General features: G+C 62.5%; 106 protein-coding genes and 2 tRNA genes (2 of these 108 cut by a window edge). 58 read left to right on the top strand and 50 right to left on the bottom strand.

Features of this window, described 5'->3' with window-relative positions; translation table 11 throughout:
• Both GC162_17770 and GC162_17765 read left to right on the top strand, forming a co-directional pair.
• Positions 1 to 839: the 3' portion of an FAD-dependent oxidoreductase gene (locus GC162_17770; GenBank protein MBI1370487.1), read on the top strand. 508 nt of this gene lie to the left of the window's left edge; only the last 839 of its 1,347 coding nucleotides appear in the window; its start codon lies beyond the left edge, outside the window; it ends in the stop codon at positions 837 to 839.
• Positions 836 to 2,431, top strand: coding sequence for a hypothetical protein (locus tag GC162_17765; GenBank protein ID MBI1370486.1), 1,596 nt, complete (start codon positions 836 to 838; stop codon positions 2,429 to 2,431). The genes GC162_17770 and GC162_17765 overlap by 4 nt, the downstream gene beginning before the upstream one ends.
• Before the next feature lie 35 nt (positions 2,432 to 2,466).
• Here GC162_17765 and GC162_17760 read toward each other — a convergent pair whose 3' ends face one another.
• Together GC162_17760 and GC162_17755 are read right to left on the bottom strand one after the other, a co-directional pair.
• Positions 2,467 to 3,921, bottom strand: a complete 1,455-nt coding sequence (locus tag GC162_17760; protein ID MBI1370485.1) for a sulfatase-like hydrolase/transferase — start codon at positions 3,919 to 3,921, stop codon at positions 2,467 to 2,469.
• A gap of 23 nt (positions 3,922 to 3,944) precedes the next feature.
• Entirely contained in the window at positions 3,945 to 5,357 is a 1,413-nt protein-coding gene (locus GC162_17755; protein MBI1370484.1) for a sulfatase-like hydrolase/transferase, read from the bottom strand.
• Between the two features lie 527 nt (positions 5,358 to 5,884).
• On the opposite strand from GC162_17755, the gene GC162_17750 reads away from it, so the two are divergent.
• Positions 5,885 to 10,822, top strand: coding sequence for a DUF4011 domain-containing protein (locus tag GC162_17750; GenBank protein ID MBI1370483.1), 4,938 nt, complete (start codon positions 5,885 to 5,887; stop codon positions 10,820 to 10,822).
• A 151-nt stretch (positions 10,823 to 10,973) separates the two neighbouring features.
• On the opposite strand, the gene GC162_17745 is transcribed toward GC162_17750, so the two are convergent.
• Both GC162_17745 and GC162_17740 read right to left on the bottom strand, forming a co-directional pair.
• A tRNA-Val gene (locus tag GC162_17745) sits at positions 10,974 to 11,047 on the bottom strand.
• Positions 11,048 to 11,085: 38 nt separating this feature from the next.
• The gene (locus tag GC162_17740) at positions 11,086 to 12,087 is read right to left on the bottom strand and encodes an ATP-binding cassette domain-containing protein (protein MBI1370482.1); all 1,002 of its coding nucleotides are present in this window, start codon (positions 12,085 to 12,087) and stop codon (positions 11,086 to 11,088) included.
• On the opposite strand from GC162_17740, the gene GC162_17735 reads away from it, so the two are divergent.
• Positions 11,969 to 12,520: a YqgE/AlgH family protein gene (locus GC162_17735; GenBank protein MBI1370481.1), complete on the top strand. Its 552-nt coding sequence runs from the start codon at positions 11,969 to 11,971 to the stop codon at positions 12,518 to 12,520. The two genes, GC162_17740 and GC162_17735, sit on opposite strands and share 119 nt — an antisense overlap.
• Positions 12,521 to 12,730: 210 nt before the next feature.
• On the opposite strand, the gene GC162_17730 is transcribed toward GC162_17735, so the two are convergent.
• The 8 genes from GC162_17730 to lysA form a co-directional block, all read right to left on the bottom strand.
• Positions 12,731 to 13,084, bottom strand: a complete 354-nt coding sequence (locus GC162_17730) for a hypothetical protein (protein MBI1370480.1) — start codon at positions 13,082 to 13,084, stop codon at positions 12,731 to 12,733.
• 67 nt (positions 13,085 to 13,151) lie between these two features.
• A complete protein-coding gene (locus GC162_17725; protein MBI1370479.1) occupies positions 13,152 to 14,006 on the bottom strand; it encodes a hypothetical protein in 855 nt (284 codons plus the stop codon).
• A 17-nt stretch (positions 14,007 to 14,023) separates the two neighbouring features.
• Positions 14,024 to 14,653, bottom strand: coding sequence for a hypothetical protein (locus tag GC162_17720; protein ID MBI1370478.1), 630 nt, complete (start codon positions 14,651 to 14,653; stop codon positions 14,024 to 14,026).
• Positions 14,650 to 15,687: a Holliday junction branch migration DNA helicase RuvB gene (gene ruvB, locus GC162_17715; GenBank protein MBI1370477.1), complete on the bottom strand. Its 1,038-nt coding sequence runs from the start codon at positions 15,685 to 15,687 to the stop codon at positions 14,650 to 14,652. The genes GC162_17720 and ruvB overlap by 4 nt, the downstream gene beginning before the upstream one ends.
• Positions 15,688 to 15,716: 29 nt before the next feature.
• Positions 15,717 to 17,033, bottom strand: coding sequence for an MFS transporter (locus GC162_17710; protein MBI1370476.1), 1,317 nt, complete (start codon positions 17,031 to 17,033; stop codon positions 15,717 to 15,719).
• Entirely contained in the window at positions 17,033 to 17,302 is a 270-nt protein-coding gene (locus GC162_17705) for a hypothetical protein (protein MBI1370475.1), read from the bottom strand. The genes GC162_17710 and GC162_17705 overlap by 1 nt, the downstream gene beginning before the upstream one ends.
• Positions 17,299 to 17,499: a hypothetical protein gene (locus tag GC162_17700; GenBank protein MBI1370474.1), complete on the bottom strand. Its 201-nt coding sequence runs from the start codon at positions 17,497 to 17,499 to the stop codon at positions 17,299 to 17,301. The genes GC162_17705 and GC162_17700 overlap by 4 nt, the downstream gene beginning before the upstream one ends.
• Positions 17,500 to 17,537: 38 nt before the next feature.
• Positions 17,538 to 18,833, bottom strand: coding sequence for a diaminopimelate decarboxylase (gene lysA, locus GC162_17695; GenBank protein ID MBI1370473.1), 1,296 nt, complete (start codon positions 18,831 to 18,833; stop codon positions 17,538 to 17,540).
• Here lysA and GC162_17690 point away from each other — a divergent pair.
• The 3 genes from GC162_17690 to GC162_17680 are packed head-to-tail and all read left to right on the top strand — an operon-like array spanning position 18,717 to position 21,821.
• A complete protein-coding gene (locus GC162_17690; GenBank protein MBI1370472.1) occupies positions 18,717 to 20,369 on the top strand; it encodes a radical SAM protein in 1,653 nt (550 codons plus the stop codon). The genes lysA and GC162_17690 overlap by 117 nt on opposite strands.
• Before the next feature lie 15 nt (positions 20,370 to 20,384).
• The gene (locus GC162_17685) at positions 20,385 to 20,744 is read left to right on the top strand and encodes a hypothetical protein (protein ID MBI1370471.1); all 360 of its coding nucleotides are present in this window, start codon (positions 20,385 to 20,387) and stop codon (positions 20,742 to 20,744) included.
• 24 nt (positions 20,745 to 20,768) lie between these two features.
• The gene (locus GC162_17680; GenBank protein MBI1370470.1) at positions 20,769 to 21,821 is read left to right on the top strand and encodes an acid phosphatase; all 1,053 of its coding nucleotides are present in this window, start codon (positions 20,769 to 20,771) and stop codon (positions 21,819 to 21,821) included.
• Between the two features lie 83 nt (positions 21,822 to 21,904).
• Here the strand turns inward: GC162_17680 and GC162_17675 are convergent, their stop codons facing one another.
• From GC162_17675 to crcB, 4 genes are all read right to left on the bottom strand, one after another.
• Positions 21,905 to 22,393, bottom strand: a complete 489-nt coding sequence (locus GC162_17675) for a helix-turn-helix domain-containing protein (GenBank protein MBI1370469.1) — start codon at positions 22,391 to 22,393, stop codon at positions 21,905 to 21,907.
• A 736-nt stretch (positions 22,394 to 23,129) separates the two neighbouring features.
• Positions 23,130 to 24,911, bottom strand: coding sequence for a DNA repair protein RecN (recN, locus tag GC162_17670; protein ID MBI1370468.1), 1,782 nt, complete (start codon positions 24,909 to 24,911; stop codon positions 23,130 to 23,132).
• A 208-nt stretch (positions 24,912 to 25,119) separates the two neighbouring features.
• On the bottom strand, positions 25,120 to 25,449 hold the full coding sequence (locus GC162_17665; protein ID MBI1370467.1) for a DUF190 domain-containing protein: 330 nt from the start codon (positions 25,447 to 25,449) through the stop codon (positions 25,120 to 25,122).
• An 18-nt stretch (positions 25,450 to 25,467) separates the two neighbouring features.
• Positions 25,468 to 25,863, bottom strand: coding sequence for a fluoride efflux transporter CrcB (gene crcB / locus GC162_17660; GenBank protein MBI1370466.1), 396 nt, complete (start codon positions 25,861 to 25,863; stop codon positions 25,468 to 25,470).
• Positions 25,864 to 25,982: 119 nt separating this feature from the next.
• Between crcB and GC162_17655 the strand changes: the two genes are divergently transcribed.
• From GC162_17655 to GC162_17625, 7 genes are all read left to right on the top strand, one after another.
• Entirely contained in the window at positions 25,983 to 27,584 is a 1,602-nt protein-coding gene (locus GC162_17655) for a hypothetical protein (GenBank protein MBI1370465.1), read from the top strand.
• On the top strand, positions 27,512 to 28,075 hold the full coding sequence (locus GC162_17650) for a hypothetical protein (protein ID MBI1370464.1): 564 nt from the start codon (positions 27,512 to 27,514) through the stop codon (positions 28,073 to 28,075). The genes GC162_17655 and GC162_17650 overlap by 73 nt, the downstream gene beginning before the upstream one ends.
• A gap of 54 nt (positions 28,076 to 28,129) precedes the next feature.
• Positions 28,130 to 28,540, top strand: a complete 411-nt coding sequence (locus GC162_17645) for a hypothetical protein (GenBank protein MBI1370463.1) — start codon at positions 28,130 to 28,132, stop codon at positions 28,538 to 28,540.
• Positions 28,541 to 28,632: 92 nt separating this feature from the next.
• On the top strand, positions 28,633 to 29,739 hold the full coding sequence (gene gmd, locus GC162_17640) for a GDP-mannose 4,6-dehydratase (protein ID MBI1370462.1): 1,107 nt from the start codon (positions 28,633 to 28,635) through the stop codon (positions 29,737 to 29,739).
• Positions 29,736 to 30,695 carry an NAD-dependent epimerase/dehydratase family protein gene (locus tag GC162_17635; protein MBI1370461.1) on the top strand — a complete coding sequence of 320 codons (960 nt, stop codon included), beginning with the start codon at positions 29,736 to 29,738 and terminating at the stop codon, positions 30,693 to 30,695. The genes gmd and GC162_17635 overlap by 4 nt, the downstream gene beginning before the upstream one ends.
• A gap of 79 nt (positions 30,696 to 30,774) precedes the next feature.
• Positions 30,775 to 31,956: a glycosyltransferase gene (locus tag GC162_17630; protein MBI1370460.1), complete on the top strand. Its 1,182-nt coding sequence runs from the start codon at positions 30,775 to 30,777 to the stop codon at positions 31,954 to 31,956.
• Between the two features lie 15 nt (positions 31,957 to 31,971).
• Positions 31,972 to 32,499, top strand: a complete 528-nt coding sequence (locus GC162_17625) for an HIT domain-containing protein (GenBank protein ID MBI1370459.1) — start codon at positions 31,972 to 31,974, stop codon at positions 32,497 to 32,499.
• A gap of 189 nt (positions 32,500 to 32,688) precedes the next feature.
• Here GC162_17625 and GC162_17620 read toward each other — a convergent pair whose 3' ends face one another.
• The gene (locus tag GC162_17620) at positions 32,689 to 33,093 is read right to left on the bottom strand and encodes a hypothetical protein (protein ID MBI1370458.1); all 405 of its coding nucleotides are present in this window, start codon (positions 33,091 to 33,093) and stop codon (positions 32,689 to 32,691) included.
• Positions 33,094 to 33,195: 102 nt separating this feature from the next.
• On the opposite strand from GC162_17620, the gene cobA reads away from it, so the two are divergent.
• Both cobA and GC162_17610 read left to right on the top strand, forming a co-directional pair.
• Positions 33,196 to 34,761, top strand: coding sequence for a uroporphyrinogen-III C-methyltransferase (gene cobA / locus GC162_17615; GenBank protein MBI1370457.1), 1,566 nt, complete (start codon positions 33,196 to 33,198; stop codon positions 34,759 to 34,761).
• A 59-nt stretch (positions 34,762 to 34,820) separates the two neighbouring features.
• Complete coding sequence (locus tag GC162_17610; protein ID MBI1370456.1) at positions 34,821 to 35,447, top strand: superoxide dismutase [Mn]; 627 nt, start codon at positions 34,821 to 34,823, stop codon at positions 35,445 to 35,447.
• A gap of 251 nt (positions 35,448 to 35,698) precedes the next feature.
• On the opposite strand, the gene GC162_17605 is transcribed toward GC162_17610, so the two are convergent.
• Together GC162_17605 and GC162_17600 are read right to left on the bottom strand one after the other, a co-directional pair.
• Entirely contained in the window at positions 35,699 to 36,025 is a 327-nt protein-coding gene (locus tag GC162_17605; protein ID MBI1370455.1) for a tyrosine-type recombinase/integrase, read from the bottom strand.
• 30 nt (positions 36,026 to 36,055) lie between these two features.
• Positions 36,056 to 36,328 (bottom strand): hypothetical protein, encoded by a 273-nt coding sequence (locus tag GC162_17600; GenBank protein MBI1370454.1) that lies wholly within the window; start codon positions 36,326 to 36,328, stop codon positions 36,056 to 36,058.
• Positions 36,329 to 36,647: 319 nt separating this feature from the next.
• Between GC162_17600 and GC162_17595 the strand changes: the two genes are divergently transcribed.
• Positions 36,648 to 39,866 (top strand): tetratricopeptide repeat protein, encoded by a 3,219-nt coding sequence (locus tag GC162_17595; protein ID MBI1370453.1) that lies wholly within the window; start codon positions 36,648 to 36,650, stop codon positions 39,864 to 39,866.
• On the opposite strand, the gene GC162_17590 is transcribed toward GC162_17595, so the two are convergent.
• Together GC162_17590 and GC162_17585 are read right to left on the bottom strand one after the other, a co-directional pair.
• Positions 39,863 to 41,116, bottom strand: coding sequence for a PEP-CTERM sorting domain-containing protein (locus GC162_17590; GenBank protein MBI1370452.1), 1,254 nt, complete (start codon positions 41,114 to 41,116; stop codon positions 39,863 to 39,865). The two genes, GC162_17595 and GC162_17590, sit on opposite strands and share 4 nt — an antisense overlap.
• Before the next feature lie 777 nt (positions 41,117 to 41,893).
• Positions 41,894 to 43,519, bottom strand: a complete 1,626-nt coding sequence (locus GC162_17585) for a methyltransferase domain-containing protein (GenBank protein MBI1370451.1) — start codon at positions 43,517 to 43,519, stop codon at positions 41,894 to 41,896.
• A 400-nt stretch (positions 43,520 to 43,919) separates the two neighbouring features.
• Here GC162_17585 and GC162_17580 point away from each other — a divergent pair, with 400 nt between their 5' ends.
• A complete protein-coding gene (locus tag GC162_17580; protein MBI1370450.1) occupies positions 43,920 to 46,049 on the top strand; it encodes a hypothetical protein in 2,130 nt (709 codons plus the stop codon).
• A 118-nt stretch (positions 46,050 to 46,167) separates the two neighbouring features.
• Here the strand turns inward: GC162_17580 and GC162_17575 are convergent, their stop codons facing one another.
• From GC162_17575 to GC162_17565, 3 genes are all read right to left on the bottom strand, one after another.
• Positions 46,168 to 46,473: a hypothetical protein gene (locus GC162_17575; protein MBI1370449.1), complete on the bottom strand. Its 306-nt coding sequence runs from the start codon at positions 46,471 to 46,473 to the stop codon at positions 46,168 to 46,170.
• A gap of 260 nt (positions 46,474 to 46,733) precedes the next feature.
• Complete coding sequence (locus GC162_17570; GenBank protein ID MBI1370448.1) at positions 46,734 to 48,071, bottom strand: tyrosine-type recombinase/integrase; 1,338 nt, start codon at positions 48,069 to 48,071, stop codon at positions 46,734 to 46,736.
• Between the two features lie 51 nt (positions 48,072 to 48,122).
• A complete protein-coding gene (locus GC162_17565) occupies positions 48,123 to 48,353 on the bottom strand; it encodes a hypothetical protein (GenBank protein MBI1370447.1) in 231 nt (76 codons plus the stop codon).
• Positions 48,354 to 48,590: 237 nt separating this feature from the next.
• On the opposite strand from GC162_17565, the gene GC162_17560 reads away from it, so the two are divergent.
• The 3 genes from GC162_17560 (at position 48,591) to GC162_17550 (ending at position 51,526) form a co-directional block, all read left to right on the top strand.
• Positions 48,591 to 49,169: a hypothetical protein gene (locus GC162_17560; GenBank protein MBI1370446.1), complete on the top strand. Its 579-nt coding sequence runs from the start codon at positions 48,591 to 48,593 to the stop codon at positions 49,167 to 49,169.
• Between the two features lie 241 nt (positions 49,170 to 49,410).
• Positions 49,411 to 50,460, top strand: coding sequence for a hypothetical protein (locus GC162_17555; protein MBI1370445.1), 1,050 nt, complete (start codon positions 49,411 to 49,413; stop codon positions 50,458 to 50,460).
• Between the two features lie 832 nt (positions 50,461 to 51,292).
• Positions 51,293 to 51,526 (top strand): N-6 DNA methylase, encoded by a 234-nt coding sequence (locus GC162_17550; protein ID MBI1370444.1) that lies wholly within the window; start codon positions 51,293 to 51,295, stop codon positions 51,524 to 51,526.
• 174 nt (positions 51,527 to 51,700) lie between these two features.
• Here GC162_17550 and GC162_17545 read toward each other — a convergent pair whose 3' ends face one another.
• The gene (locus tag GC162_17545) at positions 51,701 to 51,862 is read right to left on the bottom strand and encodes a transposase (protein MBI1370443.1); all 162 of its coding nucleotides are present in this window, start codon (positions 51,860 to 51,862) and stop codon (positions 51,701 to 51,703) included.
• Between GC162_17545 and GC162_17540 the strand changes: the two genes are divergently transcribed.
• The 3 genes from GC162_17540 to GC162_17530 all read left to right on the top strand — a co-directional run bounded on the left by GC162_17540 (position 51,848) and on the right by GC162_17530 (position 57,015).
• Positions 51,848 to 53,149, top strand: a complete 1,302-nt coding sequence (locus GC162_17540; GenBank protein ID MBI1370442.1) for a hypothetical protein — start codon at positions 51,848 to 51,850, stop codon at positions 53,147 to 53,149. The genes GC162_17545 and GC162_17540 overlap by 15 nt on opposite strands.
• A gap of 19 nt (positions 53,150 to 53,168) precedes the next feature.
• Positions 53,169 to 54,932 (top strand): hypothetical protein, encoded by a 1,764-nt coding sequence (locus tag GC162_17535; GenBank protein MBI1370441.1) that lies wholly within the window; start codon positions 53,169 to 53,171, stop codon positions 54,930 to 54,932.
• Positions 54,933 to 55,371: 439 nt separating this feature from the next.
• The gene (locus GC162_17530; GenBank protein MBI1370440.1) at positions 55,372 to 57,015 is read left to right on the top strand and encodes a hypothetical protein; all 1,644 of its coding nucleotides are present in this window, start codon (positions 55,372 to 55,374) and stop codon (positions 57,013 to 57,015) included.
• An 825-nt stretch (positions 57,016 to 57,840) separates the two neighbouring features.
• Here the strand turns inward: GC162_17530 and GC162_17525 are convergent.
• The 4 genes from GC162_17525 to GC162_17510 all read right to left on the bottom strand — a co-directional run bounded on the left by GC162_17525 (position 57,841) and on the right by GC162_17510 (position 62,597).
• Positions 57,841 to 58,143: a transposase gene (locus GC162_17525; GenBank protein MBI1370439.1), complete on the bottom strand. Its 303-nt coding sequence runs from the start codon at positions 58,141 to 58,143 to the stop codon at positions 57,841 to 57,843.
• Positions 58,140 to 60,257 (bottom strand): hypothetical protein, encoded by a 2,118-nt coding sequence (locus GC162_17520; protein ID MBI1370438.1) that lies wholly within the window; start codon positions 60,255 to 60,257, stop codon positions 58,140 to 58,142. Before GC162_17520 ends, GC162_17525 begins: the two co-directional genes overlap by 4 nt.
• Positions 60,258 to 60,263: 6 nt before the next feature.
• Complete coding sequence (locus tag GC162_17515) at positions 60,264 to 60,584, bottom strand: hypothetical protein (protein MBI1370437.1); 321 nt, start codon at positions 60,582 to 60,584, stop codon at positions 60,264 to 60,266.
• 606 nt (positions 60,585 to 61,190) lie between these two features.
• Complete coding sequence (locus GC162_17510) at positions 61,191 to 62,597, bottom strand: glycerate kinase (GenBank protein MBI1370436.1); 1,407 nt, start codon at positions 62,595 to 62,597, stop codon at positions 61,191 to 61,193.
• On the opposite strand from GC162_17510, the gene GC162_17505 reads away from it, so the two are divergent.
• The 7 genes from GC162_17505 to GC162_17475 all read left to right on the top strand — a co-directional run bounded on the left by GC162_17505 (position 62,575) and on the right by GC162_17475 (position 69,692).
• A complete protein-coding gene (locus GC162_17505; GenBank protein MBI1370435.1) occupies positions 62,575 to 63,660 on the top strand; it encodes a hypothetical protein in 1,086 nt (361 codons plus the stop codon). The genes GC162_17510 and GC162_17505 overlap by 23 nt on opposite strands.
• A 55-nt stretch (positions 63,661 to 63,715) precedes the next feature.
• The gene (locus tag GC162_17500; protein ID MBI1370434.1) at positions 63,716 to 65,128 is read left to right on the top strand and encodes a hypothetical protein; all 1,413 of its coding nucleotides are present in this window, start codon (positions 63,716 to 63,718) and stop codon (positions 65,126 to 65,128) included.
• A 94-nt stretch (positions 65,129 to 65,222) separates the two neighbouring features.
• Positions 65,223 to 65,930, top strand: coding sequence for a 7-cyano-7-deazaguanine synthase QueC (gene queC / locus GC162_17495; GenBank protein MBI1370433.1), 708 nt, complete (start codon positions 65,223 to 65,225; stop codon positions 65,928 to 65,930).
• Complete coding sequence (locus tag GC162_17490; GenBank protein MBI1370432.1) at positions 65,927 to 66,613, top strand: radical SAM protein; 687 nt, start codon at positions 65,927 to 65,929, stop codon at positions 66,611 to 66,613. Before queC ends, GC162_17490 begins: the two co-directional genes overlap by 4 nt.
• Before the next feature lie 36 nt (positions 66,614 to 66,649).
• On the top strand, positions 66,650 to 67,012 hold the full coding sequence (gene queD / locus GC162_17485; GenBank protein ID MBI1370431.1) for a 6-carboxytetrahydropterin synthase QueD: 363 nt from the start codon (positions 66,650 to 66,652) through the stop codon (positions 67,010 to 67,012).
• Positions 67,009 to 68,052, top strand: coding sequence for a tRNA epoxyqueuosine(34) reductase QueG (gene queG / locus GC162_17480; GenBank protein MBI1370430.1), 1,044 nt, complete (start codon positions 67,009 to 67,011; stop codon positions 68,050 to 68,052). The genes queD and queG overlap by 4 nt, the downstream gene beginning before the upstream one ends.
• Before the next feature lie 1,046 nt (positions 68,053 to 69,098).
• The gene (locus GC162_17475) at positions 69,099 to 69,692 is read left to right on the top strand and encodes a hypothetical protein (GenBank protein MBI1370429.1); all 594 of its coding nucleotides are present in this window, start codon (positions 69,099 to 69,101) and stop codon (positions 69,690 to 69,692) included.
• Positions 69,693 to 69,756: 64 nt separating this feature from the next.
• Here the strand turns inward: GC162_17475 and GC162_17470 are convergent, their stop codons facing one another.
• Positions 69,757 to 70,053 carry a type II toxin-antitoxin system RelE/ParE family toxin gene (locus GC162_17470; protein ID MBI1370428.1) on the bottom strand — a complete coding sequence of 99 codons (297 nt, stop codon included), beginning with the start codon at positions 70,051 to 70,053 and terminating at the stop codon, positions 69,757 to 69,759.
• A 3-nt stretch (positions 70,054 to 70,056) separates the two neighbouring features.
• Positions 70,057 to 70,299: a type II toxin-antitoxin system ParD family antitoxin gene (locus GC162_17465; GenBank protein ID MBI1370427.1), complete on the bottom strand. Its 243-nt coding sequence runs from the start codon at positions 70,297 to 70,299 to the stop codon at positions 70,057 to 70,059.
• 108 nt (positions 70,300 to 70,407) lie between these two features.
• Here GC162_17465 and GC162_17460 point away from each other — a divergent pair, with 108 nt between their 5' ends.
• From GC162_17460 to GC162_17450, 3 genes are all read left to right on the top strand, one after another.
• On the top strand, positions 70,408 to 71,019 hold the full coding sequence (locus tag GC162_17460) for a UbiX family flavin prenyltransferase (protein ID MBI1370426.1): 612 nt from the start codon (positions 70,408 to 70,410) through the stop codon (positions 71,017 to 71,019).
• A 28-nt stretch (positions 71,020 to 71,047) separates the two neighbouring features.
• A complete protein-coding gene (locus GC162_17455; protein ID MBI1370425.1) occupies positions 71,048 to 73,006 on the top strand; it encodes a sulfatase-like hydrolase/transferase in 1,959 nt (652 codons plus the stop codon).
• A gap of 61 nt (positions 73,007 to 73,067) precedes the next feature.
• Positions 73,068 to 73,580 carry a hypothetical protein gene (locus GC162_17450; protein ID MBI1370424.1) on the top strand — a complete coding sequence of 171 codons (513 nt, stop codon included), beginning with the start codon at positions 73,068 to 73,070 and terminating at the stop codon, positions 73,578 to 73,580.
• 23 nt (positions 73,581 to 73,603) lie between these two features.
• Here the strand turns inward: GC162_17450 and GC162_17445 are convergent, their stop codons facing one another.
• Complete coding sequence (locus tag GC162_17445) at positions 73,604 to 75,223, bottom strand: GAF domain-containing protein (GenBank protein MBI1370423.1); 1,620 nt, start codon at positions 75,221 to 75,223, stop codon at positions 73,604 to 73,606.
• 265 nt (positions 75,224 to 75,488) lie between these two features.
• Between GC162_17445 and GC162_17440 the strand changes: the two genes are divergently transcribed.
• Together GC162_17440 and GC162_17435 are read left to right on the top strand one after the other, a co-directional pair.
• On the top strand, positions 75,489 to 75,719 hold the full coding sequence (locus GC162_17440; GenBank protein ID MBI1370422.1) for a DNA-directed RNA polymerase subunit omega: 231 nt from the start codon (positions 75,489 to 75,491) through the stop codon (positions 75,717 to 75,719).
• A 24-nt stretch (positions 75,720 to 75,743) separates the two neighbouring features.
• Positions 75,744 to 76,343: a hypothetical protein gene (locus tag GC162_17435; protein ID MBI1370421.1), complete on the top strand. Its 600-nt coding sequence runs from the start codon at positions 75,744 to 75,746 to the stop codon at positions 76,341 to 76,343.
• Positions 76,344 to 76,470: 127 nt separating this feature from the next.
• Here GC162_17435 and GC162_17430 read toward each other — a convergent pair whose 3' ends face one another.
• Genes GC162_17430 through GC162_17415 form a run of 4 tightly spaced genes read right to left on the bottom strand, consistent with a single transcriptional unit; the run spans position 76,471 to position 80,921 of the window.
• Entirely contained in the window at positions 76,471 to 77,478 is a 1,008-nt protein-coding gene (locus tag GC162_17430) for a thiazole biosynthesis adenylyltransferase ThiF (protein MBI1370420.1), read from the bottom strand.
• A gap of 26 nt (positions 77,479 to 77,504) precedes the next feature.
• Complete coding sequence (locus GC162_17425) at positions 77,505 to 78,425, bottom strand: hypothetical protein (GenBank protein ID MBI1370419.1); 921 nt, start codon at positions 78,423 to 78,425, stop codon at positions 77,505 to 77,507.
• Between the two features lie 13 nt (positions 78,426 to 78,438).
• The gene (locus GC162_17420; GenBank protein MBI1370418.1) at positions 78,439 to 79,482 is read right to left on the bottom strand and encodes a hypothetical protein; all 1,044 of its coding nucleotides are present in this window, start codon (positions 79,480 to 79,482) and stop codon (positions 78,439 to 78,441) included.
• 47 nt (positions 79,483 to 79,529) lie between these two features.
• Entirely contained in the window at positions 79,530 to 80,921 is a 1,392-nt protein-coding gene (locus tag GC162_17415) for an amidohydrolase family protein (protein ID MBI1370417.1), read from the bottom strand.
• Between GC162_17415 and GC162_17410 the strand changes: the two genes are divergently transcribed.
• The 5 genes from GC162_17410 (at position 80,785) to GC162_17390 (ending at position 89,383) form a co-directional block, all read left to right on the top strand.
• Positions 80,785 to 81,741 (top strand): hypothetical protein, encoded by a 957-nt coding sequence (locus GC162_17410; GenBank protein MBI1370416.1) that lies wholly within the window; start codon positions 80,785 to 80,787, stop codon positions 81,739 to 81,741. The genes GC162_17415 and GC162_17410 overlap by 137 nt on opposite strands.
• The gene (locus GC162_17405; protein MBI1370415.1) at positions 81,660 to 83,540 is read left to right on the top strand and encodes a hypothetical protein; all 1,881 of its coding nucleotides are present in this window, start codon (positions 81,660 to 81,662) and stop codon (positions 83,538 to 83,540) included. The genes GC162_17410 and GC162_17405 overlap by 82 nt, the downstream gene beginning before the upstream one ends.
• Before the next feature lie 101 nt (positions 83,541 to 83,641).
• Positions 83,642 to 87,445 (top strand): chromosome segregation protein SMC, encoded by a 3,804-nt coding sequence (smc, locus tag GC162_17400; GenBank protein ID MBI1370414.1) that lies wholly within the window; start codon positions 83,642 to 83,644, stop codon positions 87,443 to 87,445.
• A 31-nt stretch (positions 87,446 to 87,476) separates the two neighbouring features.
• Positions 87,477 to 88,427: a protein kinase gene (locus GC162_17395; GenBank protein ID MBI1370413.1), complete on the top strand. Its 951-nt coding sequence runs from the start codon at positions 87,477 to 87,479 to the stop codon at positions 88,425 to 88,427.
• Between the two features lie 47 nt (positions 88,428 to 88,474).
• A complete protein-coding gene (locus tag GC162_17390; protein ID MBI1370412.1) occupies positions 88,475 to 89,383 on the top strand; it encodes a hypothetical protein in 909 nt (302 codons plus the stop codon).
• 137 nt (positions 89,384 to 89,520) lie between these two features.
• On the opposite strand, the gene GC162_17385 is transcribed toward GC162_17390, so the two are convergent.
• Both GC162_17385 and GC162_17380 read right to left on the bottom strand, forming a co-directional pair.
• On the bottom strand, positions 89,521 to 90,204 hold the full coding sequence (locus GC162_17385) for a metal-dependent transcriptional regulator (GenBank protein ID MBI1370411.1): 684 nt from the start codon (positions 90,202 to 90,204) through the stop codon (positions 89,521 to 89,523).
• Positions 90,205 to 90,234: 30 nt separating this feature from the next.
• Positions 90,235 to 90,843 (bottom strand): hypothetical protein, encoded by a 609-nt coding sequence (locus GC162_17380; protein MBI1370410.1) that lies wholly within the window; start codon positions 90,841 to 90,843, stop codon positions 90,235 to 90,237.
• Between the two features lie 185 nt (positions 90,844 to 91,028).
• Here GC162_17380 and GC162_17375 point away from each other — a divergent pair, with 185 nt between their 5' ends.
• From GC162_17375 to GC162_17325, 11 genes are all read left to right on the top strand, one after another.
• The gene (locus tag GC162_17375) at positions 91,029 to 91,307 is read left to right on the top strand and encodes a 30S ribosomal protein S20 (protein ID MBI1370409.1); all 279 of its coding nucleotides are present in this window, start codon (positions 91,029 to 91,031) and stop codon (positions 91,305 to 91,307) included.
• Positions 91,308 to 91,356: 49 nt separating this feature from the next.
• A tRNA-Gln gene (locus tag GC162_17370) sits at positions 91,357 to 91,427 on the top strand.
• A gap of 634 nt (positions 91,428 to 92,061) precedes the next feature.
• Positions 92,062 to 92,466 (top strand): DUF2200 family protein, encoded by a 405-nt coding sequence (locus tag GC162_17365; GenBank protein MBI1370408.1) that lies wholly within the window; start codon positions 92,062 to 92,064, stop codon positions 92,464 to 92,466.
• An 81-nt stretch (positions 92,467 to 92,547) separates the two neighbouring features.
• Complete coding sequence (locus tag GC162_17360; GenBank protein MBI1370407.1) at positions 92,548 to 93,279, top strand: methyltransferase domain-containing protein; 732 nt, start codon at positions 92,548 to 92,550, stop codon at positions 93,277 to 93,279.
• A 183-nt stretch (positions 93,280 to 93,462) separates the two neighbouring features.
• Positions 93,463 to 93,822, top strand: a complete 360-nt coding sequence (locus GC162_17355) for a nuclear transport factor 2 family protein (GenBank protein MBI1370406.1) — start codon at positions 93,463 to 93,465, stop codon at positions 93,820 to 93,822.
• Between the two features lie 75 nt (positions 93,823 to 93,897).
• Positions 93,898 to 94,251, top strand: coding sequence for a glyoxalase (locus GC162_17350; GenBank protein ID MBI1370405.1), 354 nt, complete (start codon positions 93,898 to 93,900; stop codon positions 94,249 to 94,251).
• A gap of 202 nt (positions 94,252 to 94,453) precedes the next feature.
• Entirely contained in the window at positions 94,454 to 94,864 is a 411-nt protein-coding gene (locus GC162_17345; GenBank protein ID MBI1370404.1) for a VOC family protein, read from the top strand.
• Between the two features lie 351 nt (positions 94,865 to 95,215).
• The gene (locus GC162_17340) at positions 95,216 to 95,713 is read left to right on the top strand and encodes a hypothetical protein (protein MBI1370403.1); all 498 of its coding nucleotides are present in this window, start codon (positions 95,216 to 95,218) and stop codon (positions 95,711 to 95,713) included.
• Entirely contained in the window at positions 95,710 to 96,762 is a 1,053-nt protein-coding gene (locus tag GC162_17335; GenBank protein MBI1370402.1) for a protein arginine kinase, read from the top strand. Before GC162_17340 ends, GC162_17335 begins: the two co-directional genes overlap by 4 nt.
• A 101-nt stretch (positions 96,763 to 96,863) precedes the next feature.
• Entirely contained in the window at positions 96,864 to 97,697 is an 834-nt protein-coding gene (locus tag GC162_17330) for a TIM barrel protein (protein ID MBI1370401.1), read from the top strand.
• A gap of 28 nt (positions 97,698 to 97,725) precedes the next feature.
• Positions 97,726 to 98,199 carry a hypothetical protein gene (locus GC162_17325; GenBank protein MBI1370400.1) on the top strand — a complete coding sequence of 158 codons (474 nt, stop codon included), beginning with the start codon at positions 97,726 to 97,728 and terminating at the stop codon, positions 98,197 to 98,199.
• Positions 98,200 to 98,332: 133 nt separating this feature from the next.
• Here GC162_17325 and GC162_17320 read toward each other — a convergent pair whose 3' ends face one another.
• The 6 genes from GC162_17320 to GC162_17295 form a co-directional block, all read right to left on the bottom strand.
• A complete protein-coding gene (locus GC162_17320; GenBank protein MBI1370399.1) occupies positions 98,333 to 99,532 on the bottom strand; it encodes a hypothetical protein in 1,200 nt (399 codons plus the stop codon).
• The gene (locus GC162_17315) at positions 99,529 to 100,815 is read right to left on the bottom strand and encodes a 4Fe-4S dicluster domain-containing protein (GenBank protein MBI1370398.1); all 1,287 of its coding nucleotides are present in this window, start codon (positions 100,813 to 100,815) and stop codon (positions 99,529 to 99,531) included. The genes GC162_17320 and GC162_17315 overlap by 4 nt, the downstream gene beginning before the upstream one ends.
• A 252-nt stretch (positions 100,816 to 101,067) precedes the next feature.
• Positions 101,068 to 101,976: an alpha/beta fold hydrolase gene (locus tag GC162_17310; protein MBI1370397.1), complete on the bottom strand. Its 909-nt coding sequence runs from the start codon at positions 101,974 to 101,976 to the stop codon at positions 101,068 to 101,070.
• A 51-nt stretch (positions 101,977 to 102,027) separates the two neighbouring features.
• Positions 102,028 to 102,474 carry an Hsp20 family protein gene (locus GC162_17305; protein ID MBI1370396.1) on the bottom strand — a complete coding sequence of 149 codons (447 nt, stop codon included), beginning with the start codon at positions 102,472 to 102,474 and terminating at the stop codon, positions 102,028 to 102,030.
• Positions 102,475 to 102,729: 255 nt separating this feature from the next.
• Positions 102,730 to 104,097, bottom strand: coding sequence for an NADP-specific glutamate dehydrogenase (locus tag GC162_17300; protein MBI1370395.1), 1,368 nt, complete (start codon positions 104,095 to 104,097; stop codon positions 102,730 to 102,732).
• Between the two features lie 59 nt (positions 104,098 to 104,156).
• The gene (locus GC162_17295; GenBank protein MBI1370394.1) at positions 104,157 to 104,417 is read right to left on the bottom strand and encodes a BolA/IbaG family iron-sulfur metabolism protein; all 261 of its coding nucleotides are present in this window, start codon (positions 104,415 to 104,417) and stop codon (positions 104,157 to 104,159) included.
• A gap of 35 nt (positions 104,418 to 104,452) precedes the next feature.
• On the opposite strand from GC162_17295, the gene GC162_17290 reads away from it, so the two are divergent.
• A complete protein-coding gene (locus GC162_17290; GenBank protein ID MBI1370393.1) occupies positions 104,453 to 105,151 on the top strand; it encodes an HAD hydrolase-like protein in 699 nt (232 codons plus the stop codon).
• Positions 105,152 to 105,274: 123 nt separating this feature from the next.
• Here the strand turns inward: GC162_17290 and GC162_17285 are convergent, their stop codons facing one another.
• Positions 105,275 to 106,009, bottom strand: coding sequence for a trehalose utilization protein ThuA (locus tag GC162_17285; protein MBI1370392.1), 735 nt, complete (start codon positions 106,007 to 106,009; stop codon positions 105,275 to 105,277).
• Between the two features lie 15 nt (positions 106,010 to 106,024).
• Positions 106,025 to 107,506, bottom strand: a complete 1,482-nt coding sequence (locus GC162_17280) for an AMP-binding protein (protein MBI1370391.1) — start codon at positions 107,504 to 107,506, stop codon at positions 106,025 to 106,027.
• Between GC162_17280 and GC162_17275 the strand changes: the two genes are divergently transcribed.
• The 4 genes from GC162_17275 to msrB all read left to right on the top strand — a co-directional run bounded on the left by GC162_17275 (position 107,444) and on the right by msrB (position 111,019).
• Positions 107,444 to 108,313: a hypothetical protein gene (locus GC162_17275; GenBank protein MBI1370390.1), complete on the top strand. Its 870-nt coding sequence runs from the start codon at positions 107,444 to 107,446 to the stop codon at positions 108,311 to 108,313. The two genes, GC162_17280 and GC162_17275, sit on opposite strands and share 63 nt — an antisense overlap.
• A 151-nt stretch (positions 108,314 to 108,464) precedes the next feature.
• Positions 108,465 to 109,898: an aspartate ammonia-lyase gene (locus GC162_17270; protein ID MBI1370389.1), complete on the top strand. Its 1,434-nt coding sequence runs from the start codon at positions 108,465 to 108,467 to the stop codon at positions 109,896 to 109,898.
• 65 nt (positions 109,899 to 109,963) lie between these two features.
• The gene (locus tag GC162_17265; GenBank protein ID MBI1370388.1) at positions 109,964 to 110,278 is read left to right on the top strand and encodes a 4Fe-4S dicluster domain-containing protein; all 315 of its coding nucleotides are present in this window, start codon (positions 109,964 to 109,966) and stop codon (positions 110,276 to 110,278) included.
• A 276-nt stretch (positions 110,279 to 110,554) separates the two neighbouring features.
• On the top strand, positions 110,555 to 111,019 hold the full coding sequence (gene msrB / locus GC162_17260) for a peptide-methionine (R)-S-oxide reductase MsrB (protein MBI1370387.1): 465 nt from the start codon (positions 110,555 to 110,557) through the stop codon (positions 111,017 to 111,019).
• Positions 111,020 to 111,094: 75 nt separating this feature from the next.
• On the opposite strand, the gene GC162_17255 is transcribed toward msrB, so the two are convergent.
• Positions 111,095 to 111,388 carry a metalloregulator ArsR/SmtB family transcription factor gene (locus GC162_17255; protein ID MBI1370386.1) on the bottom strand — a complete coding sequence of 98 codons (294 nt, stop codon included), beginning with the start codon at positions 111,386 to 111,388 and terminating at the stop codon, positions 111,095 to 111,097.
• 140 nt (positions 111,389 to 111,528) lie between these two features.
• Positions 111,529 to 113,250, bottom strand: coding sequence for a PEP-CTERM sorting domain-containing protein (locus GC162_17250; GenBank protein ID MBI1370385.1), 1,722 nt, complete (start codon positions 113,248 to 113,250; stop codon positions 111,529 to 111,531).
• On the opposite strand from GC162_17250, the gene GC162_17245 reads away from it, so the two are divergent.
• The gene (locus GC162_17245; protein ID MBI1370384.1) at positions 113,249 to 114,013 is read left to right on the top strand and encodes a hypothetical protein; all 765 of its coding nucleotides are present in this window, start codon (positions 113,249 to 113,251) and stop codon (positions 114,011 to 114,013) included. The genes GC162_17250 and GC162_17245 overlap by 2 nt on opposite strands.
• 113 nt (positions 114,014 to 114,126) lie before the next feature.
• On the opposite strand, the gene GC162_17240 is transcribed toward GC162_17245, so the two are convergent.
• Together GC162_17240 and GC162_17235 are read right to left on the bottom strand one after the other, a co-directional pair.
• Positions 114,127 to 114,516, bottom strand: coding sequence for a hypothetical protein (locus GC162_17240; GenBank protein ID MBI1370383.1), 390 nt, complete (start codon positions 114,514 to 114,516; stop codon positions 114,127 to 114,129).
• A gap of 260 nt (positions 114,517 to 114,776) precedes the next feature.
• Positions 114,777 to 115,343, bottom strand: the end of a protein-coding gene (locus GC162_17235) for a gfo/Idh/MocA family oxidoreductase (protein ID MBI1370382.1). 987 nt of this gene lie beyond the right edge of the window; the window shows 567 of its 1,554 coding nt (coding positions 988-1,554); its start codon lies beyond the right edge, outside the window — the gene reads right to left on this strand; it ends in the stop codon at positions 114,777 to 114,779.

The following is a 115,343-nucleotide window of genomic DNA, read 5'->3' as shown; positions in this document are numbered from 1 at the left end:
GGCCCTACGCCGAAGAAATCTCAGCCGTTTGGATGTGGAACAAGCTCAAGCTGCGCGGCGGGAGCCGGGGCAAGGGCGGCGCCGAAATGCTCGCCTATTACCGCGGCGGATTCGCCGCGCTCGCACAGGCCATCGCCGACGACGTCCGATCGCACGGCGGGAAAATCCGCACACGCTGCGGCGTCGAATCCATCGTCGTGCGCGATGGGAAGGCGACGGGCGTTCGCGCCGGCGGTGTCGAATACCCGGCCGAAGTCGTGCTCATGACCCCCGCCCTTCCGATCGTCGCTGATCTGCTCGAGAATCATGTCGACGCCGACTACGCGGCGTTCCTGAGGCGCATTGAATACCTGGCGAACGTCTGCCTCGTCCTCGAACTGGACCGCTCGCTCTCCGACACGTATTGGCTCAACGTCAACGATCCCGGATTCCCCTACGTCGGCGTCATCGAGCACACGAACTTTGAGCCGCCCGAAACCTATCATGGTCGGCACATTGTCTATCTGTCCAAATACCTGCCCGCCGACGCCGAGTTGTATCACATGACGGATCGACAGGTGTACGAATTCTCCGTGCCGCACATTCAGCGGATGTTCCCGGCTTTCGACAGAAGTTGGGTGCTCCGGCATCATGTATGGCGTGCCCGCTACTCTCAGCCGATCGTCAGTAAGCGGTACAGCGAACTGATTCCACCCACGAAGACGCCGATCGAAGGCGTACTTCTGTGCACGATGGCGCAGATTTACCCCGAAGATCGCGGGACGAATTACGCCATCCGCGAGGGCCGCAAGATCGGGCGTGAACTGGTCGATTCACTCGAAAGTGCGAGGTCGTCATGACAACGCTTCGGGCCGACACGCCATCCCATTCGAAGGCGAATCATCTGCTTGCGCGATTCGAGCTTGTCTGGACACTGGGACTTGTCGCCTGCGCGATGGCCCTGCGCCTTGTGCCGTTTGTATATTTCGGATTGAGCCGACCGATCACGCTCGGCGGTCTCTATGTCCACTTCGGCAAGGAGATCGGTAAGCACCATTTTTTGCTGCCCAAGACGATTCCGTTCTACACCGACGGCGGCATCCCCTTCGCCTATCCCCCGCTGCCGTTCTATTTCTTCGCACTTTTTCGTGAGCTTGTTCATTATAATGATTTCGTTCTGATGAACATTCAGGCGGGAATGCAGGCGGCGCTGACAGTCGCGGTGTTCTACTGGATGGTGCGGTCGCTATTACGTGCGCCATTGGAACGATTCTGCGCCCTGCTCGCGTTCACATTCCTCGACGCGTCGTATTACGACTTTCTGAGCGGGGCCGGCATCGCCGAGAGCGCCGGAGCGATGGCCGTTATGCTGCTGGTCATCACGGCGATGTGGTGCCGCACCGGGGGGTTCACACGCTACATCTTGCTCGGCGTCGTCTGGGCCTTCTCGGCGTTCGCCTCGCCCGGCAGTCTTTGGATGTCCGGTCCCCTCGTGCTGGCGATGTCGGTGTCGCACTGGGCCACCGATCCATTCGCCTTCTGGCGACTTGTGCGCTCCTACGGCAGCGCGTGCATCATCGCCATCGCGGTGTCGTCGATCTGGTGGGGCACGGTCATTCACTACCACGGCACGAGCGTCTACACGCGCGTCGCCTCGGGTGAGTCGCACGACCTGTTTCATCATCAGCTCGATCGCCTCCTGCAACTTGAAATCCAGATGCCCTTCACGTATCACCGCTACGGCGTGCTGTGGGGTGTGATGGCCGTCGCGGGCGTGATCATCTGTCTGCACCGGCGGCGGTTGGACCTGCCTGGTCTGCTCATTGCGGCCGCGCTGACGCCGCGCGAATATTCGTGGCTCGTCGGCCAGTTCGCTCCGCTGCTTATTGGCGTCGGTGCAGCGACTATTGTGCCCTGGGCCATCTCCGGCATCTGGACTGCCTGGTCGCCGCGCTGGCTCGCCGGGCTGATTGCGGCGGGCATCGGCTGGGTAATCGTGCTGAATCTTGCCTACGACTCGCTCCGCGGTGTCCGCGATCTTCTGCGAACGCCCGAGCAGCACGTTCTCAGCGCCGCTTCCATCGACGCCGCCGCCTGGCTGCATGATCATGTCGGCGCATCGACCAAACTGGTCGTGCTCGTCAACGGCGATGAGGACCAGACTATCGAATGGATGCCCACACTCGCTGAACGCGAGGTGCTCAATGTGCGATATGGCGCGGAGTGGGAGCCGAGCGAACTGGCGGTGATCCTCGACTTCAACAAGGAAGCGCAAACCATCAACGACCTGTCCGCACTGGACGCTGCGGTCCACAGGCACTTCAACGTCGATCAATACATGATCGTGACCAACAACGCCCATTTCGCCCACAGCGCCGCGGTGCAGGACGGCTCATGGACCACGCCATGGTCCCACGACGACCTGACGATCTACGCCAAGACCACGCACTGATTTGTCGCAAATCTTAACGGGCTGGAATCAGCGTTTCATTCCTCATTTGTCGATGCGTTGCTTGACTTCCAAAGATCGATCCGCTGAATGTCATTCTTGGCCGCGGGTCCGTTCGTGCTTCTGCCACGCTTGATATCGGATTCAAGCTGCTTGAGGAGTCGGGTGACGATCTCGGGCATGTCGTTATATAAATTGTGCTGCTCGCCGAGATCGTCCTTCATGTTGTAAAGCTGCGCTTTGGGGGCGTCTTTGGGGACTTGCTTTTCCGTGGGTTTGGACCATCCGCCCGAACCGCGGGCGAGTTCCAGTTTCCAGTCGCCGAGGCGGTAGGCGAAGTGTCCGCTGATGGAATGATGAATGATGCCGGCCCGCGTGGAGACGATCGGCTGAGCGGACAAGGCGGGCAGAAAGCTGACGCTGTCCTCGGCGCCGTTCGCCGGCAGGGGCTGACCGATGATCTGCGCGACGGTGGCGAAGATGTCGGTGAGACAGACGGTCTGATCACTGGTCGAGCCGGGCGCGATGTGACCGGGCCAGCGGATGAGGAACGGCACGCGATGTCCGCCGTCCCAGATGTCCGCCTTCGTGCCGCGCAGGTCGCCGTTGGGGTAGTGGCCCTGTTTCTCGAGTTGCGGGATTCCCGCTGCGGGCGAGCAGCCGTTGTCGGATGTAAAGACGACGAGCGTGTTGTCAGCGATGCCGGCGCGCCCGATGGCGTCGAGCACCTGCCCGACCACATCATCCGTCTGCATCACGTAATCGCCGTACGCCCCGAGCCCGCTGCGGCCCTGCCATTCCTTGGACGGCACGATCGGCGTGTGCGGCGAATTAAGCGGCAAATACAGGAAAAACGGCTCCTTCTCCTTCGCCCGCGCTTCAACATACGACACTGCCGCCTTCGCGAGTCGGGGCAGCATGTTGATCGCGTCGTCATGCTCGATGACCCGATCATTCTCGATCACCGCCTTGATGTCACGCGCGTGATGAAAGCCCAGGTAATACTCGAACCCGTGCGTGATCGGCCCGTCGGGAATCGTCGCGCCGATCGGCGGCTCCTTGTAATCCCCGGCCTTGAGCGGCTTGCCGGTCTTGGCATCGAGATACTCGAAGTTGAGGTGCCACTTGCCGATGATCGCCGTGTGATAGCCCTGCGACTTGAGGAAGCTCGCGATCGTCGGGCGATCCTTGTCGATGAGACACGGGGCGTAGCCGGTGACGACGCCGCTCTGGAGCGACGAGCGCCAACTGTATCGGCCGGTGAGCAGCCCGTAACGCGTCGGCGTGCACACGGACGAACCGGAATGCGCATCGGTGAAGATCATCCCCTCGCTCGCGAGCTTGTCCGCCCGTGGCGTAGCGATCTTGCCATGCTCGAGGTTCATGCAATGCAGATCGCCGTAGCCCAGATCGTCCGCGAGGATCACCACGATGTTCGGCCAATCCGCCGCATCAAGCCGCGCAATCGGCAGCGCGAACAATAGCAGCGTCATCGTCCATGAAACGTGTTTCATGTTCAGTCGCCTTTCGCCTGCCCGCCGTGCAAATCCCATTTCTGCGGCGGATTCGGATCATATTGCGGGGCGGCATCCTGTTTGGGCATCTTCGCCAGCGCCGCCTTGAACTTCGCCAGCGACGCGAGCATCGCCGGGTCGCTCGATTTGAGCACATTCGTCGTCTCCCATGGATCGCTCTTCATGTCGTACATCGCCTCCGGCTCGCCCTGCTTGTTGACCCAGAGCTTGAAGCGCTGATCGCGCATGACTCGATCGTCGTACGCCTGAGCCGGGACGACGCGGCCGTCGCGCACGCGCGCCGCGCCGCCGCCCATGGCGAGAATCCAATCGCGGTCCGTGTCGCTGGCTTTTCCGAGAATCAGCGGGGCGAACGAGTGCCCGTCGAGCACGCGGTCCGCCGGGATGTGCCCGCCGCCCAGTTCGCTGAACGTGGGCAGTAGGTCTGTGAAATCGACGAGCGCCTCGGTGACGACGCCGCTCGGCACGGTGCCGGGGCAATTCACGATGAACGGCATGGCCACGCCCGCTTCGTTCATCTTCGCCTTCGCCCCCGGGACACGATGACCATTCAACATGCCGGTCACGCCGCCGGTACCGTTGTCGGTGGTGAACACGATGATCGTCTTCTCGCGCAACTTCAGTTCATCGAGCGTCGCCACCACCCGGCCCACCAATTTGTCCGTATACCGCACCATCGCCTTGTGCTGATCCAGTTTGCTCTTGGCGTTCAGGTCGTCGGGCGTCGTCGTCGTGGGCATGTGCACGAGGATCATCGGGTAGTACAAAAACATCGGCTCGTCGCGATGCTTCTTCATGAATTCGATCAGATGATCGCACACCACATCCGGCCCGAACTTGCCTTCGTACGTCTTGCTCCCCTCCCCCGGCGTGTTGAGATACGGGTCCCAATACCGCTTGTCACTCGGCGGATTGTTCGTCTCGAACCCGGTCCACATGCACCAGTCATCGAACCCCGCCGCGTCCATCGCCTTGGGCTCGACGCGAAAGTCATCGATCTGCCATTTGCCCACGGCGCACGTCGCATAGCCCGCCTGACGCATCACGAGGCCGAACGAGTTGTTGTGATTCGGATCGAACGACGCGCCGCATCCCCACCGCGGGACGTCCCAGTGATTCGTCCAGCCGTGATGAAACGGATACTGCCCCGTCAAAAGCGTCATGCGCGTCGGTGTACACTGCGGCATCCCGTACGCATTGACAAAGCGCATCCCCCCCGCCGCCAACCCGTCGATATTCGGCGTCTCAATCCCCTCCGCCCCGTAACAATGAATCCATTCCTTCCCCAGATCGTCCACCAGAATGAACAAAACATTCGGCTTCTCCGCCGCCCGCGCCCCCGTCACCATCGCCAGCAGCACCGTACACACCATCATCCATTGTTGTTTTGCCATGCCAATCCAACGCCCGCACGCCGATTCTTATGCCCTCACCCCGGAACCCCCTGCCTGCCGCGATGGCGCTGACGCAACTTCATCATGAACCCCGCCCCCCGCCGCTGGCCCCATCCCGCCTCGCCGCCCGCCCGCACACGGAAGGCAACGCCCCGCCGTTCGCCCCTCGCTTTGCGATCCCGTGTCTCTTTCTCCAATCGCGCCTTTTCGCCATCCCCCGCGCGCACGGGCGCGCCCGTGCGCACCGCCGCGCAATCCGCGTTAACCAAGTGCGACGCATTCACCGGACTTACATCCCCGCCTGCCCCGCCCGTGCGCGCTTTTGCCCGCCCCATGCGCCAAAAGCGCACTCACCGTGCGCCCCTCGACGCATCCGCATACCCGCCCCCGATTTTCCCGCACCCCCCGCCCCCGCATTCCGCCCGACGCATTTTCTCATGACAAAGCTCAACAGTTCGTCTAGAAGATCAATCGCAAATTTGCCGGGAAGAATCGACACGGAGCGGTTAATCTACTAAATTGGCTTCATGGAGACCGGGCCCAAAGAGATCAATATCGCAGAAGCGCTGGAAAGTTGCCGCCGACCACTTCTGGACACCGGAGGGCGCAGCCGGCTAATTAATTTTCCAATCAATGGTCGCAAAACGAAACGCTGGCTTCGTATCATTGGCGAAAACCCGAATCAAGTATTCGATCGGCTGGTGATACGCAATCAGTCATTTTCTTTCGAGGCCCTGCCGAAACAGACTCTACATGACAACGAGGAGAGTCCTTTGATTCGGCCCGATGGAGAGCCCACATTTGCCGTTGATCAGACGGACGGCGCGCTTCAGGTGGACCGTGACGAAGCCGTTCTGGATGGATGCCTTGAGACAATCGCCCGTGAGGCTCGGTCCTGCATCGATGAAACGGGCGTCAACATGCTCTATTTGTCCATAGGAATGCTTGAATGGTTTCAAGCAAGTAGCGCACAAGAGCCGACTTATGCCCCTTTGATTCTAATCCCCGTCGAACTAAAAAAGGAGTTTTCAGAGAGGCGAGGGCGGTATATCTATCCCGTTCGACACAATGGGCAGGAACTTCTATCGAACCTTTCGTTGGCGAAGCGTCTGGAGGATGATTTTGGCTTAAAAATGCCGCTGTTAGAAGGCGGGCAATCGCCCTCCGAGTATTTTTCTGCAATCCAACGGGATGTGCTGGCCCATCAAACGCGTTGGAGAACTTTGGACCACATCGTGCTCGCATTCTTTCGTTTCCAGAAGCAGCTGCTCTATCTCGATCTAGACCCAAGAAATTGGTCAAACTCGGATGGCAAAGTTGATAATGCTCAGATTCGGAAGGTATTCGAGGGTGTAGATCGTGGCGGCGACGATGTGACGCGACGCGAGGACGAAAAGATCGACAGTCATCGCACCGCTCAAGACATGCTAATAGTCATGGACGCGGACAGTTCACAACACTCTGCATTGTGCGATATCGCCGAGGGACATGATTTGGTAATCGAAGGTCCTCCCGGAACCGGGAAGAGTCAAACGATTATCAACGCAATCGCGTCATCAATCGCATCGGGAAAAACAGTACTCTTTGTCGCAGAAAAGCTCGCGGCACTCAAGGTTGTGTACGATCGCATGAAGGACCACGGGTTAGAAGATCTTTGCCTGAACCTGCACAGCGATCAGGCGACACCGAAGCTAGTCTTTGACGATTTAGGTCGGCGCCTCGACGCGAGATTTAGAAGTCCACACCAGTTAGATGCCGTCCGGCGCGACCTGATGAGAAAGCGCCAATCGCTCGATGCTTATCTCAAGGCCACAGCAAAACCAGCCGGACCGCTTAAGTTGCCGCTGCATGATGTGTTCTGGCGCGCAGCAAAGTTGGCCGGCCGAGGAGCGCCTTTGCTGCGAGACGAATGCAATTCGGCAATCTCGCGCGACATATTCAACGATTCGATAACTGTTCTCACCGCGTTAGCGCGTCATATTGACGAACTGGGACCGCTGCGGGACTGTCCGTGGTGGGGATTTGAATGCCGGCGTTTGCCTCAAGCAGACATACCGCTCCTAGCCAGTCATTTGCAAAGGATGTTAAACTCGGCGACCGCGCTATCTCAGCAATCTGAAGTGCTGGATGATCTCGTCGGTTCGCGTGTCGAGTGGTACTCCTCATTGCACAAGGTGGGCGTGGCACAGTTGAAGGTACTCGACGAAGTGACGGCTGAGGTCGATGCTCGGCTATGTCGGCATATCGCCGATCCGTCGCGCGCTCAGGCGGCAAGGGATTTGAAGAGAGAACTCGAAGATTTTTTAGCGATGGATGCGAAAGCAACGGCAGCTTCAACAACCGACTGGCCGAAGTGTGAATCGCACGCCGATCAGTTCGTGACCCTATTTCGCGATCGATTTAAGAAGCCGATCGGGACAGACGCCACATTGGAGAACCTTACGGGTTGGCGGAGTCGACTGAGTCAATCTCTTGAACTGCTAGATCGACTCGCGTCACTGATGGATCAATTGCACTCGTTGGGATTTCGCCGAGCGACAAGCCTTTCACAAACACGCCTAGTTGTCGATCTTTACCGGCTCATTACCGACGACCGGGTACTCAATAGTCACGGCGTATGTGAGAATCTGTTGCTGGCTTCGACAGAGCACGATTTTGTCCGAGCACGGGAACAGCAGCGACATCTCCAAACTCGGCACGACAAGATTAGCGAGGTCTTCGTCGTATCGGATGTGCCAGATCGAGAAGCTCTTGGCGCTCTGCGTCGCACGATGCGGCCATATGTCAAGCGTTGGCATCGATGGCTTTGGGGTGAGTATCGAAGAGCACGTGCTGAACTGATGCGGTTTCTTGTACCTGACGCGAAACGTGAGGTGGCATTGTGGGTATCGACCCTCGATGAATTGGACAAGTGGCAAACCGATACGGATAATTTCGCCGCCGATCCGCATCTCGTCAATGGGCTTGGTCCTGCATTCAAGGGATGGGACACACGCTGGGATGACTTGGAGCACTTGGTACGGTGGGGAAAGACCTTGGCCTCGCGAGGAATCGAAGGCACACACGCAATATCGTTGGTTAAGCGCTGCAATCAAGCAGAGTCGCGACCGCATTTGACGGTGCTACAAGCGCTAGTGCGCCAACTAGATCACGAACTTGCGGAATTGCCTCCGACGATTTTCGGCGTAAGCAATACTACTGAACTATGTCAGCTTCAATTTGAGACGCTTCGCTCGCTACTGTCGCATTGGCGTGTGGAAATTGAGTCACTACTTGAAGCTACGACCGGGCTTCGGCAAGAGCAAACAAGTACATTGGGACAACTCGACTTAGCGGCAAAGTGCGTCGTCCGCGCTGCGGAATTGAAACGAGCAATCGACGAATCCAGCCGGTTCCGTCATGCGCTGCCCGAATTCTTCGTCGGAACGCAGACACCGGTTGCTGTGTTGGATGCGGCGCTGAACATGATTGATCGCCTGTCGCCTTTGCATATGTCTGTTGTCGTATTGCAATGGCTCTTCGACGCTGATCCGACACAGCACGCAGCAGCGCTACATGCTGGCCTGGATGAGTGGATGAACCGTCGTGATAAATGGTCAAAACGAGTAGACGAGAGCGCAGCGTTCGGAGAATGTGACCCTGAATGGTTCGGAGTTTGGGGTAGTTCTCAAGAAAGCGAGCCGCCGGCCCTTATTCGACGCCTATTGGGAAATTTGGATATTTTGCCGACATGGATCGAGTTTTGCCGCTCGCGTGACCGGTGCGGTGAGATCGGCCTTTCTCCATATATTCAAGCGGTCGCCGACAATCAGCTTAAACCAAACCAGCTTGTGGCATCCTTTGATCGAACCGTGCATGACCTTGTTGCGCGGCAGGAAACTGAACGCGACGAGTGTTTGCGAAACTTTTCTCGCTTGGAACATGAACAGGCGCGCGCCGACTTCGCCAAGTTGGATCGCGAGTTGATACGGCTGCAGTGCGAGCAAGTGCGATGGATGGCTGGTAATCGACGGCCGCCGGATGGCGTGAGCACCGGTCACGTGGGGAATTACACGCAAATGGGATTGATTCGGCACGAGGTCTCAAAACAGAGACGGCATTGCTCATTGCGCGATTTGGTGCGTCGGGCTGGTGAGGCTTTGGCAGCGATCAAGCCTTGCTGGATGATGAGTCCGCTTTCGGTCGCGCAGTTCATCGAGCCCGGCGCTCTCGTCTTTCATGTGCTAATTATGGACGAGGCATCGCAAATCAAACCAGAGGATGCGTTGGGCTCTGTCGCTCGGGCAGAACAAGTGGTGGTCGTCGGCGATCCGAAACAGATGCCACCGTCCAGTTGGATGGAACGGTCCAGCGGCAACGGTGCGGACGATGATGATGAGGCGGACGAAAAGACACTAGCTGATGACAATGAATCAATCCTCGAGTGGGGGATGAGCGCATACCGTAGAGTGCGGCGGTTGAAGTGGCATTACCGATCACAGCATGAGAGCTTGATCGCGTTCTCCAATGACAGGTTTTACGATCGCGAACTGGTGATCTTCCCGGCTCCAGGTACTCGCAAAGACGCGTTGGGATTGAGGTTCCACCATGTTCCGGAGGGAAGATGGGAAAAGCGTAGCAATATTATTGAGGCGCAGCACATTGCTCGGGCTGTAATCAATCACGCTCACAAAGATCCGAAGGCCAGCCTAGGTATTGCAACGTTCAATGCACCGCAAATGGAGATGATTCAGGAAGAACTCGACAGGCTGCTTCGTAACAATAGCGATGCCCGCCATATGGTTGAACATCTGATGTCCCACCATGAGCCACTGTTTATCAAAAATGTCGAAAATCTACAAGGCGATGAGCGTGATGTAATATTCATTTCTTATACCTATGGGCCGGACGCAGGAGGCATCTTCGCCCAACGTTTCTATCCGATAAACACAGATAAAGGGTGGCGGCGGTTTAATGTTCTGATCACTCGTGCGCGGCAGCGGATTGAAGTCTTTACTTCAATGCTTCCGGAAAACATTACTGGCGGACAACAACGTCCGTTTGGCGTCCAATGTATGCGAGATTACTTGACATATGTACAGAGCGGGAAGCTCGTGGACGCAGGCACGCCAACGGGGCGCCCTCCTGATTCGGACTTCGAGGTTGCAGTCGCACATGCGGTGCAGCGGATGGGATTTGGTGTCCACGCACAAGTTGGCGTCGCGGGCTATTTCGTCGATCTCGGAGTGCTCGTACCCAGCGGCGAAGGGGATTATTTGTTGGGCATCGAATGTGACGGCGCGACCTACCATTCAGCGAAATCCGCGCGCGACAGAGACCGACTTCGCCAAGAGGTAATTGAGAAACGCGACTGGTCTCTCCATCGCATCTGGTCAACAGATTGGTTCCGAAACCAAGCTAGCGAGGAAGCACGATTGCAAAAAGCGTTGGACCGACTGATGGCAGTCCGGCGTGCAAACATTTGACTTACCTAGCGAAACCCGAGATACAAAGTGTCGGCGCTAACGTACCCTTCACTCGGCGCCGGCCAGTCACTTTATGCGGGGTCGTGGGGTTGCCGGGGTGAACCGGATGACTCGCGGGAACAGCGGAGCGACGGGGGAAAGGCAAAAAAAATGGGCGATACTGGGCTCGAACCAGTGACCTCCTGCTTGTCGAGCAGGCGCTCTAGCCAACTGAGCTAATCGCCCGGGTCAGGCATGAAGAATAGATCGGTCGAATCGCCGGGTCAAGTTGGTTGATCAGCGGCGAAATCGAGCCACGCTTCGGGGAGGACTTCGAGCCACCATCGGCCGGAGCGGCGCTGGACGAAGACGCGGCAGCCGAAGACGGAGGTCAGCCGCTCGGGCGTGATGGTGTGCTCGGGGCGGCCGACAGCGGCGATGCGGCCGGCGCTGAGGAGCAGGACCTGATCGGTGCGGGGGCTCAGTTCTTCGACGTGATGCGTGACCATGATGACGGTCAGGTCGGGGTGGAGTTTGCGGAGGGTTTCGACGGTGGCGAGGACGCGCTCGCGGCCGGCGACGTCGAGGCCGGCGGTGGGCTCGTCGAGGATGAGCATGCGCGGCAGGTGAATGAGGGCACGGGCGAGAAGGGCGCGGCGTTTTTCGCCGGTGCTCATGACGCCGAGGCGCTGATCGCGGCGGTGCGCGAGGCCGACGGTTATGAGCAGATGGTCGGCGTGCTCGATCTGGTCGGGCGTGGGCGTGTCGTAGAGGCCGAGCGTGCCGAAGCAGCCGGTGAGGACGGCGTCGCGAGCGGACAGTTCCTCATCGACGCCGAACATCGCGGCGGGATCGACGACGGAGACTTCGCGGCGAAGCTGACGCACATCGGTCTGGCCGAGGCGATTGCCGAGGATGTCGACGGAGCCGGTCGTGGCCCACATGAACCCGGTGACGACGCGCATGAGCGTGGTCTTGCCGGACCCGTTTGGCCCGAGGATCGCGCACGATGCGCCGATGGGCAGCGTCCAGTCGACGTTGTCGAGAATCGTGATCTCGCCGCGGCGCACGCTGACGTTTCGCATCACGATAGCATGCCTGTTCGCATCACTCATCGGCCTCACGATATCAGATTTCCCGGCATGATCGAGGCGCGTATGATGAGTCATGCCGAGCTTGAAGGGACAGCTTCTGATTGCCGCGCCGGGATTGGTGGATCCGAATTTCGCGCAGGCGGTGGTGTTCATGGTGCAGCACAATCGCGAGGGGGCGATGGGGCTGATCATCAATCGGGCCACGGAGACGCCGCTTGCGGAAGTGTGGGAGCAGTTCAGCGAGGAGCCGACGAAGCTGGAGTTGCTGTTGCATTCGGGGGGTCCGTGCGAGGGGCCGCTGATGGTGCTGCATACGCACCGGCCGTTGGCGGATTTGCATGTGACGGGGCCGCTGCATTTTTCGAGTTCGGAGGATCATGTTCGGTCGCTGGTGTCGGAGGGGGTGACGCCGGCGAAGTACATTGTGGGTTATGCGGGATGGGGTCCGGGGCAGTTGGAATACGAGATGAAGGAGAATGCATGGCTCGTCGCGCCGGCGACGGTGGAGTTGGTGCTGCAATCGACGGAGGGGTTGTGGCAGACGCTATTGGAGAATTTCGCGTTGCCGCTGCGGCCGGCGGGGTTGGATGCGGCGATCGTGCCGGAGGATCCGAGCGTCAATTGAATGGGCGTTGCGGGGGCGGGGTGATGCGATTATTCATGAGCGAAGCGCGGGGCGATGCCCCGCCGCTAAACGGGGCGCATGTCGGCGCGGTTGGTGTCGCGCGGTGCGTTGACGGGCGATTTGCAGGAGTCGCTGGTTCAGTTCGCGCACCTTGTCGAGCCGGAGATACGGGAGTGAGGTCGAGGGGGCGACGCGAATGGCGATGGGGTTTCATGGCCCGCGCCAGAAGAGGAGCGCATCGCGGCGGATGGCTTCAATCAAGGCGGCGCTCAACAAAACGCCGACAATGATCCAAGCGGCTCGCTCGCTGACGAGGCGATTGGCGAGTAATAACAGGACCACCAGCGCCAGCAGGAATACTGCCGTGAATATCCATTCAACCGTTTTCGGATGGCGCGGCACGGGTGAGTCCATCCAGCGCACCATCAACGCAAGTCCGTAGAGCGGGTAGGCCACGAACCGTGCCTCATAGTATGACGACGCCATCGCCGCAATGGCCAGAAGCCAGCACAGCGCCAGACGGAAGCGTACGCTGCGCGACCAAAGGTGATGACGGTTTCGCATGAACGAACGCCTCGGAAGATCGGCGCAGTATAACCGGCGGCGGTGCGACACGTCGGATTCGTGCGGATCATTTTGCGAGGAGCGGAACGCGCCAGAGGGGTGTTGGGCGTTTTTCGCCGCTGAGATAGATGGTTTTGCCGTCGGTGCTGTAGCAGATGGCTTCGCCCTGTGCGAGGCGGGGCATGGGGAGTTGGCGGCCGGCGCGTTTGAGGGCGTCGGGCCAGGATTCGTTGTCGCGGCGGGTGAATTCGTAGGCGGGGCCGTAGGTGCCGATGAGCAGGCGGCGGCCGTCGGGGGAGAGGTCCATGCCGGTGGCCATGTTGATCCAGAGGGAGGCGATGCGGTGCGCGGTCTGGACGTCGGGGACCTTGTCCAAGTCGGGGAGCGGGAGCGTGAAGACGCCGCCGGCGCCGAGGATGACCTTGGTCATGAGCAGAATCTCATGCGTCGTCGGATCGACGGCGGCGCCTTCGACGTTGTGCGGCTTGTCCTCGTAACGGAAGGTCAGCACGGCGTCGGCGCGCAGCGTTTCGCGGCGGGCATGATCGGTCAGTTTCACGGCGGGCTCGCGCACGAAGATGAGGCGGCTGGCGGCATGACGCTCGTTGTTGTCGCCGGTGTCGGCGATCATGAGCCAGGATGTTTCGCCGAGTTTGAAGGAGGCGATGTCCTCCCAGTCGATGGCGCGGACGCCGAGGAGCGTGAACGCGGCGAGGTCTTCGCCGGCGGGGCCGACGGCGTAGATCGTCGCGGTGTCGCCGGAGTCGTTGTGGGTCCAGAGGATTTTTTCACCGAGGCGGCTGATCGCCAGACCGCTCACTTCGGTCAGATGCTCGTTGGCCAGATCGGCGACATGCTCGGGCGGACCGTATTCGATGTGCGGCTGCTCGTCGGCACAGGCGGGCGCGGTCAGCAGCAGCATGATTAGGATCGCGCGATTCACTTGGTCAGGGACTCCTGATCGACGGCGAACACGAGGAGGTAGCCCTGCTCGTTCGCCGCATCGTAGAGGAAGACGCGCTGGTAGTCGCCGATCGTAATGCGGTCGACGGCGGGATTGATCAGCCCGCCGACGTTCCACCACGGCGGCGGGCTCTTCGCCGCCTGCTGATACGACGCAAGCAGCGTCGGGTTCGGCTCGACGCGCACCATGCCGTGCAGCTTCACGATCGCGGCGGCGTCAGCGGGGGCGACATGAAAGCGGATCATGTAGACATTGTTCGGCCCGTCGTACTCGATTTTCTTACGCACCTCCGAAAGCGACGCGGGCACGGGCGAGGCGACGACCTTGCGGACGAGGAGCCAGACCGGCGGGTCGAACATGAGCTTCATCACGCTGAAGGGGACGGCGAAGGTGATGACGGCGATGAGGATCGGGACGAGGGGGCGACGCCAGGGGCCGCGCTGCCCGCGGCGTGCGACGACGACGAGGCCGACGAAGAAGACGGCCATGATGAGTCCGATGAACGCACCGAAGACGGGGCCGGACCATGGATCGCGGAAGATCGCTCCGCCGACCATGCCGCCGATGACGGTGCATCCGACGATGTGACGCGCCTCGAATTTCATGCTTCTTCAAACAGCCCGTCGTCATCGGGGGGCGAGATGGAGAGGCCCATATGTTCGACGGCCCGGCGCGTCAGTTGACGACCGCGGCGCGTGCGGGCGAGGAAGCCGAGCTGGAGCAGGTAGGGCTCGACCATGTCTTCGAGCGTGCCGGCGTCTTCGTTGAGCGTGGCGGCGATGGCTTCGAGGCCGACGGGCCCGCCGCGGTAGATGTCGGCGATGGTGGTCAGGTACATGCGATCGATTTCATCGAGGCCCAGCGCATCGACGCCTTCGAGGGACAGGGCGTCGTTGACGGTTTTGGTGTCGAATCGGCCGGCGCATTTGATCTGCGCGAAATCGCGCACGCGTCGGAGCAGACGATTGGCGACGCGCGGCGTGCCGCGGCTGCGGGCGGCGATGATGGCCAGCGCATCCTCGGCAGCTTTTTCGATGCCGAGCAGGCGGGCGCTGCGTGCGAGGATCGAAAGCAGGTCGCGCTCGGAGTAGAACTCCAGGTGATGCGTGATGCCGAAGCGCGAGCGCATCGGGCCGGACAGAAGACCGGCGCGCGTCGTCGCGCCGATCAATGTGAACGGGGCGAGCGGGAGGGTGATGGTTTTGGCGTGCATGCCCGAATCGACGACGAACTCGACCTTGAAATCCTCCATCGCCGAGTAGAGATATTCCTCGAGCGCGACGGGGAGCCGGTGGATTTCATCGATGAAGAGCACATCGTGTTTTTGCAGCTTCGTGAGCGTGCCGACGAGGTCGGAGCCCTTGGTGAGGGCGGGGCCGGCGGTGACGGTCAGGTGGGCGCCCATTTCGTTGGCGATGACGTGGCTGAGGGTCGTTTTGCCCAGGCCGGGCGGGCCGTGCAGGAGGACGTGCTCCATGGCTTCGCCGCGCTGTTTGGAGGCGTGGAGCGCGATGGAGAGTTTTTCGACGAGCGTGGGCTGGCCGACGTATTCGTTCATCCGCTGCGGGCGCAGCGTCTGCGTCGCTTTGTCCTCCATGTCATCGACGGGGGCGGCGGAGATGATGCGCTGTTTGGCCATGCGGGAAGTTTATCACAAAGCGTCGCGGCTCAGGCGTCGTCCGCTTCGACCTCGACGGGCTGGGGAAGGTGATGGCCGAGCTTGGCGTACACCGGGAGCATCAGGGCGCGGAGGCGGCGGAACTGCGTCAGGAAAAGTCCGGCGGCGACGAGCGAGACGATGCCGACGCACATCACGGTCCAGCGCGGCCCCAGATGTTCGGGCTCGGCGAGGAATCCGCCGAGCAGCGCTCCGAACGGCGCCATGCCGATGAACGCCATCGAGAAGAAGCTCATCACGCGCCCCCGCCGCTCGTCATCGACGACCGTCTGAAGAATCGTGTTGCTGGCGGCCATCTGCGTGACGATTCCCATCGACCCGAACAAGCGCATCAGCGCGGCGACGTAAATGTTGCTCGTCATCGAAAAGACGATCATCGACACGCCGAGCAGTCCGCAGCCCATCGGCAGGAATTTGCCCAGTCCCAGCACGCCCGGGCGCATCGTCAGATAGCCGGCCCCGATGAGCGCGCCGAGGCCCGAGGCGCCCATGAGAAAGCTGTACGTCGATTCGTCGCCGCCGAGGATGTCCTTGGCGTAGACGGGCATGAGCGTGGTGAAGCACATGCCGGTGATGCTCGCCATGGTCAATAGAAGCATCAGCGCCCGGATCGGGGGGAAACCGTAAGTGAAGTCAAAACCATCGCGAAACGAGGCGAAGAGCGATTCTTTTTTGCGGGCGATGGCGACGGGATTGAGCCGCATCATCATGAGCGCGGCGATGGCGGCGATGTACGTCGCGCCGTTGATGGCGAAGCAGACGCCTTCGCCGGCCACGCCGATCAGGGCCGCGCCGATCGCCGGGCCGATCATGCGCGCCAGGTTCACCAGCGAGCTGTTGAGCGCGATGGCGTTGCCGATGTCCTGCCGGTCGTCGATCATCTGAAGCATGAAGGCCTGGCGGCTGGGGATGTCGAAGGCGGCGATGCAGCCGAGCGTGATGCTCAGCACGATGATCTGCCACACTTGAATGTGCCCGCTCAAGGTCAGCGCGGCGAGGACGAAGGCCTGAATCATGGCCAGCGTCTGCGTGACCATGATGAGGCGATGCCGGCGGACGCGATCGCTGACGACGCCGGCGATCGGGCCCAGCGCGAGAATCGGGGCCTGACTTAAAAAGCCGACGAGTCCGAGCATGAACGCCGAGCCGGTGATGCGAAACGTCAGCCACGGCAGCGCGACCTGCTGAAGCCACGTGCCCATGAGCGAGATGCCCTGCCCGTAGAAGAACAGCCGATAGTTGCGATGCCGCAGGGCGCGGACGGCGTTGTGAAGCGCTTGAGGTTTGAGGCGGGGTAAGAGAGCCATTAGCGCCGTCCCTGGCGGAGCATGGTGTCGTAGTCTTTGTGCGAACCGATCCAAAACCAGATCGCCGTATCGCCTTGCACCTCGGCCAGCGCCCGGTCGTCCCGTGTGACGCGCACGGACCAGACGTTGCCGGCGATCTTCTTAAAGTGGAGCGACGGATGAAACGGATCGCTGCGCCAGAGGCGAAATTGCTTCAGTGAGGTGTCTTGAATCGTCTGAGGAAGCTGTTCCAGCAGGCGACGGAAGGCGGGCGTCGTCTTGGCGTTCACAGCAGATCGTCCAACTCTCGCAGGTCATCGGCCGCAGGCGCATTCATCACATCGTCGAGCTTCCCCGCCGCGACGTCGCGTTTCATCTGCTCGTCCCACGCATCGTCGGACCAGCCGTGCAGCCACGCCATCAGTTCGGCGCGCTGCTCGAACGGCAGTTGCTCGATGTCGTGCTTGATGCGTTCGAGGATGGTCATGGCGTCACTCCGTCGGACGCGACATTATAGCCGCGGCGTCAGACCGGCTGCGTCCGGCGTTCGGCTTCGAGGAGGTCGTCGTAGGTTTCGCGGCGGCGGATGATGGTCGCGCTGTCGCCGGCGACGAGGACCTCGGCGGGGTTGGGCATGGTGTTGTAGTGAGAGGCCATGACCATGCCGTAGGCGCCGGCGGTGAAGATCGCCAGCAGGTCGCCGCGCGCGACCATGGGCATGAGCCGATCCTTCGCCAGCACGTCGCCGGTTTCACAGATGGGGCCCACCACGTCGGCGGGCTCGAGGCCGGTGTTGCCCGGATCGGCGGCGCGCTTCGCGGGGACCTGCTGCGGGGCGACGTTCGTGGGCCAGATGAAGTGGAACGCGTCGTACATCGCGGGGCGGACAAGGTGGTGCATCCCGCTGTCGACGATGACGAACTTCTTGCGCCCGCCGGTCTTCACGTAGAGCACGCGCGAAAGCAGGATGCCCGCATTGGCGGCAATGGTGCGGCCGGGTTCGAGAATGACCTTGAGCCCCTGCCCGCGCAGGAGCGGCACGATGTCCTTGGCGTAGGTGTCATACGAAGGCGACTTGCCGGATTCGTAGTCCGCGGCGTAGCCCCCGCCGATGTCGATGGCGTCGATGGTGTAGCCCTTGCCGCGCAGGTCGGCGATCAGGTCGAGGGCTTTTTTGATGGCCAGCACGTAAGGTTCGGCGGAATAGATTGGAGAACCGATGTGCAGATGAATCGCGCGGAGGCGGCAGTGCGCATCGTGACCATACTTTTCGAAAAAGCGGCGGGCCCGGTCGATGTCGACGCCGAACTTCGTTTCCTTCTTGCCGGTCGTCGTTTTGGCGTGCGTGTTGGGGTCGGCGACATCGGGGTTGACGCGGAGCGCGGCCTGCGTGTGCTGACCGGCGGCGCGGGCGATCGCCGAGATGTTCTCGAATTCGGCTTCGGATTCGATGTTGAAGTAGCCGATGCCGGCATCGAGTCCCTGACGGATTTCCGCGTCGGTCTTGCCCACGCCGGCGTAGACGATCTTGCTCATGGGCACGCCCGCCGCACGCGCCCGGTGCAGTTCGCCCCCGCTGACGACGTCCATGCCGGCGCCCCGCTCCGCCAGCAGCTTCACGATGTGCATGTTCCCGCAGCTTTTGATCGAGTAGCAGATGAGCGGATCAAGCTCGGCGAAGGCCTTGGCGATCTGGTCGTAGTGATGCTCGAGCGTGCGGCGGGAATAAACATACAGCGGCGTGCCGACCTTGCCGGCCAGCTCATCGACGTTCACCTCTTCGCAAAACAGTTGGCCGTCGCGATATTGAAACCAGTCCATGACTTGCATGCTCCAGAGTGCGGGAGCGGACATTGTAGGGGGCGGGGGGACTTAAGTCCCCCCGCCTCGGTCCGATGCGAACGCTTGCGGGCGCTGCTAGAATATCGCCCGATGACGATGCTCTTCCCCGACCTGAATATCGACGCGGTCATCGCCGGCGAAGCCCGGCTCACCGCCGCGCAGGCCCTCGATCTGTACCTGCATGCGGAACTGCATGATCTGGGCGAGTGGGCCGCGGCCGTGGCGAATCGGCTGCACGGCGACCGCGTCCGCACCTACGTCATCGACCGCAACGTCAACTACACCAACGTCTGCTCCGCAAGCTGCACGTTCTGCGCCTTCTACCGCAAGGAAGGCGACACCGAAGCGTACGTCCTCAACACGAAACAGCTTCACGACAAGCTGCGCGAGCTGTCGGACATCGGCGGGACGCAGGTGCTTCTGCAAGGCGGGATGCACCCGGGCCTGCCGCTGAGCTGGTACGAGGACATGCTCGCGGCGATGCGGGCCGAGTTCCCGAACATTCATCTGCATGCCTTCAGCCCCCCCGAGTTCGTCGAGTTCACGGCCGTGTGCGACATCGAAGGGTTCCCCACGACCGCGCCGGGCGAGGGGCACACGATGGACCGCGCGACGTGGCTCGAAAAACTCGCGGTGATCATGCGCCGGCTCATGGACGCGGGGCTGGCGAGCATCCCCGGCGGCGGCGGCGAAATCTTTCCGCCCCATGTCCGCCGCCGCATCGGCCAGGGCAAGGCCAGCGGGGAGCAGTGGCTCGACGTGATGCGCACCGGGCATCAACTGGGCATGAACACCTCCAGCACCATGATGTTCGGCCACATCGAAGGCATCGCCGACCGCATGATGCACATGCAGATGATCCGCGAGGCACAGGACGAGGCGATCAAAAAGCGCTGGCCGGGGCGCTACATGAGCTTCATCACCTGGCCGTTCCAGCCCGACAACACGCCGCTGGGCAAGCTGCCGCGCTTCGACCGCGAGAGCGGCGAGCCGTTCCCCGGCGACGTGCTCGCCGAGGCGGTGATGCGCGGCGACGTGGACCCGACGGACAAGGCGGCGTGCCAGAAAATCGCGCCGCATCACAATCGCATGATCCGCCTCGCCGGCGCGACCGATTATCTCCGCACACAGGCGATCGCCCGCCTGTTCCTCGACAACATTCACAGCATCGGCAGCTCGTGGGTCACGATGGGCCCGAAGATCGGACAGATCGGCTTGTTCTTCGGGGCCAATGACATGGGCAGCGTCATGATGGAGGAGAACGTCGTCAGCTCGGCGGGGACGACGTACTGCCTCAACGAAGCGAGCATCTGCCGGCTGATCCGCGACGCCGGTTTCGTCCCGGCGCAGCGCGACAATGCGTATCGGATTTTGAAGACGCATGAACACGACGGGCCGGACACGCGCGTGAGCAACTGGGCCGAGCACCGCCCCGCCGCCAGCGCGTTCGCCCCCCCGCCGGAGCAGATGAGCAAGCCCGTGACGCTGACGGTCGGCGATGCCCAACGCAACTAGAGAAGCGGAGCCGCGATGGACTCATCGAAAAAAGGATGGATCACCGCTTCCGTGCTGACGATCGCGCTGGGCATCGCGTGGCTGCTCAACAACATGCACATCATCCGCGGCGTCGATTGGGTATGGACCATCCTGCTGGCGATCGTCGGCATTCTGACGATCGTGCTCGGCGGCATCAACAAGCTGTCGATCGTCGTTGGTCCTTTCATGATCGTCGCCTCGGTGCTGTCGGTGATGCGGCAGACGGGGCACCTGAGCTTCGATCAGGAAGTGCCGACGCTCGTCATCGTGCTCGGCGCTCTGATGTTCGTCGCCACCGTGTTCCCCGTGCCCAAGCCCGCATGGATGGATGAAAAGCACCCGCCCGCCCCGTAGCAATCTCCCAGTAAAGGAAGGATCATGACTCGTTCGGCCAAACTCGCACAATCGGATGTTCAGGCGCATCTGTGGACGCGGCGTCGCATGCTCAAGACGCTCTTCTGCTCAAGCGCCCTGCTTGCGATGAATCTCGATGTGCGGAAGCTGAGCGCGGCCGACATCGCGGCGGCGGACGATCTGCACTGGCTGGCCATCGGCGACTTCGGCAGCGCGAGCAAGGCGCAGACGCAGGTGGCGAAGATGATGGCGGGGTATCTGAAGCAGCTTGAGGTCAAGCCGACGGGGCTGCTGCTGCTGGGCGACAATTTCTACGGGAAGATGCCCGGCGGGCTCAAGTCCGAGCGATGGGAAAGCGGATTCGAGAAGATGTATCCCAAGAGCGTCTTTGACTGCCCGTGCCCCGCCGTGCTGGGCAATCACGATTACCGCGATCAGCCCGGCAACAACGAAGTGCAGGTCGCGTACACCAAGACGGCCGGGACGCGCTGGAAGATGCCCCATCCGTGGTACCGCATGGACGTGCCCGGCAAGGACGGCAAGCCGCTGGTGACGTTCCTGTTCATCGACACGAATCTGCCCAGCGTCAAGAACGAACTGGGCGCCCCGGCGGGAAGTCAGCACTGGCCCACGCTCAAGCCCTCGGAGGCGGACGAGCAGTGGAAATGGATCAGGACGCAGCTCGCCGCCGATCGCGCGCCGTGGACAATCTGCATCGGCCATCACCCCGTCTACTCCAACGGGCAGCACGGCGACACGAAGGGACTTGTCGACGACCTGGCCCCGCTGCTTCAGGAACATGGCGTGCAGCTTTACCTTTGCGGCCACGATCATGACATGCAGCACCTGGAGCTTGAAGGCCTCAAAACCAGCTTCGTCGTCTCCGGCGGCGGCGGGGCCGGCGTCCGCGAACTCAAGAACAAGGAACGCCCCGCCTTCGGCCTGAACACCAACGGGTTCACCCACATGCACCTCAACGCCCAGCGCTTCGTCATCCGCCACTTCAACGAGCATGGCGAACAGATTCACGCCTTCGAGAAGAAGATCACCGGGGAATTCAAGGTGCTCTCGGCGTAATGATGGTGTCAGCAGTCAGGCGTCAGGTATCAGCCAAGACCGTAGCAATCCTTCCGGCTGACCGCTGATGCCTGTCCGCTGAATTACGACAACTTGAGTTTCCGCCGGCCGCGGCCTTCGCTCATGATGACGAGCACCTGCTGAGTGATCGAGCACTGGCGGATGACGTCGTTGAGGATGGCGACGAGTTCGATGCTTTCGTCCTGATCGACGACGCCGTCGATGCTCGCTTTGCGGACGGCCGAGAGCGAGCGGCCGGCGCCGCGCACGGCGGCGATCGCCGAATCGAGCGCATCGTCGATGTCGATCTTCCCGTCCGCGTTGACATCGAGTTCGGCTTCGAGGTTGTAGCAGCGCCAGGCGGTCCCGGCGACGAAGGCGCTCAAGAGCGCTTCGACGGCCAGCGGGTTGTGAAGATGGCGCACGAGCAGACGCACGGCGTTGAAGTCCGGCTCGCTCTCGCCGCGGATCCAGCGGTACACCGTTGACGGCGCCACGCCCGTCAGGTCTCCGACCTCGCGCGCGGTGGTGAGCTTGTCATCGATGATGCGCTGAAGCGTTTTTGCGAGCATGCCCGGCTCCGTGAGATGCGATAGGGGGAACGAATCGCCATCGTACCGCAAGCGGGCCGGGCTGTCATGGATTTGAACCGCGCAAATAACAGGCGGCGCCGGTCAAGGCGCCGCCCGCGTAGCTTTCTCCAATGGGGGGTCGGGATCAGTGACCGCAGCCGCAGCCGCCGTTGCCCTTCTTGGGCGTCGAGCAGGGCTGCTGAGCCGGGGCGGCCTGCGGCTTGGCGGCGGGCTTGGCGGGCGCGGGGGTCTGGGGCTTGGTCTGCGTGTTTTGAGCGGCCATGGTGGCCTCCTGTGGTGAATGCCCGCGCATCCAATGTGCGACGGGCGAGACGGATCGCCCACCGTGCCAACACGGCCCGATGCGGCGATCAGAATGTCCATTTGTGTTGCCCGTCACGCCCCGCGGTTACCAGCCGGCCGCACCGCGGGATTCAACGGGCTGAAGATCAACCACTAACGGTCGGTCCTGTCAAGAAGCACGGGCGGGGTGTGCGAAACTGCCGGGCTTTCGCGCCAGCGGACAGACACCCACCGCTTCTTGTGATCATTCATATGCGGCGTTTTGACAAAGGCAAGTCCCGGCGGGAGAACCCGCGAGGGCCGATTCTAACCATGCCCGTTCACGACGGCTTTGCCTTTCAATGACCATTGACAAATGCCTAATGCCTAATGACCAATGCATTTGTCATTAGGCATTAGGCATTTGTTATTGGTCAAGTCGAACCAACTTTTGTCATGCCACCGCCGCCTTACGCCCGCTGGACCGGCTGCGTTTGGCGGGCGGGCGTTTGATGGTCACGACGACCGCGGGCTCCGCCGCCGGCGTCGCGGCGAGCTTGAGCATCTCGGCGGCCTGGAGGCGCGTCGTGTTCGTGGCGTTCTTGCCGGTAAGCATCTCGGCCAGTTCGTCGATGCGGGCGGACTCGTCGGCGAGCGGCTGCACATCCGTGCGCGTCTGCCCGCGGGCGACGGACTTGCTGATCCGCAGATGATGATCGGCGAAGGCGGCGATCTGCGGCAGGTGCGTGATGCACAAGACCTGATGATGCGCGGCGAGGCGGCGGAGTTTGTCGCCGATGACGGTCCCCATGCGCCCGCCGATGTTGGCGTCGATCTCGTCGAAGACCAGCACGCTGATGCGATCCGCCTGCGCGGCGATCGATTTGACGGCGAGCATGACGCGGCTCAGTTCCCCGCCGCTGGCGACTTTGCGAAGCGGGCGGCCCGGCTGACCCGGATTCGTCCGCACCATGATCTCCACCGCGTCGAAACCGCTGGCCGCATCCTCGGCCGCGTCATCAAGGCCGGTGAACTCCACCTCGAATCTCGCCCCGCTCATGCCCAGTTCGTTGAGCTCCGATTCCACCAGCGGGCAAAGCTTCTCGGCGGCGGCCCGGCGGCGCAATGACAATTCCTCACCAACGCGGCGAAGCTCCGCCAGCACCGGCGCCATCTGCTCGTCGATCGACGCCAGGTCCTCGCTCTCGCCGCGCAGGCGGTCGATGTCCTCCTGAATCCGCCGGCGATATTCGATGACTTCATCAAGCGAGCTGGACCCGTACTTGTGAATCAGCCGGTTGAGCACGTTGAGCCGTTCGCTGACTTCGGCCAGCTCGGCGGGGTCGAGGTCGAGACGATTGAGGTATCGGCTCAGTTCGTAAGCCGCATCCTGCACGACCGCCGCCGCATCGCGCAAACTCGCCGCCACCGGCGCGATCTGCTCGTCCAGTTCGCTCAGTTCGCTCACCACGCCCATGACCGTCTGCAATCGATCGACGACCGCGCCCTCCGATTCGTAGAGCGCGGCGTAGGCCGACCCGGCGTCGCGCATGACTTTTTCGAGGTTGGCGAGCAGGCGATGGCGCGATGAGAGTTCATCGAACTCCCCCGCCGTCGGCTCGGCGGCGTCGATTTCGCCGGCCTGAAATTCGTAAAGCTCAAGCTGCTGGCGGCGCAGCGACTGCGACGCGGCCAGCTCGTCGCGCCGGTGCTGAAGGTCATGCAGCTTGCGGTGACAGACGCCGAACTGTTCGCGGAGCGCTTCGGTCTGCGCGAAACGGTCGAGCATGACCAGCTGATGGGCCGGCTTGAGGAGGTACTGATGATCGTGCTGCCCATGCACGTCGACGAGCAGTTCGCCGACGGCACGGAGCATCCCGGCGGTGGCGGGTTGACCATTGATCGACACGGACGTGCGGCCGGACTCGAAGAGCTTGCGGGTGATGAGCAGTTGTTCGGGCGTGCGTTGGGGGTCCAGATCGAGGTCGGCCAGTTCATTGATCGCGCGGATCACGGCCGGGTCGCGCAGCTCGAACACCCCGCTGATGCGCCCGGTGTCAGCCCCGGCCCGAAGCATGTCGCCGGCCGAGCGGAGCCCGAGCAGAATCTCGAACGCCCCGATCACCAGACTCTTGCCCGCCCCGGTCTGCCCGGTGAAGCAGTTGAGCCCGGTGCGAAGGTCGATGGCCGCATCCTCAATGACCGCCAGATTGTTGATATGCAGTTCCCGCAGCATCCTTGCCGGACCTCCAGAAGAGGGTATGGCGGTAGTGTAATGTTAGGGATCGGGTGGAGTCAAGAACCGGCTTGAAAATTCGGAGGGGAATGACCAATGACCAAGCACCAATGACCAAGGGAATGTTCAAAGCACCAATGTCAAAATAGAAGGCCGTAGGCCGTTCCTTCCTTGGTCATTGGGATTTGGTCATTGGTCATTTTCGCCATCACGCGGGCTTGTGCCAGCGGACGTTTTCGCGGATGTAGGTGTGCTGGGCGAGCGCGTCGGCGCAGTGGGCGAGGAAGGCGTCGATTTGGTCGGGGGTGTCGATGAGTTCGACGATGACGGGCAGGTCGTCGGAGAGTGCGAGGACGTGCTGATGATGGATGCGGCGGTGCTGGCCGAAGCCGAGGACGGCTTTGCGGACGGTGGCGCCGCCGAGTTTCATGGCCAGGGCCTGCTCGACGAGCCATTCGTAGAGCGGTCGGTCGCCGTCGAATGCGGTTTCGGTGAGGTAGATGGTCAGACGTTCGGCCTGCACGCTTTGATGGGGCATGGCATCGGCTCCGTCAGATTATGGGGGAAAGGCGATGCGTCCGAGCACGAGGCCGACGTACACCGCCAGCACGCCGAGCACGACGGACCCGAGGAGGTTGCCGAGGGCGGCGGCGTAGCGCTGCTTTTCGATAAGATCGAGCGATTCAAAACAGTAGGTGCTGAACGTCGTCAGCGCGCCGATGAAGCCGATCATCACGGCCGAGCGCATCGCCGGTCCGCCCATCGAAGTGCCGGCCCGGTTGGCGAAGAAAATGGCGAGGAATCCGATCATGGCGCAGCCGACGAGGTTGGCGATGAGGGTGCCGATGGGGAAGGTGCCGCCGAAGGCGATCTGCGCGAATCGGGCCAGGCCGAAGCGCGCCAGCGCTCCGAGCGACCCGCCGACGGCGATGGCGACAAGTGAACGGACCATGGCGTGACTGTACGGCCTTGTGGCGAAATCGGCAAGACAAGCGGCCGGCGCGGCACAAACGCCCGACCCCGCCCCCGCCGCGTCCGCCCGAGGCGTTCATTTCGATATAATGACGCATCATGTTCGCACGCCGATTCATCCTGCTCGCGCTGCTGGCGGCGATGGCGATCGGATCGGGGTCCGGGGCACAGGAACGAACCGCCTCGACGCCCGACCGCCGCGCCATCGTCATCGTCCCCATCCACGGCGAGATCAACGACCTGACCCGCGACTTCCTGGAGCGATGCATCACGCTGGCCCAAAACCAGAACGCCAAGGCCATCGTGCTCGACATTCAAACGCCCGGCGGCCTCGTCTCCAGCGCCATCGACATCTCGACCCGCCTCAAGCATCTCAAAGACATCCGCACGGTCGCATGGGTCAACCACGAAGCCATCTCCGCCGGCTCGCTCATTTCGCTGGCGTGCAACGAGATTGTCGTCTCGGCCCGGTCGAAGATCGGCGACTGCGCGGCGATCATGGTCGGACCGCAGGGGATGCAGAGTCTGGGCGAAACCGAACGCGCCAAGATCGACAGCTACATTCTCGCCGAGTTCCGCGATAGTGCCTCGGCCAACGGGTACCCCCTGCCGCTGGCGGAGGCGATGGTGACGCTCGGCCCGGCGGTGTATCGCATCTCCAACGAAGCGAAAGGCGAATCGAAATTCGTCACCGCCAACGACCTGCACCTCTACGATCTGACCGCGCCCACCGGCGAGACGAAGGAGAAGACGTCGACGGACGACACGAAGCCGACCGAGGAAGCGGCAAAGGAAGCCGCACCGGCGCCGGCGGCGGATCAGGGATGGAAGATCGACAAGAAGGTGCTCGACAAGGATCACCTTTTGACCATGCTCGGCGCGGAAGCGATCGAATACGGATTCGCCAAAAAGCAGATCGACACGGACGAAGAGCTTGCGGCGTATCTGGGCGGGACGACGGCGGATATCGAGCGTCAGGAAACCAACTGGTCGGAAGACTTGGTGACGCTTTTGACGAATCCGGTTCTGCGCGTGCTGCTGGTGGTGATCATGCTGATGGGGCTGTATGTCGAGATGCAGTCGCCGGGCGTGGGGCTGCCGGGCGCGGTCGCGCTCGTCGCGGCGGCGGTGCTGTTCGGCGCGCCGTTTCTGACGGGACTCGCCAACGTCATCGACCTGGTGCTCATCGCCATCGGGTTCGTGCTATTGATGATCGAACTGTTTTTGATTCCGGGATTCGGCGTGACGGGCTTTACGGGACTGGCGCTGATGTTCATCGGGCTGCTGATGACGTTCGTGCAGAGCGAGCCGGGGCCGGGCGTGATCCCGACGCTGCCGGGGACGTGGGCGATGCTCGAGACGGGGCTGCTGTCGATCGTCGCGGCGATGGCGGTGACGGCGGTGGGGTTTTATTTCGTGACCAAGCATTTCGGGCGGATTCCGATCGCCAACCGGCTGGTGCTCACGGCCGGCGTGACGCCGGGCGCGGCCAGCGGGAGCGCTTCGCCGTCGACGCCGCGCCCGCCGGAGGTCCAAGTGGGCCAGACGGGTCGCGTGGTGATGCAGCTCAAGCCGGTCGGTCGCGCGGAATTCGACGGGCGACTCGTGGACGTGGTGTGCACGGGCCGATGGATCGAGCCGGGCAAGACGGTGCGGATCACGCAGGTGAGCGGCAACTACATCGTGGTCGAGGAGGCGTGAACATGGGTGCATGGGCGGGCTTACTGATTATGGCGGCGATCGCGTTGTTCGTGATCGAACTGTTCGTGCCGAGCCACGGCGTGCTGGGGCTTTTGTCGCTGGCGTCGCTGATCGCGGCGGTGGTGTGCCTGTTCAGGATTGATGCGACGCTGGGGATGGTGGGGCTGCTGGCGTCGCTGATCGCGGTGCCGGCGGCGATCAATGTGGCGCTGAAGGTGTTTCCCAACACGCCGGTCGGGCGATTGCTGATCCTGCGGGCGGAGCACGCCCCGGCGATGCACACGGTCCAATATGACAAGACGCGCGACGCGGACCCGCAGGGGCTCGTCGGCAAGGAAGGCGAAGTGGTATCGGACCTTCGGCCGGTGGGGATGTGCCAGATCGACGGGCAGCGGGTCGAATGCATGAGCGTCGGCGGCACACTGGAGCGCGGCACACGCGTCAAAGTCACGGCGGTCAACGGCATCGAAGTGCGCGTGCAGCGGGCGTGATGCATTTGCTTAGCGGCGGGGCCACGCCATCGCTTCGGGTTATATGTTGAGGATATGCCCATGCAATTGAAGGCACTGGAAGCCGCCATTGCCGCGTTTCAGATCCCGGCGGGTGCGTGGATATTCATCGTCCTCGCGTTGGCTTTCGCGTGGTTCTACCTTCCGGTCATCCCCGCGATCGCGATGGCGCAGATGGCGGGCGTGCGCGTTCCTATCAATCAATTGGCGGCCATGCGCATGATGAAAGTGCCTGTGCGAAAGGTCGTGTACGTCTACATCCGGTCGCAAAAGGCCGGGCTGGAGGTAACGTTGCATGATCTGCAGATTCATCACCTGGCCCGCGGCGACATCGAAACGACGGTGGACACGATGATCGCTGCGAAGGAGGAGAATCGACCGGTCACATGGGACGAAGCGGCGGCGGCGGACCTGGTGATGACGTACAAGAATCGCCGCGGCGGGTAGCAATGCCGCGCGGAGCAATATCCCGCCGCTGAACGGGAAATCAACATGCGGCGTGCCCTCCGCTGATGCCTGCGGGCGGATCGTCCGATACAATGGGAACCCTTATTCACGCTTTGACCGATTGGGAGGGTTCCGTGTCCGCGACCAATAAAACCGCACTCATCACCGGCATCACCGGGCAGGACGGGTCCTACCTCGCGGAGCTTCTACTCCGCAAGGGGTACACCGTGCATGGCCTGATCCGCCGCTCCAGCAGCTTCAACACCGACCGTATCGATCATCTGTATCGCGATCCGCATCTGCCCGACGTCAAGCTTCGCCTGCACTATGGCGATCTGTCCGACGGCAACGGACTCCGCCGCGTGCTGGACATGACGCAGCCGGACGAGGTGTACAACCTCGGCGCTCAAAGCCACGTCCGCGTCAGCTTCGACGCACCCATCTACACCGGCGACATCGTGGCGATGGGCACCGTCCGCATCCTCGAAGCGATTCGCGAATATCAGGACGACACCGGCAAGACCGTGCGTTTCTATCAGGCGTCCAGCAGCGAGATGTACGGCAAGGTGATCGAGACGCCGCAGAAGGAGACCACGCCCTTCTATCCGCGCAGCCCGTATGCGGCGGCGAAGGTGCACGCGTACTGGATCACCGTCAACTACCGCGAAGGTTACGGCATGCACGCCAGCAATGGGATTCTCTTTAACCACGAATCCCCCCGCCGCGGCGAGACGTTCGTCACGCGCAAGATCACGCGCGCCGTCGGACGCATCAAACATGGGCTTCAGGACAAACTCTATCTGGGCAACATCGACGCCAAGCGCGACTGGGGATTCGCCGGGGACTATGTCGAGATGATGTGGCTCATGCTTCAGCAGGACACGCCCGACGACTACGTCGCCGCCACCGGCGAGACGCACGCCGTCCGCGAGTTCCTCGAAAAGGCCTTCGGCGCGGTCGACCTCGATTACAAGGATTTCGTGCAACAGGACCCGCGCTACATGCGGCCGACCGAAGTGGACCTCCTGCTCGGCGACGCGACGAAGGCGAAGGCGAAGCTCGGATGGAAACCCAAAGTGAGTTTCGATGAGCTGGTGCGCATGATGGTCGACGCCGACATGGAGCTTGCGGCGCGCGAGCGGACGCTGCGCGACGCCGGTCACGTTCTTCCCGCCACCTTCGGACACGACCAGTCATGATCCCCTGGAGCAATCTGCGTGTCACCGTCACCGGGGGCGCCGGCTTCGTCGGCCGGGTCGTCTGCGAAAAGCTGCGCCAGCGCGGATGCACCCGCATTGATGTGCCCCGCCGCTGCGACTACGACCTGACGGAGGAAGCGGACGTCGCGCGGATGTACGACGATCTTTCGCCGGACGTGGTGATTCACCTCGCCGCGGAAGTCGGCGGCATCGGGGCGAATCGCGATCATCCGGGGCGCTTTTTCTATGCGAACATGGCGATGGGCCTGCACCTCATCGAGCATGGCCGCCGGCGCGGACTTCGCAAGTTCGTGCAGACCGGCACCGTCTGCGCCTATCCGAAATTCACGCCCGTCCCCTTCCGCGAGGAAGAGCTTTGGAACGGGTATCCCGAAGAGACGAACGCCCCGTACGGCATCGCTAAAAAGTCGCTGTTCGTCATGCTCGACGGCTATCACCGCGAGTATCAGTTTCCGGGGGTCGTCGTCGTGCCGGTCAATCTGTATGGCCCGGCGGACAACTTCGATCTGCATACGAGCCATGTCATCCCCGCATTGATCCGCAAGTGCGTCGACGCCGCCGAGCGCGGCGATGAAGCGATCACCTGCTGGGGCACCGGCAGCGCTTCGCGCGAATTTCTCTACGTCGATGATGCGGCGGAGGGCATTCTCGTCGCGGCGGAAAAAATGGAGGACCCCACGCCGATCAATCTCGGCACGGGTCAGGAGATCACAATCAAAAACCTCGTGGAACTCATCGCGCGTCTGTGTGACTTCCGGGGGCGCATCGAATGGGACGCCACCAAGCCCGATGGCCAGCCGCGGCGCTGTCTCGACACGAGCCGCGCGGAAAGGATGCTCGACTGGCGGGCGCAGGTCGGATTTGAAGAAGGCCTGAAGCGCACGATCGAATGGTACAAACAGCAGGACAGCGTGCGCGAAGTGCGATACGGATAATGGGGAGAGGGGATGGGGGAAAGGGGTTGGGGGAAAGCACCCCCTTCCCCCTTCCCCCAACCCCCTTCCCCCTCTCACCATGAAACTCCTTTTCGTCAATCAGTTCTACGCCCCCGACTTCGCCGCCACGGCTCAGATTCTCGCGGACCTCGCCGAGCATCTGGCGTCGCACGGGCATGAAGTGCATGTGCTGTGCAGTCGGGGCAAATATGACGACGGCACCGCCCGCCCGACGCCGCGCGAGGAAACGCTCAACGGGGTGCATGTGCATCGCCTTTCCGCCCCCGGCTTCGGCAAGTCGAATATGCTCGGGCGCATTGTGGACTATGCCGCGTTTCATCTATTGTGCGGCGGATGGATGCTCGCGCACGGCGATCGCTTCGATGCGATCGTCACGCTGACGACGCCGCCGCTGATCGGACTCTACGCGACGTTCGTGCGGACGAAACATATTTGCTGGGCGATGGACCTGCACCCCGATGTCGAATTCGAATTGGGCATCTGGAGCCGAAAGCATCCTGCCTGGCGCTTCCTGCATTTCCTCAACGCCTTGCACTTCCGCCGGGCCGACGCCACCGTCGCGCTCGGCGAGGCGATGAAGGATCGGCTCGCGGAAAAAGGCGTGGAGCGCGAGCGCATCGTGGTGATTCCGCCGTGGAGCCGGGCCGATCAGATTCGCGTCATCGACGCCGCCGCCTCGCCCCTGCGCCGTGATCAGAAACTCGACGGCAAATTCGTCGTCATGTACTCCGGCAACGCCGGCCTGATCCATACCTTCGACGCCGTCCGCGCCGCGATGCGCGAACTGGCGAACGATCCGCGATTCGCCTTCGTGTTCATCGGGTCCGGTCGCCGGCTTGAGGAGATCACCGAGCCGTGCCTCAAGCTCCCGTATCAGCCGCGCGACGGGCTGAGCGAAACGCTCGGTGCGGCGGATGTGCATCTGGTGACGCTGCGCAATGGCATGACCGGCACCGCCGTACCGAGCAAGCTTTACGGCATCATGGCCGCCGGACGCGCCGCGATCTTCCTCGGCCCCGCCGACGCTGACACCGCCCTGGACCTCCGCGCCGCCGAGTCCGGCTTCGTGCTCAAAGGCGATGACAGCGCCGGTCTCGTCGCCGCACTTCGCCGCCTCGCCGACAACCCCGCCGAGTGCGAACAACTTGGCCGCAACGCCCGCGCCGCCTTCGAGCAGAGCTACGAACATCAGGTCTGCTGCGAGCAGTTTGAGGGGCTGTTGGAAAGCGTCGTCGGTTGACGTATTCTGTCGCTCATGGAATGGCCAAACATCTGGGCGCCGTGGCGCATCAACTACATCAAGGGCCTCGGCTCCGCTGAGCCCGACATCTCCGATGCCCCCCGCTGCTTCCTCTGCGAAGCGCAGACGGCGACGGACCGCGATGCCGAACTGCTCGTCCTCCACCGCGCCGAAGCCGGGTTCATCATCCTCAACCGCTACCCCTACACGAACGGCCACCTCCTCGTCGCGCCCAACGCCCACATCGCCGACCTGCCCGACCTGTCCGCCGCCGATCGTCACGCCCTGATGGACCTGACCGTCCTCGCCGAGCGCGTGATTGCGACGACGTTCAACCCGCAGGGCGTGAACATCGGCGTCAACATCGGCCGCTGCGCCGGCGCCGGCCTCCCCGGTCATCTGCATGTGCATCTCGTCCCCCGCTGGGGCGGCGACACCAACTTCATGAACGTCATCGCCGGCGTCCGCGTCAGCCCCCAGGCGCTGGAGGAATCCTACGAGGAAATGAAGGCGGTCCTGCCGAAGGTGCTTGATTTGGTGTAGGTCCCCGTTTAGCCGCGACCCGCAGGGGAGCGCTTCCGGTCGCGCTCCCCTGCGGGTCGCGGCTAAACAATCACGATTCGCACCCAAGATGTGCATCTAACCGTCCATCGGATATCCGCGCCAATAAAAACGACGGCCTTTCGGCCGTCGTTCATCTTCTCCCGACTTTCTTGAACGGGCAGGTCTGTGTCAGGCCGCGGCGGGGGGATCGAAGCGGATGCCGATCTCGTAGCCGGTGGCGAGGGGGGATTCGTTGGCGTCTTCGGTGCGGACGGGCAGGCAGCGGACGACGTGGCCGAACATTTCGAACCCGGTGTCGGAGCCGTGCGGCTGAAAGTAGACGGCGATGCGCTCTTCGGACCCCAGCGGCACATCGCTGATGACGCCGAGTCCGCCTTCGGACATGTTGCGCAGGCGCAGCGAGCAGACGGGATGGCGGTAGGCGTTGACTTCATGATCCCGGCGAAGCGCGGTCACGCAGCCGCCAAGGTCATGACGCAAATCGCGGCGGCGGTCGAACCGATAGACGGTCGGCTCGGGAACATCCGAATCACGATCAGGCACGATGGCAAGTTTTTCGGTAGCGTTTACCATATGGATGCCTCACCTGACGGAGCGGTGTGCTCCGGTCTCACAGTCACCATCGACCGAACAACCGGCACAGTTAACCTGCCTTAACACCCGGCGCGAAAAATAATGAGTCAACCGTCCCACCCATCGAAATCACCTGCCCAAAACCGCGGCATCGTCTACCTCGTCGGCGCCGGCCCGGGCGATCCGGGGTTATTGACCGTCCGGGCCGCCGAGTTGATCCGCACGGCGGATGTCATCGTTTTTGATGCACTGGCCAATCCCGTGCTCCTCGCGCAGGCCCGGCCGGATGTCGAGTTCATCGACGCAGGCAAGCGGGCCAAGTCCCATAAGCTCACGCAGGACGAGACCAACGCCCTGCTCGCTGCGAAGGCCCTCGCCGGCAAGACCGTCGTGCGGCTCAAGGGGGGCGACCCCTACGTGTTCGGACGCGGGTCGGAGGAGGCGATGTATCTCTACGAGCGCGGCGTGCGCGTCGAGATGGTGCCGGGCATCACCGCCGCCATGGCCGGCCCCGCCTACGCCGGGATCCCCGTGACCCATCGACAGGTCGCCACGACCGTGACGTTCATCACCGGTCACGAAGACCCCACCAAGCCCGAAACGCAGATCGACTATGACGGCTTGGCGAAACTCGCGCAGACCGGCGGGACGCTGTGCTTTTACATGGGCATGGGCCGGCTCGGCATCATCGTCGATGCGTTGACGAGCCGGGGCGTGTCACCTCAGACGCCCGCCGGCGTCGTCCAATGGGGCACGCATCCGCATCAGCGCTCGCTTCGCACCACACTCGACCAACTCGCCGCCGAAGTCGAAGCGGCGGGCCTTGGCGCCCCGGCGATCATCATCATCGGCCCCGTCGTCGCGGTCGACCCCGATGGCGCATTGCGATGGTTCGAGCAGCGCCCGCTTTTCGGCAAAACCGTGCTCATCACGCGCACGCGTCATCAGGCGTCGGAGCTGCGCATGAAGCTCGAAGCCCTCGGCGCCGGCGTGCTCGAAGCACCGACGATCGAGATCGTGCCCCCCGCTGATTGGTCGCCGATCGACAGCGTCATTCGTCATCTCAACGACTATGACTGGCTGATTCTCACGAGCGTCAACGGCGTGGCGGCGCTGCGCGAGCGGCTCGATCATCTGACCCTCGATGCGCGGCATCTGGCGGGCGTGAAGATCGCCGTCATCGGCGACGCCACCGCCGCCGCGATGCGCGCGATGGGACTTCGCCCGGACCTGGTGCCGACCCAGTTCGTCGCCGAGTCGCTCGCCGCCGACCTGATCGCGCAGGGCCCGGTCGCCGGGGAGCGCATCCTGATGTTGCGGGCGGACATCGCGCGGCCGGTGCTGGCGCAGAAGCTCGCCGATGCGGGGGCGAGCGTCGATGATGTGTCGATCTACGAAACGAAGACGTCCGCGGCGCTGCCGGACGAGGTGATCGAAGCGCTGCGCGAAAAGAAAGTCGACTACGTGACGTTCACCAGCAGCTCGACCGCAAGCAACTTCGTGGAATTACTCGGGAAAGATCGTGAAATTCTCGAATTTGTAAAAATTGCAAGCATCGGCCCGATCACTTCGCAGACCGCACGTAACCTCGGGCTTGATGTGCACATCGAAGCGACGACGTACAACATCGACGGCCTGATCGCCGCCATCGTCGCCGCCGCAACTTGACCGCTTTACCGGACTCACTTAGGGTGAGTAAACATTCCCTTTATCAACAAAGGAGTTCGATCATGGCATACACACTACCCGATCTTCCGTATCCCAAGGACGCGCTGGAGCCGCATATTGATGCGCGCACCATGGAGATTCACCACGACAAGCACCATGCCGCCTACGTCAACAACGTCAACAAGGCGCTGGAGGGCATGACCGTGCCCGACTGCATCAATGAGCTGATCAGCGATCTGTCAAAGATTCCCGAAGCCAAGCGCGGCGCGGTGCGCAACAACGGCGGCGGGCATGCCAATCATTCGCTGTTCTGGAAGGTCATGAAAAAGGGCGGCGGCAGTCAACCGACCGGCGACCTGGCCAAGGCGATCGACACGGAACTGGGCGGCTTCGAGAAGTTCAAGGAGGCGTTCGCCAACGCCGCCGCGACGCGCTTCGGGTCCGGTTGGGCGTGGCTCGTCGTCAAGGATGGCAAGCTCGCCGTCTGCTCGACCGCCAATCAGGACAATCCGCGCATGGGCGCCGCCGTCGCCGGCTGCGAAGGCAAGCCCATCCTCGGCCTGGACGTCTGGGAGCACGCCTACTACCTCAACTACCAGAATCGCCGCCCCGACTACATCGCCGCGTTCTGGAACGTCGTCAACTGGGAGCAGGTCGCGGAAAACTACAAGAAAGCCAAGGGCTGAACCCCCGGAAGTGAAAGTTCAAAACCACGAAGCCCACGGTTTGAAGCCGTGGGCTTTTTACTTTCATCTGCGTGACACATTTGCAAGCTCCTTTCGAGCGCAAGGTTATGCTGCGAGGCCGCCAGTGTGAATTTCCAGGTTGTCTGGAAGTTGACTGTTTTGTGGGGTGCTCCGTGGTGAAGCGAACGGGGGGTGCAAGACGCCGAGGCGCCTGCGTCGGTGAGCTGCATCAATGATGCACTGCTGCGGACTCATGACGCCGCTCCTGCCTTCATCGCTTCCGGGGGCTCCGGGGCTTGCGGGGTTTCCGGGGTTTCCGGGGTTTCCGGGGGCAGGGGGTTGTTCCGGGTGAGACGGGTGAAGTCGACGCGGCTGATGGTCTGCTGAATATGCTCGGGGCGCGGATGCAGATAGCGCTGGGTGATCTTCAGGTCCTTGTGACCGAGGAACTCCTTGAGCTGGGCGATGGGGATGTTCGCATCGTTGGCCAGAAGCGTCGCGCCGGTGTGGCGGAACCGATGCGGTCCCGTCCGGGCGATGCCAGCGGCGTCGAGCCGCACATGAAGCCGACGCAGCAGTCGGCCGTACGTCCATTGAGCCGAACCGGACTACGGGGAATCGGCCGGCTCGAAGAGCCACGGTCCGCGGGACGTCGCCAGTGCCCGCATCACGATGGCCGCCGCTTCGCCAGTGATCGGAACGATCCGTTCGCGGCCGTGCTTGGGTTGCCAGAACTGCTGCGTGAACGGGCAGACCTTCTTGCAGATGTTCAGCGCCATAGCCCTGCCGGCAGGATCATGGATGACATCCTCCTTGCGGAGCCAGATGAACTCGCCCACCCGCAGGCACGTCTGCGTCAGCAGACGCCAGGTGTCAGCCATCCCCGGTTCGGGATCGTCATAGATCGCCGCCAGATCTTCCGCGCTGAAGACTTCAATGTCCTTGCCGCTGTCCGCCTTTCCTCGTCATCACCGACGAGGCTTCATTAAAGCGTTGACGGCGACGTAGAGCGCTCGCGTCTGGTGCCATCGCGCGATCCGGACATTTTCATATTCATTGAACCATTTCGGGGCCAGGGTATCGTGCATTGATATCAATCCAAATCATTTCAGGCGCTTATGGGGGGCGAATTGTGGTTCGATGATATGATGTGAACCCGACGAGAGTTGAGATCCGTATGGGACTGTTGTGGGCGATGTCATGTCGGAACGGAATGATTATCGGATGACCTGGACGCGGCGCGCGGTGCTGGCGGTGTTTTTGCTGTCCGGTGCGGCGGGACTCATGCACGAAGTGGCATGGACCCGGCTGCTGCGACTGGTGATGGGTAACACGACGTACTCGATCGCCACGGTTCTGTGCGTCTTCATGGCCGGGCTGGCGGCGGGCAGCTACCTCGGCGGACGCATCATCGATCGTCGGCGTGACCCGCTGCGCGTCTTCGCCCTCATCGAAGGCGTCGTCGGCATCTATTGTCTGATGCTGCCCTGGCTCATTCACGCCGTCGGTCCCATCTACCGCGCCGCGTACGCCGTGACCTACGGCTCGCAGACCGGATTGACGATCGTGCGCTTCCTGCTTTGCACGGCGATCCTGATCGTGCCCGCCACGATGATGGGCGCCACACTGCCCGTGCTCACACGCTGGTTCGTCCGCTCCGTCGATCAGACCGGCCGATCCGCAGGACGACTTTATGCGTTCAACACGCTCGGCGCGGTGGTCGGCACGGCGCTGGCGGGCATGTGGCTTATCCCCGCCGTCGGACTCTGGCGAACGATCTGCGTCGCCGCCGCTGTGAACCTGCTCATCTGTGCCGCGGGCCTGTTTATGCACGCCCGCCTCGGCGCCGTCGACGAACCGCCGCCGGCGGATGAACTGGAGGCCGGCAGCGCTTCAACGACCGACGCCGCCGATCGACTGAGCCGGCGCGCCGTCACCGTGCTGCTCATCGGGTATGCGCTGTCCGGGCTGGCGGCGATGTTGTACGAGGTGGCGTGGACACGCGTGCTGACGCTGATGATCGGCTCGAGCGTGTACGGGTTCAGTCTGATTCTGATGGCCTTCGTGCTCGGGCTGGCGCTGGGGTCGATGATCTGCGCGCGTTTCGTGGATCGTGTGCGTCATCCGATGCGGGTGCTGGCGGCGATCCAGATGGCGATCGGCGGGACGAGTCTGCTGGTCGTGCCGCTGCTGGGGACGTTGCCGTTTTTCGTGACGGGGATGATCTCGGAGCTGGGCCGCTCGTTCTGGGTGCTTCAGGCGGCGGAGTGGGGTCTGGTGCTGAGCGTGATGCTGGCGCCGACGCTGCTGATGGGCGCGGCGTTTCCATTGGTGACGCGGACCTACGCTCAGTGGTCCAACGCTGTCGGCCGCTCCGTCGGCGCGGTCTATGGATCCAATACGATCGGCACGATCATCGGCTCGTTTCTGGGCGGATTCATGCTCATTCCCTGGCTGGGCATCCAGTACACGATCTTTGCCGCCGTGTCGCTGAGCGTGCTCATCGGTTGTGCTTACCTGCTCGCATCGTCCGCTGCGGCGGCCCGTCGGCGCCTGATGGTCAGCGGTCTGACGGCGGCGGGATTTTTGCTCGCGATGACGGTCATTCCGCGGTGGGATGCGGCGAAGATGAGCTTCGGGCCGTTCGTACAGGCGGTGTGGCTCGACGCCAACGCGGCCCGGTCGCATGCGGCGCTGCAGAAGATCGTTTCATCGGAGCAGACGATCTTCTATCACGAGGGGCTGACGTCGACGGTGGCCGTCAATCGCGACGCTTCGGGCGTGCTGTCGCTTCTGACGAACGGGCGGGTCGAAGCCAAATCGCGCGGCGGCGAGGCGCAGCAGCGGCTGCTGGCGCATATCCCGCTGCTGCTCCATCCCGATCCGCGCGACGTGCTGGAGATCGGTCTCGCCAGCGGCGTGACGCTCGACGCCGCGGCGCGACACGATGTCCGCTCGCTCGACTGCGTCGAGCTTTCCGAGTCCGTCATCGACGCCACGCGGCTCTTTGAAGACGTCAATCGCCATGTGCTCGACGATCCGCGCCTGCGGCTGATCATCACGGACGGGCGCAATTACCTTTCGCTCACCGACCGAAAGTACGACATCATCATTTCCCAGCCGTCGGACCCGGCGACGGCCGGCGTGGCGGACCTGTTCACACGCGAGTTCTTCCAGAACTGCTACGACCGACTCAACGATCGGGGCATGATGTGCGTCTGGCTCAAGGCGTCGTCGGTGGACAAGGACGTGTTCCGTTCGGTCGTGCAGTCCTTTGGCCGAACATTCGACGACATGACAATCTGGTCCGCGACCGGGTTCACGGAGTTCATGCTCGTCGGTTCGCGCGGACCGATGCGCGTCGACGAATCCCTGCTCGCCGGACGGATCGCCGATCCTCGGCTCGCGGCCGACATGAAGATCCTGCATATCGAGTCCGTGGCCGACCTGCTCGGCAACCTGGTCACCGAGCGCGACGGGGCGATGCGTTTCGCCGGCGAGGCGCCGATGCATACCGATGACAATGCGCTGCTGGAGTTCTCCGCGCCGCGCACGGAGTTCACACGGAAGGATCCGCGCGACCTGGTCCACGCGCTGCTCGACGCCCGGACGACGGACATGGCGTTTCTGACGGACGATCAAGCCGGGGAGGCGAAGCTGGCGGAGATCAAGGCCCGGAGTCGCCGGTACATCGAGGCGCGGATACTCACGCACGGCGTGACGCTCGCCTTTGAGCGGAATCAGCTTGACCGGGCGATGGACATGCTCCGGCAGGCGGCGGCGCTCAATCCGCATGATCCGTGGATCATGGTGGCGGTTGCGCGGCTTCGGCAGGCGACGACCAAGATGGTCGAGGCGGGACGCATGCGCGAGGCGATCGCGTTCAATGCGCAGATCGTCAAGGTGCTGACCGATAGCGCGATCGATCACTTCAATCTCGCCTCGCTGCTGCGCGACGCCGGGGCGAACGAACAGGCGGCGGCGGAATACGCGCAGGTGCTGCGCATCGAGCCCGATCACGTGCTGGCGCATCACAATCTGGCGAAACTGCTCGCGAAGCTCGGGCGGGTCGACGAGGCGGTGCGCCATTACCGTCGGGCGATCGCGCTGGACAAGACGCTCGATCAGGCATTGAACAATCTTGCCTGGATCCTCGCGACGGCCGGCAAGCCGGAGTTGGGGACGCCGGCGGAGGCGGTCACGATGGCCGAGCGTGCGTGCGAACTGACGGGTCAGCGCAATGCGGCGTACCTGGACACGCTGGCGGAGGCGCATGAAGCCGCGGGCCAGATCGACGCGGCGCTCCGGGTGGCGCTCCGGGCGTACGATCTGGCCCGCGGTTCAGGACAATCGGAACTTGCCGCCGAGCTTCATGCGCGGATCGCCCGCTATGAACGCTCGAAGGCGACCGCGCCTTAAGCGGCGCGGCGGGCGCGACGACGCCGCGGCAGCGCCCATGCGGACAGGCCCAGCAGCGCAAGTGACGTCGGCTCAGGCACGGTCGTCGGAATCGGCGTGGGAATCGGATCCGTCAATGAGCCCTCGGTCTTGGCCGGTGAAGCATGGCTGTCGACGGGCAGCGCGTTGATGGGCATCCCGCCGGTGAACTTGCTCGGATCGATCTGCACTTCGTAAATCACCGCGAATTCCCAGTTCGCCCAGAACGCTTTGGTCGCCGCGTCGCCGTCGATCTGGTAGTTGCCGAAGGCGTCGAGAATCGGCTCATTGTTGATGTCCACGAGCACGGGCGGCGAGTCCTGAAGCAGATCGAGTCCGCCCGCGTTAAATCCGTACACCGCCAGATTGTGCTCCAGCGACGACGCCACCAGCGGCACCTGCATGGCCAGCGTGCTTGTCGCCGCGACCTTGTCGCCGTCGGCCTTGTCGTCGATCACGCCGCCGGTGGGATGGTCTTCACCATTGTTCAGAACGCCGGCGGACTTGTACGCATCGGCCGTCGTCGTTCCGCCCATGCCGTCCATGCCATCCATGCCGTCCATACCGCTGGAAGCGCTGTTGAGAATCGCGGCGATGTAGTCGGCGGTGAACTCCAGCACGACGTTGTCGTTCATATCGACGATGTCGAAGACGACATGGTCGGACCCGAGCAGGTCATCAAAGGTATGCGTCCCGCCGCCCATGCCGCCGTAGGTGCCGACGGTGTTCACGCCGTAGCTGTTGTCGACGTAGCCCTTGGGCAGACGGATGGCGAAGTTGGTGAGCTTGCCGTCGGCGTTGCGCTGCTGCCAGAGCGTTCCGCCGACGATGGTTCCCAGGTTTTCCCCCATCATGCCCGAAATGGTCCACGTCACGCTGAAGACTTCGGTGTATCCGTCCGAAGCGGTGACCTGCCCGTCGACCGTGGCGGCGCGAGCACTACTGAACCATCCCGTGACCCCGACGACGAACAGCGCCGTCACGATTGAACCCATCTTCAACATCGATATCTCCTTGTGAATTCGATGCGGTTGTATACGACTGCAACGCGACATTGACCTCCATGCCCCCACACAGGACAAGAGACAACCGCGAGTCGGCACCTGGCTTGTCAATTCATGGAGGAGTCTCCTGAACGCAGCACGGTTGACCAGTTTTCGCGCGGCGCCGCGGGGCGTCGCGAACGTCACATGGAATCGACGCGCTTGTTTGGGCTTCGCGCGCCGATCCATGTTTGCATTGACTCGGCTTCATCGGGCCCGAAGCGGAGTGCGAAGATGTTCGCAGCACGGCGTCGAGCACGAGTCCGGCGATGCTTGTCGCGCCGGCCGGGAGCACACGGCTCCGTTACGGCGCAGTCCGTCCAATCACGATTCAACCTCAGGCGGCGGGCATGGGCCCTGTCGCCTCAAGTTTGAACTCGATTCAAGTCCCGACCGGCCCGTCGGGGCCGAACAGGTATCAACATCAATGCCGCGCGCCGTGGACGCGCGCCGTTGATGTGCGATGCATGCAATCGACATGTCGGGAATCGCACCATGTGTTTCGTGCAATGATCCAGCATGCCCGCGACGACTCGCCCGCGCCCACACGGCACGGCCATCGCCGCACGTTCGGATGTCAATCCGCAATCAGACCGTCGAGCCGGATGGCGGAAAATCGATCACTGCGTCGGATGCATTCCGCATCGCGCAAAGTTCCATACACTGGGAGAATCAAGCCACTCCCGACATGCTGTCAGCGGAAGCCCATTCGCCGCAGCACACTTCCCGCGGAGGGAAGCACAACTGGTCACCCGCACCGCTTCAGGACAAACGATGGGATGAAACGCACAAAGCAAGCGGCGTGCCACCAGAGGGGGTCGTTGTGATGTTTTTATAAGTGCCGATGCAACAGGAAAATCGGGTGCATCAGCAGTGTCTTGGACTTTGGGGTGCGACACCGACAACTGTACCGATCTGGTTCCCGGCGGCGCCCGCAGGGCCGCTGACGCGCCCCATCGTAGTACATCAATAAAAAATCACGGCGGGCGAGACCTGCTGGATCACGCTCCGCCGTAAGCCGTGGCCAAATGCCTGATTGAGGTATTCGAGGGCGGAGCAGTCATCCGTGTAGATCGGCACGAACTCCAGCGGGCGCGGCTCGATCGGGTTCTGCGCCGCGATATAGAAGTCGCGCAGAATCATCCCGCCAAGTTCCACACCCAACTTCAACAGCGACGCACGACCGAACGCCTTGTTCCACGCCGCCGTGCCCGGGTGCGCAAAGACGAGCACGTTGCGATACGCCTCCTGGCTCATTGTGCCGACGGCCTGCGGGTCGAATCCGGCGGCTTCGAGCGTCTGAATCATCCCCGCGTAGGCCAACCCGCGCTCGCCCTGCGTGAACATCAGCAGATTGACCGTGAGGAACCCGGTTGGCCGCAATGCGCGGCGGCATGCCTCGAACGCTTCTCGCGTGAGCAGGTGCACCGGTTGACTATCGCCCGTACTGGCGTCGAGCACGATCGCATCGACCGACTCGGCGGGGAGACTTTGAATGTACTGACGCCCATCCGCCACGACGGAGTCGACGGACTCGGGCATGTCGAACCACTGCCGCGCGATCCGCGCCATGCGCGGATCGATATCGACGACCGTCACGTGATAACCCATGTGATCAAGGAGCGTGGGCAGCACGCCGCCGCCGGCGCCGATGACGACGATCTTCGCATCGGGCGGCAGCACGCTCAATCCCGCCGCGATGACATGCACATATGGCAATGAAGAGCCGCCGTGCTCCAGGTCGATCCCGCTTTGGTAGATGCCGTCGTAAAGCAGCCATCGCTGCGGACCCGTGGGCGTTGTATGTTCGATGATTTTGATCTGACCATAAGAGCTGCGATCGTCGATTTGCACGATGCGGAAGTCGTTGATCGTAACGGGCAGCGGGCGGCGAAGCGTCATCACGCCCGGCGCGATCGTGAGGGCAAGCACCCCGATCGCGGCGGCGACGGGCGCGAAGGAGCGTCGGGCCATGGGCAAGGGAATCACGGCGAGAATGGCGAGCACGATGGCGGTCAGCATGTAACTGGCGCGCACGCCCAGCAGCGGCGCCAGCACCAGGCCCGTGGCCAGTGCGGCCAGGATGCTGCCGGCGGTGGAGAGCGCGAAGATGCGTCCTGCGACGCGCCCGGCTTCCTCAATGTGGTGCACGAAGATGCGAATCACATACGGCCCGACCATGCCCAGCGCCATCAGCGGCGCGGACAGCAGCACGGCGGCCGACACGAGCACGCCGCTGACAAGCCCCAGCGGCTGCATCGCGCTCATGATGAACGGAGCAATCAGCGGCGTCAGACCGCACCCCGTGGCGGCGACGCCGAGGATGCACGACAAACCGACCAGACCGCGCTGATGCGCGACGAGCCGGTCCCCGAGCCAACCGCCGATGATGTAGCCGATCGCCAGATCGGCGAGCGTCACGCTGATGACCGCGGTCCAGACCGCCAGACTCGTGCCGTAAAAAGGGCTCAGAAGCCGGGCGCTGATGAGTTCGACGACGAGCACCGCCGCACCGCTCAGGAACACCACGCCGTAGTAGAAAAGCCGTTCCAATCGCATGCCTGATCGCTCCGGGCGGGCACGTGACCACATCCATGTAAGCGCCAGCCGGGGCCGACGAATGCCGGGGTTAATATCGGCAAATTAGGCGAAGTGCAGTCTTTGGTGACGGGAGAAATTATCTGATGAATCTTTAGAATTGGCCGTGTTTCATCCCGCGGCCGGAGCAAGCCGCGATCCCGATCAATCGATGCAAACATATCAAAAACCAAAAGATATGGAATCAACCAATACGCCAAACGTCTGTCCCGCCGCCATTGATCGGGTACGCAACATTGGCTAATTTTTTACTTGCATCCGATCAGACAGTCCAATAGGTTGACACACGAGAAAAAAAGGCCAGGGCTGCTTCACGCAGTCCGCAATCGAACGGGAGCTAGACATCATGTTGCATTCGGGTCGTCGCACGGGAGCGCTGTGCATTTGCGCGCTCATGACCTTGTCACTTGGCTGGGCTTCGATCGCCCGCGCCGCTGGTGGCAACAGTTCGATCCTTACCGTCGCGCCCAGCTCGGTGGATTTTGGACGCGTGCTGATGGGCCAGACCGTCACGGGTCTCAAGACCGTCACCATCAGCAATGAGGGCGGCGATTCAACGACCTTCACTGCCTCCGCCGCCAATAACGGACTGAGCGTCAAGGTCGACACCACGACCGCCACCAGCGTCAATGGAACCATCGACGGCAACTCCGGCGGAATGAATCCGACACCCGGCACCAAAGACTTCATCATCAACCTCACCTCGAACGCCAACGGGTCCGGTTCCACCGGTTCAAAGAGCATAGACGTAACGCTCAACAACACGGCGACGACCGGCAACGCCGCCGATATGGGCATGAGCGGGACAGGTTCGTTGGACCCTGACGACGTCATCACCGCCGTCATGGTCATCGTCGCCAATCGCGATCTGTCCGGCGGCGCGACGGTCGATTTCGGCCGCGTCATGAAAAACACCGACACCACCACCCTCAACACCACCGTCTTCGGCAGTTCCGCCAACGACAACAACGCCACGCGCGTCAATCTCAACAACGGCTCCGTCTCCAACGGCGGCGTCACCGTCACACGTTCCGGCGGAACCTTCCTCTTCAATGCCGCCAACGAATCCGCCTCCGTCAGCGCCCTCGGCAATTTCTCCACCACCGGCGCCAAGAGCGGCTCCGTCAACGTCGCTTCACTCCTCTCCAACGCCGAAACATCCATCACCGGAACCCCCACCGTCGACACCTCCGTCCTGATCAACTACACCGCCACCGCCGTCGACAATCGCAATCTCGGCGTCCTCGAAAGCAACATCGATCTGGGCGATGTCCTCGTCGGTTTCAACACCGCCTCTCAGACCGCCACCGTCGACGGCGGACCCGGCGATGACAACACACGCACCCGCGTCACCCTCGGCAACGGCAACGTGACGCAGAACGAAGTCACCGTCGGCGGCGGCTCCGTGTTAACCTTCAACGGCTCCGGTCAGACGACGACGCGCAACGTCGTCGGTAACTTCTCCACCAGCGGCGCCAAGAGCGGCGTGGTCAACATCGCTTCGCAGCTCGCCAACGCCGAAACGTCCATCACCGGCACGCCCACGCTCGACAACACCGTCAACGTCGCCTTCACCGCCAATGCCTACGACGCCGCGTCGCTGACCGCAAACAACGGATCGGCGCTGGACAGTGGCGATATGGTGTCGATCGCCAACGCCGCCGGCGCCTTCCGCTCCGCCGCGTTCGTCGACCACATCGCAGTGAGTACCGGCTGGACCGTCGACAATCTGATCGTCGGCGACTCGATCGCCGCCGGTTCCGGCACCCCCACCGCCAGCGTCACCTTCGACGATGCCGGCCTGCTCAACGGCCTCCAGGTCGCCGGCTCGCTCGACGTCACGCTTGAAAACAATCAGTCGATCACCGGAGCCGCCGATCAGGACCTGGGCACGCTCAACTGGAGTCTGTCGCATACCGTGTCCGGCCAGAGCGGCGCGCAGACGGCCGTCATCGCCGCCGGCAACTCTTACGCCGGTCTCTACGGCACGAGCGATAAGACGCTGGTTTCCACCGTTTCGTTCCTCGGCGGCGTGAACGCCAACAATGGTCCGAGCACGACGCTCATGACCTCCTGGCGCGATCGGACCGCCGGCGAATTCGGGCCGACGTGGCCGATTCTCATCAGTGACGTGGCCGACGTTTCGGGAAACCACGGCGACGTGTTCGTGCTGGAGATGTCTTACGATCCCACATTAATTGCGGACGAAGCCGGTTTCGCCGCCTCGGGCCTGCTTTATCTGGGCTGGCTCGACGGTGCCGACTGGGTCAGTGCCATCAGCGGCAACATCGGCGCCAACACAGCCAATCCCAGCTTCATCAATTTCCAGGGTAGCTGGGCCGCTTCCGGCGCCGGTCTGACCCTCGGTGCCAACGGCGTCGACACCGCGACGCACACCGTCTGGGCCGTCGTCGATCACAACAGCGAATTCGCCGCCATCATGATTCCCGAACCGACGACGCTTGTAAGCATCGCCGTCGCCGGCATGATACTCGCGACCGCGCGGACCCATCGCAAGCGTTGATCCCCCGCGATTCAAAAATGCACCGACAACTCCTCGCATCAACCAAGCCCCGCAGCATCCGAACTGCGGGGCTTGGCATTGACACCGACGCCGAACGGCGCGGTGTCATTTCATATCGTCAATTGTCATGCTCTTTGCAATACCTCCTGTACGTCTGCAACTGATTCTTGACCCGCCACAGATTGAGGCCGAGCTTCTCGGCGACCTGGCTGCCGGTCAGGCCCTGTTGGGCGAGGTGGATGATCTGTCGCCGCTGATCGACGGTGAATTCGCCGGCGTGGGCGCAGAGCAGCTTCCATGGAATGTCGCCCGGCGGGTCCGGATGCTGCTCATGCCACAAGGCGTGGGCCCGCTCGACGGTGCCCTGGCCCACGCCCAGCGTTCGCATCGCCGGATTCGTCGCTAACTTCTTTGGCGACCTCATCGCTCCCAACCAAACCGAACTTGTCCGAGCCCTCGTCCAAATCCACCGGGCAAGCCGTGGGCTTCTTTCTTTCATTGACCTGCTTCATCTGTAAGCTCCTTTCGAGCTTCGTGGTTATGCGGCTTTGCCGCGGGTGTGATTTTCCAGCTTGACTGGAAATTGACTGTTTTGGCGGGTGCTCCGTCGGGCGAATGCGGCCGGTTCCAGGGCGCACGAACGCCCGTGGACGTCATTCATGTGGTTGCCGGTCAGGTATCGCATCACGACGCTTCTCCCACCTCCGGGGTTTCCGTAGATTCCGGGGGTTGGGGTGAGAGTTTGGCGATGGGGTTGTTCTGCGCGAGACGGCTGAAGTCGACGCGGCTGATCGTCTGCTGGATGTGCTCGGCGCGCGGGTGCAGATACCGCATGGTGGTCTTCAGATCCTTGTGGCCGAGGAAGTCTCTGAGCTGGACGATCGGCATGTTGGCATCGTTGGCCAGATACGTCGCGCCGGTATGGCGGAATCGATGCAGACCGGTTTGGCTGATGCCGATGGCATTCAGTCGGCGGTGAAGCCGCCGCCTCAGCCGGTTGTCGGTCCATTTGCCGGACGGGCACCTTTGAACACCGGGCGCCGTGAAGAGCCACGGACCGAGCGAATTGCTCAGCGCGGAGGCGACGATCGCCGCGGCATCTGGCGTCAGCGACACAACGCGTTCAATCCCATGCTTGGGCTTCCATGGCTGACCGGTCTGCGGACAGACCTTCTTGCGGATATGCAGCGCTGCGGGCGCGCCGTCCTTGTCAAGCATCACATCTTCCTTGAGCAGCCACATGAACTCGCCCACCCGCAGGCAGGTCTGCGTCAACAGTCGCCAGATGTCGGACATGCACGGCTCGGGGTCCTCATAGAGGCCGTTCAACTCTTCAGCGCTGAAGACCTCGATGTCCTTGTCGGACGCCAGCGGCAGGGTGTAGGCGCTGCTGGGATCCATATGGATCATCCCGCGCTTTACGGCGAAGCGGATGAGACTCCGAATTAACTTCATCACATCGCGGAGGGCTTTGTCGCCCATCGGCCGGGCCTTACGCTTGCCCCGGCCATCGGGCGACGGCACCGGGATGCCGGTCGTGCGAAGCTTCTCTTCGAACGCCTCGAGCGTCGTGGTGGTCAACTCGCGTATCGGCGTCGCGCCGCCACGGGGGAGGAAGATCATCAGCTGACGAACAAAGTGCTCAGCCGCCTTGATGGTCTTGGGTGAGCGCTTCTTGCTGGCAAGCCACGCACAGCGCATTGTGGAGACTTCCTGTAAGGTATGCCGCCCTCTGTTGGCAATGGTGTTGTCGCCTTCGGAGAATTTTCGGGCGAAGGCGTTGCCCCGGGTGCGGGCTTCCTTCTTGCTTTGGGTCTTGAGCGATTCGCGCCGCTGACCCATGCCCGGCTGGTTGTACTGCAGATACCAGTTGGGGCTGCCGGCGCGCTTGATCGCCTTGATCTTGTGGTCTTCGTCGATCCAGAATTCTTCTACGATCTTGTGTTGACTCATACGGTGGGGGTTTCCTGCGGGGATGGGATAGATGTCGCTTCGGCGGGAGCCGAAGACGCAGACCGTCACGGGATGGCAGAACTGCACTGCCGCGACGTGGAGACGGGAACAATCAGTGAATTAGTTGCGCTCGACGAGCCAGCGGGTGAACGCCTTGTTGATCAGGCGGACGCCGGGGCCTTTGCCGGTCTTGAACTGGTCGAAGTAACTGCGGGAGGACCAGTCGTGGACGGTGCTGACCTCGGCGCTGGCGATCTCCGCGGCCTGCGCCAAGGTGATCAGAAACGGATACCGCTCCGCAACGGCTTCGACTAACAACTCCCGGTTCGGGGCACTGACGGTGCTGGACATGGGAACTTTCTCTCTTCAGTAAATGGGTGGCCCGGCGATGGGGCTCTGCGATGTGATGTCTACCTGATTCCAGTATACACGAAGCGTCGAAAGGCCTTCCCGACTCGGCAGACAGACAAGAAAAAACAACTAATAGATATCTCTATATACAGTCATAAATGATACTTGTAGCAATTTGAATGCTCGCTGGACGTTGTATATACTTCTGTAAATCACCTTTCGCTGGAGTACCCGACCATGCCGCGTGGAGTTGGTTACGACCCGGAGAAGGAAAGAATAATTCGGATTTACCTCGAAGATATTCGATGGTCGCAGGGGCTCAAGTGCCCGCGTTGTAACAGTCATCGTGTTTACATGATGAGAGGCAAAGCATTCTCACGCGGGCTCCTGATGTGTCGGGACTGCCTGAAGACTTTTAATGTGCGTACAGGGACGATCTTTGAGGACAGTCAGTTGCCCCTTCAGCTCTGGTACCGAGTTTTGAATAGTCTGACGATACGGCCGTTCGGGATGTCTGCTCGCGACATACAAAGGAAGCTCGATATCACCTACAAATCCGCGTGGCGAATCCACAAGCAAATTCGCGACAACCTGATCATCAAATACGGACGAAGCGACCTGCCCGATGAATCGCTTTTCGACCAGCTAACCGCCGAGCGTCGCGAGGAAACCACACTGCGGATGCAACAGAGGCGGAGCACCGAAAGGCCAATCTCGTTGTGGCCGTTGAAATTGGATCAGGTGCTGGCCGAGGCCATGAACATGCCCAATGCCGAGCAGGTTGGCCAGCAGAATTTCAAATTCACATCCGGTTGACGGACGCGAATGCGCCGCTACGCGGGTGAGTAGAACACCACCCATGGCGCCGTGCAGGTCGCCAAGTAAATAATCGGCGTCAACGCGTCACAATCCAGTGACGGCGCCGGCTAGCTCGTCGCGAGTCGTTCCGCCCCCACACCTCATCTCGTCACTCAATCCCCCCCCCGGATGTTCCGGGGATATTCCATGCGCTGGGCACGGCCGGATCGGCCGCGCCTTCCTCATTCAGGAGCTCCCTATGATCGCCTCAGCCACAAACGCTCCGCCCCTTCCCCGAGCCCGCACGCTTCTGCGTGTCGCCCTTCAGCACACCGCCGCCCCGAACCCCGGAAGTAGAAGTCAGACCGCGCTGGACCGGTGGGTCGATGTGCGAGACGGACGCACCTTGGTCGCACGCAGCGGCCAGCGTTATGGTCGTCCGACCACTTTCCTGAGCAAACTCAACTGGCAGTTCGATCCGCAGTTCGGTCTGGCGATCGGCGCCGCCGACTTCGCCGGACGCGTCCGCTCCAGCACAGTCCCCGTCACGTTCGCTGGGCACGATGGCATCTACAGCCGCCTCGACCGTTCGCGCCCGCTGGGTCAGGCGCTTTGGCTCATGTCCATGCTTCACGAGCATGGCGAGAGCTTCGAACGCATGACGCCGCCCTTGCCATCGATCTATGCCGTGCCCCCGGAAGGTACCGATGTGCGTTCGATCAAGCTCAACGAATCGCTGATCACCGATGCACTCATGCGTGTCGCTCGGGGCGAAGATTCCCTGATGCTCGAGCGCGCCCCGGAAGCCATGTTCGCCGCCGGCGATCCGGAGTCGCGCAGCATCCAAGTTCGCTATTCCGGGGGCCAGACCGACACGTGGGTCTTTCCCGCCGGCACGAAGATCAAGGTGCCGCGCCTGGGCTGCGAAGTCGACAAGGGTCGCGTGATCGCCCACGTCGTTCCGCGTGAAGGCTGGCGCGGCATCGGATCGATGACCCCGCAAGCGAAGCAGGCGGCGCGGCTCGATATCGTCGATCAGTTCACCCACCACGATGTGAATGGCGCCATCGGCTATGACCTGCGTCTTTTCAACGGCCCGTTGCCTGAAGGCACGAAGGCGTGCCTCGATACGCAGTCGGAAAGCGAATTCCTGTTCGACGCCTCGCCCTACCGGCTCGTTGGTCATGTGGGGATGATCCACTTCAATTTCCTGTCCAACTACTACGACCGGCGGGTCCCGGTGATGCGGCGGCAGGGCGCGCCACGTCAGCATTCCACGTTGACCAGTCCGCTGATCGGCGCCGCCTGAGACTTCCAACTCAATGCCACGCGTCGTCAGAGATTCAAACACTACGCAAGGACCGCCCGATGATTCTGATCCCCGTCCGTCGCCTGACCCGGCGCGAACTTCGCCGCCTGGGTACTAACCTGCTCGCTCAAGTCGAGCGGGATGTTCCGAAGTCTCGTGTACGATCCGATTCGAGGAGTCTGCCGATTTGCGCCGCTCGGGTGTGTTTGTCACCTGTTGAGGGTGCTGCCCAAACGTCATGCGATGCCGGCGCGCCATCAAGCGCGCCAGCAGATCGATGAAGGCGTCGAGCGACTTGGTGTCGACGTCAAGTGGTTTGGAGTTCGAAGGGTTCATGATGATCTCATTGTTGGTTTTAATAAAAGAAGCCGGCCCGACAGACGTCGGGCCGGACTTCTTTTTAGCGATTGTGGACGAAAGTTTATGTATACAAGACTGACTGACATACCGGTCGCCAGACGCCTCGCCCATGGCGGGGCATTGCCATGTGATTAGACAAACATTCCCTGAACCGCGTGTGCGGGCTTGAATTCGTTCGTCAACGCGCAGATCCTGGCTGATCCATCCTGAGCGGTTCATCGCCGTGACCACGTCGTTGTAGACTGGCTTCTGCTTCTTCGGGTCGAACAATGTGGCAACTAAGGCAACATTCTGCGGTGCCGCTACGGCGACTCCCGCACGATGAAGTAGCTGCAATTTGATTCGCCAGCGCTTCCCGGTGGTAGCCGTGAGCCGTTTACGGTACACCTTCACCGGCGACCACTTGAATCCGTGTTCCACCAGGTTCTTTTCGTAAAGCTTCGACAGCTCTGACGGGTCCGGGTCAAGCGGAATCTTGCCATCATGTTTACCTGATCCACTGCTCCGAGACTTGATCGAGCACTTCTCGGCATTGGATCTGTCTATTGCGAGCGTTCCAGCGAATGAACTCGGAATTGCATACGAGTATCTGATCAAGAAGTTCGCCGATGATTCGGGACACACAGCAGCGGAGTTCTATACGAACCGCACTTTTGTGCATCTCATGAAAAGCATCGTAAAGCCGAACACGCCCGACGCTGGCTGACCTTCTCAGGCCCCAAGCGATCCCGCACACGCTCCACCGTGCGGCGCCGACGCTCGGGGCTCATCAGTTTGGGCGGGCCGCCTCCTTCAAGATCAGCATGTCCAACGCCTGGTCCGCCACCAGCTTCTTGAGCCGCGTGTTCTCCTTCTCCAGATCCTTGAGATACTTGGCCATCTACGGATCCATCCCGCCGTACTTGGTCCGCCAGCGGTAATACGTCTGCTCGCTGATGCCCAACTGCCTGCAGACCTCGGGCACTTTCAGTCCCTTGCCCAACTCCACGTCCGCCTGACGCAGCTTCGAGACGATCTGCTCGGGGGTATGCTTCTTCTTCATGAGGAATCCTTCCCGGCAAAGGCCGGCAGCATTCTCTCATATTCCCTGGATCAGGTTTCCCGGAGGGGGTCAATCATCGTCGAGCAGAGCGAAACAACTTACGACAATGCGAGCAACGTCCTCGTGCAGACGCGCATGCAGCGTGACACGGACGATGTGACCTTCCGGACCACTTACGCCGCATTCTGGTACGACGGCATCAATCGTCAAATCGCCTCGGCGGATTACGGCACAAACGGCGGATCTGCATTGACTCGCCCGTCGGTGACGCCCGCTCGTTCCGACGATGTGCTCGTCACGACCAATGAATACAGCGACAGCAGCGGCGATCCGATCGCCAACACCGATCCGATGGGAATCGTCTACCACCGGGTCTACGACGATGCCGGTCGCGTCGTCACGCAGATCGACAACTACGTCTCCCCCGGCACGCCGGGCGACGATGAGAACCGCACCACCGAAATCACCTACACCCCCGACGGCCTCCGCGCGACGTTGACCGCCAAGATGTCCGATTCGGCCGACGATCAGGTGACGACCTACACCTACGGCTCGACCCTCACCGAATCGTACATCGCCTCGAATCTCCTTCTGGCTTCCGTCGAATACCCCGACGGCTCGTCCGACACCGTCACCTACGCCTACAACCGCCAGGGCCAGGTCATCGAAAAGACCGATCAGAACGGGACGATTCACGCCATGGACTACGACGGCCTCGGCCGCCTCATCCATGACCGCATCACCACGCTCGGCTCCGGCGTCGACGACCTCGTTCGTCGCATCAGCATGTCCTACGACGACCGCGGCCTCGTCACACATATCACCAGCTACGACGACCCCGACATCGGCGAAGGCAACGTCGTCAATGACGTTTATCGAAAGTACAACGACTTCCGCCAGCTCGTCGTCGAATACCAGTCCACCGACGGCCCCGTCGACACCGCCCTCACCCCCAAGGTCCGCTACGCCTACGCCCTCGGCGACAACGAAAGCAATCAGATTCGCCCGCTCTCCGTCACCTACCCCGACGGCCGAATCATCACCTTCAGCTACTGCCCCGGCGAGAGCATCGACGACCATCTGAACCGCATTTCCGAAATCCTCGACGGCCCCTGCGGCTGCGCGACCGCTCTCGCCCAGTACCTCTACCTCGGCCTCAGCGCCCCGGTGCGTGTCTCCTACACCGAGCCGCAGGTTCGTCTTGATCTGTGGGGTGGGACCTCCGGCACATACGCGGGCCTGGATCGTTTCGGCCGGATCATCGACCTTCCCTGGGAAACGTACTAGACTTTGAAGGTGGCAAACAATGGACCAAGTCCGCCTCCAATACGGCTACGACCGCAACAGTAATCGCCTCTGGCGTGAAAATCCCGTGGCGTCGGGCTTCAGTTCGCCGCAGGATCAGCTCTACGCGTACGACCCGATCAATCGCCTGACGAACATGCAGCGTGGCACGCTCAACGGGGGTCACACGGCCGTCTCGCCCCTGACGTTCGAGCAGCAGTGGGGACTCGACGCCGTGGGCAACTGGGCGACGTTCGATCAGGACAGTTCCGGGGGCGGCTTTGATCTCCAGCAGCAGCGCACGCACAACAAGGTCAACGAGATCACCGACATCGCCGAGACGACCGGCCCGAGCTGGCCCACCCCCGGATATGACGCCGCCGGCAATACGAATGACTTCCCTCAGCCGAACGATCCGACGGCGCGCTATCAGGCCGTCTATGACGCATGGAACCGCCTGGTCAAGCTCACCGACCCCGCCACCGGCGACACGATCGCCGAGTACCAGTACGACGGCCTCAACCGCCGGACGATCAAGACGCCCTACGCCTCAAACGTCGCCCAGCCCCCGGAGCATCAGTACTACACCGCCAACTGGCAGCTCATCGAGACGCGCAAAGGCGAATCGACGACGCCCGAGTCGCAATACGTCTGGGGCGTTCGCTACATCGACGACCTGATTTTGTTGGATCGCGACGCGGATGCGAGCGGTGAGCTCGACGAGCGTCTCTACGCCCTTCAGGACGCCAACTACAACGTCAGCGCGATTGTCGATGACGCCGGCGATGTACAGGAACGCTACGAGTACGACGCCTACGGCGCCGTCGGCTACTTCAGCGACGACTACACGCCACGGTCATCGAGCGACTTCGACTGGAGCATCACCTACTGCGGCTACCGACTCGATCCAGGCACGGGCCTCTACCTCGTCCGCAACCGAACGTACCACACAGCGCTCGGTAGGTGGCTGCAGAGGGATCCACTGGGGTATGTCGATGGGATGAACAGTTACCAATATACAAACTGCAGACCAACAGTGGCAATAGATTCACTCGGTTTGTTTGAAATTGATTTCCACTATTATGTGATATATTACCTCTTGCGCGCAAAATGTTGGTCGGCTTCTGAGGCAGATAACGTTGCCGGATTTTCACAGTACGTTGACGATAACCCAGCCACCGAACCAGAGTGGACAGGTTATATGAATAGACAATGCTTTCATTTTCCTGGTTCTGGACCCGATAGCCCTACCGTAGCAAATGATTCATATGCATACGATCAGGTTGTCCAAGCTTGTTGGAATTATGAGGGTGGAGGTTATGGTGTAACTGCGCGCTTGGGCGCAGCATTACATACATATGCAGATACTTGGGCCCATGACGGCTTCACGGCTTGGTGGAATGATAGGCTTAACACAGTAACTGGTTCCGGACGCCCAAACATCGGACATGCTGATGCAGCAGAAGGCGGACATGCTCCTGATCGTCCTTACAATGATATTGGCCGAGCACTTGATGCAGCCCGGTCAATTTATGATCTAATTCCTGACCATTGTTGCACCAAAGGCTCTTCCCCAATGCCATGGGAGGACATTAGTGAAGATTTGCGGCATTCATTTAATGTGAGGAATATTGTAATCAATATGAGCTATGATGAAAATGTAAAATACCGCGAGCATGTGATGCAGTTGACAATTAAACGGCGGTTTGGTGATGATGCGAAATATGATAGACAGTGCTTCGACAAATTTAAGAGTTACTTTGAGACGTCCGTCGGCATCAAATGAACCTTTTGAAACCAAAACACGTTGACCGTCGATCTGGGGGATGGGAAGCATTATCTTATGCTGTATTTGTTCTCGCATGTATGGCCGTGGGTGCGATTATATGTGATCTCCTAGTTTTGTGTGGGCTGACGGCCACCGAGCCGTTTGGTAGTGGAATTCGATGGGTTCTCTATCCAATATATGCTTTCGGTAAAATAGCTGGTGCTATTGATCATGAAGATTATACAGACCTATTTCGCTGGTTTGCTATGTTCGGTGGCATAATTGGGCTCTTTAGTGCGATGATCATACTTTTATTCGTCCTCAAAATTAGACGTAAACAAGATCATACCATCGCTAAATGACATTGGAATTCTTGGATAACCAACATTGGTGGATCGTTTCGGCCGGATCATCGACCTCCCCTGGGAGACGTACTAGACTTTGACGGAGCGTGCCGATGGATCGCGTTCACCTTCAATACGGCTACGACCGCAACAGTAATCGCCTCTGGCGTGAAAACCCCGTGGCGTCGGGCTTCAGTTCGCCGCAGGATCAGCTCTACGCCTACGACCCGATCAATCGCCTGGTGAACATGCAGCGTGGCACGCTCAACGGGGGTCACACGGCCGTGTCTCCCCTGACGTTCGAGCAGCAATGGGGACTCGACGCCGTGGGCAACTGGAATACGTTCGATCAGGACAGTTCCGGGGGCGGCTTCGATCTTGAGCAGACGCGTACGCACAACAAAGTCAACGAGATCACCGACATCGCCGAGACGACCGGCCCGAGCTGGCCCACCCCCGGATATGACGCCGCCGGCAATACGAATGACTTCCCTCAGCCGAACGATCCGACGGCGCGCTATCAGGCCGTCTATGACGCATGGAATCGCCTGGTCAGACTCACCGATCCCGCCACCGGCGACACGATCGCCGAGTACCAGTACGACGGCCTCAACCGCCGGACGATCAAGACGCCTTACGTCTCGAACGTCGCGCAGGACCCGGAGCATCAGTACTACACCGCCAACTGGCAGCTCATCGAAACGCGAAGAGGTGAATCAACGACGCCCGAGTCGCAATACGTCTGGGGCGTTCGCTACATCGACGACCTGATCCTGCGCGATCGGGACACGGATGAAAGTGGTTCCTTCGATGAACGTCTCTACGCTCTTCAGGACGCCAACTACAACGTCAGCGCCGTGATCGACACTTCCGGCGATGTACAGGAACGCTACGAGTACGACGCCTACGGCACCGTGAGCTACTTCAGCGACGACTACACGCCACGCTCATCGAGCAACTACAACTGGACCATCACCTACTGCGCCTACCGACTCGATCCCGACACGGGCCTCTACCTCGTGCGCAACCGCACGTACCACATGGCGCTGGGACGGTGGTTGCAGCGGGATCCGCTGGGGTATGTCGATGGGATGGGGTTGTATGAGTACTGCGTCTCCTGCCCCATTGGTTACATAGACGCTATTGGTACAACTTCAACATCGTGGAAAATTGGTGCTGTCCGAGGCACAATTCAGGTTACGGGTTCTGCTAAGGCTGGTGGTTTAATTACCCTGAACCTATTCGGCAAACCCCATAAGGTAGTGGTGGATGCCAAAGTCCTTCTAAGGGGCCATGGGCTTTCGATTCCCTTCTCCCTCCCGCCCTCGACTGGAGGAACTATCGGCAAATGCAAGTGTCGGACATTGACGTGCAAAAATCTTTCTGCTTTGATAATGATCACCAAATGGCACGGTGCAATTGGTCTTCGAGGGGATTTGCTCGATTCATTCGTCAAAGAATACGCCCCACAAATAGTTGATGCTGAGAAAACATATGTGAGAATTGAAGATATATCAGGAAGTGGAGACTTTTCTGTGGATGGCGGGATTGAGGTTACGCAATGGGATTGTGACAAAGGTGGCGACTTTAATCTCAATCAATGGATACGGGAATATGCTCAGATGCTAGGCGATACATTTGGTCCTTCGATTATCGCCGTCTTGGAGCGATCCCATATCGCGCTGTCCGTGCCATCTGAGTTTTCGTTACACATTCAGATCAACCTCGACGGCTGCGAACTGTTTTGGAAATCGTAGTAGTCTGGAGTGTTGTCCCATGAGAACTACTAGTAGAATGGGATACATTGCGTACCCAATTACATTAGCAATGTTTTATCTTGTTGCTGGGTCGTGTAATTGTATCACCAATGGTCCTTCTGCATTCGGCCATAACAGTGTGAATGGGCCATTGCAATCGACAAAGCCGAACGAATTTCTAAGTTTGCTCATAGTTGAGGTTCTAAAATACAAAGTCCAATATGGAGTCTATCCAAATTCAGTCAGTGATCTTGATCAATACTTGGCTACTCAAAAGAGTGACCTCGATCTAACTAATGTCGAAAGCTTGAAGGTTCTCCCGACCAACGATGACGCCGTGATTGTCAGCTTATATTACAGGGTAGGTTCAAATACTTCAGATCTACACTTACGGGTCGACAATATTCGTATGCTTTTGAATGAAGCCAAAAATTATTCGAATCCGTGACAAGTGATTGGGCACATTAAATGGATCGCGTTCACCTTCAATACGGCTACGACCGCAACAGTAATCGCCTCTGGCGTGAAAATCCCGTGGCGTCGGGATTCAGTTCGCCGCAGGATCAGCTTTACGCCTACGACCCGATCAATCGTCTAACGAACATACAGCGTGGTAACTGCCGATTGTCGGTGGTGACCCCCTCGCGGGATAATTGTGCCAAGGTTACGAGAGAATCGGGCGATGTTGATCCGCGTGCTGGGGCGTAGGGACGTCCGAGCCCGGAGGGCGAGGACCGACCGGAGACTCAGCACGCGGCGCGGCCGGGAACATCCCGGCCGATTCTTCTGTCTGCGTCGCGGCGAAGACCACAAGGGTCTGCCAGTTCAACGAAGAAGCGGTCGGCGGTGATTGTAATCCATTCGCCACTCGTCCAGCACGCAGCGGGCTTCGTCCAGGCTCAGGAACAGCTCGCCGTTGAGCAGTTCGTCACGCAGCTTGCCGTTGAACGATTCGATATACGCGTTCTCCCACGGACTACCCTTGTGAATGTACAGCGTACCGACCGTCGTGCGATCCAGCCAGTGTTGAATCTCATGGGCGATGAACTCCAGACCATTGTCTGAACGGATACATTGCGGCGCTCCGTCGAGGCAAGAAGACGCAGCGTTAGGCCTTGTTGCGATCAATTGTCATGCTCCCGACAGTACTTCCGGTAGCTCTGCAACTGGTTCTTCACAGGACACAGTGGCAGCCCTAGTTGCTCAGCGATTCGACTGCCGGCCAGCCCCTCTTGGCAGAGCCGAATGATTTGTCGCCGCTGATCCACGGTAAACTGGCCAGCTCGGGCGCACAGCAGCCGCCAGGGGATGTCGCCCGGCTGATCAGGGTGCCGCTCGTGCCAGAGGACGTGAGCCCGCTCGATGGTGTATCGACTCACACCAAACCGTTCGGCGATTTCCTCGAACATGACATGCTCATCATGGCGCAGTCGGGCTACCTCGTCGGCGATCTTCTCTGGCGTCGACTCCTCGATCGGCGGGTTGTACTGCTTGAGGTCAGGCGTGTATTCCGTCTCCGCGATGCCATGCTTGCCGTAGCGGTAGGCGGCATAGATTGTCGCGATACTGGTGTCGAAGCGCTTGGCCAGATCGCTCTTCTTGACGCCCGCGTCGATCGCCTTAACGACTTCCTGGGCGATTTCCATGAAGTACGGCACCTTCTGAATGTCCACCTGCGCTTCGACGGGGCATATCCAGTTTCGGCGACATAGGTACTCCAATAGCATGGAATCTGGATAATTCTTTTCCCTGCCAACGTGGGCAAGCAGTGACAACAGATTCGGGCTGAACGACGCGACCCATTTCGCGCCACGCTTGCGACCCGGGATGGCTTCCTGCGTGATCGTGATCCGGCCTGTGAGCATCCGTATCGCCTTTGCGGCCGCGGGAATGTCCTCACTGAGCACGGCTCGCAAGTCCTGAACGTATTGAGCGACCTGAGCCGAATCCAGCGTCATGTCCGCCGGCGGCTCGGCGTTGACGACTTCGGCCGCTCGAATTTCCTTCTGCACGGATTGAAGCTGCCGCTTGTACTGGCCGATGCGGGTGTCATACACATCGAGAATGTCATTGTCCTCAGCCGCCTCGATGCGGGACAGAAGCTTGTCGATCTTTGACTGAAGCCGTCGCGCCTCCGCCCTCTGCGGCTGAACGTCAACCTTGGGCCGCTGGCGTTCCTGCTTGAGATATTCGTTGGCGCTCTTCATCAATCGCTCGAGCGTCTTGTCCGTGATCAGATGGTCGCGCAAATAGCCGAGAAGGGAGTTCTCAATGATCGCCACCGACTTGCTCGAGGTCAGCTTGCAGCCGTGGGCCTTGTGAGGACTATTGGGGCAGTACATGTCCTTGTGTTTGTCAGTGGAGCGGTAGAGCCGAATTTTGTGATCGCAATACCCGCAAACAAGCGTGTGGCAGAATAGCGTTCGCGCCTGGCGCCGTTCCTCCGCGGAAGGCATTTGCGTCGCCCGTCGTGCCCGGCCCTTGAAGTATCGCTTGCGCATCTCAACGTGCCATGCCTTTGGAATGATCGCCAGATCGCGATCAAAATACACACTCCATTCATACCATGGCTTCTTGACACGAATCACCCGGTTCTTCTCGTAGTCCCACTCGGCGACCCATTGGTTGTAAACGAACAACCCGATGAAGGCCGGGTTGATGAGCAGTTTGCGGATCGACTCACAGGTCCATCCGTCGGATCCATCGATCTTCTCCTTGTTGAACTTCTGAGTCATCTGGTAGATCGACCAACCGCCATGCACGATCTTCTCGAACATCTCGTAGACGATCTTCTTCGTCACAGGGTCAAAGGCGCGACCATGCACGGGAAGGCCTTTGCTGTTGTAAATCACCCGGCCATTGGCATCCCGCTTGACGCGCTTGGCGTAGCCCAGCGGCAATTTGCCGATGACCCGGTCCTCCTCCGCGGCGCCCGCAAGCCCGCGGCGAACCCGCTGGCGCTTGTATTTGGTTTCTGAGTAGCTGAAGAGGCTGTACATCTTGACCCGCATGTCCCAGTCTTCGCCGTCGATGCTGAAGCCGTCGACGCCGGTCAGACGCAGTTTTCGACTCTTGCACAAGCCGGCCAATCGCCATGCGTCCTTTTCATCACGCATACCCCGCATGAATTCGTCGATGTATACCGAGTCTGCGTGATATGTTCCCTCCCTCAGGAAGACGATGAATCGCTCAAAGCCCTGACGAACCCCGCGTGTCGCACTTCGGGCATAGTCGCAGTACATGTAGGCTCACGGCACAAAACGTCCATCCGCCTTCGCTTTGCGGAGGATGTTCCGGGCCTGGTCGATGATGGAGGTCGTCTGCGAAGTTTCGGCGCTGTAGCGCGGGTACATCATGCCGAACCCCGCCACCAATCCATGAAAGGGCGCGGGGTCGAACGTGGCGGACTGCTCACCCATATGAATTCGACGATAAGACTCGGCCATGGCCTTCGTCACCGCGGCCTTCGGCTCAGGCAACAGTCCTCTATCCGCCAGGTCGGGCCAGTGCTCACGCTGCATCTGAAGGTAAGCGCCGGCAAACCGCATCAACTCTTCTTCATCAGGCAAGCCAAGCTCCTCCGTTCGCCGCCGTCGCCGCCGCGGAGCCCGAGGGACAAGATCCGGATCGTGTTCCGTCGCGGGTGGGATTTCGTGAGGCGACGCAGAGTCCACGCTTGACTGAAACTTGACTGAAATCAAATCCAACTTGGCCGAATCAGACCCAGCGTCCGGACCCTCCGAATTCTCGCTAAGTGCCGCTGTCGGCTCGTCGTTCCCAACCATCTCCAACTTGCCCGAATCATCCGTAAAACGCGATGATCCATCCGTGGGCTTTTTCTTGCGCTCGCGTCTGTGACCCATTGCCCATTCGCACCGGCGCGCCCGCCCCTCGGTATTTTGACTCTCCTGTGCGCCTTCGTTTCTGCGCTGGAATCGGGGATTTTATCGCAGTTTCGCTGCATCACGCGCGCACCGGGCGATCCTGTGCGCATCGGCGCGGAAACCGTGACGTGCCTGTGCGCGATCGAATAAGGACTTACATCATCACGTGCGCACCGCCGCGTCCGATGTGCCAGCCCCGTGCGCCAAATGCGCCGCGCCGGTGCGCCAAGTGGGTGAAATGCCCCAATCGCTCCGCCCGTCTCGCCGCGGGCTTCCGCATTGAGGCCAACCTCACAAATACCGATCCACCACGCGCGCCGCCAGCTTCTCCAAAAGCGCCGCCGCCTCGCTCATCGCCCGCCGCGGCGGCACCGTCGGACTCACCAGCGTGTGATATGCAGCCAGTCCGTGATCGAGCGTCAGCGCCGCATCGTCGGCCGCGGCGCCGACGAGCGCCATCGTCGGCACGCCGTATTTACCCGCCGCGCCGGCGATGCCCAGACAGACCTTGCCCGACAGCGACTGGCCGTCGAGTCGCCCCTCGCCCGTGATGACCAGCTTCGCATCGCGCACGCGCTCATCGAAATGCACCGCATCCAGCACAAGGTCGAGCCCGCGCTCAAGTTTCGCGCCGGCGAAGGCGACGAGGCCGAAGCCCAACCCCCCCGCCGCGCCCATGCCCGGCGACTGCGCATCAACACTCGGCAACAACAACGCCAGATGCGCCAACCCCGCCTCCAGCGCCTTGACCTGCCCCGGCGTCGCGCCCTTCTGAGGCCCGTACACCGCCGCCGCGCCATCCGGTCCCGTCAGCGGATTGGTCACATCGCACGCCGCGACGATCGACACGCCGGTGAGTCGAGCGTCACGACCGCTTGCATCCACATGCCCGATGCGGCTCATCTGCCCGCCCGTCATCGGCGACGACGCACCGACAAACCGGTAGCCCAGCGCCTCAGCCATGCCGGCCCCGCCATCGGTGGTCGCGCTGCCGCCGATGCCGAGAATGATTTTCGTCGCCCCGCTGTCGACGGCGGCGAGGATCAGTTCGCCGACGCCGCGCGTGGTCGTGTGCATCGGATTGCGCAGCGTGGGGGGCACGAGCGCGAGCCCCGCCGCCTGCGCCATTTCGATCACCGCCGTGTGCCCGTCGCCGAGCATGCCCCATGTCGCTTCGACCGCCTCGCCCAGCGGGCCGGTCACGCGGGTTTGCCGCAGCGTGCCGCCGGTGGCGTGGACCAGTGCGTCAACGGTGCCTTCCCCGCCGTCGGCGACGGGGCACAGGTCGATTTGAGCATCGGGGCGGACCCGGTGGACGCCCGCCGCGATGGCCTGCGCCGCGGCATGGGCGGTGAGCGATTCCTTGAACTTGTCGGGCGCGACGAGAATCTTCATGAACTTCATCAAAGAGGCGAACCGGGGAGCGCAGGGGTCGTCTTTATAGTAGTCTTGCTCCGAGCCGTTGCCGCATTTATAGTGTAGGGACGGATTTGGGCGCGTTAAAGTCATGCAGGAGACGCTTATGTTCGATGCACGCACGTGGGCCGGTCGCCTGAGCTTGCTGGTGGTGCTGACGCTGGGATGGACCGGCGCAGCGTCGGCGAGACAGGTGACGGTGGTGCTCAAGGATGGTCGCCAGGTGCGCGGCGAGCTCGTCGCCGACAATCCCTCGTCGGTGGTCATCAACGTCGCGGGCATCGAAACGACCTTCCCGCGGACGCAGGTCGCGCAGGTCAACGTCGTGCTGAGTCTCGCGGAGGAATTCCAGCAGAAGCGGGCGGCGATCGAGGACACGAACTACGACGCCCGCTTCGACCTGGCCCGCTGGGTCTACGATCACAAGACCGCCGAGGCGTACAAGCTGTCGCTGGCGGAACTCAACAGCATCATCGACGCCAAGCCGGACTATCAGAAGGCCAAGCTGCTGCGCGATGTGGTGATGGAGCGGATGAAGCTGGAGCCGACGACCGGGACCAAGCCCGAGCCGACGACGCCGACCGGCCCCAAGCCCGAGCCGACGCCGACCGAGCCGGGCGAAAAGAATCTGCTCACCAAAGATCAGATCAACCTCGTCCGCGTCTACGAAGTGCAGCTCGCCAACAAGCCCCGCATCGCGCAGCTTGCGCCCGATGTCGTGGCGGAGCTTTACAAGAACTATCGCGACAATCCGAATTTTCAGCCGTACCTTGGCCGCGACGGTGAAGCGAAGTTCAAGAACCTTCAGGGCTACGAGCAGCTCAAGGTGCTCTTTGACCTGCGCGCCCGCGAACTCTACGAAAAGGTGCAGATCCGCGAGGAACCCGAAACGCTTCAGGACTTCCGCACCAAGATCCACCCCACCTACGTCGTCCGCTATTGCGGCCGGTGCCACACGCAGGGCAAAGCGCCCGGCCTCGATCTCTACACCCAGTCCGTCAGTTCCGATCCCGTCATCTATACGAATCTGCTGATCCTCCGCCGCACGATGGTCGGCCCCTTCTCGATCATCAACAAAACCGAACCCGCCAAGAGCACCTTCCTCCAGTTCGGACTCCCCGAAAAAGACGCCATCACGCCGCATCCCAAAGTCCCCGGCTGGCGGCAGTTCTTCACCGGCCCCAGCGACCCGCGTTACACCGAGATGGTCAAGTGGATCGGCAGCTTGTATGGCGAGTCGCAGGACTACCCGATCGACTTCAGCCCGCCGGTCCCGCCCAAGCCCGCGACTCCGCCCGCCGCGCCCGCGCCTGAAAAAACCAGTGCCGTGCCGGACGGAAAGTGATATACTGTCGGTCCTTGAACTCCTTGTCCCCCGCAACCCATCTGAGGCGTCGGCCTTGAAGAGCTTCATCACCATCCTTGCCGTGTCCGTTCTGCTCTGTGCCTGCTCGCAACGTGACGACAACAAGCAGCAGGTCGATGCCGGTCGGAAATTCAACAAGGCCTTCGAGGAACTGGCCAAGGCCGAGTCCGGCACGCGGCAGGAAAAGCGCGACGCCGACTCGCCGCCCATCGAGGAGTATCGCCAGGCCAAGCTCCAGGCCGCCGCCAATGAACTCAAGCCCCTGACCTCGACCGGCCGGGGCGCCCAGCAGCTCGCCGCCCGGAATCTCATCGCCGAAACCAGCGCGTCCAAGGCCCGTCTGCTCGCCCGCGATGCGGTGTTGGCGTGGACCGATCAGACGCCCCTGGCGTCGGAGCTGATCTCCGATGCGTCGAGCATCCGCATGGCGCGCGTGATCGCCACCGAGAACGGCAAGGTGGACATGACCGCTTACCTCGCCGACCTCCGCAAGCAGGAGCAGGACCTGGTCGCGCAGCAGGAATCGCTCAACGGTCAGGTCGCCGAGCTTCAGAAATCCGTCGAGGACATGCGGGCGCAGGCGCAGGACCTCAACGACAAGCGCATGAAGAAGGCCGCCGAGGCCGACGAACTGAGCCGCAAGGCCTTCAAGGCCGAGGGCCAGATGCAGTATGACCTGTACGTGCAGGCCGCCGGCGCGACGCGCGAGGCGGACAAGCTGACCGCCGACGCCGACCTGATCACCGCGAAGCTGTCGGTGGATCATGCGAAACTGCGCGTGGCGCAGAAGCAGGTGGAGCACAGCGGCATTCTGCTGGGCGAAGTGCGCGACGCGATCAAGCAGGCGCAGCAGCGCGGCACCGACGTCGCCAAGCTCGCCTCCGACTCGCAGGAGCGGGCTGAGAACCTCACCAAGAAATTCGACGAGCAGTTCAAGTCATTCGTGAGCACGCAGGCCGACAAGATCGACGCGGTGTTCGCCGAGTCGATGAAGAACTATGACGATGCGGTCAACGGGCTCACGACGGCGTCGGGCGTCGCGCCGCAGGCGTCCAAGTCGCTGGCGGACCTCGAACTGGCCGGTCTGCGTGCGGAGATGGGTCAGGTGCTCCATCAGCAGTCGGTCATCGACGCGACGTACCTCGATCTGCTCAAGTCGCTGGGTGAGTCCGTGTCGTCGACGCTGCCCGATCGCGCGACCGCGCTGACCGAAGCGCAGACCGCCGCCGAGGCACGGGCCAACAAGGCCAAGGACGCCGCCAAGGACGCCCTCGTCACCGCCGCCGAGACGCTTCAGAAACTCACCGAGGCCTCCGACAAGGAGGTGCAGCGCACCGCCCTGGGCCAGCTCATTCAGGTCAACCTCTCGCTGGGCTCCGTGACCGGCAACACCGAGTACAACGACTCTGCGACCAAACTCCGCAGCCAGCTTCATCAGCTCGACTGATCATGGCGTGATGTGACGATCGGATGCACATCGCAATATCACCACATTGCCATTTCACCACTTCGATTCGCCCACGGCCATACAATTGACCGCCATGGAATCTTCGTCAACATCCCGCGCCGTCGTCCTCCTCTCCGGCGGGCTCGACAGCGCGACCGCGCTGGCCATCGCCATCGAGGCGGGCTTCACGCCGGCGGCGCTGTCCTTCGACTATGGTCAGCGGCACCGTCACGAACTGACCGCCGCCGCCCGGCTCGCCGCCGCCATGAACGTCGCCGATCATCGCACCGCACGCATCGACCTGCGCGCCTTCGGCGGGTCCGCGCTGACCGCCGACATCGACGTGCCCAAGGACCGCGATGAATCGCAGATGGCGCATGGCATCCCCATCACCTATGTCCCCGCCCGCAACACGATCTTTCTCAGTTACGCCCTCGCCCTCGCCGAGGTGATCGGCGCCGCGGACATCTTCATCGGCGTCAACGCCGTCGATTACTCGGGCTACCCCGACTGCCGGCCCGAATACATCCGTGCGTTCGAGAAGATGGCCAACCTCGCCACGCGCGCCGCCGTCGAAGGGCACATCAAGCTGACCGTTCATACCCCGCTCATCGACCTGCCGAAAATCGAAATCATCCGCCGCGGGCTCGAACTGGGCGTCGATTATGCGCTGACGCATTCGTGTTACGATCCGCACAAAGACGGCCGGCCGTGCGAACATTGCGACGCCTGCCTGCTGCGCCAGCGGGCGTTTGAGCAACTGGGCATGATCGACCCCGTGTTGACGGGCGGTGCGCGATGAGCACGCTCGCCGTCAACGAAATCTTCTTCTCGATTCAGGGCGAAAGCACATGGGCCGGGCTGCCGTGCGTGTTCGTCCGGCTGATGGGTTGTCATCTGCGCTGCGGATACTGCGACACGGAATATGCGTTTCACGAAGGCGTGAAGCGCTCGCTCGATGACATCCTCGCCGACGTGTCGCGCCGCGGCGGGGCGTGCCGGCTCGTCGAAATCACCGGCGGGGAGCCGCTGCTTCAACCCAATGTCCATCCGCTCATGTCGCATCTCGCCGACGCCGGCTACACCGTGCTGATCGAAACCAGCGGCGCGTGCGACATCAGCCCATGCGACCCGCGCGTCATCCGCATCATGGACCTCAAAACCCCCGGCTCCGGCGAAGTCGAACGCAACCTCTGGTCGAATGTCGAGCATCTGACATCGCGCGATGAAGTGAAATTCGTGCTCGCCAGCCGGGCCGACTACGAATGGGCGCGCGAGGTGATCCGCCGCTACGATCTGGCGACACGTGTTCATTCCGTGCTTGTCAGCGCCGCGCACGAAATGCCGCCGACCGCCGAACTGCCCGGCTGCGAGGGGCTGAACCTGCGCGAGCTTGCCGAGTGGGTGCTCGCCGACAACTTGCCCGTCCGCATGCAGACCCAACTTCACAAACTCATCTGGTCCCCCACCGCCCGCGGCGTCTAGTGCCGCATGCGGCTTGGCGCTCTTCTGGTTCCCCTCATGAAAGTCCACCTCACCAAATCCTTCTCCTTCGAAGCCGCTCACTGGCTCCCGACGTTTCCCGAAACGCACAAGTGCCGCCGCATGCACGGCCACAGCTTCCGCGTCGACGTCGTCGTCAGCGGCGATGTCCCTGAATCGCAGGGTTACCTGATCGACTACGGCGACATCAAGCAGGCCATCGCCCCCGTCGAAAAGCAGCTCGACCATTACCTGCTCAACGAAATCCCCGGCCTCGAAAACCCGACCGCCGAAAACCTCTCCCGCTGGATCTGGGACAAACTCAAGCCCGCCCTGCCGATGCTCTCCTGCATCCGCGTCCACGAAACCTGCACCAGCGCCTGCGAATACCACGGCGAATGAACCCGACCGCCGACACGCTCAAACAACGCGCCCGCGAACTGGGCTTCGCGCTGTGCGGCATCGCCGAGGCGCGGCCCTCTGATCATGCCGCCGAACTTCACGCATGGCTCGCCGCCGGCAAACATGGCGACATGACGTGGCTCGCAACAAACATCGAAACACGCATCGACCCCGATCGACTACTTCCGGGGGCGAAGTCCGTGATCAGCGTCGCCGACTACTTCGGGCCGGGTGATCGCGCCGACTCCGAAACACACACCGCGCGTTATGTCGATTTCGATGACTATCACAAAGTCATGAAGAAGCGGCTTCATCAGTGGTGCGACGAACTATCGCGCGACCGGCCCGAGCATCAGTTCCGAGCGTGCGTCGACACGGCGCCGATGCTCGAGCGCGAGTTCGCCATGCGGGCCGGCCTCGGGTGGGTCGGCAAGAACACGCTGCTGATTCATCCGCGACTCGGGTCGCACCTGATGCTCGGCGAGATTGTCACGACGCTCGACCTTCCCGCTGACGCTTGCGAGGGGGATCACTGCGGCACATGCACGCGATGCATCGACGCCTGTCCGACGGATTGCATCACGCCCTATTCCGTCGACGCTTCGCGCTGCATCAGCTATCTGACCATCGAGCATCGCAGCGCGATCGATCCCGCCCTGCACGAAGCGATCGGCGACTGGCTCTATGGCTGCGACATCTGTCAGGACGTGTGCCCATTTAATAAGCGGCTCGATCAGGCCCCGGTGCACGAAAGCTACGGCGTCCCCCGCGCGGCGATCGATGCAAGTGATGTGCTCCACTGGCGCGAAGAGGATCGGCGGGCTGTCTTCACGCGCTCGGCCATGAAACGCGCCAAGCTCGATCAGATGAAGCGCAATGCCCTGATTGTCATCACGAACCGACCGCCCGGTAACCATGTCGCCGCGCTCGAAGCCCGGCTTCAGAGCATCGCGGACGATGCGAATGAAGCCCCGCTCGTCCGGGAAACCGCCCGTCAATGTTTTTTTCGTTTGACGGCTCCAAGAAATCCCGCACAATAGCCGATAATTTGACGGACGCTGTCCCCTAGAAAAGGCACGGAGGCCTCATGCTGCCGCATTCCATCTCCGCCGTTCTGACACTCGCCTCCGCCGGCTCGGAAGTCCCGGATGTCGCGCTGTACTGGGCGCTGCCCTTCGTCGCGCTGCTCGGCTGCATCGCCGTCATGCCGCTCGTCGCCGGACACTTCTGGCACAAGAACTATCCGTACGTCTCCGCCGCGCTGGGCGCGCTGACGGCGATCTACTACCTGGTGTTCCTGACGGTCGACGGCGAGCACGCCCCGGCGCGACATGCCTGGCTTCACGAGATGCAGGAGTACGTGAGCTTCATCGCCCTGCTCGGTTCACTGTTCATCATCTCCGGCGGCATCAAGATCGACATCCGACGCCGCGCCGTGCCCATCACCAACGTCCTGGTCCTGCTCATCGGCGCCGTCGCCGCCAACGTCTTCGGCACCACCGGCGCCGCCATGCTCCTGATCCGACCTTTCATCCGCATCAACAAGGCCCACATCAAGGCCTACCACGTCGTCTTCTTCATCTTCCTCGTCGCCAACTGCGGCGGATCGCTCACGCCCATCGGCGACCCCCCGCTCTTCATGGGCTACCTCAAGGGCGTTCCCTTCTGGTGGGTGCTCGAAGCGTGCTGGCCCATGTGGATCACCGCCTGCGGCCTGCTGCTGATCGTCTTCTTCGTCATCGACACGATGAACGCCAGGAAATTCGAGCGGGCGCATCCGGAAGATGCGACGGGCAAGTCCGCCGTGGGCATCTCGGGGCTGCACAATTTCCTGTGGATCGGCCTCGTCCTTATCGCCGTGTTCCAGGAAGGCGTGTTCGAAACCGGCTTCTCGCTGCACGCCCTCTGGTCCCGCGAAGTGCTGATGGTGCTCGCCATCGTCGGCTCGCGCCTCATGACCCGCAAGGAAATCTACGACGCCAACGAGTTCAGCTACGAGCCCATCCGCGAAGTCGCCCTGCTGTTCATCGGCATCTTCTCGACGATGGTCCCCGCCCTCAACTGGCTCTATCACAACTCCGAAAAGATGCCGCTGCATTCAGCGGTGCAGTATTATTTCGTGACCGGATCACTCTCGGCCGTGCTGGATAATGCGCCGACGTACCTGGTGTTCCTCGAAACCAAGCGCGGCAACATCGACAAGCATTACGAAGCGGAGCTGGGCGCCGTCCGATTCGTCGCCGAGAAGCGCGGCAAGGGCGAAACCGCCAGTGATGAAGAGATCGAGACTGCGCTGAAGGCCCACCCCGCCGAACCCGAAGCCGGCGACATCAAGGACTCCGTCGCCGAGGTCCGCGCCGCCGTCGAGTACCTGGAGAAGTTCCACCCCGATGAACTGAAGCGCGGGCAGATCTCCGACGACGAAATCAACCTCGCCTTCCTGATCGGGCATCCGATCATGGGCCTGTACATCGTCGCCATCAGCGTCGGCGCCGTCTTCTTCGGCTCGCTGACCTACATCGGCAACGGCCCGAACTTCATGGTCAAATCCATCGCCGAATCCTCCGGCGTCGCCATGCCCAGTTTCTTCGGCTACATCCTCCGCTTCTCCCTGACCGTCGCGCTACCCATCTACATCATCGTCGCCGTCGTCTTCTTCATCCTCAAGCTCGGCGTGTAGCACCCCCGCGCGCCAGCTCCCCCAAGCCGCGGGCTGAGGCCGCCGAAGTCCCGGATGCGTTTGATCACGCATCACCAAAAATCGTCGGCACATCCCGCGCTCCATGCAACACGCGCACCACATCGATGCCGTCGTCCATCGGCATATAGAACACCACATACGGCTCGATGACATAACTGCGCAGCGCCGGCATCAACTCATCGCGTGCGCGACCGCTCAACGGATGTTCCGCACACTGCCGCAGCCGTGCCGCGATCGTGTCCAAAAAAGCATCCGCCCGGTCCCGACTGTCGGAGGCGATGGAGAGCCAGATTTCGATAAGGTCGTCTTCGGCCTTGGGACGACGATGCACATGCGCCATGACTCACACCTTTTTGGCGCGCTCGTGACGTTTGCGGGCTTCGGATTTGATCTTTTGCATGTCCAAAGGAGTCGCCGCACCGCTCGCGACGCCTTCGTTGATCGCCGATTTGAGATTGGACGACTGTTCGTGTCTGTCCAGCAGGCGCAATCCTTCCTGGATAACTTCGTCCGCAGACCGATACCGCCCCGTCGCAATCTTCTCCGCGACGAGCCGCTCCATTTCAGGTGTCAACGAAACATGCATGATGGCGTTCCTTTGACGACGCGGCGTCTACGCGATCGAGGCATTATAGCTTTCCCCAAGCCGCGGGCTGAAACCGCTGATGCGCCGGATTTCGCGCTATAATCCGCCATGTCCAAACGCATCGTCATCGGCATCAGCGGGGCCAGCGGGGCGGCGTACGCGCAGCGTGTGATCCAACTGCTTGTTGAAGCAAGCTGCCAGGTGCATCTGGTCGTCTCGCCGCTGGGGCAGCGGCTTTTGCACGACGAACTGGGCATGGAAGGCGTGAACCTCGCCGCGCTCGCCGGCCGCGAGCCGCACGGCATCACGTATCACAATTACCGCGATGTCGGCGCTCCGATCGCTTCGGGCTCGTTCCGCCACGACGGCATGATCGTCGTGCCCTGCTCCAACAATTCGCTGTCCGCCATCGCCACCGGCCGCAGCGACAATCTGCTGCACCGGGCGGCGAACGTCGCGCTCAAGGAGCGGTTGCCGCTCGTGCTGGCGCATCGCGAGATGCCGCTGAGCATGGTGGAGATTCGCAACATGGCCGCCGCCACCGAAGCCGGGGCGATCATCGCGCCGACGAATCCGGGCTTTTACATGTTGCCGGCGCGCATCGAGGACCTCGTCGACTTCGTCGCGGGCCGGCTGCTCGATCTGGTCAACGTCCCGCACGCGCTCAACACGCGCTGGACCGACTCTCCCGCCAATTTCCGATCCGAATCGGGCGATTGAGGCAATCGAATCCGGATGACACGTCGTTATGCTTTCGCACGGATTGACGCGTCGAATCGATGAGGAATCCCCCATGCGAATGAAGCTCTCGACCGTTGTCCTCCTGCTGGTCTGTACGACGTTGACGCACGCGGCGGATCGGCCCAATATTCTCTGGATCACGTGCGAGGACATCAGTCCGTACCTGGGATGTTACGGCTACAAGCAGGCGCGGACGCCGAATCTCGACAAGCTGGCGAGCGAAGGGTTTCGCTACACGCATGCGTACTCCAACGCGCCGGTCTGCGCGGTGGCGCGATCGACGCTGTTGACGGGGATGTACGCGTCGACGATCGGCACGGAGCACATGCGCTGCACCACGCAGCTTCCGGAGGTGATCCCGGCTTACCCGAAGCTGCTGCGTGCGGCGGGCTACTACTGCACGAACAACGTCAAGAAGGACTACAACTCCAACTACGAAACGGACGCCTCGCTCTGGGACGCGTCGAGCCAGAAGGCCCACTGGAAAAACCGCAAGCCGGGTCAGCCGTTTTTCGCGGTGTACAACATTCTTGTGACGCATGAAAGTCAGCTCAGTCCGGGGGCGATCAAGAAGTACGTCGCCGCCGGGGACATTCCCAAGGAGCCGCGCGTGCATCCGGCGGATGTCCAGTTGCCGCCGTATCATCCGGACCTGCCGGCGATCCGCGAAGACTGGGCGCGCTTCGATGATCTGATCACGCTCATGGACCGCATCGTCGGCGAGCAGCTTCGCGCGCTTGACGAGGCGGGCGTGGCGGAGGACACGATCGTGTTCTTCTATTCCGATCACGGCGGCATGCTCTCGCGCTCCAAGCACTACATCTACAACACCGGCGAGCAGGTCCCCCTGATCATCCGCGTGCCGGAGAAATGGAAGCGGTTCGCGCCCGGCGCCCCCGGCAGCGCGATCGATCGGCCGGTCAGTTTCGTGGATTTCGCCAAGACCGTGTTGCGATTGGCGGGCGCGGAGCCGCCGAAGGTGATGCAGGGTTCGTGTTTTCTCGGGCCGGATGCGGACCCGGCGCCCGAGTATGTGCATCTGTATCGCGATCGGATGGGCGAGCGCTACGACACGAGCCGGGCGGTGACGGACGGGCATTTTTATTTCATCCGCAATTTCATGCCGCATCGCCCGCTGGCCTATGACTCGCGGTATCCGTACACGGTGCAGACGAACTGGAACGCGCTGGCGGACGCTTACGAAGCGGGCAAGTGCAATGCGATTCAGTCGCGCTTTTTCGAGCCGAAGGCGACGGTGGAGTTTTACGATACGGATCGCGATCCGTGGCAGGTCAACGATCTGTCGCACGATGCGGCGGGTCGCCAGCGCATGGAGCGGATGGCGGCGGAGGTCGATCGGTGGATGATCGACACGCACGACACGGGGTTGATTCCCGAAGCGATGTGGAGCCAACTGATCGGCCCGGACAAGGCGCATGCGACGATTTATGAATATGCTCAAAGCGATGCGTATCCGATCGAGCGCATCCTCGCCGCGGCCAAGAGCGCCGGCGACGGCGATCGCGACAAGCTGGGCGACTACCGGGCGATGATGAGGGATGAACATCCGGTGATGCGCTACTGGGGCGCGTACGGGCTTTTCCTCGTGCGAACGAGCGATGAACAGACGCAGGCGGCGCTGCGGGACATGATGATGCACGATGCGTATGCGGCGAATCGGCTCATGGCGGCGCAGGCGCTGGGGCGGTGCGGCGATGCGGAGGCGGCGTTCGAGGCGATCAAGCGCGAGGCGACGCATGCGACGGACGGATACGTCCTGCTGACGGCGCTGAACGCTTTTCAATACAGTCACACCGATGACCGGCTGACGCAGGCGGATTGGCGGGAGTACGGCAAGATGATCCCGAAAAAGTCCCGCGATTTTGATGCACACGGGTATGAGTACGCGGGGCGCATGATCGACGATGCACTGGCGATCTGGCCCAAGCGCCGCCCGGTGGATTAATCTGATTGAAATCCGCCGCGTTTTTTGCAGCGGCGTCCCGGCGGGCGTCGATCAATGGGGTATGCCGATTGATATCGAAACACTCCGCCGTTATCGCAGGTCTGTGTTCATCGAAACCGGGACGTACATGGGCATGACGGTGCAGAAGGCGCTGGACGTCGGCTTCGATCGCGTGATCAGCATCGAGATCGACCCGGGCATGCACGCGCAGGCGAAGGCCAAGTTCGCCGGCGAATCGCGTGTCGAACTGCTGTTGGGCGACACGCTGGCGCATCTGCCGGCGATTCTCGCGTCGCTCGATCAACCCGCCACGTTCTGGCTCGACGCGCATCGCTCCGGCCCGCTCACCGGCGGCGTCGTGCCCTACCCCGTGCTCGGCGAACTTCAACTCATCGCCAGTCATCCGATCAAGGACCATGCCATCCTCATCGACGACCGCCGGCTGATTCCGACGGAGTGGCGCATGAACGAAGCGGATGTGCACACGGCGATCAGGCGCATCAATCCTTCGTATCAGATCAGCTACGAGCCGGGCATCGTGCCCAATGACATCATCGCGGCGCGCGTCGCCTGACTGCGCGGACGGGCGATGTCGCATCAGTCCGACGCGACGATGTCGTAGTCTTTGACTTTCTTGTTGAGCGTGTTGCGGTTGATGCCCAGGAAGTCGGCGGAGCGCGTTTTGACGCCGCCGTTGCGCTCCAACGCGCGGGCGATGAGCTGCTTTTCGATTTCGCCCACGACGAGGTTCCACACCTCGCCCTCGCGCATCCCGTATTCCTCGATCGCCTGCTCGCTGAGCTTGCGGGCGAGCGATTCGATCGTCTCCGCCTGCTGCTTGTCGCGGCCCTGATGCACGAACATCCGCATCGACATGGGCAGCAGGTCTTCCGTGAACTCCTCGCCCTGACAGAGCACGACGGCGCGCTCGATGGCGTTCTCCAGCTCGCGGACGTTGCCGGGCCAGGGGTAACGCATGAGCGAATTCATCAGCTCGCGGCTGAGCTTGCGGAGATTGCGCCCGTTTTCCGAGTTGTACTTGTCGAGGAAGTGATCGATGAGCAGCGGAATGTCCGCCCGGCGGTTCCGCAGCGACGGCAGATAGATCGTCACGACATTGAGGCGATAGAAAAGGTCCTCGCGGAAATGCCCCTGCCGCACTTCGTCGGCAAGGTCGAGGTTCGTGGCGGCGATGACGCGGACATCGCACTTGATCGTGCGGGGGTCGCCGACACGTTCGAACTCGCGTTCCTGAAGGACGCGCAGCAGCTTGACCTGCATGGACGTGTCCATCGTGCCGATTTCATCGAGGAAAATCGTGCCCCCGTCCGCGGCTTCGAAGCGGCCTTCCTTGTCGCGGATGGCGCCGGTGAAGGCGCCTTCGACGTGGCCGAACAGTTCGGATTCGAGCAGCGACTCGGTCAGGGCGCCGCAGTTGACGCGGATGAACGGCTTGTCGCGCCGGGGGGAGTTGTAGTGAATGGCTTTGGCGATCAGCTCCTTGCCCGTGCCGGACTCGCCGAGGAGGAGCACGGTGGCGCGGCTGGCGGCGACCTGGCCGACGGTGGCGAGGACGTCCATCATGGCGGGGCTGGTCCCGATGATGTTCTCGAAGCGGTACTTGCTGCGCAGATTTTCGCGCATGCGCTGAATCTGCTCGAGCAGTTCGGTCTTCTCGATCTTCACGAGCTGATTGATGTGCAGGGCCTGCGAGATGTTCCCGGCGATGATGGTGATCAGGCGGGCGTCGCCGGCGAGCGTGGCGTCGTCGTTGTAGGGCTTGGTGACGGTCATGGCGCCGATCGAGGCGTCGGCGACTTTGATGGGCACGCAGATGAAGGACCACTTTTCGCTGGCGGGAATCTTGCCCAGCACGCCCGTGCGATCAAGGAACTCCGACTCGCGGGCGATGTCGGCGACGAATCGCGGCTGACCGGACTGCACGACCTTGCCGGTGATGCCCTCGCCGACCTTGTACTGCCCGAGGTGGCGTTCCTGCTCGCTGAGCCCGATGGAGGCCACGATGCGGAGCCGCTCTATGGACTCATCCTGCAACACCAGCGCCGCCCGGCGAATCCCCAACTGGCGCTCCAGCAGAGCCATCACCTGCCCAAAAAGATCCTCGACATCCAAGCTGCTGCCAAGAATCTCGCTAATCTGTTCAAGGATCGTTATTTCCTGTTCGCGTCTATCCATGCGTGCATAATATCTGAGCATGTTTTAATAGTCAATGCACAAATATTAGGGCTTTCCATATATGGCGTGCCCAAGATGAGATTTTTGTAAGGATGTTTGGGATAGCCACCAAGCCGCCAAGGATACCAAGAGGAGAGGTGAGTGCTCAATACAGACGGGCATGCCTTGATAAGGTCGGCGCTTGGGGGATTGCGATTTACAGAGCGCCGAGCCGCATCCCCGACTTGTCGCTGCGGCACAGCGTGGCTACACTACCTGTCTTTGCCCCATGCAGGAGCCCGGACCCATGATCGAAGCGATCAAGAGCGACGAAATCATCCGCAAGGTCGGCGGCCGATTCAAACTGACCGCCCTCATTCAGCGCCGCTGGCAGGAACTGCTCGAAGGCGCCCGCCCGCTTATCGAGCGCGAAGGCCGTAATGACCTGGAGCTGGCGATTGCGGAGATTCTCGCGGAGAAGATCACGATCGATTACACGGCTTCGGACGTGACCGATCCGGGCACTGCGCTGAAGTAATTCGAGCCGCGTGCGGATGGTGATGTGAGCACACCCACTGCGATCTCGGGCAAGCGTCTGGTCGTCGCCGTCACCGGCGGCATCGCATGCTATAAATCCTGCACACTGGTAAGCCGCCTCGTTCAAGCGGGCGGCGAGGTCTCCGTGCTGATGACCGAAGCGGCGACGCATTTCGTCGGCCCGCTGACGTTCGAGTCACTGTCGGGGCGGCCCGTGTACGTGTCGCAGTGGCAGCAGAACGAGAATCGCGATTCGCAGCACATCGCACTGGCGCGACAGGCGGACCTGATGGTCATCGCGCCCGCCTCGACGAACACGATCGCCAAACTCGCGGCGGGCCTCTGCGATAATGTCGTGACCACCGTCGCCGCCGCCCTGCCGCGCACGACGCCGCTGCTCATCGCTCCGGCCATGAACGAACAGATGTGGGAGAACCCGATCACACAGCGCAACGTCGCCACGCTGCGCGATGTGCTTCATGTGCACATCGTCGGCCCCGACGCCGGGTGGCAGGCCTGCCGCACGAAGGGCGCGGGACGCATGAGCGAACCGGAAGCGATTCTCGAAGCGACCGCCCGACTTTTGACGCACCCATCAAGCCACGATCACGCCACGCAGGCGTAGCGCTCTCATGTCATGCGACGCTGTGAACATCAGCACGGCAAGAGCGTCCCCAATGCGATGACCTGCCTGCAATGAGCCGACTGTACGTGATGATTTCGGATGATCTGCGCCATCGGCGGAGCGGGCGTCAAAGACCGATATAGCGGCTGTACAAGCTTCGTGCGACGGCCGGGTCGGCGGTGCCGTGCACGATCGCCCGGCCGTCGGAAAAAAGCGTCAACTGATAATCGCGCCCGTGCTCGGCGAGGTCCGCCCGCAGCAGGTATTCGTTGCGCATCACGCGCCCGTGCGAGGCGAGGCGCGTGGCCATCTGCGGCAGGTCGATCGCGCTGTCGGCGCGGTCGGCGGTGATCTGCACGGCGTTTCGCCCGCACAGACTGGCGACGCCCGAACCGCGGGCGCCGTCAAGGTGATCGAATCGCTTAAGGGCGCAGCAAGGGCAATCGGGCAGCGGTTCGCCGACGTTCATCGACTTGAAAGTGTTGTGCCAGAGGTCGATCGACACCATCGCCGGCGCGATGCGGCCTTCGTTGCCCGTGAGCAGTTTGATTGCTTCGGCGGCCTGCATGGCGGCGATCAGCGATGTGATCGGCCCGAGCACGCCGCGCGTGTCGCATGTTTCCGTCACGCCCGCCGGCGGCGCATCGTCGAACAGGCACCGCATGCACGGACGGCCCGGCATGAGCGTGTACACCATGCCGCGCGTCCCCACCGCCCCGCCGTAGACATACGGCTTGCCGAGTTTGACCGCGACATCGTTGAGCAGGAAGCGCGTCTGAAAATTGTCCGTCCCGTCGAGCAGCACATCGACGTCGCGCGAAAGCCGCACCGCATTCGCCGGCGCATAGTCAGCGACGACGGCGTCGAGCGTCACCTGGCTGTTGATCGCCGCCAGCCGGCGCTTCGCCGCGGCGGCCTTGGGCAGACCTTCCCGTGCATCCGACTCGTCGTAAAGCGTCTGGCGCTGAAGATTCGTCAGCTCCACCAGATCGCGATCCACCAGCACGAGTCGCCCGATGCCCGCCCGCACGAGCAGTTCGGCCAGCGTGCTGCCCAGCGCTCCGCAGCCCACCAGCAGCGCGGACGCCGCGCGCAGCCGCGCCTGGCCGGCTTCGCCGATTTCCGATAGCAGCATCTGGCGGTGATAGCGGGAAAAGTCGCTCACTTCTTGGCCGGTTCCTGACCCGAGACGTACCCGATCAGCTCCTCATCCTGTTTGTGCTCGAAGATGCGGCCGATGGCGGTGACTTTGACGGTGCCGACGTTGGCGAGCGTGATATCCTCGGGCATGGGGTTATTGAGCTTCTTGAGCCGCTCGATCTCGGCGAGCAGCCGCGTGCGCAGGGCCGGCGTCATCACTTCCTTGCTGTCCTTGTTGAGCCGCACATCCGTGACGAGCGATTTCATCGCCGCCTTGTAGCGCATGTCGCCCGCCATGAACCGCGCCTCCGCGTCCATCAACCGCGCCTGAATCCGCAGCCCGCCCTCCTGCGGTATCTCCGCCATCACCGCATCGCGAAATTCGATCGCCGGCTGATTGAGCGACGCGACCTCGTTCACCGACAATTCATACGCACTGATCAATTCGCGAATCTTGTCCTTGTACTGCTCCATCGCCGTCTTCTCGGCGGCGGCGAACACCTTGGCCTGCTGCGGCGTGAACGGCGGGCGCGGCAGAAGCTCAGGCAGGTTCGAGACGATCTGGCCCAGATCGCGCTTGTCCGCCTGCGAAATGTTCGGCTGATAGCTGAGCAGTTGCCACTTGACGTAGCCGTCGATCGGCCCCATCCGGTCCCACCGCCGGCCCATCGCCTTGATCACCTGATCGCCTTCGATCATCGTGTTCGTCTCGATGGCGTAATTGGATGTCTTGCGCGGAAACACCTTGAGTTCACGCAGCTTTTTGCGACATTCGTTGACCAGCTCGCGGCAGGCCTCCTCGACGCGGATCGGCTTGAACTGCCCCGCCGCCGGCGGAGGCGCTTCGCCGCCCGCGCCTTCCTTGGGCTTGTCCTCCGCATGCGCGATCCCCATGAGCAGTACGACCGTCAACACCAACGCTGTCCTGACAACTTGTTTCATTCGGCTTGCCTCGTTACTTGGTCGCGCCCCCGGTCGGGGCCTTGAGTTGCTGCATGACGAACTGCGCGTCATTGGCCGGAATCGCCAGCACCTGGCGCTCGTAGCCGAACACGCCCTTGCGGTCCGCGGTCACGGCGGTGATGACGCTCGTCTTCATCTGCCCCAGCGTGTCGGCCCACTGAGTCAGCGTCTGCCGCACGGCGGGGTCGAGGGTCTGATCGGCCGCGAGCGTTCGGCTGGCTTCGGCGAGGCGGTTCATCGCCTGTTCGTACGTCGGGTCGCCCGCCGCCAGCCGGTCGCGCACATCCTTGAGCATCACCGCCATACGCACGCCCCCTTCCGTCGGCAGCCGCTCCACCAGCGCTTCGCGATAGGCATGCACCGGCGCGTTGGCGGCGTTGACGGTCGCCTTGGCCACCGCGAGCTGCTGATTGACCTGCCGGACGAAGCGCTCGATGGTCGCCACGCCTTCGACGTCCAGCACGCTCCCGCCGTTGACGACGCCCATCTTCGGATCGAACGCCACGACGCCGTCGCCGACGACCGGATCCAGATCGCGTACATACGAGGTCTGCTGGCCGAAGAACATGAACTGACGCACCATGCCCCCGTTGCCCCCGCCGGTCGCCGACGTGCCCGCCTGCACGGCCGGCTGCGGCGCGTCGAGCGGCTTGGGCATCATCGACACGACGCGATTGACCGTCGCCGCGTCCGCCTTCGCCAGATCGGGCGCGAAGCTGAGCAGTTGCCATTTGATGTAACCGTCGATCGTCGGATTGTTGTTGAGCTTGCGGGACAGCGCGGTGATGACCTGATCCGAGGGCACGGCCCAGTTCTTCTCGGCGGCGAAGTTGCATTCGCTGCGCGGCCAGGCGTGGTCCTTCCTCCAACTGTCCTGCACTTCGTGATTGAGCGCCGAGATGGCGACCGAAATGCTCGTCACGCGCGGCACCGGCAGCGCTGCCGGATCATCGGCGGCGAACACGCCGACCGTGCAAACGAGCACCACCGCCGCGGCGATGAGCGTGACGGATTGAATCGCGTTGCGGTCCACCACGGAAACATTGTAGCGGACGCGCCGCAAAAAATCTGACCGATGGCCATTCAGCATTCCGCTTCGATTCCTGCGACAAACACGCGGTCGATCCATCGTTCGTCCCAGTTGTAGAGAAGCGCCGCCGGGGGATTGGGCTGATCGCGCCAGGGGATGTCGGGGGTGAACATCACGATATCCGCCGATACCCCGACTTCGAGGCGGCCCACATCGCTAAAGCCCAGCGCGTCGGCGTTGCCGCGTGTGATCTGGTGCCAGCACTCGGCAGCGGTCGGGGGCAGGCGGCCGATCGTTTTCGCCGCCTCGATCATCGCCCGCGCGACGCGCACCATGCACCGGTCCGGCCCGGCGCCGATGTCCGAGCCCAAGCTCGTCCGCACGCCCGCCATGTGATGCAGATGCCGATCCATCGTGCCGGCGTTGAGAAACAGATTCGCGGTCGGACAATGCGCGACGACGGCTTGCGTCTGCGCGAGGGTCTGCCGCGCCGCCGCGTCGAGCCAGATGCCGTGACCGAGAATCGCACGCGGCGTGAGCAGACCCGCCCGGTGATACACCTCGGTGTAGTCGAGACGATCGTGCAGATCGAACACCGCCTGGCATTCCTTCTGCGTTTCGGCCAGGTGTGTTTGAATCAGGGCGTCATGCGCGGCGGCGATGTCGCCGGCGGCGCGCAGCAGTGCGGCGCTGCACGTGATGGCGAAGCGCGGGGTGACGGCGGGAGACACGCGGGAGGCAGAAGCGCGGCCCGATGGGCCGCCGCTAAACAGGGAGGCGCATTCGTCGATGAGTTGTTTGGCGGGACGGATCAGTTCGGGGGGGGCCTGCTGATCCATGAGCACTTGTCCGATCGCGGCGCGGAGATTCAAGGACGCGGCGGCTTCGATGGCGCTTCGCGCGGCGGCGTGGTGCACCGTGGCGTAGGCGGCGAAGCTCGTCGTGCCCGCTGCGAGCAGTCGCCGAATCGCACGATGCGTCATCTGCCCGGCGAAGTCGGCGTCGGCCCATCGCGCTTCGGCCGGAAAGATCACGCGGTCGAGCCAGTCCAAGAGCGTCAGCCCGTCGGCCCCGATGGAGTCGAACTGCGGCAGATGCAGGTGCGTGTCCACAAAACCCGGGCAAATCAGCGTGTTTTCATCGCCGAGGTCGGGCGTGTGCGGGCAGTCGCCTTCGTGAACTTCGGCGACGAGCGAACCGTCGATGCGGAGATAACCGGGCGTCAGACGAATTTGGCGCGGCTCGGCGGGCAACATCAGCGTGCCGGTCAGGATCATTGCAAACCATGATACGTTAGAATCTGCCGCCATGACAAAAACGATTGACTGCATCGTGGTCGGCTCGTGCGTGGTCGACATGCTTGTCCGCCCGGTGCCGCTGGAAAAACCCATCGGCGGCGGCAAGCTCGTCCGCGTCGAGCCCATCGAACTGACGACCGGCGGCATCGTGTCCAACTCCGGCACGGCGATGGCGCGGCTGGGCATGAACGTCGCGGCGCTGACTTACGTCGGCGATGATGCATGGGCTCCGATCATCCGAAGCCGCTACGCCGCCGAAGGCATCGACATTTCGCATCTGGTCACGCATCCGACCGCCGCCACGAGCACCACCGCCGTGCTCATTGACCCCAGCGGCGAGCGCAGCTTCATGCACTGCGTCGGCGCGCCCAAGCTCATCGACAAAGCGTTCTTCATGGAGCGGCTCGACGTGTTCGCGCAAGCGAAGATGACGCTCATCGGCTACTACTCGCTGATGCCCAACGTCGAGCGCGATCTGCCGGCGGTGCTGGCGGCGATTCGACAAGTCGGGTGCATGACGGCGATGGACGCGGCGGGCGACGGGGGCACGATGGATCCGCTCGAAAAACTGCTGCCGCACCTCGATGTGTACTGCCCGTCGGATAACGAAGCGGCGCATCAGACCGGGCACTCGGACCCCCGGAAGATCATTGACACGTATCGAAACGCCGGGGCACCGGGGCTGCTGGGCGTGAAGCTCGGATCGAAAGGCGCGATGTTGTCGCCGCGCGCGGGGGAATATGTCATGATCGACGTGGTCAAGCCGCCGGGGGAGGTGGTGGACACGACGGGCGCGGGGGACAGTTTTTACGGCGGGCTGCTGACGGGATTGCTCAAGGGATTTGACGCATCAAAAGCCGGCCGGCTCGCCGCCGCGACGGGGGCATGCTGCGTCACGGGCCTCGGCGCAACTGCCGGGCTGCGCGACTACAATACCACCGCCTCACTGGCAGGACTCAACGCATGAAAACCCTTGCGATGCTGATGATTGCGGCGGCGATGATGCTGCCGGGCTGTGGGCCAAAGACCGTCGAAGCCCCCCCGCCGGCCCCGCCCCCGCCGACCTACAAAGGCCCCGAATATCTCCGCGGGACAATCGGCTCGCTCGCCACATTGCAGGGCTATCAGCCGTTGCTTGTCAGCGGGTACGGCCTGGTCGTGAACCTCAACGGGACCGGCTCGGCGGATTGCCCGCCGGCGCTGCGCGAGTGGCTCATCAGCGAGATGGCCAAGCGCGGATTCGGACAGGAGTCGATCGGCTTCGGCGATCTGACGCCCGAACAGGTGCTCAACTCCGATCGCACGGCAGTGGTGCTCGTGCAAGGCGTCGTCCCGCGCGGCGCCACGGATGGAACCCACTTCGACCTTCAGGTCAAAGCCCTGCCGCAGACGCAGACCACGAGTCTGGAAGGCGGCACGCTCTACACCACCGACCTGCGCATCAACGGCGAAAACTTCGCCGCCCCCGCGTTCGGCGCCATCGCCAAAGGGCATGGCCCCCTGTTCATCAATCCCTTCCGCGATCCGACCCAGACGCCCGAAACCACCACCGAGCGCGAGCAGCTTCTCGTCGGCCGAGTGCTCGGCGGGGGGACGATGACGGCCAGCACGCCCCTGCTGCTCATCACCAACCAGCCGAGCTATCGTCTGACGCGCCAGATCGCCGACCGCATCAACGGCCGCTTCCCCCCCGACCCGACGGACAAGGGGCCCATCGCCGTCCCGCAGTCCGACACCGCCATCGTCATCAATGTCATCAAGCGCTATCAGGACAATCCGCAGCGCATGATGGACCTGCTCAGCCATCTGTACATGAACCCCACCATGGACTTCGCCGTCGATCAGGCCAATCGCCTCGCCGACGTATTGGCCCAGCCGGCCAACGCCGATCAGGCCGACGACATCGCGGTGACGTGGGAGGGCATGGGCAAGACGATTCTGCCGATCCTGCGCAAGCTCTACGACAGCCCCAGCCCGGTCGTGCGGATGGCGGCCTTGCAGGCCGGGGCGTACCTGGAGGATCAGCGTACCGCCGACCCGCTGGAGGCGCTGGCCGCTTCCGACCATATCGGCATCAACGATCGCGCCACGCGCATGCTCGGCGTCCTGCTCAAACAGAAACCCGAGAATATCCGCGTCGCCAACATGCTCCGCGAACTGCTGGACGCCGAGGACGTGCAGGTGCGTGTGGCGGCGGTCGATGCCCTCAGCGCCGCCGACGACACGGCGATCGGACGCAACGTGTTCAACGATTCGATGGAGATGGCGCGGGCGCATTGCACCAAGCCGATGATCTATGTCGCCCGCACCGGCAAACCGCGGATCATCATCTTCAACGATCGGCTCAGCTTCCAGTACCCGCTGTTCTTTACGACATGGAACAACCAGTTCATGGTGCGCGGTTCGGCCGGCGACGACACGGTCTCGGTTTTCTACAAGCCCGAGACCAATCCGCGGGCCGTCACGCAGAACATCCCCGCCAACGTGCCCTACCTCGTCGGCACGATGGCGTTCTCGCCCAATGAGGACTCCAAGTCCGTCGGCCTGAGCATCGGCTACAGCCGCATCGTCAGCGTGCTGTATCAGATGACGCGCGAGGGCGCGATCGACGCGCCGTTCGTGATGGAGCGGAGCAATCTCGCCCAACAGATCGCCGACTCGGCCCTCACGACGCCGACCGAGCGGCCGGAAACCGCCCCGGTCCCCGAGGGTGCCGGCGGGCTGGTCATCCCCAAGCTCGATTCTGGGGACAAACCCTCGCCCTGACCGAAGATTACTGATAGACTCACGCTCTGTGAACGGGGCCTGACGCGCCCCATGGGACGAAACGGGAAACGGATTGATTCGGAGCGCTGCTCCGACGCCGAATGGAACCGGCGGCTCACGACAGGAGGTCGTACACACGCATGCGTCTAGCCAAACTCACCGTCAGCGGGTTCAAGTCGTTCGCCGACCGCACCGAGATCGCGTTCAACGCGCCGCTCGTGGGCATCGTCGGGCCCAACGGCTGCGGGAAGTCCAACGTCGTCGATGCCATCAAGTGGGTCCTCGGCGAGCAGTCCGCCAAACAACTCCGCGGCGGCGCCATGCTCGATGTCATCTTCAACGGATCGGCCACCCGTAAGCCCGCGGGCATGGCGAGCGTGACCCTCCACTTCGACAACCCCGCCGACGACGCCGGCAAGCGCGGCCTCCCCGTCGAAGCCGACGAAGTGGCCGTCACCCGCCGGCTCTTCCGCGACGGCACCAGCGAATACCTCGTCAATAAGCAAAAAGCCCGCCTCCGAGACATCCGCAATCTGTTCTACGACACCGGCATCGGCGCCAACGCCTACTGCATCATCGAGCAGGGCAAGGTCGACAAGATGCTCGTGTCCAACCCGACCGATCGCCGCATCATCTTTGAAGAAGCCGCCGGGATCGCCAAGTTCAAGGCCCAGAAGAACGAGGCCATCCGCAAACTCGGCCGGACCGAGCAGAACCTCCTCCGCTCGCGCGACAAGCTCGAAGAAGTGCAGAAGCGCCTCCGCAGCGTGAAGATTCAGGCAACGCGCGCCCGCAACTATCAGGAATACACCGCCCGCCTGCGCGAGCTTCGCCTCGAATACGCCCTGGCCGAGTATCACAAGCTGCAGGGCGAACTGGAGCGCGTCAGCCGTGAACTCGCCGAGGCGGAGGAAGCGCGGCGGAAGGCCGTGGCTCAGCTCACCGCCGCGGAGGATCAGAAGCAGGCCGCCGAGTCGGAGCGTCAGCAGCTTTTGCAGCGGCAGCGCGAGCTGGAGCAGACGTGTTTGCAGCTTCAGTCGCAGCGCGATCAGGCCGCCCAGCGCCGGCAGTTCGCCCTGACCACGCTGGCCGACGTTCAGGAACAGATCGCCCGCGAGCGCACGCAGCAGGAGGAACTGGCCAAGCGCCGCACGACGCTCGATGCACAGCTTGCCGAGCACGAAGCGGTGATGACGGACTTGCAGTCCCGCGTCGCCGTCTCGCAGCAGCGCATCGACGAAGCGCAGGAGCTTCATCGCGTCCGGCAGCATCAGCTCAACGACGCTCAGGCGCAGCTCGAAGACGAGAAGGCCGGGATCGTCAATCTGCTTCGCCGCACGACGCAGATGCACAATCTGATCGCCTCGCTGGAGATGCAGGAAAAGAACCTCATCGGGCATCGCGACCGGCTCACCACGCGGGCGGATCAGCTTGCCGGCGAACTGGAAGGGCTGCTCACGACGCGCGACACCTGCGAGCCGCAGTTGCGCGAGGTGCTAGCGCTCATCGAAACCGAAACCGCCCGGCTCGAAGAGCAGAAGACCGCCGCCGCCGACCTTTCCGACGCGACGCGCCGGCTGACCGAACAGCTTGCCGCCGCCAAAGAGGAGCGCTCCGCCCTCGTGAGTCGTCGGAAGGTGCTTCAGGAACTCGAGGAATCGCAGACCGGCGTCGATGATGCGGTCAAGGCCGTCTTGGCGCGGAAGGCGTCCAGCGACGAGTTCACGTTCGTGCGCGGGCTGCTGGCGGAGATGATCGGTGCGGATGTGAAGCATGCCGCCATCGTCGAAGCCGCGCTGGGCATCGATCAGCAGGCGCTGGTCGTCGATACGCTCGATGCGGTGGGCGATCTTGCGTCGCTGAGCGGACGCGTGCGGTTCATGGCGATCGATCAGGCCCCGGCGATGCGCTTTGACGGGCATCCGGCGGCGGACTGCGAATGCGTCATCGACTACGTCAGCTACGACGCGGCGATCGCGTCGGTGGTGTGGAAACTGCTGGGTAAGACGCTTGTCGTCAACGACCTCGCGACGGCCCGGCGGCTTCATGATGAACTTGCGGCGGGCTATCGGTTCGTGACGCGCGACGGGCAGGTGCTCGAAGCGGATGCGACACTGATTGCCGGTCCGCACGGCGAGTCGGCGGGGGCGGGGCTCATCAGTCGTCGCAGCGAACTGGCCGAGCTTCAGCGCCGCATCGCCGACCTCGACACCGAAATCAGCGCCGATCAGACCCATCTGGCGCAGCTTTCGGATCGGGCGGCTCACGTGGAGCGCGTGCAGCAGGAACTGCGGCAGGCGATCTACGAAGCGAGCACCATGAAGGTCGAACTCAACAGCCGACTCGCCCAGGTGCGCGACGCCATCGCCCGCATTGAGAAGGAGCAGCCCGTCATCAGCGGTGAAGTCGAGCAGATTCATCGCCAGCTCAACGATGCCGAGTCCAAGAAGCGCGAGCACGCCGATGATGTGGCCCGACTCGAAGAAGAGCAGGCGCAGTCCAAGGCCCGCGCGGCGGAACTGGAAGGGAAGATCGTCGGATTCAAGAGCGAAGCCGAACAGTCCGCAGAGGCGGTCACGGCGGCGCGCGTCGAAGCGGGCAAGATCAGCGAGCAGCTCACGGCGGCGAGCCGGCAGCAGCGCCAGCTTGAACTGGCGCGCGATGACGCCGAGCGTCAGGCCCAGCAGGTGCGCCATCGTCTCGATCAGCACACGCAGCGGATCGGCGAACTGGAGAAGACCCGCGATGAGGCGGCGGAGCAGATCGAACTGGCCGAGCGCAGCATCACGGACCTGAAGCGGACGCTGGAGGGTTTCGCCGGTGACCTAGAGCGGATCGACGCGCACGTCAACGCCCTGGCGGCGGTGGTGCGCGAGCAGCGTCAGGTCGCAGAATCGCTCGACGCCCAGTCGCACAATCACCAGGTCGCCCAGCGCGAGCTTGAAGTCCGCTGCGACGGCGTGCGGGAACGCTCTCGCGAGCAGCTTTCATTGGACATCGCCGAGGCGTACGCCGACTATCAGGCCCGCGAAATCGATTGGGACGCGGTCGAAAGCGAGATCACGGAGCTGAAACAGAAGGTCGAGCGCCTCGGCACGGTCAACCTCGATGCGATCAACGAACAGACCGAACTCGAAGCCCGCGAGATCGAACTGACCAATCAGCTTGCCGACATCGACAAGGCGCGGGTCGAACTGGAAAACCTCATCACGTATCTCAACGACGAATCCCGCACGCGTTTCGAGCAGACGTTCATGCAGATTCGCGAACACTTCGCCGCCAACGACGGGCTGTTCCGCAAACTTTTCGGCGGCGGGCGCGCCGATCTGGTGCTCATGCCCGACGAAAACGGCAACACCGACTGGCTCGAGTCAGGCATCGAAATCATCGCCAAGCCCCCCGGCAAGGAGCCGCAGTCGATTCGCCTGCTGTCCGGCGGCGAGCGGACGATGGTGGCGGTGGCGCTGCTCATGTCGATCTTCCGCAGCCGGCCCAGTCCGTTCTGCGTGCTCGACGAAGTGGACGCGGCGCTGGACGAGGCGAACGTGGACCGCTTCTGTCATGTGGTGCGCAGCTTCCTCGACCTGTCGCACTTCATCGTCATCACGCACCACAAGCGCACCATGCAGGCGGCCGATCTGCTCTACGGCATCACGATGCCGATCCGCGGCGTGAGCAAGCAGGTGACCGTCCGCTTCGATCAGGTCGGCGCCGGCGGCAAGATCGCCGACGACGCCCTGCGGAATATCGATACATCACCGGTCGCCGAGGACGACGAGCCGCTGACCCTGACGGCCGCCCCGACCGAGGCGCCGGCCGACGCCCCCGCGGCGCGGTCGTCCAACGCCAAGCGGCTTGCGGCGATGATGGAGGACCATGAAAAAGTTGAAGTGACTGGCTCATGACGGGTTAGCTGACTTTCGCTAAACTACCCGCATGACGTTCCGCGTTGAAAAAGTCAAAACGATCAACTGCCCGCACTGCAATGTCTCGCTGGACGTTTCGGCGGCGCGGGCGCTGTCGGCGGTGGCGTGCCCCCAATGCGGCGGCGAAGTGATCGTCCCGGCGAAAGTCGGGTCGATGATGATCGTCAAGCTGCTGGGTGAAGGCACGGGGTCCATCGTTTATCTGGCGCAGGATCGCGTGCTGGGGCGCGAGGTGGCGCTGAAGGTCATGAAGGTGCAGGCGTCGAATGTGCCCGGTCGCCAGAGCGGCGTCGACGAAGCGCGCGCCCTGTTGCTGCTCAATCATCCGAATGTGATCAAGGTGTACGCCATCGACACGCGGCGCGGTCAGCCATGCATCATCATGGAACCGCTCATGGGCGGGTCGATGAAGGAGATGATCCGCAACGGGGCGAACAACGACGAGGCCCGCGTGCTGGACATCGGCATTCAGGTCGCCAAGGCGCTGGCGGAAACGAGCCGCCGCGGACTGCTGCATCTGGATGTCAAGCCCGGCAACGTGCTTTTCGATTCGGCGGGCGTCGCCAAGCTCATGGACTTCGGCTTCGCCGCCATCGACCCCGATGATCAGCTTAACGAAATCCTCGGCACGCCCTATTACGTCAGCCCCGAACTCGTGCGGCAGCTTCCGCCGGACCTGCGGGCGGATATCTACAGTTTGGGCGCGAGTCTGTATCACGTCTTGACCGGCAAAGCGCCCTTCGAAGCGCCGACGATCAAGCAGCTCATCCTCGCGCGTCTGAACTCCCCGCCGCCCGACATCCGCGCCGCTCGGCCGGACCTGCATCCCGCCACCGCCGACACCATCCGCAAAATGATGCAGGAGGATCCCGATGACCGCTACAAGAATTACAAGGACCTGATCGACGATCTGACCGAGGCGCTCGAGGACGTGCAGGCCAAGCGGGCGCAGCAGTCGTAGTCGATGGGCAGTTGCCCGGGGGTTCGCCCCGCTGTACAACTTCGCCGATGAAACACAGCCGTCGGTCCATGCGCGGGTCGGTCGCCCAGTGGCGCGAGCAGGGATTCACCGTGCTGCGCGGGTTTTTTGATCAGCACCAGGTCCGGGCGGCCTTGAAGAATGTGCATCGCTACGCGCCGACCGCGCGAGAGATGCACAGGACCCCCGAGCGCTACGCTGAGCTGATCGAGAACACTGAAGCGGGCAAGTTCGAGTTCCCTTTTGCCGGTGATGCGCTCAATCATCTCTCAACGCATCCGCAGCTCCTGGACTTCGTCGAAGAAGCATTGGGGACGGAGTCGCTGCTCTTGTCGCGGGCGTGTCTGTGGGCCAAGTACGCGGGGGGCGCGGATTATGAGCAGGCGCTGCATGTGGACTTTGAGGGCAACACGCGGGTGGTGCCGCGCGAGGATGGGGATTATCCGCAGGTGAATCTGATCGTTTATCTGAGCGATGTCGATGCGCGGACGGGGCCGACGTATGTGGTGCCGCGGCCGGTGACGGCGGGGATGTCGCTGTGGCCGCCGCATCGGTATCGGCGGGACTGGCCGGAGTTGTACGAACACGAGCAGGCGATCACGGCGAAGGCGGGCGACGTGCTGGTCTTCGGCATGAGCGTGTTTCACCGCGGGTCGGCGATCGACAAGCCCCGCGCCGCCCGCTTCACGCATCATCTTGTCTATCGCTCCGCACGCCACCACTTCGCCGGCTACCATCTCTGGTCCCGCTTCGGCGAGTACGAGCAGCTTCAACACTTCATCGAAACGACAACGCCCCGCCAGCGCCACGCCCTGGGCTTCCCTCCGCCCGGCGACCCCTACTGGACCCCCGCCACACTCGCCGGCGTGGCGGAACGCTATCCCAGCATGGACCTGCGGCCGTATCGGAAGAATGCTCGGCGTTCAATCGAAGTTTGATGTGGAAGACGAAGATGCGTTGACGGAATTTGAGGATGAATCGAAGGGATCGGGACCAATGTCTTGCACTGATCCTGTTTGATCCTGCGATCCATTCTACTTCTGTTGCCTTATCCCGCGCCCCATGGTGAAGTTCCTCATTCGCTCGGCTGGACGGCGACATGGATGCGGCGGGCGGCTTCGCGGGCGAGGTGGCTTTCGCGGGGGCCGATGCGGACGTGGATCGTGCCGAAGGGGTCGACGGCGATGACTTCGATCAGGGCGTCGAGGGCGATGGCGTGATCGTCGAGGTATTTGAGGAAGGCGGGGTCGGAGTCGGAGACGCGTCGGACGAGGCCGCGCTGGCCGGCGTGGAGTGTCGAGAGCGCGGCGAAGTCCTGCATTTCGACGCGTCCGGCGGCTGTGGGAATCGGTGCGCCGTGCGGATCGACCTGCGGGTAACCGAGGAAGGCGTCGATACGTTCGATGAGTTCATCGGAAAACGCGTGCTCGAGGCGTTCGGCGTCTTCGTCGACTTCGTCCCAGCCGAGGCCGAGCGTTTGAACGAGGAACAGTTCGATGAGTCGGTGACGACGGATGACGCGGAGCGCGAGTCGTTCGCCCTGCTCGCTGAGTTCGACGCCGCGGTAGGGTTCGTACTTGACGAGGTCTCGTGCGGCCAGATGCTTGAGCATGCCCGTGACGGTGCCGTTGCCCAGCCCCATGCGATCGGCCAGCGCCTTGGTCGTGGCGCGGTCGCCCTGGCTGACGATCTTCCAGATGTGCTTGAGGTAGTCCTCGACGGCAATGCTGGGTGTGTTGGTGTCGCTCGTCGTGGGCATGGGGTCATGTTACCGGGAGGCGGCGTCGGTTCAAGGTTGCTCCGGCTTGGCGGCGGCGAGTCGGTCCATGGCTTGGGCGACCGCCTGCCGCTGAGCGACGCGGGCCTGAAGGTATTGCATCCATCGCACGCGCTCCACGGGCGCGGGGGCCTGCCGCATGGAAGCATCGATGGGCGCGGGGCCGGTGCGGCGACGGCCATCGCTTCGCCCGTCGACCTGTGCGTCGACCATGCCCGGCACCGGATCGCGACGCGGCGCCTCGGGAGCCGGCGGCAATCCGATGCGGAACACCGTATTGGCCGGGACTTCCTGAGCGGTGTAGTTGTTGCCGTGCTTGTCCTCGAAATCGAAGTACGAGGAGCGGTCGTACTCAGCGATGAACCCGGGCGTGATGAAATAGAGCCGATTACCGGCGGGGCCCGTCGGGTCGATGCGGCGGAACACGCTCGAACCCTGCCCAAACTCGCCCAGCCCCGTCTCGACCTGCCGTTGCGAGACGTGCAGCGGGTCAATGTCGCCCACCACCTGCTCCACCGATTGATACCCCTTCTGCCCCAGCGATTGGGCCTGCACCACCCCCGCCGCCCCGCCGATCAGCAACGCCCCCGCGGCGACGATCATGTACCAACCCTTATCCATACCCGCATTCTATCGGTTCCCCGACCCCCCATCCGACACCCCGCCCGCCCGGCCTGACCCCCGCCTGACCCGAACCAGCCCCCGCCAAACCCGCATTTTCCGGGGACCGCTTGATTTTCGCGCCACGGTAGTGATAATGACTCTCTTGCCCCTTAACGCTCCGATCCTACAGGAACTTTTGATCCATGGCTCACTCGCTCTCCGCCAAGAAACGCATCCGTCAGAACCTCAAGGCCCGCGCCCGTAACCGCTGGCGAAAGGGTCAGGTCAAGGACTCCACCAAGGGCTTCCTCGACGCTGTCCACGACGGCGACCCCGCCAAGGCCGCCGAGGCGTACCAGAAGCTCACCAAGACCCTCGACCAGGTCGCCGCCGCCGGCTCCATCCACAAGAACGCCGCCGCCCGCCGCAAGAGCCGACTCGCCAAACGCCTCAACGCCCTCAAGGCCGCCAAAGCGTCCTAACATTCATTGCCACACCCCTGCTCGACCGATACCATCGAGCATGTCCTACTGGGGATTGGTGTAACGGTAGCACGGCTGACTCTGGATCAGCTAGTCTAGGTTCGAATCCTAGATCCCCAGCTTCCTTCAACACCCCCGACGAATCCGCCCCGTCCCGCGACGGGGTTTTTCGTTGCGCCTGCCCCACCGCATTCCCCCCATCACCCCGCCCGCGCCGCCGCCGGACCTGCGCCGATTCCATCGCGCACCCCGCTGGCCCCATACCCCATTTCCACCGTTTCCGTGCGCCCCCTTTCCCAGCCCGCCATCCTCGATTCCGCGCACCAGCCCGACGCAAAATCCCCCGCTGCGCGCCCGGTGCGCATGCGCACGTCCAACCTCGCCCCACCGGTGCGCGCCAATCAAAGACTTACATTCACCTTTCCCGCCGCCCGCCCGCATTCCGTCACCCCGATGCGCACCCGCCGCGCCATTCCCCACCTCGAACCTTTGCGTATTCCCATCACCGGCCGCGCCGGAACCTATATCGCCCACCCGATGCCCGCTCGCCATCCGCGCAAACAAGGCCGGGTGCCACGGTTTGGGCCCTTCGCCCAAGCCGTACGATGGTGCCGCGACGCAGCATCGCAAAGACCCGCACGGATTGCAACATGCACACGGGGCTCCGACGGTGCAAATCCGGCTCCGGTGCGGGCTATCATGCACGGGATCGAGCGTGCCGGATTGGAATTGCGAGCGGGAGGCGCGGGCGGGTATGGCGGATATGAGCAAGCAGGACGAGCGGATTGCGAAGATGACGTTTGCGTTTGTGTATCCGTATCTGTTGGCCAAAGTTCAAAAGAAGGGGCGCACGCGGGAGGAGTTGCATCAGGTGATCCGCTGGCTCACGGGCTATTCCGAGAAGCAGCTTCAGCGACAGATGGACAAGGAAGCGACGCTCGCGGAGTTCTTCGCCAAGGCGAAGGTGCATCCCAACGCCGATCTGATCACCGGGACGATCTGCGGTCAGCGCGTCGAATCGATCCGGACGCCGCTGACGCGTCAGGTGCGGTGTCTGGACAAGCTCGTGGACGAACTGGCCAAGGGCCGCCCGATGGAGAAGATTCTGCGCACGGCGCCATCGGGTTCGGCGCCCGCGCGCGGCGCGGGGCGGAGATGAGGGATATGCTTGTGAACGATGCGGCGCGACGGTTCATGGTGCGTCGGGCGTGCGATCGTGAGCTTTTCGTTGAGCAGTCAAATGAATACGCCCATGCGGGACAAATCGACGGTTGAGGAAATTCGCAACCGCTTTGACCATGATGTCGAGCGGTTTTCCAATCTTCAGACGGGGCAGGCGGCGACGATTGATGCGCCGCTGGCGATGGAGCTTATCACGCAGGCGGCGCTCGCGGCCACGCCGCGGATTGAGCGGTGTCTGGACATCGGATGCGGCGCGGGCAACAACACGATCAAACTATTGCGCGCATACGGCGGCGATTTTGACTGCGACCTGTGCGACCTGAGCGAGCCCATGCTGATCAGGGCTCAGGAACGCCTCGCTCAGGAAACGCGCGGCGTCATCCGCCGCTTTCACGGCGACTTTCGTGACCTGCCGCTCCCCGAAAACGGCTACGACGTGATTCTCGCGGCGGCGGTGCTGCACCACCTGCGCGATGAACAGGATTGGGAGCGGGCCTTCGGGAAAATCCATGCGCTCCTGCGACCCGGCGGTTCGCTGTGGATCACCGATCTGGTGACGCACGAGCATGAGAAGGTTCACGCATTGATGTGGCGGCGATATGCGGACTATCTCACCGAACTGGGCGGCGAGCAATATCAGGAAAAGGTCTTCGCCTACATCGACAAGGAGGACTCGCCGCGCCCCGTGACGTTCCAACTCGAACTCATGAAAAAGGTCGGGTTTGAGAAAACGGAAATCCTGCACAAGAACTCCTGCTTCGCCGCGTTCGGCGGGATCAAAGGCCAATAGCGACATGAGGCGAAGAGCCGCAGGATGAATCCCGCCCGACGCGGCGGTTGACGGGCGACGGCTTCGATGGACAATGGGGTTGTCGGTGGAACTCGCAATCGCGGGCGGGCGGCGGTTGGGGTTTTGGGTTCGGGCAAGTTTAGATCGTCATGAACATGGAGTGAACCGAAGATGGCGAACACGATCAGTCTGGCGGATATCGTTCAGAGGGGTTGGAACGCGGTCGGGGCGGGCGATTTTGATGCGTTGGCGGCCGACTATGTGGCGGACATGAAATTCATCATGCCGGGGCAGGGCAATGTGCTGGAGGGACGGGCGGCGTTCCGCGCGGCGCTGGATCAACTGGCGACGATTCTCCCGCCGAAGTTTCAGATCACGGGGCTGCGCCAGCTTGAAGGCGAGAACGAGGTCGTGTCGATCGTCGAGTGGAAGTCGCAGAAGATCGCGGCGTCGCAGCTTTCGGTGCTGTTCAAATTCCGGGGCGACAAGATTTGCGAGGAGCGGTGGTTCATCGATACCGAACAATGGAAGAGCGCGTTCTGAGCGGCGCGGGCTGTGTCGAATGACGCGCCCGATGACCACGAACGGCGGGCGATGTTCGTCAATATGGGGCTGAACATGAATATCAGGCGGGTGGTGCCGAATGTGGCGTCGGAGCGGATGGCGGAGAGTCGGGCGTTTTATACGCAGTTCATGGGGATGACGGTGGCGATGGACATGGGGTGGATCATGACGCTGGTTTCGCCGGACAATCCGACGGCTCAGTTGACGGTCCTGCAATCAGGGGGCGGGTCGGCGGTGCATCCGGATGTTTCGATCGAGGTGGAGGATGTGGACGCGCTGCATCAGAAGGCGGTCGCGCGGGGGGAGCCGATTGTTTATCCATTGACGGACGAACCCTGGGGCGTGCGGCGATTTTTCGTGCGCGATCCGAACGGGGTGGTGATCAATGTGATGAGTCATCGCGCGTGAAACAGTGATGGAGTGCTGAGAAGGGGTGTGAGAAGCGGGTCTTCGCACACACTTCGCAAGATACAAGGGCAGGATTCATCCTGCCTTTGATGAGCGGCGGGATGAATCCCGGCCGACGCGGTTTTCGCGCGCAGGTGTGGGCGACGGTCCACGGTGGGACACCGTGGGCTTCGGTGGGGCGCGTGGCGGGGGATGTTGTAGAATGGCGCGCGGTTCGGTTTCATTGGACAAGGGAGGCGTCATGCTCTCGCCGCTTTATCGTGTGATCATTTTCGTGTCGGACGTGCAGAAATGCGCGGCGTTTTACAAGCGGTTCTTCGGGCTGGCGCCGTTGGAGACGGCGGAGCCGACGGAGTGGCAGGAGATGGACGCGGGGGGCGTGCGGCTGGCGTTTCACCGGGCGTACGGTCCGAGCGGGCCGATCAAGAAGGCGACGGGGGACTCGATGCATCCGCACAAGATCGTGTTTTACGCGGAGGATGTGGAGGCGAAGCGGACGGAACTGGTCATCGGGCGCATCCCGATGGGCAAGATCATGCGGAGCGGGGATCTGGTCATGTGCGACGGGTCGGACCCGGAGGGACACCGGTTTCAGATTTCCAATCGCAAGTGACGGAGCGGAAGTTCACCACGGGGGCACGGGGAGAAGGCGCAGGAAAGGATTAGCCACGAAGGCGCGAAGACGCGAAGGAAGGCGAGGGAAGGTGAGGGAAGGTGAGGGATGATGCGGCGGATCACGTGTTTTTGCTCATCCGACCTTCGGTTGAGAGCGGGACCGCTGGCCTGGCAATACGGCTTTTGTCTTACTTCGCGTCTTCGCGCCTTCGTGGCTCACACTCTCCGCTTTCCCCGGATTGCCGTGGTGAACGCGGTCGGGGCCGCGCGGTGGAGAAAACGGGGGGCTTGGGCCGATATGAAAACCGTTGAACAAACCGGGGCGGCTCACTAAAATACTGCGGCCACCATGAATTGCGATCACTGCAAAAACCCGGCGACCGTCCACCTCATCGAGATGACCAAGGCGGGTCAGAAGGTGGAAAAGCACCTGTGCGAGGAGCATGCGCGGCAGGAAGGGATCATGGTCAAGGTGAACCAGGCCCCGATCAACGAGCTGCTCGAGAAGTTCGTGATGAAGCACAGCGGGACGACGGTGAGCCCGACGACGCTGCGCTGCGACCGCTGCGGGCTGACGTACGAGGAATTCCGCAAGACCGGACTGCTCGGCTGCGCCGATTGCTACACGGCCTTCGGCAGCGCGCTGATGCCGCTCTTGGAAAGGGCGCACGAAGGGGCGGGGCGACACCTTGGCAAAGTGCCGGCGCATGCGGGGGCGAGCGAAGTGCGGCAACAGCGCCTGCGGCAACTGCGCGAGGAACTGGACCGCGCGGTGGCGGCGGAGCAATACGAACGCGCGGCCACGCTGCGGGACAAGCTCAGCCAGGTGGAAGCGGAGAAAGCATGAGTCTGGCGGACCTCAATGACAATGCCAGTCAATGGCTCCGCAAGCCGGGGCCCGAGGGCGATGTGGTCATTTCCAGCCGCATCCGACTCGCACGCAACATCGCCGGCTACCCCTTCCTGACGCGCGCGACGCCCGCCCAGCGGCGCGACCTCTTGTTGACCTGTCGCTCGCGCATTCTCGAATCGAACCTCGCTCAGCGCATGCTCTGGATCGACCTGTGTGAAAGTCCGCGGCTTGATCGACAACTGCTCGTCGAACGCCATCTGATCTCCCGCCAGCACAGTCAGGGCAAGAACCCCCGGGCGGTCGCGCTGTCGGATGATGAACTCATTTCGATCATGGTCAACGAGGAGGACCACATCCGGCTTCAGGTCCTTCGCCCCGGCATGCAGCTCACCGATGCGTACGCACAGGCCAATCGCATCGACGATACGCTCGAAGCCAAACTCGACTTCGCGTACACATCGAAGCTCGGCTACCTGACCGCGTGTCCGACGAATGTCGGCACGGGCATCCGCGTGTCGGTCATGCTGCATCTGCCCGCGCTGAAACTCACCGGCGAGATCGACCGCGTGCGCCGGGCGGCGAAGGACATGCACCTGGCCGTGCGCGGATTTTACGGCGAAGGCACCGAGGCGGTCGGCGATCTTTATCAGGTGTCGAACCAGACGACGCTCGGCCGCAGCGAGGAGCAGATCCTCGACGACTTCGCCGACATCGTGATCCCGCAGATCATCGACTACGAGCGCCGGGCGCGTCAGGCATTGTCGGATCATCGCTCGACGGTGCTGGACGACAAGATTTATCGGGCCTGGGGCACGCTCAGCCACGCCCGCCTGCTCGGCTCCGAGGAATCGCTGTACCTGCTCAGCGCGGTGCGGCTCGGGGTGAGCATGGGCCGGCTGACGGGCGTGACGCTGGCGACGATTAACGAATTGCTCTTGTTGACCCAGCCGGCGCACTTGCAGAAAATGTCTGGAGCGGCGATGACCGGGGCGCAGCGCCGCGCGTATCGGGCTGGGTATGTACGGCGACGGTTGGGTGTGTGAGGAACGATCGGCCGGTCGGGACGAGGCATCCCGTCGGCGGGAGATCGGTGTGTGAGGTCGGCCGGGGATCGGGGCGGGTTGACCGCGGATGGAGCAACATTATGGCAACACTCGCCACGGTGGCGACTTTCGGTTTCCCGGATTTCGATCCGCCGATCATTCTCGATCTGTACCGGCGGCTCGGCTGCACGCATTGCCAGTATTACCGCAATGAGCAGAATCAGCCGCCGATCCAGTTCATCAAGGACGCCTGCGCCGGCGCCGATCTGATCATCGATTCGATCCACGGCGTGTTCGGCGACAACTACGATCCGTCGAGCCCTGACGAAGACCGGCGCTCCTCGAGCATCGAGACCTACCGCGAGGAAGCGGAGCTGGCGATCGAGTTGGGCGGGCCGATGATCGTGGTGCATCCTTCGCCGCTGGCGCCGGTGAATGTCGTCCCCCCCGCCGCCGAGCTTGAAGCCCGGCGTGAGTCGCTGCTGCGCAGTCTCTACGAACTGGCGGAGATCGGGTCGGACATGGACGTCGTGTTCCTTCTGGAAAATATGCCCCCGCGTTCGTACATGGGGACCGACCCGGTGGAGCTTGCGAAGATGCTGCGCGAAGTCGACTCGCCGCACATGCGCATGTGTTTCGACACCGGCCACGCCCATGTGACCGGCACCGTCGCCGACCGCCTCGCCGCCTGCGCCGACGTCATCGACTACCTGCATATCCACGACAACGACGGCAAGGAAGACACCCATCTCATGCCCGGCGACGGCACCACCGACTGGCCCGCCCTCACCGCCGTCCTCGAAAAGCAAAACATCAACGTCAGCGCCATGCTCGAAGTCTTCTACCTCCGCGACAAACTCGAAGCCCTGACCCGCGGCGACCTCCCGGCGAAACTCGCCAAATGGATCGCCGTCAACAGCGCCCGAGCGATTTGAACATCATCGTCGATCGGGGTGTCAGTTCATGTTAAACACCCGCCTGATAATTGCTGCGATCATCCCTTGCATCCTCGCCTGCGCGGGATGCGATACGTTTCACGGCGTCGGACGCACCATCGTGCTTAATACGCTGCCGTCACCCGAGGCGGTTGAGCAAACAATGCAAACTACGTCTGGCTTGACGAAAGTGACACGCTACGACGTTGAGCCGACGACAAGCTGGTCGTTATACGAAGGGACCATTCACAACCCTGGCTACGCGGTGTTGTTCTGCCAAGATGACACTTCCGCATTTGCGAATGTTGAACTGAAGCCAACCCGCGAGCATGGTAATCAACTCCGTGTTTCTTCCATCTGGATGAATCATGTGCCGACTCACGAAGAATTGACTCGCGCGCGAAGTCTGATCGATCGACTTTGTCAATCGTTGCACCAGCACATACCGAACATTCCCTCATCGTCGCCATCTGATGATATGTTCACTGGGGTTCCTGATTAGTGGTGTAGTCCGTAGGGCAGGATTCATCCTGCCGCTTCTCCCAATCGATGTGCCACTCAGATGGCAGGATCAATCCTGCCCTACATCGTTGATCGTCTTGGTGCTCTTCGTGCCTTGGTGGTTCGATTCCGATTCATTCCCGTCGGCGGACAAAGACCGATTCGCGCATGCGGTCGAGGATGGGGCACATCAGGCCGGCGACGATGAGGGGGAGGTAGGAGACCCATTCGATGGGGACGACCCATCGGGCGGAGACGGCGCCGGCGCCGATGATGACGGCGTACCAGATGCGGCCGCGCGATGTGCGCGGCATGGTCAGGGGGGCGAGCAGCAGGACGATGAGCAGGAGCGGCGTGGCGAGGAGCTGATAGGCGAAGTAGGCGACGGTGACTTTCCATCCGACCTGCGAAAAGCACTGCCAGCTCATGACGACCTGTCCTTCGCTGACGACGGGGAGGATGAGCAGGCAGATCATCGCCGCCGCGAGGGCCGTGAGGGCGGGGGCCCATCGTCCGACGCGGCGGTAGATGAGCCAGAGTCCGGAGAGGATGAGCAGGACGGCGGAGGTGCCGCCGACGGGACCGGGGGCGGCGCCGATGAGGACGTCGAGAAGTCGGGGCAGTTCGCCGCTGCGCAGGAGGGTGACCATGCGCGAGCCGTGACGGAGGATGTTTTTCTGCTCGGCGTGCATGACGCGCTGCGGGTCGGCGCGGCGGACGGCGTCGAAATCGGACGGGCCGGCCATGTCGATCGCATCCAGCTTGTTCGGCGCCGTCATGTGAATCCACGTCGGCCCCCCCGCCGGACTCGTAAACCGCCACACGTCGCCGACGACGATGCGCGAGGGGGTGAGCACGGCTCCGACCTGCTGCGTGCCGATGAGCGGGATCGTCATCATGAGTACGACATGCGCCACCGCCACCGGATGCGCGCGCAGCCGATGCGTCTGCCCCATCACATGCACCAGTCCGCCGACGAGCATGCCCGCGATCACCGAGAGCGCGGCATAGGGCATGAGCGGGAGCGTGAGGCCCATGAGCAGGCCCATGTTCAGCGCCGCCGAGAGCGTGCCCTCGCTGCTGCGGCCGGAGCCGATGAGATGAATCGCCAGGGCGATGAGCGAGTAGGCGACGAGGCAGACGCTGGCGGTCAGGCAGATCATGAACAGCGCGCGCCATCCGAAGAAAATCGTCGCCGAGACGGTCAGAAGGAAATTGATGCCCAGCCAGAGTCGCTCGTAGCGATAGAGCGGGACGATCGGCCCGACCCACGGCGGCCCCGACAAGCTCGAAGCCGCCTCGGTCGGTCGCTCTGTCCGTCCCGCCTTGCTCATTCGCTTGTTTCCACCTGCTGCTGAACGCCCGCGAACGTCTGCGCCAAGGGGATCGCCGACGGGCAGATGTAGCTGCACAATCCGCAGTCGATGCACCAGGGAAGCTGATCCCAGAGCCAGGCGTCGTCGCGGCGTTTCTGCGCGGCTTTGAGCATCCGCACCGGGTCAAGCTGCGTCGGGCACACATCCAGACACAGCCCGCAGTTGATGCACGGCCGAATCTCGCGCGGGGTCATCGCCGGCAGCAGGGTCAGCAGCGTGTGATCGGCGGGCACGACGCCGGGCTCGCCCAGCGGTCGGCCGGTCATCGGGTCGCCGCGCAGCACGCGCCGCTCGCGCATGACATGCGCCTCGCCCAGCTCCGGCGCGATCGACGCCAACGGGGCGCCGGGCATGACGAAGTGTCCGGTGATGGGCTGCGCCTGATCGGGCCGGGCCAGGAAGATCGGGCGCACCAGATCGAAGCGGCGGAGCGTGAACCAGCGCCCGACGCGGATGGCGGTCCAGGGCGTGATCATCATCAGCCCCTGCTCCACCGGATTGTGTCCATGCGGCAAAAAGCGCGGCCCGGCGCCGCGCGCCGTCCGCGTCGTGTAGGCGATCGTCGTCGGGTGCGCCGCCGGGTAGCGGTTGGGTTCGACCATCAGACGCAGGCGATATTTTTTGCAGCTCGATCGAAGACGTCCGAGCATCGCGGGGACGCGGCCGGCGAGCATGACGACTTGTTTGACGTTGAGCATGTCGGCGAGAATGAGCGTGCCCAGCACCGCGTCGTCGGGGAAGCTCATGAGCAGACTCGAGCGATCGGGGTACGGCGGGAAGGCGTCGAGGCCGACGCAGATGAGTCGATCGACGGGGCGATTGCGAGCGGCGTCGAGCTGCTTGATGAGTCCGACGCCGCCGTCCAGATCGGACCAGGGACCGACCTGACGCATGGCGGCGAACCAGTTCTCGAGCTTGCGGCCGCGCGGCGGGGCGACTTCCAGCGACGTGACCACCGTCCCCGACGGCGGCTCGATGAGCACCCGATACCCCCCGCCCCCGTCCTCGTCGACCGGCGTCACCGATCGCACGGTCCCGGTGATCGGACTGACGTAGCAGGCGTCGCTGTGGCGGAGGGGTTCGATGAGAAACTGCCCGCGGCGGACGGTCTGGGAAGTGATCACCTCCGGGCGATCCGGGCAGTACATCTGCAAGGGATAGGCGGCCAACTGCTCCGGCGGCGGCGGGAGCCGAAGCGGTTGCCCTTGCGGAAAATCCAGCCCACCTGAGAGTTTCGCCACCCGCACATCCTTACTTGCGTAGGTCCGGTCGTATTCCCATTTTAACAGCCCCGGCCCCGCCGCGTCAGGGCTGTCAATACGAATCCGCAAACGCTCTAACTAAATGGGCCGTCAGATTTTTTATCACAATAGGGGTTGCAATCCTGTTCAGGGCTGGTATACTTCCCTCACCACTGGACGCTCATCCGAGCGATCAGTCTACCATTGCCCCCGGAAGGGCTCGGTTCCACATTTCTGTGGACCGGGCCTTTTTTATTGCGCCCGTGTCTCAACAAAGGACGCGATCGCCCGGGCGTACTCCGCCGCATGGGCGCAGCCCGCCTCCAAGTGCCCCGCTTCCTCGAATTCGACAAGCGTCGCCCGCTCCCCCGCCGCCGTGGCGATCGCCCGCGCATCGGCGAGCGGCGCGATCGCGTCGTGCGTCCCATGCATAATCAGCACCCGCTGCGCCATCCGCCCCGCCATCGCCGCCGTGTCCTCATGCGACAAACCCAATAGCCACTGCGCCAATTCCACCATCGGCCACGTCGGCGTCGCGTTCGACCGCAGCATCCCGCGCACCGCTTCGGCAAGATAACGATACGGCGAGTCGGCGATCACCCCGGCGATCTCGGTGGACATCCCCGCCGCACGCATCGCCACGATCGCGCCCATCGAGTAGCCGAACAAGACGATGCGCCCCCGGCGACCGTGATGACGCAGCGCCTCGATGATCGTCAGCACATCCCCCGCTTCCGCGCGGCCCAGCGTGCAGCGAGCGTGCTTCGACTCCCCGTGTCCGCGCTGATCGAACATGACCAGTTCGCTCGCGCATCCTTTAAGCACATCGAACCACGCCAGCTCGCCGATCCGCGCATCGCCCCAGCCGTGCAGCATCACGATGATCGGCCCCTCCGTCCGCTCGCCTTCGACGAGCCACACTTCGATCGGCACGCCGTCGGTCGCCTTCACTGTGATCGTTTCATACGACCGCGCCCCCGCTTCCGCCGGGTCCGTTGGCTGACCGTGCGCGATGGCCGTCCCCGCCGTCCGACGCGGCGGATGCGTCGACACATACATCACCGCCGCCGTGAGTATCGCGATCAACAGCCCCAGCGCCAGGAGCAGCAAAATGATCAGTCCGCCGAACATACCCCCATAAAATACAAGGCGGGGAGACATAAGTCTCCCCGCCTCCGGGTCAACAAGATGCAGCGTCGCGATCGAGTCGGTTTACTTGACTTCGATCTTGCGCGGCTTGACCTCCTCGCGCTTGTCGAGCGTGATCTTCAATACGCCATCGACCAGGTGTGCATCCACCTTCGCTTCATCGACGCTTGTCGGCATCGTGAAGGCGCGCTGCACGCGGGTGAATCGCCGCTCGCTCAGGTGTTCCGTGCCCTTGGTCTCTTCGCTCTTGCGCTCGCCGCGGATCGTCAGCACGCCCGCTTCAAGCGTCACATCGACTTCGTCCTTCTTGAAGCCCGGCAGCTCGGCGCTGACGTAGATGTGGTTCTCATCTTCGTGAATGTCCACCGGATACGCGCCCACGAGACTCGTTTGCGTGTCCGCATCGCCGAAGAACCGCCCGAGCATCGAGTCGAACTCCCGCTGAATCGGTTCGAACGGATCCGCCCACGCCAGTCGACCATTGCCTTTACGTCGCAGAACAGGGTACATGTCAATCGCTCCTTACGATCGGCCAATATCCATGACGCGGTCGCACAGGCCGATCTTTGTGACGACCGACCAACCCTGTTCAAACGGCATGCCAAAACGCGCTTGACCTAAGCGCCGTCAATTCCGATATTTGTAAAATCAGACCATCCGCCCCCAACTGCCGTTTTGACAATTCCCGCCCGTCGCTTGCAAATATGACAGCCCTCCCCCGTTTAGCCGCGAGCCAGCGGCGAGCGCTTCCTCCTCCCCCCGCGTTCAAACCACCCCGTACGCCAACATCGCATCCGCCACCTTCTTGAACCCCGCGATGTTCGCGCCTTTGACGTAGTTGATGTGCTCGTTCTCCCCGCCGCCGTAGCGGACGCATTGCTCGTGAATGTTCTTCATGATCACGTGAAGCCGCTCATCGACTTCCTCCCGGCTCCACGAAATGCGCAGCGCATTCTGCGACTGCTCCAATCCCGACACCGCCACACCCCCCGCGTTCGCCGCCTTCCCCGGCGCATACAGAATCCGCTTCTCATCAAAGTACCGCGCCGCATCGAGCGTGCTGGGCATGTTCGCCCCTTCCGACACGACCCGGCACCCGTTCTTCACCAGCGCCTTCGCATCCTCCAGGTCCAGTTCATTCTGCGTCGCGCAAGGCATCGCCACCTCGCACTTAACGCCCCAGGGTGTCTTGCCCTCCATGTACTGGCACTTGTACTTGTCCGCATATTCACTGATCCGCCCGCGACGGACCTCTTTCAATTCCTTGATGAACGCGAGTTTCTCCATCGTCATGCCCTTCGGATCGTGAATCGACCCGTCCGAGTCGGACATCGTCACGACTTTGCCGCCGAGCTGCATCGCCTTCTCCGCCGCGTATGTCGCCACATTGCCCGACCCGCTGATGACGACGGTCTTGCCCTTGATCGAGTCGCCGGCGTGATTGAGCATGTTCTCCGTGAAATACACCGCGCCGTAACCCGTCGCCTCCGTCCGCACCAGCGATCCGCCGAAGGTCAGCCCCTTGCCGGTGAGCGTGCCGGTGAAGCGGTTTTCGAGGCGCTTGTACTGCCCGAACATGTATCCGATCTCGCGCCCGCCCACGCCGATGTCCCCCGCAGGCACGTCGGTGTCCTCGCCGATGTGCCGATGCAGTTCGATCATCAAGCTCTGACAGAACCGCATGACTTCCCGATCGCTCTTGCCCTTGGGGTTGAAATTCGCCCCGCCCTTCGCCCCGCCCATCGGCAATCCCGTCAGCGCATTCTTGAAACATTGCTCAAACCCCAGAAACTTCAGCACCGACTGCGTCACCGTCGGATGAAACCGCATGCCCCCTTTGTAAGGCCCGATCGAATTGTTGAACTGCACGCGCCACGCCCGATTCGCCCGGATGTTCCCCGCATCGTCCTCCCATGTCACGCGAAAAATAATGATCCGGTCCGGCTCCGTCATGCGCTCCAGTATCTGCGCCTGCTGATACACCGGATGATCCTGCACGAACGGCATCACCGTCTCGACGAATTCCTCGACCGCCTGCTGAAACTCCGTCTCGTACGGATTGCGCTTGCGCAGGCCCTGCATGAACGCCTTGACCTCTTTCGACGCCGCCCCCGCCGCCTTGGACTTGCCCATGAAATGCCTCCTTGAGGTGACGCCCCGATTGTACCGCGCCGCCATGGCGGCTTCGCACTTCACTCCACCCGAATGCTCAGCGCATGAATCTCCCGCTGCATCATCTCGCCCAGCGCCGCGTACACCATCTGATGTTTCTGCATCCGCGACTTGCCCTCAAACGCCGGCGACGCAAGCGTCACGACATAATGTCCGCCCCCCGATTCGCGCGCCCCGGCGTGACCGGCATGCAGATGACTCTGATCTTCGATGTCGAGCGACGTCGGATGCAGCGCCTCGGTGAGCCGGCGGCGGATTTTTTCGGGCGTGCTCTGATTCATGGTCCGGGCATTATATGGCCGAATAAAATCGGGATATGTCCAAACTCGTGCTCTTCGATCTCGACGGAACGATGCTCTCGACGCAAGGCGCCGGCATGCGCGCCATGGCGCGCGCCGGGGCCGGACTCTTCGGCGACGGTTTCCACTTCGACGGCATCGTCTCCGCCGGCGGACTCGACCCGCTCCTGTTCGCCGCCGCCGCCGGCCGCTGCGGCGTCGAACTCAATGACGCCAATCACGCCTCGTTCGCAGAGGCATACCATCGACTGCTCGCCGAAGAACTCGCCGCCGGCGTCCGCATTCTGCCCGGCGTCATCGAACTGCTCGACGAGATGCATCGCCACGCCGGCATCACCCTCGGCATCCTCACCGGCAACTACGCCCGCACCACCCCCGTCAAACTCCGAGCCGCCGGCATCGACCCCGACATCTTCGCCGTCGGCGCCTTCGGCGACGATGCGAACACGCGCCCCGGCATGGTCCCCGTCGCACTCGCCCGCTACGAAAAGCTCCACGCCCGCCCCGTGCTCCCCAATGATGTGATGCTCATCGGCGACACACCCAAGGACATCGACGCCGCCAAATCCAACAACTGCCTCGCCGTCGGCGTCGCCACCGGTCCCTACTCCACCGCCGAACTCCTCGACGCCGGCGCCGACCTCGCCCTCCCCGACCTCGCCGACCCGACGGCGATCTGGGAACTACTGGGCATGTCCAACCCGCACCAGCACTGATCCTTCAGGGCAGATGCCATCGGTCTTCTTCACGAGCCGCGACCGTCAGGGAGCGGTCGCGGCGCCGCAGATGGAACCGGGTCCGACCGCTCCCTGACGGTCGCGGCTCGTCAAATCGCACCCTCAAAATGGATTGGGCGGCTCCTTGATGTTCACCGCATCGTGACGATACGGCGTCGATGACGATTGGCGCGCCCAGCAGACGGCGTTGGCGATGACGCGGCGGATGTTGGGATCGAAATAGATCGGATACGTCTCGTGCCCCGGGGCGAAGTAGAACACGCGGCCTTTGCCGCGCTTCCAGCAGCAGCCGGAGCGGAACACCTCGCCGCCGGCGTACCAACTGATGAATACCAGCGCATCGGGCGCGGGGATGTCGAAGTGCTCGCCGTACATTTCGGTGTGCGGCAGCTCGAAGCAGGCGTCGAGCCCGTCGGTGATCGGATGCGACGGATCGACGACCCATACGCGCTCCATCTCCCCCGCCTCGCGCCATCGTAGACCGCAGCCGGTGCCCATGAGCCGCTTGAAGATCTTCGAGTAGTGTCCCGAGTGCAGCACGATCAGCCCCATGCCTTCGAGCACGCGCTTGTGCACGCGCGCGACGATGTCGTCGTTGACTTCGTTGTGCGCCTTGTGGCCCCACCAGATGAGCACCTCGGTCCTCGCGAGCACGGATTCGCTCAGGCCGTGCTCCGGTTCGTCGAGCGTGGCGCAGCGCACGCTGACGCCGTCGCCGAGCAGGCCTTCGATGCCCTCGCGGATCGCCGCGTGCATGCCGTTGGGATAGACCGCACGCACGCGCTCGTCCTGCTTTTCGTGGCGGTACTCATTCCAGATCGTGACATGGATCGTCATACGCAACTCGCTCCATCATAGGTGCTCGCGCAGGGCGCGACGCAGGACTTTGCCCATCGCATTGCGCGGCAGTTTATCGATATGCCGAATCTCGCGCGGCACCTTGAAGCCCGCCAGATGCTCGCGACAGAATTGCCGCAGCGCCGGCTCGTCGAAACCTGCATCCTCTTCCAATTCGACGAACGCCACCGGCACTTCGCCGCGCATCGGGTCCATGCGTCCGACCACCGCCGACTCGCGCACGCTCGGATGACGATTGAGCACTTCCTCGATCTCGCGCGGGAAGACGTTTTCCCCGGCGATGATGAGCATTTCCTTCTTGCGACCGGTGATGTAGAGGAAGCCCTCGTCGTCCATCTTGCCCCAGTCGCCAGTGAGGAAGTAGCCGTCGTCACGGATGACCTGCGCGGTCAGGTTGGGCAGCTTGAAGTAACCGGCCATGATGTTCGGCCCGGCGATCGCCACTTCGCCCTCCGCATTGACCGGCAAGTCGCGCCCCCGCTCATCGAGAATCTTCACGCTGTTGCGCGCCAGCAGTTTGCCGACGGAGCCGTCGCGGTGATGGGTGAGCGTGTTGAGCGAGACGACGGGCGACGTTTCGGTGAGCCCGTACCCTTCGCGGATCGGCAGATCGAAGCGCTCGCGGAAGCGGTCGGCGATGTCGCGCGGCAAAGGTTCGCCCCCGCTCACCGCCAGCTTGATCGAACGCATGTCGTCCGGCCCGGCGTCCTTGACGCTCATCAGCGCGCCGTACATCGACGGGATCGCCATGAAGATGTCCGGCTTGTGCTTGCGAATGAGCTCGATCATCTTCTTGGGCACGAAACGCGCGGTGTACACGACGCGCGATCCGACCGCCAATGGCAGAAGCGTCAGCCCCGTGAGCCCGAAACTGTGAAACTGCGGCAAAACGCCGAGGAAACAATCGGCGCTGGTGAGTTCGATGCGCTTGGCGCAGTCTTCGATGTTGGAGCGGAAGTTGCGATGCGTGAGCATGACGCCCTTGGGTTTGCCGCTCGTGCCCGATGTGTAGAGAATCACCGCCACGTCGTCCGCCCCCGCGATCGCCGGGAGCCGCAGCGGGGGCACGCCCTCGAAGCGCAGCTTGTCGAGTTGAAGAAGCGTCACATTTTCCGGTCGTTTTCCGAGGAATTCGAGCATCGGGCCGGCGGTGATGACCAGGTCCAGCTCGGCGTTGTCGATGATGTATTGCCGCTCCTCGTCGCCGAGGAGGTAGTTGATGGGCACGACGACGCGCCCGAGGATCCAAGCGGCGAGGGTCGCCATCGCGAACGCTCCGCTCGTCGGCAGCATCACGCCGATGCGCGTTGCGCCGGAGCGCGTTTCGATCTTCTCCGCCAGGTGCATCGCCCCGCCGACGAGGTCGATGTAGCGCCAGGTGCGCAGGTCGTCGATGACCGCGGTGCGCAGCGGATGAACCATCGCGCGGCGGAGGATGGGCCAGAGAATCGTGTACAAGGCGATCGCCTCACGCATGAACGGGTGACATCACCGACGCATCCGCTACAATACTCTCCCGATGCCGGTTCACTCAAGTTGCCCCCGCAATTCCCCGGAATCCCGGAATCCCACCTCATGAACAACACCCCTGCGACCACGACCATGCGGCTCGGTTTCACGCTTGCGTGTCTGTGCATGTTGATGCTCGCAAGCGGCTGCGAATCGACGCCCAAGACGAGCGGCAACAGCGCGACCGAACAGCTCAACAACGGGCTCAACGCCTATCGCGCCGGCAACGAGGCGCAGGCGATGACGATTCTTTCGCCGCTGACATCGAGCAGCGACGGCGATGTCGCCGGTCCGTCCAACGCGGTGCTGGGCCTGATCTACGCCAAGCGCGCCCAGCATGACCGCGCGATCGGTTACTTTCAGTCGGCGGTCACGAAACTGCACGGCGAGGACCTGGCGCAGGCGTATTACCATCTGGGCATGACGGAGCAGAAGCTCGGGCGATGGGGGTCGGCCCGGTCGCATCTGAGTCTGGCGATCAGCACATCGCGCGACGGGCGGTTCCGCGAATCGGTGCGACAAGCGATGGGCACGACGGCGTTCACGCTCCAGTTCGGCGCGTACAGTTCGCAGGGCAATGCGGAGCAGCGGGCGCGGGATGTGCGAACCGCACTGGCGGCGCTTCGGATCGAGCCGCAGGTCATCACGACGAACATCAACGGGCGGGTTCTGTACGTCGTGCAGGCCGGCGAATTCGGGTCGTACGCCAGCGCGCTCGAAGCGCGGACGAAGCTGGGGCGCAAAGATGTGGTCGTGACGCAGGCGGATCATTGATTTTCGTTCAGCCGCGAACCGAAGGTAAGCGCTTCATCGCTAAAGCGCTCGCCTTCGATACGCGGCTGAACGTCGGACACTTGCACGCGCCACCGGGACGGATAAGCTGTTTCTCCCTGAAACGTACACTTTTTTGAAGGATGCGACTGCGATGGCCAAGTCCACGACGCGTATTGAGAAGGATTCGATGGGCGAGATGACGGTCCCGGGCGAGGCGCTCTATGGGGCGTCGACGCAGCGGGCGGTGCTCAACTTTCCGGTCAGCGGGCAGCCGGTGCCGGCGGAGGTGATTCACGCGTTCGGCCTGCTCAAGGCGGCGTGCGCCGATGCGAACAGGAAGCTGGGCACGGTCAAGCCGCGCATCGCGGCGCTGATCCGCGCGGCGTCGATGGAAGTCGCGGCGGGCAAGCACGACGCCCACTTCCCCGTCGACGTCTTTCAGACCGGCTCGGGCACATCGACGAACATGAACGCCAACGAAGTCATCGCCAACCTCTGCTCGCTGGCCGCGGGCAAGGCGATCGGGTCGAAAGACCCCGTGCATCCCAATGATCATGTCAACTACGGCCAGTCGTCCAACGACACGTTCCCGACGGCGATGCACATCGCGGCCGTGCTGCTTTTGAAGGATCAACTCCGCCCGGCGCTGACGAAGCTGCACAAGTCGCTTTCGGCGAAGGCGAAGAAGTGGGACAAGATCGTCAAGATCGGCCGAACGCATCTTCAGGACGCCACGCCGATCCGCGTCGGGCAGGAGTTCTCCGGTTACGCGGCTCAGGTCGCTTATGCGATTGAGCGCACCGATCAGGCGATCACGGGCATGAGCGAACTGGCGCTGGGCGGGACGGCCGTGGGCACCGGGCTCAACACGCATCCGAAATTCTCCGGACTGGTGTGCGACACGCTTTCGAAGATGACGAAGGTGCGCTTCCGCGAAGCGCGCAATCACTTTGAGGCGCAGGCGACGCGCGACGCGGTCGTCGAAGCGTCGGGCATGCTCAAGACGATCGCCGTCAGTTTCTCGAAGATCGCCAACGATATCCGCTGGCTCGGCTCGGGCCCCCGCTGCGGGGTCGGCGAGCTGATTCTCCCGGCGATTCAGCCCGGTTCGTCGATCATGCCCGGCAAGGTCAACCCCGTCATCTGCGAGTCGGTCGTGCAAGTCGCGTGTCAGGTCATCGGCAACGACGCGGCGATCACCTACGGCGGATTCGGCGGCGTCGGATCGCTGATCGATCTGAACGTGGCGATGCCGATGATCAGCCGGAACCTCAACGAGTCGATCAAACTGCTGGCCCGCGCGGCCGACGTCTTCCGTGAGAATCTCATCGACGGACTCGAAGTCGATCGCAAGCGGTGCGCGGAACTGATCGAGCAGTCGCTGGCGATGTGCACATCTCTGGCGCCGGTCATCGGGTACGACAACGCCGCGGCGATCGCCAAGCAGGCGCACAAGGAGGGCAAGACCGTGCGTCAGGTGGCGCTCGAGAAAGGCGTGCTGGATCCGAAGAAACTGGATGAGCTGCTTGATCCGATGTCGATGACGGAGCCGGGCGTGAAGGAAGGCGTCGTGGCGGGCGGTTGAGTGAGTAAGGAGACCCACGCTTTGAAAGCGTGGGCTTCGGTGGGTCAGTGCGAAGAGTTTTCATGATGAACCAGCGCGGCGCGGATGCATGTGACGAAATCGCGGGGCGGATTGTGCCCGTGGTCGATGCGCGGCGGTGCGAGAACAAGGGGGCGTGCGCCCTAGTGTGTCCGTATGACGTGTTTGAGATTCGCACGGTGGAGGCGGAGCGGCTGCGCGAATTGGGGTGGATGACACGATTGAAAATTCGATTTCATGGGGGCAAGCAGGCGGCGGTGGCCCGGCCGGGGGAGTGTCATGCGTGCGGCTTGTGCGCGGCGGCGTGCCCGGAGAAGGCGATTCGGTTGGTCAAAGTCAATGACCCGAACGCGGGGGTATAATGCGGCGTAATAGTCGCATGCGCGGGGGCGGCGTTTTGGGAGTTCATCATGAAATATGCACTGACGTTGACGATATTGCTGGCGGGACTGGTCGCATGTAACGACACGACCGCGCCGACGCAGACTTCAGGCACTTCGACCGCCCCGCCGCCGACGGCGAGCGCGGCCCCGGATGAAGCTGCGACGAAACCCGTGGCGGATGTATCCGATCCGACGCCGGGGACATCACAGAAGCCGACCGCGACTGAAACGACAACCGCATCGGAGAAGCCCGCCATGTCGGACAAGGTGGTACGCACGGAAGAGGAATGGCAGAAGGTGCTCACGCCCGAGCAGTATCATGTGCTGCGGGAGAAGGGCACGGAGCGGCCGTTCACAAACAAGTATGACGAGTACTTCGAGCCGGGCGCGTATGCGTGCGCGGCTTGCGGGCAGATCCTTTTCATGTCCAAGACGAAGTTCAACAGCGGTTGCGGCTGGCCGGCGTTTTATGCAGCGGCGGCGGGCGATCGCGTGGTGCTCACGCCGGACAATTCGTACGGCATGCGCCGGACGGAAGTGACCTGCGCGCGATGCGGGTCGCACCTGGGACATATTTTCGACGACGCCCCGCAGACGCCGACGGGCCAGCGCTATTGCATCAACAGCGTGTCGATCAAGTTCATCCCCGAGTCGGAGCTGAAGGATTACAAACCGTTGCCGGCGGGGACCGTCAAATCGGACGCCGAAAAGAAGCCCTGACGCGGCGGTTCGGGCACACCGGTATCACATGACGCTGGATTGGCCTTGATGACGCCGCGCCGATGCGCGGCGTTTTCATGCGCGGAACGATTCGAGCCACCGTTCGATGCGATCGAGCACGCCCGGTTTGAGGCGATAAATGCGATGCGGCCCGCTGGTGCGTTGCGTGACCAGCCCGGTCTCGCGGAGGATCGAAAGATGCCCCGAGAGCGTGGGCATGCGCACCTTGAAGGCCGCGAGCAACTCGCCGACCGTGCAGTCACGCTGACGAAGCATCACCAGCACCCGCCGCCGCAACGGATGCGACACGCCCCGAAACACATCGACCCGATCCGCCGGTTTGAGAAGTGGTCTGCTCATATTTAGCATTTAGCCTAAATGTGATCTGATGTCAAGAAAAATGATGATGCACCCCTTGGTGAGCGGCGGGCGGAATGCGGAGGGAACGCGCAGCCCGCGGTTCGCAGTTCGCAGTTCGCAGTTCGCGGCTTGATGAAATGCGTGGCGTTTCAGCGGGGTCGGCGGCGCCACAGAAAGGCGCTGCCGGCGGCGAGGAGCATCAGCGTCGACGGCTCGGGGATCGTCGCGGCGCCGATGGCGAAAAGAGTCGCGTTGGAGATGGCGTAGACGGTGCCGTCGGGGCCGATGAGGGTCGGCGTGTAGGCCTGACCGAGGCCGTCGCCGAGCGTGAAGACTTCGCTGAGAGTGTTGTCGTCGAGGAACCAGCGGTAGAGCTTGCCGTCTTCATTGTTGACGAGCACGGAGCAGGTCGACGGATCGACGACGGCGGTATTGATGCACCACTCGCGCACGGCGTCGGGGAAATTGATCAGCACCGAGGCGTCGTCGGGCGTCGGCCCCAGAATCGTCATGACCTCTTTCATGATCATCGTGCCGGTCGAGTTGAGGCGCGGGTCGAGCTGCGTATCGTTCGGGTCGAGCAGCGCGATCATGTTCTGGCCCTGCCCGCCGGTCTGGTAGTAGTTGTTGTACTTGGTCATGATCAGGTAGTCGCTGGTCCCCGTGTATGCTTCGACCATCGACGCGGGGACGACGGAGGCGGTGTCATCCCAACCGAATCCGCCGGTCGGCTTCTGCGTGGCCAAATCCCCCGAAAAATGCAGCATCCAGCCGCGGCTCGTGTTGTCGAGCACGCCCATGTACACATCGCCATCCGGCCCGATCATCGGCGACGCCGTGCCGCTCTCGTTGAGCTGCGCGGGGTTGCCGGTTTTGTGGTCGAGCAGGTCGACGCTGCTTTCAAGCGTGAGATTCGTGCTGTCGAGGGCGAGCAGCCGGCCGGTGCTGCTCGCTGCGGATTTGACGGCGATGTAGAGCGTCGATCCGTCATTGCTCAAGGCCGGCGCGGCGTTCTGCAAGACGCGCCCCATGCCGCTCGAAAGACCCGGCACCGACTGCCTCGTGACGTTGCCCAGCGTGTCGACGCGGGCGATGCCGCTGTCGATCGTGCCGGTCGTCGAGTAATACCCGAAGTAGAGATTGCCCGCGGCGTCGGTCGTGATCGGCGTGTCGATGTAGATGTTGTTGTTGTAGAACGACGTGTTTGAACCATAGTCGGCGAAGAGGTGAATCTGACCCGTGGCCCCGACCGCGCTGTCGATGTTGTCACGATACGTGATCGTCCCGCCGATGTCGGGCAGGTAGACGCGGCCGGTGCCGGTGATTGCGGGCGAGAACGGGGGGAACCATCCGCCGATCGGGGCGCGCACGTAGCTCGTCGCCTGCGTCCAGAGCAGCGACCCGTCGACGCCGGACCGCCCTTCGAGTTTGAACCCGCTGGTCGCTCCGGTTTTGACGGGGACGATGACGGTGTTCGCCGCGGTGATGAGCGGCGAACCGTAATGCGCCAGCAGCACGCCCCCGCCGGCGTACTGCGGATTGAGATCGACGGGCGTGGACCACTTGAGTTCCTGAAGCGCCTGCGCCGTGTACGCCGACACGGCCGTGTGCTGCGCGTTCCCGGCGTAGTTGCTCCAGTCCTGCGCGATGGCGGCGCCGCAAAACGCGAACATACTTACCGCCATCACGACGACCGCCCGCACCGCTCGCATCTTCATTTGCATCACCCTCGCAGTTCGTGCCGCGCCAACGGCTGTCCTTCTCGCGTGCGTCGTTTCACATCGCCCGACGCTTTCCGCCAATATACCCGTCTTCCCCGGCAAATTGAAGAAAATTCCACAAATCGCCCACCGCGTTAGAATACCCGCCATGCTTCACTACTTTCGATTCCACGCCGACCTGCCCCACCCCGCGCCCGCCAGGCCCGTCTACGACAAGCCCGGCCCCGGCAGCGGGCATCCCGCACACTGCCCGCCGATCCGTGCGGCCTGTGCGTTCGGATGGGACGTGATCAATCCGTTCACCATGACCTTCGTGCGCGACACCGCCGGGAACTGGGACATCGAAGAAGCCGTGCAGGTCGAAAGCGATCTGGAGTTCGAAGGCGGCGTCAGCCCGCACCCGCAGACCAACGCATGGTTCTGGGAAAAAGGACAACAGCGCCCGCACATCATCACCGACAACGTCTACGCCCTGATCCGACATCAGTGCAAGATCAGCACGTACCTGTTTCTTCACACCGAGCCCGGCTGGATGCTCGCCATGAAAAACATCCCCTATCCGGGGCGGCCGCGGGACTGGTCCGTGATGGAAGCCCTCATCGAAACCGACTGGTACTTCCCCGCCCACCCCTGGCACTGCGTCATCGAACTGCCGCGCTTTGAAACTTCGCCCATCGACCGCGTCGTCATCGAAGAAGGCGAACCCTTGTGTCGCCTCGTCCCGCTCCGGCGCGCCGAGTACGCCGCCGCCGAGATGGACAACGACGCCTTCGGCGAACTCTTCGCCGCCGGGCAAGAGTGGCTCACCGATCACGGCAAAGAACCCCGCGGCGACGACCTGGACATCACCGGCGCCTACGCAAAGGAACAGGAATCAGCGATCTTCACGGTCGAGCCGGCGGAAGAAGAATAATGCCACAACGTCGTGTAGGGCGGGTCATCGACCCGCGCCGATCGTGAGATGATTCACAAAATAAAGACGCGGGTCAATGACCCGCCCTACTCCACTCAAACCGTGACACCCGGCTATTGTGACAACCGGCACAGCGCATACCACACAACAGGGAGTGCGAGCAACGCTAGGACTATCCCGGCGTATCCCAAAACTGATTGTGCAGCATTTGAGCGAGTGACCTTCTGGCCTGTCTTGATCTCCCAGATCAAGTCCGGCAATCGAGCGACCATTATGATTCCGGCCGCTACTGCGAGAAGGTAATTCCAGAAATACGCAAGAGCACCCAAGTATCCAGCGGTCACAACAATAAACAGAAGTGTAACAGCAGCATTTGAACGGCTCATCCGGCGAGATTCATTTGCGAGGAGTTCTTGAACGCGCTCAGTCGATGGTTCAATCGGCGGTGGTTTCCACAGAAACCCGCGAACGATGAACCCGATCAGGTTGATGCCAATGAGCATAAGCACCAACCATGCGCCAATTGCTTTGAATACGCAGACCAAGCGTGGTTGCCGCCTAACAGTTATTGTACATGAATTGGTCAAATAGCAGCCTAAAGCTAAATAGTGGGTGCGTCAAGGTAACTCTTTGCCGCGAATGGGTGCGGCGGGTGAGGGCGCACCCAAAGTCGCAAAGCACGCGATACGAAGCGCGCCACCATTTGGGGTCACCCTCACCCTGGCCCTCTCCCGGGGGGAGAGGGGGTTTTCAGAATATGCTGTTAGCTGATTTCCCACCCCTTGCGGTACTCGCGGGTGGTGAGCGTCTGGGCTTTTTCGTTGTTGGTGATTTTCATATTCGGCGCGTCCCACTCGAGCTTTTCGCCGGGGAGGGTGACGGCGATGAGGCCGAGGTTGACGGTTTCGGTGAGGGGGCCGGCGTAGGCGAACTGGTCGGTGAGGGTGGTGTCATTGCTCAGGCAGGCGTCGACCCACCCGTGCCAGTGATGGCGCGAGCCGAGGTCGGGCTTGGCCCAACTGCTGAGCAGGTCCTGCGGAAACACGCGGGGGCCGCCGACGTGCGGGAGAACCATGATGCCCTTGTCGCCGATGAACAGCGAGCCGGCGCCAGGGAAGTTCTGCCCGGCGGGCATCTGCGGCGCCAGCGCGCGGTCGGGCTGCCGGCCGCCGTCGTACCAGTAAAGCTCGACGGGGTCGGTCGTGAACGGCGTGCCGGGGAAGACGTAGGACACTTTGGACGTGCCGGGCCAACGCTGTTCGGTCATGCCTTCCTGCTCCGCCACGATCGTCTTGGGCGCGGTCAGGTCCAGCGCGCTAAAGGGCGGGTC

The sequence above is a fragment of the Planctomycetota bacterium genome, assembly GCA_016125255.1.
Classification (GTDB): domain Bacteria; phylum Planctomycetota; class Phycisphaerae; order Phycisphaerales; family Zrk34; genus RI-421.
The sequence above is the reverse complement of the archived record's forward strand: the minus strand, read 5'-3'. Positions and strand labels throughout refer to the sequence as shown.

Coding starts and splice junctions, on each gene's coding strand:
- GC162_17750 (MBI1370483.1), top strand. CDS start 5,885: ATGGAGACCGGGCCCAAAGAGATCAATATCGCAGAAGCGCTGGAAAGT.
- GC162_17555 (MBI1370445.1), top strand. CDS start 49,411: ATGATCGCCTCAGCCACAAACGCTCCGCCCCTTCCCCGAGCCCGCACG.
- GC162_17730 (MBI1370480.1), bottom strand. CDS start 13,084: ATGCGAAACCGTCATCACCTTTGGTCGCGCAGCGTACGCTTCCGTCTG.
- GC162_17585 (MBI1370451.1), bottom strand. CDS start 43,519: ATGTGGTCACGTGCCCGCCCGGAGCGATCAGGCATGCGATTGGAACGG.
- GC162_17320 (MBI1370399.1), bottom strand. CDS start 99,532: ATGAGCAAGGCGGGACGGACAGAGCGACCGACCGAGGCGGCTTCGAGC.
- smc (MBI1370414.1), top strand. CDS start 83,642: ATGGAACCGGCGGCTCACGACAGGAGGTCGTACACACGCATGCGTCTA.
- GC162_17250 (MBI1370385.1), bottom strand. CDS start 113,250: ATGGCGGGTATTCTAACGCGGTGGGCGATTTGTGGAATTTTCTTCAAT.
- GC162_17290 (MBI1370393.1), top strand. CDS start 104,453: ATGTCCAAACTCGTGCTCTTCGATCTCGACGGAACGATGCTCTCGACG.
- GC162_17595 (MBI1370453.1), top strand. CDS start 36,648: ATGTCGGAACGGAATGATTATCGGATGACCTGGACGCGGCGCGCGGTG.
- GC162_17380 (MBI1370410.1), bottom strand. CDS start 90,843: ATGGATAAGGGTTGGTACATGATCGTCGCCGCGGGGGCGTTGCTGATC.
- GC162_17300 (MBI1370395.1), bottom strand. CDS start 104,097: ATGGGCAAGTCCAAGGCGGCGGGGGCGGCGTCGAAAGAGGTCAAGGCG.
- GC162_17325 (MBI1370400.1), top strand. CDS start 97,726: ATGTTAAACACCCGCCTGATAATTGCTGCGATCATCCCTTGCATCCTC.
- GC162_17340 (MBI1370403.1), top strand. CDS start 95,216: ATGAATTGCGATCACTGCAAAAACCCGGCGACCGTCCACCTCATCGAG.
- queC (MBI1370433.1), top strand. CDS start 65,223: ATGGAATCTTCGTCAACATCCCGCGCCGTCGTCCTCCTCTCCGGCGGG.
- GC162_17540 (MBI1370442.1), top strand. CDS start 51,848: ATGCTTCTTCTTCATGAGGAATCCTTCCCGGCAAAGGCCGGCAGCATT.
- crcB (MBI1370466.1), bottom strand. CDS start 25,863: ATGGTCCGTTCACTTGTCGCCATCGCCGTCGGCGGGTCGCTCGGAGCG.
- GC162_17440 (MBI1370422.1), top strand. CDS start 75,489: ATGATCGAAGCGATCAAGAGCGACGAAATCATCCGCAAGGTCGGCGGC.
- GC162_17245 (MBI1370384.1), top strand. CDS start 113,249: ATGCTTCACTACTTTCGATTCCACGCCGACCTGCCCCACCCCGCGCCC.
- lysA (MBI1370473.1), bottom strand. CDS start 18,833: ATGGACTGGTTTCAATATCGCGACGGCCAACTGTTTTGCGAAGAGGTG.
- GC162_17620 (MBI1370458.1), bottom strand. CDS start 33,093: ATGGTAAACGCTACCGAAAAACTTGCCATCGTGCCTGATCGTGATTCG.
- GC162_17575 (MBI1370449.1), bottom strand. CDS start 46,473: ATGAGGTCGCCAAAGAAGTTAGCGACGAATCCGGCGATGCGAACGCTG.
- GC162_17310 (MBI1370397.1), bottom strand. CDS start 101,976: ATGTCTCCCCGCCTTGTATTTTATGGGGGTATGTTCGGCGGACTGATC.
- GC162_17255 (MBI1370386.1), bottom strand. CDS start 111,388: ATGCTAAATATGAGCAGACCACTTCTCAAACCGGCGGATCGGGTCGAT.
- GC162_17710 (MBI1370476.1), bottom strand. CDS start 17,033: ATGGCTCTCTTACCCCGCCTCAAACCTCAAGCGCTTCACAACGCCGTC.
- GC162_17635 (MBI1370461.1), top strand. CDS start 29,736: ATGATCCCCTGGAGCAATCTGCGTGTCACCGTCACCGGGGGCGCCGGC.
- GC162_17390 (MBI1370412.1), top strand. CDS start 88,475: ATGAAACACAGCCGTCGGTCCATGCGCGGGTCGGTCGCCCAGTGGCGC.
- GC162_17685 (MBI1370471.1), top strand. CDS start 20,385: ATGGACTCATCGAAAAAAGGATGGATCACCGCTTCCGTGCTGACGATC.
- GC162_17625 (MBI1370459.1), top strand. CDS start 31,972: ATGGAATGGCCAAACATCTGGGCGCCGTGGCGCATCAACTACATCAAG.
- GC162_17510 (MBI1370436.1), bottom strand. CDS start 62,597: ATGCCCGCGACGTTGATGACCACCGACGAGGGATTGTCGGCGACGAGC.
- GC162_17535 (MBI1370441.1), top strand. CDS start 53,169: ATGGACCAAGTCCGCCTCCAATACGGCTACGACCGCAACAGTAATCGC.
- recN (MBI1370468.1), bottom strand. CDS start 24,911: ATGCTGCGGGAACTGCATATCAACAATCTGGCGGTCATTGAGGATGCG.
- queG (MBI1370430.1), top strand. CDS start 67,009: ATGAACCCGACCGCCGACACGCTCAAACAACGCGCCCGCGAACTGGGC.
- GC162_17460 (MBI1370426.1), top strand. CDS start 70,408: ATGTCCAAACGCATCGTCATCGGCATCAGCGGGGCCAGCGGGGCGGCG.
- GC162_17545 (MBI1370443.1), bottom strand. CDS start 51,862: ATGAAGAAGAAGCATACCCCCGAGCAGATCGTCTCGAAGCTGCGTCAG.
- GC162_17650 (MBI1370464.1), top strand. CDS start 27,512: ATGGATCGAGCCGGGCAAGACGGTGCGGATCACGCAGGTGAGCGGCAA.
- GC162_17270 (MBI1370389.1), top strand. CDS start 108,465: ATGGCCAAGTCCACGACGCGTATTGAGAAGGATTCGATGGGCGAGATG.
- GC162_17765 (MBI1370486.1), top strand. CDS start 836: ATGACAACGCTTCGGGCCGACACGCCATCCCATTCGAAGGCGAATCAT.
- GC162_17735 (MBI1370481.1), top strand. CDS start 11,969: ATGCCGAGCTTGAAGGGACAGCTTCTGATTGCCGCGCCGGGATTGGTG.
- GC162_17530 (MBI1370440.1), top strand. CDS start 55,372: ATGGATCGCGTTCACCTTCAATACGGCTACGACCGCAACAGTAATCGC.
- GC162_17295 (MBI1370394.1), bottom strand. CDS start 104,417: ATGAATCAGAGCACGCCCGAAAAAATCCGCCGCCGGCTCACCGAGGCG.
- GC162_17675 (MBI1370469.1), bottom strand. CDS start 22,393: ATGCTCGCAAAAACGCTTCAGCGCATCATCGATGACAAGCTCACCACC.
- GC162_17655 (MBI1370465.1), top strand. CDS start 25,983: ATGTTCGCACGCCGATTCATCCTGCTCGCGCTGCTGGCGGCGATGGCG.
- GC162_17335 (MBI1370402.1), top strand. CDS start 95,710: ATGAGTCTGGCGGACCTCAATGACAATGCCAGTCAATGGCTCCGCAAG.
- GC162_17410 (MBI1370416.1), top strand. CDS start 80,785: ATGACAAAAACGATTGACTGCATCGTGGTCGGCTCGTGCGTGGTCGAC.
- GC162_17455 (MBI1370425.1), top strand. CDS start 71,048: ATGCTTTCGCACGGATTGACGCGTCGAATCGATGAGGAATCCCCCATG.
- GC162_17740 (MBI1370482.1), bottom strand. CDS start 12,087: ATGATCAGCCCCATCGCCCCCTCGCGATTGTGCTGCACCATGAACACC.
- msrB (MBI1370387.1), top strand. CDS start 110,555: ATGTCGGACAAGGTGGTACGCACGGAAGAGGAATGGCAGAAGGTGCTC.
- GC162_17430 (MBI1370420.1), bottom strand. CDS start 77,478: ATGCTGCTATCGGAAATCGGCGAAGCCGGCCAGGCGCGGCTGCGCGCG.
- GC162_17395 (MBI1370413.1), top strand. CDS start 87,477: ATGACGTTCCGCGTTGAAAAAGTCAAAACGATCAACTGCCCGCACTGC.
- GC162_17265 (MBI1370388.1), top strand. CDS start 109,964: ATGAACCAGCGCGGCGCGGATGCATGTGACGAAATCGCGGGGCGGATT.
- GC162_17285 (MBI1370392.1), bottom strand. CDS start 106,009: ATGACGATCCATGTCACGATCTGGAATGAGTACCGCCACGAAAAGCAG.
- GC162_17360 (MBI1370407.1), top strand. CDS start 92,548: ATGAATACGCCCATGCGGGACAAATCGACGGTTGAGGAAATTCGCAAC.
- GC162_17405 (MBI1370415.1), top strand. CDS start 81,660: ATGCTGCGTCACGGGCCTCGGCGCAACTGCCGGGCTGCGCGACTACAA.
- GC162_17490 (MBI1370432.1), top strand. CDS start 65,927: ATGAGCACGCTCGCCGTCAACGAAATCTTCTTCTCGATTCAGGGCGAA.
- GC162_17760 (MBI1370485.1), bottom strand. CDS start 3,921: ATGACGCTGCTATTGTTCGCGCTGCCGATTGCGCGGCTTGATGCGGCG.
- GC162_17520 (MBI1370438.1), bottom strand. CDS start 60,257: ATGTACTGCGACTATGCCCGAAGTGCGACACGCGGGGTTCGTCAGGGC.
- GC162_17665 (MBI1370467.1), bottom strand. CDS start 25,449: ATGCCCCATCAAAGCGTGCAGGCCGAACGTCTGACCATCTACCTCACC.
- GC162_17365 (MBI1370408.1), top strand. CDS start 92,062: ATGGCGGATATGAGCAAGCAGGACGAGCGGATTGCGAAGATGACGTTT.
- GC162_17240 (MBI1370383.1), bottom strand. CDS start 114,516: ATGCTCATTGGCATCAACCTGATCGGGTTCATCGTTCGCGGGTTTCTG.
- GC162_17565 (MBI1370447.1), bottom strand. CDS start 48,353: ATGTCCAGCACCGTCAGTGCCCCGAACCGGGAGTTGTTAGTCGAAGCC.
- GC162_17450 (MBI1370424.1), top strand. CDS start 73,068: ATGCCGATTGATATCGAAACACTCCGCCGTTATCGCAGGTCTGTGTTC.
- GC162_17600 (MBI1370454.1), bottom strand. CDS start 36,328: ATGGCTGACACCTGGCGTCTGCTGACGCAGACGTGCCTGCGGGTGGGC.
- GC162_17465 (MBI1370427.1), bottom strand. CDS start 70,299: ATGCATGTTTCGTTGACACCTGAAATGGAGCGGCTCGTCGCGGAGAAG.
- GC162_17755 (MBI1370484.1), bottom strand. CDS start 5,357: ATGGCAAAACAACAATGGATGATGGTGTGTACGGTGCTGCTGGCGATG.
- GC162_17590 (MBI1370452.1), bottom strand. CDS start 41,116: ATGGATCGGCGCGCGAAGCCCAAACAAGCGCGTCGATTCCATGTGACG.
- GC162_17475 (MBI1370429.1), top strand. CDS start 69,099: ATGCCGCTGCATTCAGCGGTGCAGTATTATTTCGTGACCGGATCACTC.
- GC162_17700 (MBI1370474.1), bottom strand. CDS start 17,499: ATGACCATCCTCGAACGCATCAAGCACGACATCGAGCAACTGCCGTTC.
- GC162_17305 (MBI1370396.1), bottom strand. CDS start 102,474: ATGTACCCTGTTCTGCGACGTAAAGGCAATGGTCGACTGGCGTGGGCG.
- GC162_17470 (MBI1370428.1), bottom strand. CDS start 70,053: ATGGCGCATGTGCATCGTCGTCCCAAGGCCGAAGACGACCTTATCGAA.
- queD (MBI1370431.1), top strand. CDS start 66,650: ATGAAAGTCCACCTCACCAAATCCTTCTCCTTCGAAGCCGCTCACTGG.
- GC162_17645 (MBI1370463.1), top strand. CDS start 28,130: ATGCCCATGCAATTGAAGGCACTGGAAGCCGCCATTGCCGCGTTTCAG.
- GC162_17350 (MBI1370405.1), top strand. CDS start 93,898: ATGAATATCAGGCGGGTGGTGCCGAATGTGGCGTCGGAGCGGATGGCG.
- GC162_17385 (MBI1370411.1), bottom strand. CDS start 90,204: ATGCCCACGACGAGCGACACCAACACACCCAGCATTGCCGTCGAGGAC.
- GC162_17580 (MBI1370450.1), top strand. CDS start 43,920: ATGACCTTGTCACTTGGCTGGGCTTCGATCGCCCGCGCCGCTGGTGGC.
- GC162_17445 (MBI1370423.1), bottom strand. CDS start 75,223: ATGCTCAGATATTATGCACGCATGGATAGACGCGAACAGGAAATAACG.
- GC162_17375 (MBI1370409.1), top strand. CDS start 91,029: ATGGCTCACTCGCTCTCCGCCAAGAAACGCATCCGTCAGAACCTCAAG.
- GC162_17690 (MBI1370472.1), top strand. CDS start 18,717: ATGCTCGAGCGTGCGGCGGGAATAAACATACAGCGGCGTGCCGACCTT.
- GC162_17560 (MBI1370446.1), top strand. CDS start 48,591: ATGCCGCGTGGAGTTGGTTACGACCCGGAGAAGGAAAGAATAATTCGG.
- GC162_17720 (MBI1370478.1), bottom strand. CDS start 14,653: ATGAAATTCGAGGCGCGTCACATCGTCGGATGCACCGTCATCGGCGGC.
- GC162_17275 (MBI1370390.1), top strand. CDS start 107,444: ATGAACCATCGCGCGGCGGAGGATGGGCCAGAGAATCGTGTACAAGGC.
- cobA (MBI1370457.1), top strand. CDS start 33,196: ATGAGTCAACCGTCCCACCCATCGAAATCACCTGCCCAAAACCGCGGC.
- GC162_17345 (MBI1370404.1), top strand. CDS start 94,454: ATGGCGCGCGGTTCGGTTTCATTGGACAAGGGAGGCGTCATGCTCTCG.
- GC162_17280 (MBI1370391.1), bottom strand. CDS start 107,506: ATGCGTGAGGCGATCGCCTTGTACACGATTCTCTGGCCCATCCTCCGC.
- gmd (MBI1370462.1), top strand. CDS start 28,633: ATGGGAACCCTTATTCACGCTTTGACCGATTGGGAGGGTTCCGTGTCC.
- GC162_17680 (MBI1370470.1), top strand. CDS start 20,769: ATGACTCGTTCGGCCAAACTCGCACAATCGGATGTTCAGGCGCATCTG.
- GC162_17630 (MBI1370460.1), top strand. CDS start 30,775: ATGAAACTCCTTTTCGTCAATCAGTTCTACGCCCCCGACTTCGCCGCC.
- GC162_17415 (MBI1370417.1), bottom strand. CDS start 80,921: ATGCCGCCGGTCGTCAGTTCGATGGGCTCGACGCGGACGAGCTTGCCG.
- ruvB (MBI1370477.1), bottom strand. CDS start 15,687: ATGGCCAAACAGCGCATCATCTCCGCCGCCCCCGTCGATGACATGGAG.
- GC162_17330 (MBI1370401.1), top strand. CDS start 96,864: ATGGCAACACTCGCCACGGTGGCGACTTTCGGTTTCCCGGATTTCGAT.
- GC162_17725 (MBI1370479.1), bottom strand. CDS start 14,006: ATGCTGCTGCTGACCGCGCCCGCCTGTGCCGACGAGCAGCCGCACATC.
- GC162_17425 (MBI1370419.1), bottom strand. CDS start 78,425: ATGAAACAAGTTGTCAGGACAGCGTTGGTGTTGACGGTCGTACTGCTC.